At 71.9% G+C, this 110,017-nt stretch carries 109 protein-coding genes and 2 pseudogenes (2 of these 111 only partly in view); 66 read left to right on the top strand and 45 right to left on the bottom strand.

What is annotated here, in order from left to right; genetic code table 11:
* Positions 1–19: the 5' portion of a CopG family transcriptional regulator gene (locus ACODT5_RS35375; protein ID WP_422523167.1), read on the bottom strand. Its footprint begins 260 nt before the window's first position; the window shows 19 of its 279 coding nt (coding positions 1–19); the start codon lies at positions 17–19; its stop codon lies beyond the left edge, outside the window.
* A gap of 161 nt (positions 20–180) precedes the next feature.
* On the opposite strand from ACODT5_RS35375, the gene ACODT5_RS35370 reads away from it, so the two are divergent.
* Positions 181–1,491, top strand: coding sequence for a PAS domain-containing protein (locus ACODT5_RS35370; RefSeq protein ID WP_422523166.1), 1,311 nt, complete (start codon positions 181–183; stop codon positions 1,489–1,491).
* A gap of 34 nt (positions 1,492–1,525) precedes the next feature.
* Here ACODT5_RS35370 and ACODT5_RS35365 read toward each other — a convergent pair whose 3' ends face one another.
* On the bottom strand, positions 1,526–2,281 hold the full coding sequence (locus ACODT5_RS35365; protein WP_422523165.1) for an SIS domain-containing protein: 756 nt from the start codon (positions 2,279–2,281) through the stop codon (positions 1,526–1,528).
* A gap of 268 nt (positions 2,282–2,549) precedes the next feature.
* On the opposite strand from ACODT5_RS35365, the gene ACODT5_RS35360 reads away from it, so the two are divergent.
* Entirely contained in the window at positions 2,550–3,242 is a 693-nt protein-coding gene (locus ACODT5_RS35360) for an iron-dependent transcriptional repressor DtxR (protein ID WP_388507219.1), read from the top strand.
* Between the two features lie 362 nt (positions 3,243–3,604).
* Complete coding sequence (locus tag ACODT5_RS35355) at positions 3,605–4,555, top strand: alpha/beta fold hydrolase (RefSeq protein WP_422523164.1); 951 nt, start codon at positions 3,605–3,607, stop codon at positions 4,553–4,555.
* A gap of 229 nt (positions 4,556–4,784) precedes the next feature.
* Here the strand turns inward: ACODT5_RS35355 and ACODT5_RS35350 are convergent, their stop codons facing one another.
* Both ACODT5_RS35350 and ACODT5_RS35345 read right to left on the bottom strand, forming a co-directional pair.
* Positions 4,785–5,132, bottom strand: coding sequence for a hypothetical protein (locus ACODT5_RS35350; protein WP_422523163.1), 348 nt, complete (start codon positions 5,130–5,132; stop codon positions 4,785–4,787).
* A 35-nt stretch (positions 5,133–5,167) separates the two neighbouring features.
* Entirely contained in the window at positions 5,168–7,948 is a 2,781-nt protein-coding gene (locus ACODT5_RS35345) for an ATP-binding protein (protein ID WP_422525133.1), read from the bottom strand.
* Between the two features lie 148 nt (positions 7,949–8,096).
* Between ACODT5_RS35345 and ACODT5_RS35340 the strand changes: the two are divergent.
* The 3 genes and pseudogenes from ACODT5_RS35340 to ACODT5_RS35330 form a co-directional block, all read left to right on the top strand.
* Positions 8,097–9,062, top strand: a pseudogene (locus ACODT5_RS35340) (RNA-guided endonuclease InsQ/TnpB family protein); the annotation flags it as partial.
* 229 nt (positions 9,063–9,291) lie between these two features.
* Positions 9,292–9,423, top strand: a complete 132-nt coding sequence (locus tag ACODT5_RS35335) for a hypothetical protein (protein WP_422525279.1) — start codon at positions 9,292–9,294, stop codon at positions 9,421–9,423.
* A 139-nt stretch (positions 9,424–9,562) separates the two neighbouring features.
* The gene (locus ACODT5_RS35330; RefSeq protein ID WP_422523162.1) at positions 9,563–9,985 is read left to right on the top strand and encodes an NAD(P)H-dependent oxidoreductase; all 423 of its coding nucleotides are present in this window, start codon (positions 9,563–9,565) and stop codon (positions 9,983–9,985) included.
* Positions 9,986–10,060: 75 nt separating this feature from the next.
* Here the strand turns inward: ACODT5_RS35330 and ACODT5_RS35325 are convergent, their stop codons facing one another.
* Positions 10,061–11,059, bottom strand: a complete 999-nt coding sequence (locus ACODT5_RS35325; protein WP_422523161.1) for a LuxR C-terminal-related transcriptional regulator — start codon at positions 11,057–11,059, stop codon at positions 10,061–10,063.
* Positions 11,060–11,225: 166 nt separating this feature from the next.
* Between ACODT5_RS35325 and ACODT5_RS35320 the strand changes: the two genes are divergently transcribed.
* The 4 genes from ACODT5_RS35320 to ACODT5_RS35305 all read left to right on the top strand — a co-directional run bounded on the left by ACODT5_RS35320 (position 11,226) and on the right by ACODT5_RS35305 (position 15,332).
* Complete coding sequence (locus ACODT5_RS35320; RefSeq protein WP_422523160.1) at positions 11,226–11,621, top strand: hypothetical protein; 396 nt, start codon at positions 11,226–11,228, stop codon at positions 11,619–11,621.
* 147 nt (positions 11,622–11,768) lie between these two features.
* Positions 11,769–11,948 (top strand): hypothetical protein, encoded by a 180-nt coding sequence (locus ACODT5_RS35315; RefSeq protein WP_422523159.1) that lies wholly within the window; start codon positions 11,769–11,771, stop codon positions 11,946–11,948.
* A 303-nt stretch (positions 11,949–12,251) separates the two neighbouring features.
* A complete protein-coding gene (locus ACODT5_RS35310; RefSeq protein ID WP_422523158.1) occupies positions 12,252–13,880 on the top strand; it encodes a CHAP domain-containing protein in 1,629 nt (542 codons plus the stop codon).
* Positions 13,881–14,069: 189 nt separating this feature from the next.
* Positions 14,070–15,332: a transglycosylase family protein gene (locus tag ACODT5_RS35305; RefSeq protein WP_422523157.1), complete on the top strand. Its 1,263-nt coding sequence runs from the start codon at positions 14,070–14,072 to the stop codon at positions 15,330–15,332.
* A 96-nt stretch (positions 15,333–15,428) separates the two neighbouring features.
* On the opposite strand, the gene ACODT5_RS35300 is transcribed toward ACODT5_RS35305, so the two are convergent.
* The 3 genes from ACODT5_RS35300 to ACODT5_RS35290 form a co-directional block, all read right to left on the bottom strand.
* Positions 15,429–17,081 (bottom strand): transporter, encoded by a 1,653-nt coding sequence (locus ACODT5_RS35300; protein WP_422525132.1) that lies wholly within the window; start codon positions 17,079–17,081, stop codon positions 15,429–15,431.
* A 26-nt stretch (positions 17,082–17,107) separates the two neighbouring features.
* Entirely contained in the window at positions 17,108–17,980 is an 873-nt protein-coding gene (locus ACODT5_RS35295; RefSeq protein ID WP_422523156.1) for an ABC transporter ATP-binding protein, read from the bottom strand.
* A gap of 179 nt (positions 17,981–18,159) precedes the next feature.
* Complete coding sequence (locus ACODT5_RS35290) at positions 18,160–18,840, bottom strand: bifunctional DNA primase/polymerase (protein WP_385374815.1); 681 nt, start codon at positions 18,838–18,840, stop codon at positions 18,160–18,162.
* 219 nt (positions 18,841–19,059) lie between these two features.
* Here ACODT5_RS35290 and ACODT5_RS35285 point away from each other — a divergent pair, with 219 nt between their 5' ends.
* The gene (locus ACODT5_RS35285) at positions 19,060–20,439 is read left to right on the top strand and encodes an NsdA family TPR-like regulatory protein (RefSeq protein WP_422523155.1); all 1,380 of its coding nucleotides are present in this window, start codon (positions 19,060–19,062) and stop codon (positions 20,437–20,439) included.
* A gap of 242 nt (positions 20,440–20,681) precedes the next feature.
* Positions 20,682–22,130: a hypothetical protein gene (locus tag ACODT5_RS35280; protein WP_422523154.1), complete on the top strand. Its 1,449-nt coding sequence runs from the start codon at positions 20,682–20,684 to the stop codon at positions 22,128–22,130.
* Positions 22,131–22,328: 198 nt separating this feature from the next.
* On the opposite strand, the gene ACODT5_RS35275 is transcribed toward ACODT5_RS35280, so the two are convergent.
* Positions 22,329–23,675, bottom strand: coding sequence for an ABC transporter substrate-binding protein (locus ACODT5_RS35275; RefSeq protein ID WP_422523153.1), 1,347 nt, complete (start codon positions 23,673–23,675; stop codon positions 22,329–22,331).
* A gap of 231 nt (positions 23,676–23,906) precedes the next feature.
* Here ACODT5_RS35275 and ACODT5_RS35270 point away from each other — a divergent pair, with 231 nt between their 5' ends.
* Positions 23,907–24,353 carry an SCO4402 family protein gene (locus ACODT5_RS35270; RefSeq protein WP_422525131.1) on the top strand — a complete coding sequence of 149 codons (447 nt, stop codon included), beginning with the start codon at positions 23,907–23,909 and terminating at the stop codon, positions 24,351–24,353.
* A 19-nt stretch (positions 24,354–24,372) separates the two neighbouring features.
* Positions 24,373–25,248 carry a formyltetrahydrofolate deformylase gene (purU, locus tag ACODT5_RS35265; protein WP_422523152.1) on the top strand — a complete coding sequence of 292 codons (876 nt, stop codon included), beginning with the start codon at positions 24,373–24,375 and terminating at the stop codon, positions 25,246–25,248.
* A 46-nt stretch (positions 25,249–25,294) separates the two neighbouring features.
* On the opposite strand, the gene ACODT5_RS35260 is transcribed toward purU, so the two are convergent.
* Positions 25,295–26,659 carry a maleylpyruvate isomerase N-terminal domain-containing protein gene (locus ACODT5_RS35260; protein WP_422523151.1) on the bottom strand — a complete coding sequence of 455 codons (1,365 nt, stop codon included), beginning with the start codon at positions 26,657–26,659 and terminating at the stop codon, positions 25,295–25,297.
* On the bottom strand, positions 26,656–27,234 hold the full coding sequence (locus ACODT5_RS35255) for a sigma factor (RefSeq protein ID WP_422523150.1): 579 nt from the start codon (positions 27,232–27,234) through the stop codon (positions 26,656–26,658). Before ACODT5_RS35255 ends, ACODT5_RS35260 begins: the two co-directional genes overlap by 4 nt.
* A gap of 337 nt (positions 27,235–27,571) precedes the next feature.
* Here ACODT5_RS35255 and ACODT5_RS35250 point away from each other — a divergent pair, with 337 nt between their 5' ends.
* On the top strand, positions 27,572–28,099 hold the full coding sequence (locus tag ACODT5_RS35250; RefSeq protein WP_422523149.1) for an EF-hand domain-containing protein: 528 nt from the start codon (positions 27,572–27,574) through the stop codon (positions 28,097–28,099).
* Between the two features lie 245 nt (positions 28,100–28,344).
* Here ACODT5_RS35250 and ACODT5_RS35245 read toward each other — a convergent pair whose 3' ends face one another.
* Entirely contained in the window at positions 28,345–29,895 is a 1,551-nt protein-coding gene (locus tag ACODT5_RS35245) for an AMP-binding protein (protein ID WP_422523148.1), read from the bottom strand.
* Positions 29,896–30,084: 189 nt separating this feature from the next.
* Here ACODT5_RS35245 and ACODT5_RS35240 point away from each other — a divergent pair, with 189 nt between their 5' ends.
* The 6 genes from ACODT5_RS35240 (at position 30,085) to ACODT5_RS35215 (ending at position 36,779) form a co-directional block, all read left to right on the top strand.
* A complete protein-coding gene (locus ACODT5_RS35240; RefSeq protein ID WP_385374831.1) occupies positions 30,085–31,293 on the top strand; it encodes an amidohydrolase family protein in 1,209 nt (402 codons plus the stop codon).
* Positions 31,294–31,298: 5 nt separating this feature from the next.
* On the top strand, positions 31,299–32,462 hold the full coding sequence (locus ACODT5_RS35235; protein WP_422523147.1) for an acyl-CoA dehydrogenase: 1,164 nt from the start codon (positions 31,299–31,301) through the stop codon (positions 32,460–32,462).
* A gap of 7 nt (positions 32,463–32,469) precedes the next feature.
* On the top strand, positions 32,470–33,399 hold the full coding sequence (locus tag ACODT5_RS35230) for an acyl-CoA dehydrogenase family protein (RefSeq protein WP_422523146.1): 930 nt from the start codon (positions 32,470–32,472) through the stop codon (positions 33,397–33,399).
* Between the two features lie 404 nt (positions 33,400–33,803).
* Complete coding sequence (locus tag ACODT5_RS35225; RefSeq protein ID WP_422523145.1) at positions 33,804–34,262, top strand: ATP-binding protein; 459 nt, start codon at positions 33,804–33,806, stop codon at positions 34,260–34,262.
* A 322-nt stretch (positions 34,263–34,584) separates the two neighbouring features.
* Complete coding sequence (locus ACODT5_RS35220; protein WP_422523144.1) at positions 34,585–35,802, top strand: NAD(P)/FAD-dependent oxidoreductase; 1,218 nt, start codon at positions 34,585–34,587, stop codon at positions 35,800–35,802.
* A 77-nt stretch (positions 35,803–35,879) separates the two neighbouring features.
* Positions 35,880–36,779: an RNA polymerase sigma-70 factor gene (locus ACODT5_RS35215; RefSeq protein ID WP_422523143.1), complete on the top strand. Its 900-nt coding sequence runs from the start codon at positions 35,880–35,882 to the stop codon at positions 36,777–36,779.
* Between the two features lie 11 nt (positions 36,780–36,790).
* On the opposite strand, the gene ACODT5_RS35210 is transcribed toward ACODT5_RS35215, so the two are convergent.
* The 3 genes from ACODT5_RS35210 to ACODT5_RS35200 all read right to left on the bottom strand — a co-directional run bounded on the left by ACODT5_RS35210 (position 36,791) and on the right by ACODT5_RS35200 (position 38,542).
* Positions 36,791–37,198: a hypothetical protein gene (locus ACODT5_RS35210; protein WP_422523142.1), complete on the bottom strand. Its 408-nt coding sequence runs from the start codon at positions 37,196–37,198 to the stop codon at positions 36,791–36,793.
* Between the two features lie 287 nt (positions 37,199–37,485).
* On the bottom strand, positions 37,486–37,677 hold the full coding sequence (locus ACODT5_RS35205; RefSeq protein ID WP_243632140.1) for a DUF397 domain-containing protein: 192 nt from the start codon (positions 37,675–37,677) through the stop codon (positions 37,486–37,488).
* Between the two features lie 13 nt (positions 37,678–37,690).
* The gene (locus tag ACODT5_RS35200; RefSeq protein ID WP_422523141.1) at positions 37,691–38,542 is read right to left on the bottom strand and encodes a Scr1 family TA system antitoxin-like transcriptional regulator; all 852 of its coding nucleotides are present in this window, start codon (positions 38,540–38,542) and stop codon (positions 37,691–37,693) included.
* A 360-nt stretch (positions 38,543–38,902) separates the two neighbouring features.
* Between ACODT5_RS35200 and ACODT5_RS35195 the strand changes: the two genes are divergently transcribed.
* The 4 genes from ACODT5_RS35195 (at position 38,903) to ACODT5_RS35180 (ending at position 40,882) form a co-directional block, all read left to right on the top strand.
* Positions 38,903–39,100 (top strand): hypothetical protein, encoded by a 198-nt coding sequence (locus ACODT5_RS35195; RefSeq protein ID WP_422523140.1) that lies wholly within the window; start codon positions 38,903–38,905, stop codon positions 39,098–39,100.
* 69 nt (positions 39,101–39,169) lie between these two features.
* Positions 39,170–39,649: a hypothetical protein gene (locus ACODT5_RS35190; protein ID WP_422523139.1), complete on the top strand. Its 480-nt coding sequence runs from the start codon at positions 39,170–39,172 to the stop codon at positions 39,647–39,649.
* A gap of 140 nt (positions 39,650–39,789) precedes the next feature.
* Entirely contained in the window at positions 39,790–40,005 is a 216-nt protein-coding gene (locus ACODT5_RS35185; protein ID WP_422523138.1) for a hypothetical protein, read from the top strand.
* Positions 40,006–40,180: 175 nt separating this feature from the next.
* On the top strand, positions 40,181–40,882 hold the full coding sequence (locus ACODT5_RS35180) for a hypothetical protein (protein WP_422523137.1): 702 nt from the start codon (positions 40,181–40,183) through the stop codon (positions 40,880–40,882).
* 247 nt (positions 40,883–41,129) lie between these two features.
* Here the strand turns inward: ACODT5_RS35180 and ACODT5_RS35175 are convergent, their stop codons facing one another.
* Together ACODT5_RS35175 and ACODT5_RS35170 are read right to left on the bottom strand one after the other, a co-directional pair.
* A complete protein-coding gene (locus ACODT5_RS35175) occupies positions 41,130–41,711 on the bottom strand; it encodes an HD domain-containing protein (protein ID WP_422523136.1) in 582 nt (193 codons plus the stop codon).
* Positions 41,712–41,729: 18 nt separating this feature from the next.
* Positions 41,730–42,707 (bottom strand): XRE family transcriptional regulator, encoded by a 978-nt coding sequence (locus ACODT5_RS35170; protein WP_422523135.1) that lies wholly within the window; start codon positions 42,705–42,707, stop codon positions 41,730–41,732.
* A gap of 307 nt (positions 42,708–43,014) precedes the next feature.
* Here ACODT5_RS35170 and ACODT5_RS35165 point away from each other — a divergent pair, with 307 nt between their 5' ends.
* The 6 genes from ACODT5_RS35165 to ACODT5_RS35140 all read left to right on the top strand — a co-directional run bounded on the left by ACODT5_RS35165 (position 43,015) and on the right by ACODT5_RS35140 (position 46,769).
* Positions 43,015–43,170: a hypothetical protein gene (locus tag ACODT5_RS35165; RefSeq protein WP_422523134.1), complete on the top strand. Its 156-nt coding sequence runs from the start codon at positions 43,015–43,017 to the stop codon at positions 43,168–43,170.
* Between the two features lie 211 nt (positions 43,171–43,381).
* Complete coding sequence (locus ACODT5_RS35160; protein ID WP_422523133.1) at positions 43,382–44,401, top strand: radical SAM protein; 1,020 nt, start codon at positions 43,382–43,384, stop codon at positions 44,399–44,401.
* The gene (locus ACODT5_RS35155; RefSeq protein ID WP_422523132.1) at positions 44,398–45,045 is read left to right on the top strand and encodes a dTMP kinase; all 648 of its coding nucleotides are present in this window, start codon (positions 44,398–44,400) and stop codon (positions 45,043–45,045) included. Before ACODT5_RS35160 ends, ACODT5_RS35155 begins: the two co-directional genes overlap by 4 nt.
* Positions 45,038–45,517 (top strand): hypothetical protein, encoded by a 480-nt coding sequence (locus tag ACODT5_RS35150; protein ID WP_422523131.1) that lies wholly within the window; start codon positions 45,038–45,040, stop codon positions 45,515–45,517. The genes ACODT5_RS35155 and ACODT5_RS35150 overlap by 8 nt, the downstream gene beginning before the upstream one ends.
* Positions 45,514–46,305 carry an STM4013/SEN3800 family hydrolase gene (locus tag ACODT5_RS35145; protein WP_422523130.1) on the top strand — a complete coding sequence of 264 codons (792 nt, stop codon included), beginning with the start codon at positions 45,514–45,516 and terminating at the stop codon, positions 46,303–46,305. Before ACODT5_RS35150 ends, ACODT5_RS35145 begins: the two co-directional genes overlap by 4 nt.
* A 20-nt stretch (positions 46,306–46,325) precedes the next feature.
* On the top strand, positions 46,326–46,769 hold the full coding sequence (locus ACODT5_RS35140; RefSeq protein WP_422523129.1) for an NUDIX hydrolase: 444 nt from the start codon (positions 46,326–46,328) through the stop codon (positions 46,767–46,769).
* Between the two features lie 96 nt (positions 46,770–46,865).
* Here the strand turns inward: ACODT5_RS35140 and ACODT5_RS35135 are convergent, their stop codons facing one another.
* On the bottom strand, positions 46,866–47,792 hold the full coding sequence (locus ACODT5_RS35135) for a cyclase family protein (RefSeq protein ID WP_422525130.1): 927 nt from the start codon (positions 47,790–47,792) through the stop codon (positions 46,866–46,868).
* A 120-nt stretch (positions 47,793–47,912) separates the two neighbouring features.
* Between ACODT5_RS35135 and ACODT5_RS35130 the strand changes: the two genes are divergently transcribed.
* The 3 genes from ACODT5_RS35130 (at position 47,913) to ACODT5_RS35120 (ending at position 51,236) form a co-directional block, all read left to right on the top strand.
* Positions 47,913–48,833, top strand: coding sequence for an SDR family NAD(P)-dependent oxidoreductase (locus tag ACODT5_RS35130; RefSeq protein ID WP_266907638.1), 921 nt, complete (start codon positions 47,913–47,915; stop codon positions 48,831–48,833).
* 100 nt (positions 48,834–48,933) lie between these two features.
* The gene (locus tag ACODT5_RS35125) at positions 48,934–50,172 is read left to right on the top strand and encodes an acyl-CoA dehydrogenase family protein (protein ID WP_422523128.1); all 1,239 of its coding nucleotides are present in this window, start codon (positions 48,934–48,936) and stop codon (positions 50,170–50,172) included.
* Entirely contained in the window at positions 50,169–51,236 is a 1,068-nt protein-coding gene (locus ACODT5_RS35120) for a Zn-dependent alcohol dehydrogenase (protein ID WP_422523127.1), read from the top strand. The genes ACODT5_RS35125 and ACODT5_RS35120 overlap by 4 nt, the downstream gene beginning before the upstream one ends.
* A 10-nt stretch (positions 51,237–51,246) precedes the next feature.
* Here the strand turns inward: ACODT5_RS35120 and ACODT5_RS35115 are convergent, their stop codons facing one another.
* Both ACODT5_RS35115 and ACODT5_RS35110 read right to left on the bottom strand, forming a co-directional pair.
* The gene (locus tag ACODT5_RS35115; protein ID WP_422523126.1) at positions 51,247–52,194 is read right to left on the bottom strand and encodes a hypothetical protein; all 948 of its coding nucleotides are present in this window, start codon (positions 52,192–52,194) and stop codon (positions 51,247–51,249) included.
* A gap of 53 nt (positions 52,195–52,247) precedes the next feature.
* Complete coding sequence (locus ACODT5_RS35110) at positions 52,248–52,865, bottom strand: flavin reductase family protein (RefSeq protein ID WP_422525129.1); 618 nt, start codon at positions 52,863–52,865, stop codon at positions 52,248–52,250.
* A gap of 116 nt (positions 52,866–52,981) precedes the next feature.
* Here ACODT5_RS35110 and ACODT5_RS35105 point away from each other — a divergent pair, with 116 nt between their 5' ends.
* Both ACODT5_RS35105 and ACODT5_RS35100 read left to right on the top strand, forming a co-directional pair.
* On the top strand, positions 52,982–53,875 hold the full coding sequence (locus ACODT5_RS35105; protein WP_422523125.1) for a hypothetical protein: 894 nt from the start codon (positions 52,982–52,984) through the stop codon (positions 53,873–53,875).
* A 277-nt stretch (positions 53,876–54,152) separates the two neighbouring features.
* Complete coding sequence (locus tag ACODT5_RS35100) at positions 54,153–54,935, top strand: VOC family protein (protein WP_422523124.1); 783 nt, start codon at positions 54,153–54,155, stop codon at positions 54,933–54,935.
* A 24-nt stretch (positions 54,936–54,959) separates the two neighbouring features.
* On the opposite strand, the gene ACODT5_RS35095 is transcribed toward ACODT5_RS35100, so the two are convergent.
* The 4 genes and pseudogenes from ACODT5_RS35095 to ACODT5_RS35080 all read right to left on the bottom strand — a co-directional run bounded on the left by ACODT5_RS35095 (position 54,960) and on the right by ACODT5_RS35080 (position 60,754).
* Positions 54,960–55,763, bottom strand: coding sequence for an enoyl-CoA hydratase/isomerase family protein (locus ACODT5_RS35095; protein ID WP_422523123.1), 804 nt, complete (start codon positions 55,761–55,763; stop codon positions 54,960–54,962).
* Between the two features lie 750 nt (positions 55,764–56,513).
* Positions 56,514–58,555: pseudogene (locus ACODT5_RS35090) on the bottom strand (acetate--CoA ligase family protein).
* A gap of 517 nt (positions 58,556–59,072) precedes the next feature.
* Positions 59,073–59,414, bottom strand: coding sequence for a DUF5713 family protein (locus tag ACODT5_RS35085; protein ID WP_422523122.1), 342 nt, complete (start codon positions 59,412–59,414; stop codon positions 59,073–59,075).
* Between the two features lie 107 nt (positions 59,415–59,521).
* The gene (locus ACODT5_RS35080; protein WP_422523121.1) at positions 59,522–60,754 is read right to left on the bottom strand and encodes a flavin-containing monooxygenase; all 1,233 of its coding nucleotides are present in this window, start codon (positions 60,752–60,754) and stop codon (positions 59,522–59,524) included.
* Between the two features lie 183 nt (positions 60,755–60,937).
* Here ACODT5_RS35080 and ACODT5_RS35075 point away from each other — a divergent pair, with 183 nt between their 5' ends.
* Positions 60,938–61,402 (top strand): Zn-ribbon domain-containing OB-fold protein, encoded by a 465-nt coding sequence (locus ACODT5_RS35075; protein ID WP_422523120.1) that lies wholly within the window; start codon positions 60,938–60,940, stop codon positions 61,400–61,402.
* Positions 61,403–61,839: 437 nt separating this feature from the next.
* Here the strand turns inward: ACODT5_RS35075 and ACODT5_RS35070 are convergent, their stop codons facing one another.
* The 3 genes from ACODT5_RS35070 to ACODT5_RS35060 all read right to left on the bottom strand — a co-directional run bounded on the left by ACODT5_RS35070 (position 61,840) and on the right by ACODT5_RS35060 (position 64,885).
* On the bottom strand, positions 61,840–62,517 hold the full coding sequence (locus ACODT5_RS35070) for a pyridoxine/pyridoxamine 5'-phosphate oxidase (RefSeq protein ID WP_422523119.1): 678 nt from the start codon (positions 62,515–62,517) through the stop codon (positions 61,840–61,842).
* Positions 62,518–62,635: 118 nt separating this feature from the next.
* A complete protein-coding gene (locus ACODT5_RS35065) occupies positions 62,636–63,565 on the bottom strand; it encodes a D-alanyl-D-alanine carboxypeptidase family protein (RefSeq protein ID WP_422523118.1) in 930 nt (309 codons plus the stop codon).
* A 96-nt stretch (positions 63,566–63,661) separates the two neighbouring features.
* A complete protein-coding gene (locus ACODT5_RS35060) occupies positions 63,662–64,885 on the bottom strand; it encodes an acetyl-CoA acetyltransferase (RefSeq protein WP_422523117.1) in 1,224 nt (407 codons plus the stop codon).
* A 164-nt stretch (positions 64,886–65,049) separates the two neighbouring features.
* Here ACODT5_RS35060 and ACODT5_RS35055 point away from each other — a divergent pair, with 164 nt between their 5' ends.
* Complete coding sequence (locus ACODT5_RS35055; RefSeq protein ID WP_422523116.1) at positions 65,050–66,321, top strand: acyl-CoA dehydrogenase family protein; 1,272 nt, start codon at positions 65,050–65,052, stop codon at positions 66,319–66,321.
* Positions 66,321–66,794 carry a nitroreductase family deazaflavin-dependent oxidoreductase gene (locus ACODT5_RS35050; protein ID WP_327253356.1) on the top strand — a complete coding sequence of 158 codons (474 nt, stop codon included), beginning with the start codon at positions 66,321–66,323 and terminating at the stop codon, positions 66,792–66,794. The genes ACODT5_RS35055 and ACODT5_RS35050 overlap by 1 nt, the downstream gene beginning before the upstream one ends.
* A 134-nt stretch (positions 66,795–66,928) precedes the next feature.
* Here ACODT5_RS35050 and ACODT5_RS35045 read toward each other — a convergent pair whose 3' ends face one another.
* The gene (locus ACODT5_RS35045) at positions 66,929–67,576 is read right to left on the bottom strand and encodes a TetR family transcriptional regulator (RefSeq protein WP_385376508.1); all 648 of its coding nucleotides are present in this window, start codon (positions 67,574–67,576) and stop codon (positions 66,929–66,931) included.
* 301 nt (positions 67,577–67,877) lie between these two features.
* Here ACODT5_RS35045 and ACODT5_RS35040 point away from each other — a divergent pair, with 301 nt between their 5' ends.
* Positions 67,878–68,678 carry a VOC family protein gene (locus tag ACODT5_RS35040; RefSeq protein WP_422523115.1) on the top strand — a complete coding sequence of 267 codons (801 nt, stop codon included), beginning with the start codon at positions 67,878–67,880 and terminating at the stop codon, positions 68,676–68,678.
* Positions 68,679–68,703: 25 nt separating this feature from the next.
* Here ACODT5_RS35040 and ACODT5_RS35035 read toward each other — a convergent pair whose 3' ends face one another.
* Positions 68,704–70,362 carry a hypothetical protein gene (locus tag ACODT5_RS35035; protein ID WP_422523114.1) on the bottom strand — a complete coding sequence of 553 codons (1,659 nt, stop codon included), beginning with the start codon at positions 70,360–70,362 and terminating at the stop codon, positions 68,704–68,706.
* Between the two features lie 321 nt (positions 70,363–70,683).
* Here ACODT5_RS35035 and afsK point away from each other — a divergent pair, with 321 nt between their 5' ends.
* From afsK to cutA, 3 genes are all read left to right on the top strand, one after another.
* Positions 70,684–73,146 carry a protein serine/threonine kinase AfsK gene (gene afsK / locus ACODT5_RS35030; RefSeq protein WP_422523113.1) on the top strand — a complete coding sequence of 821 codons (2,463 nt, stop codon included), beginning with the start codon at positions 70,684–70,686 and terminating at the stop codon, positions 73,144–73,146.
* A gap of 168 nt (positions 73,147–73,314) precedes the next feature.
* Positions 73,315–73,809 carry a peptidylprolyl isomerase gene (locus ACODT5_RS35025; RefSeq protein WP_422523112.1) on the top strand — a complete coding sequence of 165 codons (495 nt, stop codon included), beginning with the start codon at positions 73,315–73,317 and terminating at the stop codon, positions 73,807–73,809.
* Positions 73,810–73,908: 99 nt separating this feature from the next.
* Positions 73,909–74,241 (top strand): divalent-cation tolerance protein CutA, encoded by a 333-nt coding sequence (gene cutA, locus ACODT5_RS35020; protein ID WP_422523111.1) that lies wholly within the window; start codon positions 73,909–73,911, stop codon positions 74,239–74,241.
* Between the two features lie 163 nt (positions 74,242–74,404).
* On the opposite strand, the gene ACODT5_RS35015 is transcribed toward cutA, so the two are convergent.
* Positions 74,405–75,568 carry an NsdA family TPR-like regulatory protein gene (locus tag ACODT5_RS35015; protein WP_422523110.1) on the bottom strand — a complete coding sequence of 388 codons (1,164 nt, stop codon included), beginning with the start codon at positions 75,566–75,568 and terminating at the stop codon, positions 74,405–74,407.
* 186 nt (positions 75,569–75,754) lie between these two features.
* Here ACODT5_RS35015 and ACODT5_RS35010 point away from each other — a divergent pair, with 186 nt between their 5' ends.
* A complete protein-coding gene (locus ACODT5_RS35010; protein WP_422523109.1) occupies positions 75,755–76,420 on the top strand; it encodes an ATP-binding protein in 666 nt (221 codons plus the stop codon).
* 204 nt (positions 76,421–76,624) lie between these two features.
* On the opposite strand, the gene ACODT5_RS35005 is transcribed toward ACODT5_RS35010, so the two are convergent.
* Positions 76,625–78,061 (bottom strand): AfsR/SARP family transcriptional regulator, encoded by a 1,437-nt coding sequence (locus tag ACODT5_RS35005; RefSeq protein WP_422523108.1) that lies wholly within the window; start codon positions 78,059–78,061, stop codon positions 76,625–76,627.
* A 251-nt stretch (positions 78,062–78,312) separates the two neighbouring features.
* Complete coding sequence (locus tag ACODT5_RS35000; protein ID WP_422523107.1) at positions 78,313–78,726, bottom strand: MarR family winged helix-turn-helix transcriptional regulator; 414 nt, start codon at positions 78,724–78,726, stop codon at positions 78,313–78,315.
* A 112-nt stretch (positions 78,727–78,838) separates the two neighbouring features.
* Between ACODT5_RS35000 and ACODT5_RS34995 the strand changes: the two genes are divergently transcribed.
* The 10 genes from ACODT5_RS34995 to ACODT5_RS34950 all read left to right on the top strand — a co-directional run bounded on the left by ACODT5_RS34995 (position 78,839) and on the right by ACODT5_RS34950 (position 88,245).
* Positions 78,839–80,299, top strand: a complete 1,461-nt coding sequence (locus tag ACODT5_RS34995) for an MFS transporter (RefSeq protein ID WP_422523106.1) — start codon at positions 78,839–78,841, stop codon at positions 80,297–80,299.
* A 493-nt stretch (positions 80,300–80,792) separates the two neighbouring features.
* Positions 80,793–81,113, top strand: a complete 321-nt coding sequence (locus ACODT5_RS34990; RefSeq protein ID WP_422523105.1) for a hypothetical protein — start codon at positions 80,793–80,795, stop codon at positions 81,111–81,113.
* A gap of 22 nt (positions 81,114–81,135) precedes the next feature.
* A complete protein-coding gene (locus ACODT5_RS34985) occupies positions 81,136–82,347 on the top strand; it encodes an acyl-CoA dehydrogenase family protein (RefSeq protein ID WP_422523104.1) in 1,212 nt (403 codons plus the stop codon).
* Entirely contained in the window at positions 82,344–83,237 is an 894-nt protein-coding gene (locus ACODT5_RS34980) for a hypothetical protein (RefSeq protein ID WP_422523103.1), read from the top strand. The genes ACODT5_RS34985 and ACODT5_RS34980 overlap by 4 nt, the downstream gene beginning before the upstream one ends.
* Positions 83,234–84,223: a HesA/MoeB/ThiF family protein gene (locus ACODT5_RS34975; RefSeq protein WP_422523102.1), complete on the top strand. Its 990-nt coding sequence runs from the start codon at positions 83,234–83,236 to the stop codon at positions 84,221–84,223. The genes ACODT5_RS34980 and ACODT5_RS34975 overlap by 4 nt, the downstream gene beginning before the upstream one ends.
* A 99-nt stretch (positions 84,224–84,322) precedes the next feature.
* Positions 84,323–85,363 carry a TauD/TfdA family dioxygenase gene (locus tag ACODT5_RS34970; RefSeq protein WP_422523101.1) on the top strand — a complete coding sequence of 347 codons (1,041 nt, stop codon included), beginning with the start codon at positions 84,323–84,325 and terminating at the stop codon, positions 85,361–85,363.
* 152 nt (positions 85,364–85,515) lie between these two features.
* Positions 85,516–85,770 (top strand): acyl carrier protein, encoded by a 255-nt coding sequence (locus tag ACODT5_RS34965; protein ID WP_422523100.1) that lies wholly within the window; start codon positions 85,516–85,518, stop codon positions 85,768–85,770.
* A complete protein-coding gene (locus ACODT5_RS34960) occupies positions 85,767–86,981 on the top strand; it encodes a beta-ketoacyl-[acyl-carrier-protein] synthase family protein (protein WP_422523099.1) in 1,215 nt (404 codons plus the stop codon). The genes ACODT5_RS34965 and ACODT5_RS34960 overlap by 4 nt, the downstream gene beginning before the upstream one ends.
* Complete coding sequence (locus ACODT5_RS34955; protein WP_422523098.1) at positions 86,978–87,955, top strand: beta-ketoacyl-ACP synthase III; 978 nt, start codon at positions 86,978–86,980, stop codon at positions 87,953–87,955. Before ACODT5_RS34960 ends, ACODT5_RS34955 begins: the two co-directional genes overlap by 4 nt.
* A 92-nt stretch (positions 87,956–88,047) precedes the next feature.
* The gene (locus tag ACODT5_RS34950) at positions 88,048–88,245 is read left to right on the top strand and encodes a hypothetical protein (RefSeq protein ID WP_422523097.1); all 198 of its coding nucleotides are present in this window, start codon (positions 88,048–88,050) and stop codon (positions 88,243–88,245) included.
* Positions 88,246–88,263: 18 nt separating this feature from the next.
* Here ACODT5_RS34950 and ACODT5_RS34945 read toward each other — a convergent pair whose 3' ends face one another.
* Both ACODT5_RS34945 and ACODT5_RS34940 read right to left on the bottom strand, forming a co-directional pair.
* A complete protein-coding gene (locus ACODT5_RS34945) occupies positions 88,264–88,791 on the bottom strand; it encodes a hypothetical protein (protein WP_422523096.1) in 528 nt (175 codons plus the stop codon).
* 99 nt (positions 88,792–88,890) lie between these two features.
* Entirely contained in the window at positions 88,891–89,220 is a 330-nt protein-coding gene (locus ACODT5_RS34940; protein WP_422523095.1) for a putative quinol monooxygenase, read from the bottom strand.
* A 108-nt stretch (positions 89,221–89,328) separates the two neighbouring features.
* On the opposite strand from ACODT5_RS34940, the gene ACODT5_RS34935 reads away from it, so the two are divergent.
* Positions 89,329–89,952, top strand: a complete 624-nt coding sequence (locus ACODT5_RS34935) for a hypothetical protein (protein WP_422523094.1) — start codon at positions 89,329–89,331, stop codon at positions 89,950–89,952.
* Between the two features lie 47 nt (positions 89,953–89,999).
* Here ACODT5_RS34935 and ACODT5_RS34930 read toward each other — a convergent pair whose 3' ends face one another.
* The 3 genes from ACODT5_RS34930 to ACODT5_RS34920 are packed head-to-tail and all read right to left on the bottom strand — an operon-like array spanning position 90,000 to position 92,420.
* A complete protein-coding gene (locus ACODT5_RS34930; protein ID WP_422523093.1) occupies positions 90,000–90,797 on the bottom strand; it encodes an enoyl-CoA hydratase/isomerase family protein in 798 nt (265 codons plus the stop codon).
* Positions 90,794–91,252 (bottom strand): Zn-ribbon domain-containing OB-fold protein, encoded by a 459-nt coding sequence (locus tag ACODT5_RS34925; RefSeq protein WP_422523092.1) that lies wholly within the window; start codon positions 91,250–91,252, stop codon positions 90,794–90,796. The genes ACODT5_RS34930 and ACODT5_RS34925 overlap by 4 nt, the downstream gene beginning before the upstream one ends.
* Before the next feature lie 16 nt (positions 91,253–91,268).
* The gene (locus tag ACODT5_RS34920) at positions 91,269–92,420 is read right to left on the bottom strand and encodes a lipid-transfer protein (RefSeq protein WP_422523091.1); all 1,152 of its coding nucleotides are present in this window, start codon (positions 92,418–92,420) and stop codon (positions 91,269–91,271) included.
* 92 nt (positions 92,421–92,512) lie between these two features.
* Here ACODT5_RS34920 and ACODT5_RS34915 point away from each other — a divergent pair, with 92 nt between their 5' ends.
* Positions 92,513–94,318: a FadD3 family acyl-CoA ligase gene (locus ACODT5_RS34915; protein ID WP_422523090.1), complete on the top strand. Its 1,806-nt coding sequence runs from the start codon at positions 92,513–92,515 to the stop codon at positions 94,316–94,318.
* A gap of 21 nt (positions 94,319–94,339) precedes the next feature.
* Here the strand turns inward: ACODT5_RS34915 and ACODT5_RS34910 are convergent, their stop codons facing one another.
* The gene (locus ACODT5_RS34910) at positions 94,340–94,777 is read right to left on the bottom strand and encodes a nucleoside deaminase (RefSeq protein ID WP_422523089.1); all 438 of its coding nucleotides are present in this window, start codon (positions 94,775–94,777) and stop codon (positions 94,340–94,342) included.
* A gap of 39 nt (positions 94,778–94,816) precedes the next feature.
* Positions 94,817–95,668: an LLM class flavin-dependent oxidoreductase gene (locus ACODT5_RS34905; protein WP_422523088.1), complete on the bottom strand. Its 852-nt coding sequence runs from the start codon at positions 95,666–95,668 to the stop codon at positions 94,817–94,819.
* A 94-nt stretch (positions 95,669–95,762) separates the two neighbouring features.
* Here ACODT5_RS34905 and ACODT5_RS34900 point away from each other — a divergent pair, with 94 nt between their 5' ends.
* Both ACODT5_RS34900 and ACODT5_RS34895 read left to right on the top strand, forming a co-directional pair.
* Positions 95,763–96,218, top strand: coding sequence for an Lrp/AsnC family transcriptional regulator (locus ACODT5_RS34900; protein ID WP_422523087.1), 456 nt, complete (start codon positions 95,763–95,765; stop codon positions 96,216–96,218).
* A gap of 153 nt (positions 96,219–96,371) precedes the next feature.
* A complete protein-coding gene (locus ACODT5_RS34895) occupies positions 96,372–96,881 on the top strand; it encodes an allene oxide cyclase barrel-like domain-containing protein (RefSeq protein ID WP_422523086.1) in 510 nt (169 codons plus the stop codon).
* Between the two features lie 24 nt (positions 96,882–96,905).
* Here ACODT5_RS34895 and ACODT5_RS34890 read toward each other — a convergent pair whose 3' ends face one another.
* The gene (locus ACODT5_RS34890; RefSeq protein WP_422523085.1) at positions 96,906–97,826 is read right to left on the bottom strand and encodes a helix-turn-helix domain-containing protein; all 921 of its coding nucleotides are present in this window, start codon (positions 97,824–97,826) and stop codon (positions 96,906–96,908) included.
* 303 nt (positions 97,827–98,129) lie between these two features.
* On the opposite strand from ACODT5_RS34890, the gene ACODT5_RS34885 reads away from it, so the two are divergent.
* Complete coding sequence (locus ACODT5_RS34885; RefSeq protein WP_422523084.1) at positions 98,130–98,561, top strand: GNAT family N-acetyltransferase; 432 nt, start codon at positions 98,130–98,132, stop codon at positions 98,559–98,561.
* Positions 98,562–98,581: 20 nt separating this feature from the next.
* On the opposite strand, the gene ACODT5_RS34880 is transcribed toward ACODT5_RS34885, so the two are convergent.
* Complete coding sequence (locus ACODT5_RS34880) at positions 98,582–99,049, bottom strand: NUDIX domain-containing protein (RefSeq protein ID WP_422523083.1); 468 nt, start codon at positions 99,047–99,049, stop codon at positions 98,582–98,584.
* 243 nt (positions 99,050–99,292) lie between these two features.
* Between ACODT5_RS34880 and ACODT5_RS34875 the strand changes: the two genes are divergently transcribed.
* The 4 genes from ACODT5_RS34875 to ACODT5_RS46995 all read left to right on the top strand — a co-directional run bounded on the left by ACODT5_RS34875 (position 99,293) and on the right by ACODT5_RS46995 (position 101,315).
* The gene (locus ACODT5_RS34875; RefSeq protein ID WP_266878511.1) at positions 99,293–99,499 is read left to right on the top strand and encodes a hypothetical protein; all 207 of its coding nucleotides are present in this window, start codon (positions 99,293–99,295) and stop codon (positions 99,497–99,499) included.
* Positions 99,483–99,980, top strand: coding sequence for a DUF6879 family protein (locus ACODT5_RS34870; protein WP_422523082.1), 498 nt, complete (start codon positions 99,483–99,485; stop codon positions 99,978–99,980). Before ACODT5_RS34875 ends, ACODT5_RS34870 begins: the two co-directional genes overlap by 17 nt.
* Positions 99,977–100,807, top strand: coding sequence for a helix-turn-helix domain-containing protein (locus tag ACODT5_RS34865; RefSeq protein ID WP_422523081.1), 831 nt, complete (start codon positions 99,977–99,979; stop codon positions 100,805–100,807). Before ACODT5_RS34870 ends, ACODT5_RS34865 begins: the two co-directional genes overlap by 4 nt.
* Positions 100,808–101,093: 286 nt before the next feature.
* Positions 101,094–101,315: a DUF7848 domain-containing protein gene (locus ACODT5_RS46995; RefSeq protein ID WP_479685669.1), complete on the top strand. Its 222-nt coding sequence runs from the start codon at positions 101,094–101,096 to the stop codon at positions 101,313–101,315.
* A 160-nt stretch (positions 101,316–101,475) separates the two neighbouring features.
* Here ACODT5_RS46995 and ACODT5_RS34860 read toward each other — a convergent pair whose 3' ends face one another.
* Positions 101,476–101,952: a carboxymuconolactone decarboxylase family protein gene (locus ACODT5_RS34860; RefSeq protein WP_422523080.1), complete on the bottom strand. Its 477-nt coding sequence runs from the start codon at positions 101,950–101,952 to the stop codon at positions 101,476–101,478.
* A gap of 244 nt (positions 101,953–102,196) precedes the next feature.
* On the opposite strand from ACODT5_RS34860, the gene sigJ reads away from it, so the two are divergent.
* Complete coding sequence (gene sigJ, locus ACODT5_RS34855) at positions 102,197–103,126, top strand: RNA polymerase sigma factor SigJ (RefSeq protein ID WP_422523079.1); 930 nt, start codon at positions 102,197–102,199, stop codon at positions 103,124–103,126.
* Positions 103,127–103,147: 21 nt separating this feature from the next.
* Here the strand turns inward: sigJ and ACODT5_RS34850 are convergent, their stop codons facing one another.
* Positions 103,148–103,876 carry a class I SAM-dependent methyltransferase gene (locus ACODT5_RS34850; RefSeq protein ID WP_422523078.1) on the bottom strand — a complete coding sequence of 243 codons (729 nt, stop codon included), beginning with the start codon at positions 103,874–103,876 and terminating at the stop codon, positions 103,148–103,150.
* Positions 103,877–104,069: 193 nt separating this feature from the next.
* Here ACODT5_RS34850 and ACODT5_RS34845 point away from each other — a divergent pair, with 193 nt between their 5' ends.
* Positions 104,070–104,837: an IclR family transcriptional regulator gene (locus tag ACODT5_RS34845; RefSeq protein ID WP_422523077.1), complete on the top strand. Its 768-nt coding sequence runs from the start codon at positions 104,070–104,072 to the stop codon at positions 104,835–104,837.
* Positions 104,838–105,081: 244 nt separating this feature from the next.
* On the opposite strand, the gene ACODT5_RS34840 is transcribed toward ACODT5_RS34845, so the two are convergent.
* Positions 105,082–105,279 (bottom strand): hypothetical protein, encoded by a 198-nt coding sequence (locus ACODT5_RS34840; RefSeq protein ID WP_422523076.1) that lies wholly within the window; start codon positions 105,277–105,279, stop codon positions 105,082–105,084.
* Positions 105,280–105,452: 173 nt separating this feature from the next.
* Positions 105,453–108,704, bottom strand: coding sequence for an SARP-family global regulator AfsR (gene afsR, locus ACODT5_RS34835; protein WP_422523075.1), 3,252 nt, complete (start codon positions 108,702–108,704; stop codon positions 105,453–105,455).
* A gap of 176 nt (positions 108,705–108,880) precedes the next feature.
* On the opposite strand from afsR, the gene ACODT5_RS34830 reads away from it, so the two are divergent.
* On the top strand, positions 108,881–110,017 hold the 5' portion of the coding sequence (locus ACODT5_RS34830) for an amidohydrolase family protein (RefSeq protein ID WP_422523074.1). 84 nt of this gene lie beyond the right edge of the window; 1,137 of the gene's 1,221 nt are visible here — the first part of the coding sequence; its start codon is at positions 108,881–108,883; its stop codon lies beyond the right edge, outside the window.

The raw sequence follows: 110,017 nt of genomic DNA, 5'->3' as shown, positions 1-110,017 counted from the left end.
TGATCTTCTTGGTCGCCATATAAAGCACCATACTCCCCGTATCGTGGCCCTCACCAGTCCGGCAGGCGGCCCCGGGTCCCGGACATACCGGGATGATTGCGGGAAGTGGGTGTGTGCTGCGTCACGTTCGAGTTCAATGACGTGACGTGCCGCACACGCGAACACCTGCAGGGGGCCCAGGTGACTGCATCCGGACGTGATGAGACCGCCGACGATCTGCTCGCAGCGCTGCTGGACGGGATGGACGCGGCTTTGTGCGCGTTCGACGCCGACGGCGTGATCACCCACTGGAACCGTGAGGCCGAGCGGATTCTGGGGTGGTCGGCGATCGAGGCCGTGGGGCGCAAGGGGTTCGCGGGGTGGGCCGTGCGGGCCGCCGACGCGCAGGACGTGCAGGACAGACTCATGGCCGCCCAGGACGTGCCGGGGCGGCAGGTGCACGAGTTCGCGCTGCTGACCAAGGACGGCGGGCGGGTGCTCGTGCGGACCCAGTCCGCGGGGGTGCCGGGCGCCGACGGGAAGCCGGCCGGGGTGTACTGCGCCTTCAGCGAGGTGCACGCGCAGATCGACCTGGAGCGTTCCATTGCCCTGAGCGAGGCGCTGATGGAGGACGCCTCCTGGGGCGTCGTCCTCGTGGATGTGGACCTGCGGCCGGCCGTGGTCAACGCCCACGCCGCCCGCGCCTTCGGCTCCGGCCGCACCGTGCTGCTCGGGCGGCCGCTCGGGGAGCTGCTGGCGCAGGGGGTGGAGGAGCTGGAGGGGGCCCTGCAGCACGTGCTGGCCGAGGGTGCGCCCCCGGCCCCGGCGGAGCTGTGGGTGTCCGTACGCGGCCCCGAGGGCGTGCGGCGGCGGTGCTGGCGGTGCGGGTTCCTGCGCCTGGCGTCGCCGCTCGCGGAGGAACCCGTACCGCTCGGGGTCGCGCTGCTGTTCCAGGACGTCACCGAGGCGCGCCAGGCGCAGCTGGACACGGCGCAGCTGCGGTTCCGGTCCCATCAGCTGTACCGGGCCGGGCGGGCCGCCGCCGAGTGCGAGGATCCCGCCGAGGCGGCGGCGGTACGGCTGGAGTTCGCCCTCGCGGGCTTCGCCGAGCACGCGCTGGTGGACGTACTGGAGCCGGAGCCGGTACGGGACCCCGTGCGGCTGCTGCGCTGGGCGGCGTCCCCGCCCGGCCTGCCGGGGCTGCCCGAGCCCGGGGCGATCCCGGTGCGCTACGAGGCCGGCCACCCGGCGCTACAGGCGCTGGACCGGGCCGGGTCGGTGCGGACGAGCGCCCCGCGCGGGCAGGCCGACGAGGTGTGGTCGGGCGCCCGGCGCTGGCCCGAGGGCGCGGCGCACGCCCTGTGCACGGTGCTGCGCAGCCGGGGCCGGAGCCTGGGGACGCTGACGTTCCTGCGGGGGCCGTCCCGGGCCGCCTTCGAGCGCGCGGACGCGGCGTACGCGGAGGAGGTGGCGGCCCGCGTCGCGGCGGATCTGGACCTGGCGGGGCGGTGAGGAGCCCCGCCCCGGGGCCGCGCCGCGGGTGTGGCTAGTGGCGGAAGAAGATGCGGTCGCCGTACTCCTGCATGACGCGGCCGTTCCACTCGTGGCCGCCGTCCACGTTGCCCGAGCGCAGGAGTGGCGGTTCGACCCCGCGGGCGACGAGCTCGCCGGCCGCGGCGGCCATGACCGCCTGCATGATCGCGCTGGTCACGACGGTGGAGGCGGGGGCGAAGGGGGCTTCGATGCCCTCGTGGGTGAGCTCGGCGTCGCCGACCGCGATCTTGCTGTCGAGGACGATGTCGCAGTGGTCCTTGAGGAAGGTGCCGGAGACGTGGCGGGACTTGGTGTCGGTCGCGTAGGCCACCGAGGTGACGCCGATGACCTTGAGGCCGATCGCGCGGGCGTTCATGGCCATCTCGACCGGCAGGGCGTTGCGCCCGGAGAGGGAGATGATCACGAGGACGTCGCCGTCACTGGCCGGGCTGCTGTCCAGGACCGCTCCGGCGAGGCCGTCGACGCGCTCCAGGGCGCTGCCGAGGGTGGCGGGCATGACGTCGATGCCGACGGTGCCGGGGACGGCGAGGAAGTTCATCAGGGCGAGTCCGCCGGCCCGGTAGACCACGTCCTGGGCGGGGAGCGAGGAGTGCCCGGCGCCGAAGGCGAAGAGCTTGTTCCCGGCGGCCACGGCGTCCGCGATGACGGTTCCGGCCTCGTTGATGCGGGCGGACTCCTCGTCCCGTACCCGCTCCAGCAGACCGATCGCGGAGTCGAAGAACTGACCGGCCAGCTTGCTCTCGCTCATACGCCGATGGCCTTCCGGGGTGGGAGTGGGTGAGGTTGTCGTCCGTGTCCGCCGCTCACCGTGCGGTCTGGACCAAGGGCGTGTCAATACGAACTTCCATCCAAGGGGCGAAAGGCCCGGTGGGCGGCGTAATGAGAGGTGCCCGGAGGGGAAAGAGGGGTGTTTCCGGGCAGTCCGGAACGGCCCTTGACGTCCTACACGGGACGGTTGTCGGCGTGATGGGTCAGAATTGGGGGCAGGGCCAGCGCACGCAATCCGAGGGGCACGAATGTCCGGACTGATCGATACCACGGAGATGTACCTCCGCACCATCCTCGAACTGGAAGAGGAAGGTGTGGTCCCCATGCGCGCCCGCATCGCCGAGCGGCTCGACCAGAGCGGCCCGACGGTGAGCCAGACGGTGGCGCGAATGGAGCGCGACGGCCTGGTGGCCGTCGCCAGCGACCGGCACCTGGAGCTGACCGACGAGGGGCGCAAGCTGGCGACGCGGGTGATGCGCAAGCACCGCCTCGCGGAGTGCCTGCTCGTCGACGTCATCGGCCTGGAGTGGGAGCAGGTGCACGCCGAGGCCTGTCGCTGGGAACACGTGATGAGCGAGGCGGTGGAGCGGCGGGTGCTGGAGCTGCTGCGCCACCCGACCGAATCGCCGTACGGCAACCCGATCCCGGGGCTGGAGGAGCTGGGTGAGAAGGCCGAGGCCGATCCGTTCCTGGAGGAGGGCATGGTCAGCCTGTCCGAGCTGGACCCGGGTGCGGAGGGCAAGACCGTGGTGATCCGCCGGATCGGCGAGCCGATCCAGACGGACGCGCAGCTGATGTACACGCTGCGCCGGGCGGGCGTGCAGCCCGGCTCGGTGGTCAGCGTGACCGAGTCGCCCGGCGGCGTGCTGGTCGGCAGCGGGGGCGAGGCCGCGGAGCTCGACGCGGACGTGGCCTCCCACGTGTTCGTGGCGAAGCGCTGACGGACGGAGGGGCTGGGCGGTCTTCGACAGGCTGACGCACGGGCGTTCGATCAGGTCGCCAGTGCGAGCGAATCCGACTGGTGTCGGCCTGTACGGACCGGTGTGGATCTGCATGGATGGTCCCGGCGCCTTACGGCGCCGGGACCGGTCCTCCCCTGCTTGACCTGGAGCCCCGAGCTCTCAAGGTCATCCCTTCGGACCGTCTTCCCCGAGCGGCCCGCCTCCCTGTTGAAAGGATCTCCATCGGCAGCGCCGGTCAATCCTTGAGCAAGGTCACTCGAAAGAGCGGTGTTGTCGGCGAGAACCCCGTTTTCGAATACGGGTTCGATACTGTGGCCGGGAGCGAAGGGGGTGCATCTGCGGTGGTACGACGCCTCGATGTGACGGGGGCCGACGGCGTACGCCTGGCGGCCTGGGAGTTCCACGAAGCGACCGCGGAGCCCGAGCCGTCGGCGCCGCAGTCGCAGTCACTGTTTCCGTCGCAGTTTCCGTCGCAGTCTCCGTCGCTGTCGGGCGAGCCCGCGGCCCTCTTACTGCACGGTCTGATGGGCCGCGCCTTCCACTGGACGGGCACCGCCCGCTGGCTCGGCGCGAGCCGCCGCGTCGTGGCCCTCGACCAGCGAGGCCACGGCCAGAGCGAGCGCCCGCCGACCGCCGGCCCCGGCAGCCCCGCCAGTTCCGTCGCCTACGGGCGCGAGGCCTTCGTGGCCGACGCCGAAGCGGCCGTCGAGCAGCTCGGCCTCGCGCCGGTGACGCTGATCGGCCATTCCATGGGCGCCCTCACCGCCTGGCAGCTCGCGGCCCGCCGCCCCGATCTCGTAGCGGCCCTGGTCATCTGCGACATGCGGGCGTCCGCGCTGGGGGAGGCCTCGCAGCAGGAGTGGGAGGAGTGGTTCCGGCACTGGCCGCTGCCGTTCCCCACCCAGGACGCCGCGCGGCGCTGGTTCGGCGAGGACGATCCGCGGGTGGAGCGCCCGGACCCCGGCCGGGGCGAGTTCTTCGCGGAGGTGATGCACGAGGCCGACGACGGCTGGCGCCCGCTGTTCTCGCGCCGCCAGATGCTCACCGCGCGGGAGACGTGGGTGCACGACGCGCACTGGGAGGAGCTCGCCCAGGTGCGCTGCCCGACGCTGGTGGTGCGCGGTCTGGACGGCGAGCTGGGCCGGGCCGAGGCACAGGAGATGGTCCGCGTCCTGCCGGCCGGGCAGTACGCCGAGATCCCGGACGCCGGCCACTACCTCCACTACGACCAGCCGACGGCTTGGCGCGCGGTGGTGGAGCCCTTCCTGGAGGGCATCAAGGCCTCGGCGTGAGGGGCGGGGCGGCGGGGCAGGGCGGCGAGGCAGGGCCGGGCGGGCCGGTGAGGGCGGCTGTGGGCCCGGGTGGGGGCCGGGCGCTCCCCCGGCGCCGGGCGACCCTCCTACGGGGCCGTACGGGGCTCTGTGGGGCCGTACGGGGCCCTGCGGGGGCCAGTTGCGGCCGACGGGGTGGCGGGGCGGCCGCTTGGTCGGGCTGGTCGGGCTAGTTGGGCTGGGCGGGCCCCTACGGGTGACGCAGCATCCGTAGCGCGTCAGTCAGCGTGACGGTGCCGTCGTCGCTCCAGGAGCAGACCTCCAGCCAGGCCAGGTAACCGTTCTGAGCGAACGCCAGGACCTCGCCGATGCAGTGCTCGAGCGCGTCGTACAGCTGGGCCTCGGCCGCCACCACGGTCCCGGCAGGCAGCGGCGCCGCTGGCACCCCGTCCGTGTCCAGCTCGAAGTACGCCGTACCGCAGCCGCACGAGCAGCGTCCGGACACCCGCAGGTGCGGCACCTGCCGGCGGAGCGCGCCGTGGGCCGCGTCCGCCGGTCCGAGGAGGACGTCCAGCGCGGCGGCGACATCGGAGGGCAACCCGGACGGCAGCGCTCGGGGCCGCCGGGGCCGGTCTACGGGACTTCCAGGAGGGTGAGTTGTTCCGGCAGCGGGAGGGCTTCGCCCGTGGTGAAGGCCGTCGCGAAGGCCTCCGGGCCCAGGGCCGCGCGGGCCCGGCCCGCCGCCCGGTCGGCGTCGGTGCGTTCCGCCCGGGGGCGCGGGGTGCCCGCCGAGGCGCGCAGGGCCGTCGCCGTGCCCAGCAGGGAGGCCGCCCGGGCGGGCGGGAGCACCCCCGCCAGGCCTTCGAGGGCCAGCGCGAGCGCGCGGGGGTCCCCGGAACGGCGGGCCGCCGCGAGGCCTTCCCGGTGCAGGGACTCCGCCGCGGCCGGGTCGCCCCGCAGCTCCGCGACGTACCCCAGCTCCGCCAGGACCAGCGCCGCTCCGGAGTCCACCCCGAGCCGCCGGTTCCAGTCGAGCCACGGCCGCAGCCGGGTCTCGGCGCCGTCCAGGTCGCCGCCGCGCCGCGCGCCCAGGGCGAGCCCGATCGCCGCGAACTGCTCGGCCGGGCGGTGGCCTTGCTCCTCCGCCAGCCGCAGGGCCTGCTCGTGCAGGGCGGCCGCGCGCGCCGGGTCCCCGGTCAGCAGCGCGATGCGGCCCTGCCGGGCCAGCCGGAAGGAGGCGTGCGTCCACAACTCCAGCTCCTGCGCGTCCCGTACGCCGTCCTCGTGCAGCCGCGCCGCGGCCGGGTAGTCCCCGGTCACCTCGGCGAGGATGCCGAGCTGCTCCGAGGTCTGCAACTGGCCCCAGCGATCACCCAGTTCGGAGAACACGGCGGCGGCAGCCTCCGCGTTACGCCGCAGTTCCGCGAGGTCGCCGTCGTACATCGCCCGCGTCGAGAGGGTGAGCAGCGCGACCGCCTCGCCCCATCGGTCGCCGCTCTCGCGGAACTGGGCCGGGAGAGCGGTGAGTTCGGCCTCCAGTACGCCGGAGCCGAAGCCGCAGCGGGCGTAGGTCAGCAGCCACTGTTCCCGGAGGCCGGCGTCCGAGAAGTCGCGGCCGAGGTGGCTGTCGTCCCCGCCGAGCAGTGCGAAGGCGGCGTGCAGGGCCGTGGCCCCGGCCGCTCCGGTGGCCTCGGCGGCTTCCCGGATCCGGCCGCGCAGGAACCAGTACCAGGACTGCGCGCCGACCAGCCGCACCCCCAACTCCCCTGCCCCCGTGTGCTCCAGGGCGGCCCGGGCGTTGGGCCCCTCGCGGTCGAGCCGCCGCAGCCACTCGCCCTGCCCGGGCCCGTGCAGCCGCTCGGCCGCGCGCTCGGCGAGGCCGGTGTAGTACTCCGCGTGCCGCTGCCGGGTCGCGCCCGTCTCCCCGGCGGCGCCGAGCCGCTCCAGCCCGTACGCGGCCACCGACTCCAGCAGCCGCAGGCGCGAGTCGCCGTACGCGGAGGCCGAGTGTGTGGAGGCCGAGTGCGCGGAGGCCGAGTGTGCGGAGTCGCCGTACGCCGAGCTCACGAGCGAGCAGTCCACGAGCCGGGTGAGCAGATCGAGCACGTCCTCACGGGCGACCCGGTCATCTGCCTCGGCACCATCCGCGCCCCCGCCCCTGTCCCCGCCCCCGGCCCCGCCCCACGCGTCCCCGTCCGCGCACACCCCCTCGGCCGCCTCCACCGTGAATCCGCCCGCGAACACCGACAGGCGGCGCAGGACCGTCGCCTCCGCCGGGGAGAGCAGCTCCCAGCTCCAGTCGATCGTCGCGCGCAGCGTGCGCTGGCGGGCCGGGGCGTCGCGGCGCACCTGGTTGAGCAGGCGGAAGCGGTCGTGCAGGCGTTCCGCCAGTGCCTCCACGCCCAGGACCCGTACCCGCGTCGCGGCGAGTTCCAGCGCGAGCGGTATCCCGTCCAGACGGCGGCAGATCAGGGCCACGGCCTCCGCGGTGCCGGGGCCGAGGGCGAAGCCGGGGGCGGCGGCGGCCGCGCGGGCCGCGAACAGTTCCACGGCCCGGGCCTCCGTGAGCGGGGCGACGGCCTCGATCACCTCGCCCGAGAGCGCGAGCGGCTCCTGGCTGGTGGCGAGGACGCGCAGGCCGGGGGCGCGGCGCAGGAGCCGTTCGGCGAGGGCCGCGGCGGCGGGGAGGACGTGCTCGCAGTTGTCGAGTACGAGGAGTGCCGCGCGCCGCCGCAACGCCTCGGCGAGCCGGTCTTCGACGGAGCCGCCGGCGGCGTCGTCCTCGCGCATCCCGATCGCGGCGGCCACCGCTTCGGCGACCGACGCGCCCTGCGCGCCCGCGAGTTCCACGAACCACACCCCGTCGGGGTACGCCTCCTCCAGCCGGGCCGCCGCGGCCAGCGCGAGCCGGGTCTTGCCGACGCCGCCGGGCCCGCACAGCGTCACCAGCCGGCCTGCCCCGAGCGCCGCGCACACCCGGGCGACGGCCTCCTCGCGGCCCACGAGGGAGCTGACGGGCGCGGGCAGGTTGCCACCGCCCCCGTACGCCCGGCTGCCCCGGGCCGCCTGCGCCGCCTGCCCCAGCGGCTCCGGCGGACCCGGCTCCGCGGCCGGGCCCAGTGCGGGGTCCTGGCGGAGGATGGCTTCGTACAGGGCCGAGAGCTGCGCACCGGGGTCGATGCCGAGTTCCTCGGCGAAGAGCCCGCGCAGGTGCGCGTAGACGGCGAGGGCCTCGTTCTGGCGGCCGGCGCGGTACAGCGCTCGCATCTGGCTGCCGCGCAGCCGCTGGCGCAGCGGGTGGGCGGCGGCGGGTCCGGCCAACTCGTCGGCGAGGTCCCTGTGTTCGCCGAGTTCGAGGCGGGCCTCGGCCAGGTCCTCGTAGGCCGTGATCCGCTGCTCCTCCAGCCGGGTGATCGCCGCTCTGCGCGAACTTCACGGGCGCCGATCGGTGAAGACTGGTGCCGCGCCTTCGTAACGAAGACCAAGTGGGGGTGCATGAGGGGAACGCAGTGTCTACCAGTGCAAATGTTCTATTGCTCGGCCATAATCCAATCGTAGTGCGGTGTTTGGCGTGCAACTCCGTTACCAGTACCGCGTCTATCCGACGCCTGGTCAGGCGATCAGCGCCCGTCGGGTGTTCGGGTGCAAGCGCGTGGTCTGGAACGATGCGCTGTCCCGGGTCAAGCCCGTCAAGGCGTCGAACAAGCTGCTCGGCAACCCGAGCCGGCGAACCGCCGAGGGTCCGTACCTGCGGGTCCCGAAGAACCCGGACCTGTCCAAGGCTCTGATCACCACCGCGAAGAAGACCGTGGAGCGGGCCTGGCTGTCCGATGCCCCGGTCGGTGTGCTGCAACAGACGCTGCGGGACCTGGACAAAGCGTGGGCCGCGCATGAGGACTCCAAGACCGGCAAGCGCAAGGGTCCCAAGGTTGCTCCCCCTCGCTTCAAGTCGAAGAGGGATAATCGGGAGTCCGCCCGTTTCACCGCCTCTGACCGGTTCAAGATCCTTGATGACGGCAAGCTGTGCCTGCCGAAGATCGGAGACGTGCGGGTCAAGTGGACCCGCGATCTGCCCTCCGTCCCGTCGAGCGTGACGCTGATCAAGGACCGTTCCGGGAGGTACTGGGCCTCCTTCGTGGTCGAGACCGACCCGGCCGCCGACATGCTTCCGCCAGCTGATTTCGACCAGGGCATCGACCTGGGCCTGACCCGGTTCGCGGTCCTCGCGGACGGGACGCACATCGCCTCACCGAAGTACCTGCGGCGGGCGGAGAAGAAGCTGAAGAAGCGGCAGCGGGAGCTGTCGCGGAAGAAGAAGGGATCGAACAACCGGGGCAAAGCCCGAATCAAGGTCGCCCGCGCTCACGCCCAGGTGGCGGATGCGCGCCGGAACTTCCACCACCAGTGGTCTCACAGGCTGATGAGCGAGAACCAAGCCGTCTTCGCGGAGACCTTGAACGTACGTGGAATGGCGCGTGGCCACCTGGCCAAAAGCGTGCACGACGCGGGCTGGTCCCAATTCCTGATGTTCTGCGAGTACGGAGGAAGCAGGAACCCACCCGAAGCGGGTGGTCTCCCACACGGGGTGACCACCCGCAGGCGGAGAATCCTCGCCCTCCAGGGCGATTGGAGGAAGTCAATTCGACCTGTTCCCCGAGTGGATCGGCCGGGCCGCGGGTTGGCTGGCGGACGGCAGCCTGCGCACCGAGGAGACCGTCGTCGACGGCATCGAGCACGCCCCGGAGGCCTTCCTCGGCATGATGCGCGGCGCGAACACCGGCAAGATGCTGGTCCGCCTCGCCCCGGAGGCCGCCGCCTCCCCGGAAGCCGCCCCCTCCCCGGAACCCGCCGCCGCGCAGGCGGCCGTGCTCCCCACCGATGCCCGATGAGCGCCGCCCTGGTCGTCCTGGCCCACCCCCGAGGCGATTCCCTGACCGCCCAGCTGGCCCGACGCGCGGTGGCCCGGCTGGAGGCCGACGGCCACACGGTCGACGTACTCGATCTGCACGCCGAGGGCTTCGACCCCGGATGGGGACCGAGGACGAGCCGGACTGGTCGGACCCCGACAAGGAGTACTCCGCCGAGACCCGGGCCCACATGGACCGGATCGCCGCCGCCGAGATCCTCGTGGTGGTCTTCCCGCTCTGGTGGTTCGGCCTGCCGGCCATCCTGAAGGGCTGGGTCGACCGGGTCTGGAACAACGGCTTCGCCTACGGCCGCAGCCACCCGCTCCTGAAGGGCAAGCGCATGGTCTGGATCCCGCTGGTGAGTTACCCGGAGGCGAAGTTCAAGGAGCTGGGCTGGGACGAGCCGGTGGACCGCCTGCTGCGCGTCGGCATCTCGGAGTACTGCGGCATCGAGGAGGCCACCGTCCACTTCGTCTACGACTCCCTGACCGCGGGCGAGTCGGCCCTGGCCGAGGCGGACGCGGCCCTGGCTCCACAGCTCTAGAGCCGTGCGCATCGGCGGGAGCGGCTGAGGGGGTGCCCGGCCCCCACGGGCCGGGCACCCGTCTCGCGTTGCGCGCTACTCCGTGCCGGGGAGCCAGCCCCACTGGACCGCGCGGACGCCGAATTCGAACCGGCTCGCAGCACCCAGCCGTTCCATCAGCCCGTTGGCCAGTCGCCGGGCCGTGCGCGGCGAGACCGCGAGCCGTTTGGCGATCGCCTCGTCGGTCAGGCCCTGCGCCAGCAGCCGGATCACCGTGGTCTCCTGCGGGCTGAGCCCCTCCTCGTCACGCTCCTCAGGGGCGCTGCCCAGGGGCCTTGCGGTCGACCAGACGTTCTCGAAGAGTGCGCACAGCGCCGTCAGCGTTCCCTGGCCGGTGAGGACCACCGCGCCCGCCCCGCTGTCTTCGTTGCTGACCGGGATGACCGCGGTGGTCCGATCGAAGATCATCAGCCGGGTCGGCAGGTCGGGGGCGGTGCGTACCTCCCCGCCGAGCTCACCCAGCCACGTCGTGTAGGCCACGGTGATCTGACTGTTGCGCACGCTGTCCTGGTACAGGGTGCGCATCCGCACGCCGCGGCCCAGCAGCGCGAGGTCGTTCGCCTTCGAGGCCTCTTGAGTGTCCGGCCGCTGCCCTCCGCCGGGTGCGAACGTCATCAGCTCGGACCGGACCCCGTGCGCCAAGCCGGTGATCCGGGTCCGAATCTCGTCCAGGCCCACCAGCTGCTCGACGCCGGGACTGGAGGCGGTCGGGCTCAGATCGGCGAACTCCGCGATCAGCTGGGCGGCGGCCGCGCGCGACGACTCGATGCGCAGTTGCTGCGCCGCGAGCTCCGCCTGCTGGCGGGCCATCAGGATCTCCATGCCGACCTCGGGTGGGACGGCGTGGAGCTCTCCCTCCCGTTCGTAGGACGGGCGGATCAGGGCCAGCTCGCTGAGCTGGTCCAGACTGTTCCGGATGTCTGCCTCGGATACGCCGAGACGGTCGGCAAGAGCACGCACTCCGTCGCGCGGGTGCGCGAGCATGACGCGGTAAACGGCCTCAGCGGTCGCGTCGAGGCCAAGAGTTGCAAGCACAGCGGTTCCCCCCCCCCTGTGTACCCCCGTGAATCAGGGGACGCAGATCATCGTACGCGGGGTCCAGCGAGGGGCCGGGGCGGTCCTTGGCCGCTTCCGGCCAGGGACCGAAGAGTCCACCTTCAAGCCGTATGCCCGATGTGAAGAATTCGGGATCGTGGAGTGCATGTACCTCGTTCACGCGGCCCTCCGCGCTCCCGCGCCCGGCACTCAACTCCCGCCGCACGCAGGCGAACTCATTCACGCGTTCGCCAGTGCCAGTGCCAGTGCCAGTGCGAGTGCCAGTGCCGACGCCTGTGGCCCGGTGGAGCACGTTTCCGCGCATCCGCACGCCCTGCCGGATCCGACCCTCGGCGTCTATCTGCTCGCGGACAGCCTGAACGAGGCGGAACGGCGTACGGAGGCGCTGTGCCGCCGCGCCTTCGAGGAGGTGCCGGCCCTGTGGGGCTGGACGGTCGGGCGCGTCGGCGCACCTCTGGTCACGCCGTACTACGAGCACCTCCTGGCGGCCGCTTCCGGCCTTGCTGGACGGAAGGGTCCAGGTCCGGTTCCGTCCAGCTGAAAGCCCTTCCACCCGCCGTGACCTGCGACGAAAGTAGTGATCGCCGGAAGGGAACACCGCCCCGAAGGCAACACCGGAGGAAACGTCACCGCGGGACGTGAGACCGGGAAATGCCACTCATCCCAGCTTTCGCAAAGGACCACTCCCATGCTTCGCACCCGCCTCGCCAAGGCCGCCGCGGTCACCACTCTCGCCCTCGCCGCGATCACCCCGGTTCTGGCCGGCCAGTTCACCGCCGCCACCACCACCGCCGACGAGACCCGCATCACCGCGACCACCGGCTGGCAGACCGCCCCCGTCGGCAAGCTCACCACCGGCTGGCAGTAACCGGCCCCGCCGCCGGGGGAGCAGCGCCCTGGCGCCACCCCGTCGCGGCCCACGAACTTCACCGCAGGACCGCAGGACCGCCTGACCGCAGGACCGCCTGACCGCCTGACCGCAAGATCGCAAGACCGCCTGACCCGCCAGACCGCCCCACCGCGCGCCGCATCCACCGGCCTGACAGCTGCTCCTGCAGGGCAGCCGTCCCACCGCCCGGCCGGCGCGCCCCCACTCTTCGGCCCTCACCAGGCCCGTCTGCGGAACCCGCAGCGACACCACACTTCCTTTCACGCCATCAGGAGCTTCGCCATGTCCCGCACCATCAAGACCATCGCCATCCGCATCGCCTCCACCTCCGCCCTGGCGGCAACGGCGTTCACCATGGTGGTCGTCAACCCGGCCAGCGCCTCGCCGCTGACCGACGGAATCTCCGCCACCGCCCGTGCCGAGAACGGCAACGGAGCCTGTGCACACGGTGGTTACGACGGCGGCCCGAACCAGACCAACAGCTGCAGCGGCGGCGTCACCGCCCATGCCTGGTGCGCCGACTTCGCCGGCTGGGTCTGGTCCCGCAATGCGGTCACGGGTCTGGCCAGCCTGGACGACCGTGCGGCCAGCTTCATGGACTACGGCAAGAAGTACGGGACGATCTCCAGCACGCCGCACGTCGGTGACGCGGTGGTCTACAACTACAACGGCAGCAACTACGCAGACCACGTGGCCCTGGTGACGGCGATATCCGGCAACACGGTCACCATCACGGGCGGCAACCAGGGCGCCCGCCCCGGCTACGTCAGCACCAACCCCACCACCAGCTGGAAGGTGGGTGACAGGCCCTGGGGCCAGACCATCAGCGGCTACGTCTCCCCGGCCGGCAGCTCGACGCCCTCCCTCCCGAACCCGGCTTCGCTGGCCGAAGGCACGCTCGTGAAGTCGGCGAGCAGCCCGTCCGTCAAGGTGATGATCAAGGGAGCCGGTCTCGCGGTGGCGGGCTCCGACGTCACTCCCGGCAAGTACGACCTGAGCAAGGTCGTCACCATCGACGACCAGGCCTTCCGCTCCCTCTCCAGCGCCCCGCCGTCGGGCACCGTGGTCCACGACCAGGCCGGCGGTGCGGACCGGTACGTGATCGTCGGTGACGCCGCGCTCAAGATCGGCGGCGCCGACTGGGTCGCCGGCGGCTACAACACCCGTGCTGACATGGGCGTTCCGACCGCATGGCTGAAGGCTGCCGCCCAGCGCACGGTGGCGACCGGCATCGTGGTCATGGACCAGTCGGGTACCGACCCGTCCCGCTACGTCATGGTTGCCGGCTCGGCGCTGCACATCTCGGGCTCGGAGTGGACGGCCAACGGCTACGACAAGCAGACGCTGATGGGTGTTCCGGCCGAGTGGCTGAAGGGCGTCGTGGCGAAGCCGCTGAAGTCCGGCACGGTCGTCATGAACCAGTCGGGCACCGACTCCTCCCGCTACGTCATGGTGGGCGGCACGCCGGTGGGCATCTCGGCCACCGAGTGGACGAGCGTCGGCTTCGACGAGATGTCCCTCATGGGCGTCCCCGGTGAGTGGCTCGGCTCGGCGGTGACCAAGCAGGTCGCCAACGAGACCGTCGTCAAGGACGCCTCCGGGGCCTCCGCTTCGGTCTACGTCATGGCCGGTGGCGTCGCCGCACCGCTGACCAACGCCGACTTCACCGGCTTCGGCTACGACCAGCGCCCCCTGGACGGTGCCCCCGCCGCATGGCTGGCATCGGCCGCCGCCAAGACGGCCCCCGCCAACGGCACGATGATCAAGTCGCTGGACAACGCCACCGTCTGGGAGATCGTGAACGGCAAGAAGCGCGCCATGGCGGGCTCCGAGTTCGGTGCCGGCAAGCGCAGCTTCGACGATGTCGTCGGTGTCGGCAGCGCCTTCATCGCGAAGTTCCCGACCGCCTGATCCCGGTCGCTTCCAGCGCCACCGCTGAGTACCACCAGTGAGCGCCGCCACTGAGCACCGCCACTGAGCACCGCCACTGAGCGCCACCACTGAGCACCGCCCCTGAGCCGCCCGGCCCGAACAGGCCGGGCGGCTCGGTCCCGGCTGCTCCGCCGCCGACACCCAGACCTGCTGCCCGAGGGAATCCCGATGCGCTCCGCCGCCGCCCGCAAGAACACCGCACTCGCCACCGCCGCCACCGCCCTGCTGGCCCTCGCCGCCCCGCTCCTCGCGAGCACCCCCGCCTCCGCCGCTTCCATCGCGACCTGGGACAAGGTCGCGCAGTGCGAGGCCAGCGGAAACTGGCAGATCGTCGACCGCACCGGGACCTACTTCGGTGGTCTGCAGATATCCATGCCGACCTGGCGTGCCTACGGCGGTACGCAGTACGCCGCCCGCGCCGACCAGGCGACCAAGCAGCAGCAGATCCTGATCGGCGAGAAGATCCTGGCCGGGCAGGGCCAGGGTGCCTGGCCCCACTGTGGCCCCGCCTCGGGCCTCGGAGCCGACCACGCGAACCCGTACCCCACCGCCCCGACCTACCCGGCTCCCTCCTCCCTGGCCAGCGGCACCCTGGTGAAGTCGCCGAACGGCCCGGAGGTACGGGTGATGATCGCCGGGGCCGGTGTTCCGGTGGCCGGTTCGGACGTCGCCCCGGACCGCTACGACCTGGGCAAGGTCGTGGTCATCGACCCCAACGCCTTCAACGGGCTGCCCAGCGCCCCGCCCGCCGGCACCGTGGTCCACGACCAGGCCGGCGGCGCCAACCGGTACGTGATCATCGACGGTGCCGCGCTGCCGATCTCCGCATCGGACTGGACCGAGAACGGCTACAACCTCCGTGCCGACTACGGCGTCCCGACCGCCTGGCTGCAGGCCGCGGCGCAGCGGACCGTGTCGACCGGCCGCGTGGTGATGGACCAGACCGGCAACGACCCCTCCCGCTACGTGGTCGTGAACGGTGCGGCGCTGCACATCTCGGCTTCCGAGTGGACCGCCAACGGGTACAACCAGCAGGCCCTGATGGGCGTTCCGACCGACTGGCTGGCCTCCGCGGCGACCCGGCAGATGCCCAACGGTTCCATCGTCAAGGAGGTCTCGGGCGCCGACTCCACCGTCTACGTCATGGCCGGTGGCGTGGCGGTCCCCCTGACCAACGCCGACTTCATCGGCTTCGGCTACGACAAGCGTCCGCTGCTCGGCACCCCGGGCGGGTGGCTGGCCTCGGCCGCCGCGAAGGCCGCCCCGTCCAACGGGACGATGCTGCTCTCCCCGAACAGCGCCACGGTCTGGGAGATCGTGGGCGGCAAGAAGCGGGCGATGGCGGGCTCCGAGTTCGGCGCGGGCAAGCGCAGCTTCGACGACGTGGTCAGCGTCGGCAACGCCTTCACGGCGAAGTTCCCGACCGTCTGATCGCCCGCATCGCAAGCGAACGGGCCGTGGGCCTCCGCTCCCTGGGGAGCTGAGGCCCACGGCCCGTTTCGGCTGCCTCCGCCGGTACGCGGCCGGTCAGCCCTTGCTGACCGCCAGCAGGATCTCCGGGAGTTTGCGCACCACCGTCGGGGCCGCGAGGCGCAGGCCGGCCCAGGTGGCCAGCGTGCCCCAGGCCACGCCCAGGGGGAGCAGGATCCAGGCCAGGGACTTGTGGTCCGTGGAGCTGAAGTAGACGGCCAGGGCGATCAGCGGCGAGCTGACCAGTGCCGAGGCGAGCATGCCGCCGATGAGGGCCGCCCACGCCAGGGCGCCCTGGCCCGGGGCGACGCTCTTGAAGGCGCCGTCGGTCGGGATCGAGTACGCGAGGTGGGCGGACGCCAGGGCTCCCGTGCACAGCATCGAGCCGAGCAGGGCCAGTGCCAGGCCCAGGGCGCCGGGGAGGCCGGCCCAGTCGCCGAGCAGGCCCGCCGTGACCGCCGCGACCAGCACGGTGAAGGGCACGGTGACCAGCGCGAGGGCCAGGGCGCGGGCGCGCAGTTCCACGTACGCGTCCCGGGTGCTCGAAATGGTCTGCGCGACCATCCAGAACGCCGAGGTGTCCTGCCCGAACTGGTTGTACATCTGCAGGCCGAGCATGCCCGAGGCGAAGCAGGCCAGGTATACCGAGCCGCCGCCCTGGACGGCGTTGGCGACCGGGATGATCAGGCCGAGCGCCAGGGCCGACACCCACGCCGCCTTGGTCTTCGGGTCGCGCACCATGTAGCGCAGCACGCGCTGGGCGGCCGCGCCCGTACGGTCGTCCGGCAGGAGCGACCAGCCGCCGCCTGCCGCGCCGTTCGCCGGCTTCTTCTTCTCCTTGGCAGCCGCGATCGTCGAACCGTCGGGGGTGACCATCAGCTTGGTCAGGCTGCGCTCCCAGAACCAGAGCAGCAGGCCGAGGGCCGCGACCGTGATGAGGAGCTGGGCAGTCGCGATCCCGTACGCGCCCTCGCTCGCGGAGTCCACCATCCCGAGGGCCGTCGCGGGCGGCAGCCAGCGCACGACCGCCCCGGCCGGCTCCAGCTTGTCCAGGCCGCCGGTCTGGAACAGCCGCTGGGCGGCGAAGTTCGCCGCCTGCGCGCCGATCGCGATCAACAGGCCGCTGAGCAGCGCGAGGTCGCGCCCCTTGCGGCTGGTCAGCAGCCGGACGTTGGCCGTGGCCACCGTCCGGGCCAGCGCGACGCAGCCGACCAGCAGCAGCGGTACGGCCAGTACGGCGGCAACCGCGCCGGCCGCGCCCCGGGCGACGGCGATCACCGAGCCGACGGCCAGGCAGAGCGTGAACAGCGGCCCGATGCCGACGAGCGAGGCGGCCAGCATGGCCCGTACGAGCGGACGCGGGCGCAGCGGCAGCATGACCAGCCGGGTCGGGTCGAGCGTCTCGTCGCCGGTGGAGAAGAACAGCGGGACGAACGTCCAGCACAGGGCCGTGGTCGCCGCCAGCAGGACGACGACCGCGCCGGCGTGCGCGTTGCCGCGCAGCACGGTGAGGCCGAGCGTGGCGAGGAAGGCGATGACGAGCGCGAAGGCGAGGGCGCCGAAGTAGGCGGCCTTGCGCATCGGGGAGCCCTTGAGGCCGTTGCGCAGGAGGGACAGCTTGAGGCGGACGAAGATCGGGGTGATGTTGACGGAGGCAGCCGTGGAGGCGGACGTGGCGGCGGACCCGGATGCGGGCGCCGGAGCACGCATCGGCGTCGGCGTGGGCGTCGGCGTGCTCATCGGACGCCCGCCCCGTTGCTCCCGCCGTTGGCCGCGGCCCCGCCGCCGAGCCAGTCCAGGGACTCGCCCGTGGCCCGGCCCTGCGCTCCGACCAGCTGGAGGAACGCGGCCTGCAGCGAGGGCGCGTCGCCCCGTACGTCGGCCAGCGGGCCGGCGGCGCGGATCCGGCCGGAGGCCATCACGGCCACCCAGTCGCACAGCGACTCGACGAGCTCCATGACGTGGGAGGAGAAGACGACCGTGGCTCCGGAGGAGGTGTAACGTTCCAGCACTCCGCGGATGGTCTGCGCGGACACCGGGTCGACGCCCTCGAACGGCTCGTCCAGGAACAGCACTTCGGGGTTGTGGAGCAGCGCGGCCGCCAGGCCGATCTTCTTCCGCATGCCCGTCGAGTAGTCGACGATCAGCTTGTGCTGCGAACCGGCCAGGTCCAGGATGTCCAGCAGCTGCGTGGCCCTGCTGTCCGTCTCCTTGCCCGGCAGTCCGCGCATCCGGCCCATGTAGCCGAGCAGTTCCCGGCCGGAGAGCCGCTCGAAGAGCCGCAGCCCCTCCGGCAGCACGCCGATCCGGGACTTCACCGCCACCGGGTCCGCCCACACGTCGTGGCCGGCGACGAAGACCCGGCCCATGTCCGGGCGCAGCAGCCCGGTCACCATCGAGAGGGTCGTCGTCTTGCCCGCGCCGTTCGGCCCGACCAGGCCGATGAACTGTCCGGCCGGCAGCTCCAGATCGATCCCGGACACGGCCACTTGCTCGCCGAACCGCTTCCACAAACCCTCGACCCGTACGGCGGGTGCGGCGGCCGGTGCCGGTCGTGCACCGCCGCCCGTTCCGTCCGCTCCGCCGATGGCAACGCCCTGGTCCGGCATGCGCCTGCCTCTCGTTCTGTTCCCCGTGTCCTGCTTTTCTCACCATAGGAGGAGGGGGAGAGGCCGAGCAGTTACTTATGTCATGAGTTTCCGTGCAGGGATCTCCGCTGGTCAGGGCGGAGCGGAGCGCATGGAGCGGGCGGAGAGGCCGGAGCGGAGGAGAGCGGGCGGCGCGGGGATCACGCCGTGCGGCGGGCCCGTTCCGCCGCCGCCTCGCGGCCGCACGCGTAGGCCAGGGCGTCGATCAGCTCCTCCACGTCCGGCAGCCACCGGTTCGCGGCCGTGGGCGGCTGCGCCCACTGCACGCAGCCGCGTCCGCCGATCCGCGTCGGCGGCGCGGCCACGTACTCACCCTCGCCGCGCGCGACCAGGTCGAGTTGGGCCGGCTGCCAGCCGATCTTGCGCAGCAGGTCGGGCACCTTCGCCCCGGCGCCGGGCAGGACGAAGAACAGCATCCGCCCCGCCGGATTGGCGATCACCGGTCCGAGGGTGCGCTGCATGCGCTGGAGCCGGGCCAGCGCGAGGAAACCGGCCGCGTCCGGGACGTCGAGGGCGTCGAAGGTCCGGCCGGTGGGCAGCAGGATGGCGGCCTTCGGGTTCTTGCCCCAGAGCCGCCTGACCTGCACGGCGCTGCCCGAGGCCTGCGAGGCCCAGTCCTTCCCCGCCGCGTGCGCGCCGGGCGCCGGGCACTGGGCGCCCCCGCACGAGCACTGCTCCCGCCCGTCGACGGACTCCAGCCAGGTGCCGGCGAAGACATCCCAGTGCCGTTCTTCCGTGTACCGCACGGCATGGTCCAGCAGCGACTCACTGCGCTGCAGGGGGATGGGCGCGGTCTCCGTGACTCCGATGGTCTCTTCCACGTGCAACACAACTCTTGCGGTCACCGGGGGTTACGGGCGTAAACCGGCCGGGCTGCGGAGCATCGATCCTGCATGCGGGGCGCATCGGTGCATCACGGGGGGCGCGTAGGAGGCCGGGGCGCCGGAGGTGGGTAGCGACAGGACCCATTGGGGAAGATTCCCCGCACATCAGGCGGGAAGTGATCATTCGAACGATCACCCGCGTCTCTGGGGGTTTTCATGGCAGCCAGGCCTCTCGTCGCCCGCCAGCCGAACGAACGGCTGCAGGCGCTCATCCAGGAAGCCGGGTGCTCCAATGCCGGGCTCGCCCGGCGCGTCAACATGTGCGGGGCCGAGCACGGCCTCGACCTGCGCTACGACAAGACCTCCGTGGCCCGCTGGCTGCGCGGGCAGCAGCCGCGCGGCCGGGCGCCCGGGATCATCGCCGAGTCGCTGGGCCGCAAGCTCGGCCGGACCGTCACCATCGACGAGATCGGCATGGCCAACGGCAAGAACCTCGCCTCGGGGGTGGGCCTGCAGTTCTCCCCGACCGTCATCGGGGCGATCGAGCAGGTCAGCGAGTTGTGGCGGAGCGATGTGGGCCGGCGCGACTTCCTGTCCGGATCGAGCGTGGCCTCCTCGGCGCTGGTCGAGCCGAGCCGCGACTGGCTGATCACCGGGGCCGACGCGCAGGTCGCGCGCAGCGGCGGCTCACGGGTCGGGATGTCGGACGTGGAGGCGGTACGGGCCACCACGCAGGCACTGAAGGACCTCGACCACCGCTTCGGCAGCGGGCACGTGCGCCCGGTGGTCGTGCACTACCTCAACTCGGTCGTCTCCGGTCTGATCGGCGGCTCGTACCGGGAGCCGGTAGGCCGGGCCCTGTTCGCGGCGGTCGCCCGACTGACCGAGCTGGCGGGCTACATGGCGGTGGACACGGGCCAGCCGGGGCTTGCGCAGCGGTACTACATCCAGGCCCTGCGGCTCGCGCAGGCGGCCGGTGACCGGGCGTACGGGGGCTACGTCCTGGCGGCGGCGATGAGCCACCTGGCGGCGGAGCTGGGCAACCCGAGGGAGATCGCGCAGCTCGCGAGAGCGGCGCAGGAGGGCACGCGGGGCCAGGTCACCCCCCGGGTGGAGGCGATGTTCTACGCGGCGGAGGCGCGGGGGCACGCGTTGCTCGGTGACGCGCGGTCGACGGCGGTGCTGTCCTCGCGGGCGGTCACCGCGCTGGAGCGGGCGGAGCCGGAGTCGGGGGACGACCCGGAGTGGATCCGGCACTTCGACGGGGCGTACCTCGCGGACGAGCTGGCGCACTGCCACCGTGACCTGGGGCAGGCCGACGCGGCGGCGAGGCGTGCGGAGGAGGCGCTGCGGGACCTTCCGGCGGGGAAGGCGCGGCGCCGGGCGATCGGGCTGCTGCTGTTGGCGGCGGCGCGGGTGCAGCAGCGTGAGGTGGAGGCGGCCTGTCAGACGGCGACGCAGGCTGCGGAGGTTCTGGCGGGGATCCGCTCCAACCGCGGGGCGGTGTACCTGGAGGACTTCCGCACCCGGCTGGACCCCTACCGGGAGGAGCCGGCCGCTCGGGAGTTCACGGCCCGCCTGGAGCCGGTGGGCTGACCGCCCTCGCCGCCGCTCCCGGGGACCGGTCCCCGGACCCCTGCGCCTCGAACGCCGGCGGGGCTGGGGTGTGGTGGGGGTCGGCTCGTCCGTGCGGGTGGCCGCGGGGCGGGGCTGCGGGCGGGGCGTGGGCCGGGGTGGGGATGATCTTCGGTGGGGGCGGGCCTGCCGGGGGAGGGGGGTGACCGGGTAGCGTGAGCCGACGGTTCCGCGGACGCGGACAGGTCGGAGAGGGAGTCCCGGTGACGGAGAGCGGACAGGGCGGCAGCCCGCAGGCAGGCGCGCCGTGGGGCCGGCCCGCACAGCCGCCGGCGGAGCCGCCCGCGCAGCCGGGCGGGGAGCCGGAGTACGTGCAGGGCCCGCCCTCCTACGGCTACCCCGCACCCGGAGGCCCCTCCTACGGCTACCCGCAGGGTCATGTGGTCGGCCCCGGCTACGAGGGCCCCGGAGACCCGCACGGCTACGGCTACCCGCCGCTGCCGGAGGCCGCCACCCAGTACATCGCGCCGGTCCCCGCGTACGGCGAGGCGGCGACGCAGTACATCGCACCGGTCCCCGCCGCCCCCGCGTACGGCGAGGCGGCTACGCAGTACATCGCGCCGGTCCCCGCGGCCCCCGCGTACGGCGAGGCGGCTACGCAGTACATCGCGCCGGTCCTCGCGGCCCCGGCGTACGGCGAGGACGCTACGCAGTACATACCGCCCGTCCCCGCGGCCCCCGCGTACGGCGAGGACGCCACCCAGTACATCGCGCCCGTCCCGGCAGCCCCTTCCCATGACGAGGCCGCGACGCAGTACATCGCGCCGGTTCCGGCCGCGCCGGCCGATCCCGCCGCCGGGTTCGACGGGATGTTCCGGGGGGACACGCAACTGCTGCCCCCCATCGAGGAGCCGGTGCTCCCGCAGCAGCCGCGCCGGCCCCAGCCGCAGCAGCAGCACCCGCACCCGCAGTACGCGCAGCAGCGTCAGCCCCAGCACCAGTCCCAGCAGTACGCGCCGCCGCCGCAGCAGTATCAGCAGCAGCCTGCGCACTATCAGGAGCCGCCGCTCGGCCCCGCCCCGCGCAGGGTCTCGCCCGCGATCATCGGCGCCGTCGTCATCGGCCTGGCCGTCGTCGGGCTCGGGGTCGGTGCGATGCTCGGTGACGGGAAGGCGCAGAACAACGATCCGGCCGCCATCGCGCCCACCCCCACCCCCGGCAGCTCCGCCGCGGACAAGGGGGAGGCTCCGCTGGATCCCGCGCAGCCGCAGGCGGTCCAGCTCGACAAGCTCCTCGCGGACAGCAACGACAGCCGGGCCTCGGTGATCAAGGCCGTCGAGGACATCAAGAGCTGCAGCAACCTGGGCGGGGCGGCCAACGACCTGCGTGACGCGGCCCGGCAGCGCGAGGGGTTGGTGACCCGGCTCCAGGAGCTGAAGGTGGACCAGCTCCCGAACGACGCGAAGCTGACCGCGGCCCTCACCAAGGCGTGGAAGTCCTCCGCCGAGGCCGACAACAGCTATGCGGACTGGGCGGACGACGTGAGGTCCGACGACAAGTGCAAGGACGGCAAGGCCAGGACGACCCGCAACGCCTCCGAAGGCAACAAGGCGAGCGGCGACGCCACCCGGGCGAAGGAGACCGCGGCGAGCCTGTGGAACTCCATCGCCGGCAAGTACGGCCTCACCAAGCGTGACAAGAGTCAGCTCTAGGGCCTGTCGTCACACTCCCGTCGTCGCCCGAAGGGCGGCCTTGCGGCGTCTGGTGCGTGCTCTCGGCGTGCCGGGCGGAGGCCTGCGTACTGGACGTACTTGGCTTTCGCCCGGTGCGGCGAGAGCGCGTGCCAGGCGTCGTGAGGCAGACGGGAGTTTGACGACAGGCCCTAGGACGGACGGGCGGCGCAGCAGGTCCTAGCTCGAACGGGGGGCGCCTTCCAGGGTCTTGGTCATGTCCATGGACGGCTCGCCGCCCGGCTGGGCCACCAGGCGTCCCTGCTGGACGATTTGGAAGGTGACCCGGCCGTTGACCATGCGGGGGAAGCCGGCGACGGCGCGCATGTCCTCGTAGCGCCAGCTGAGGTCGGGGGTCAGGCCGCCGGTGTTGACGGGGTCGGACTGGTTGAGCTTGCGGGTGAGGGCGCGGCCCGTGAGCTTCTCGTCCTCCTTGAACCGCTTCACCGTCTCGCTGAACACCGTGTACGCGATCCAGGTGGTCTGGGCGCCGCTGTCGTCGGGGTCCACGGCGTTGTCGCCGAAGGCGTGGTCGGAGATCACGTTGCGCATCTGCGTCCACAGGGGATCGGCGGCGACCGGGTACCAGCTCGTGACGTACGCGCCCTCGAAGGGGCTCTCCTTGCCGCCGGTGCGGTCGACCAGGGCCTGGCTGACCGAGCCCAGCACCGAGGAGACCTGCGGTTTGCGGTTCTGGGAGTCGGCGCGGCGGAAGGCGTCGAAGAAGGTCTCGGTGCGGGCGCCGAGGACGGCGGCCACGCAGCCCTTCTCCTTGCCGTCCTTGCCGTCCTTCGCGGAGGAGGCGGCGCCCTTCGAGGCGCCGCCGGGGGAGGAGGCGGCCAGTGCCTCGCCGGCCTGGACGCGGAGGTCCGCGGAGTCCTCGGCGGCCCGGATGTCGCTGGCCTCGGGCATCTGGTTGGCCTGGAGGCCGGCGTTGAGCTGGATGGGCAGGGAGTCGCCGGCGAGGGTGTCGGGGCGGACCAGGGCGACCTTGGCGCAGGTGCGCCCCAGCTGGTGGCCGGCTCCGGCCATGAGGACGGGCTGGCCGCCGTTGACGGGGTAGGAGAGCGGGGACCGGAACTCCTCGGAGGAGACTCCGTAGCCGCCGATGAAGGGGATGCCCTCGGCTTCCAGCGGGGCCAGGAAGGCGCGTCCGTGCTGGCTGTAGGAGCCGATGACGGCGACGGCCTTCTCGGCGACCGCCTTGCGGGAGCAGTCGGCGGCGCCGGTGGGCGTGTTGCGCTCGTTGCAGGTCAGGACGCGGAGCTTGCGCCCGTTGATGCCGCCCTTGGAGTTGACCCAGCGCTCGTAGGCCTTGGCCATGCCCGGCATGCCCGGCATGTTGGTCGCCTTGGAGTTCTCCGGGGCGAAGGTCATGACGGTGAGGGTGTCGGCGTCCCCGGGGCCCCCCGAGCCCCCGGGGATCACCCCGCAGCCGGCGACGAGACACGCGCCCATCGCCATGGCCGTGGTCCGGGCCAGAAGGGTGCGGGAGAGTGCTGCTGCGACGCGTCGCCGGGTGGTCATGTGCATGCACCATTCCGCGTCAGGGGTAACTGAGGAGTGAGGTGCGTGCAACATCGGGTGACGTCGAGGTGAATTACGGGTGTCACCCACACGGTGAGTGAGCACCGGGCGGGTCCGAGGTCCCGGGTCCGGGCGCCTGAAGATCACGCCGGACGGGAACGTACGATCGAAAGCGTGACATTCGCCCAAGGTTCGAAGAACTCTTCCCGCCGCGGCGGCCGCTCCTCCACCATGGGCGGCATGCCCCTCAACGACATGCCGTGGTGGCGCTGGCGCAGCAACGTGCGCTCGGCGCTGCACATGCTTTCCGACCCCGCGTTCCAGGAGGACACCTGGCTGGCCGGCGCCGAGGGGTACGGGGACGTCACCGACGCCGTGTACCGGCTCGTCGAGGACACCTGGCTCGACAGCTGGTCCGCCGACAAGTACGTCGGCACGATCTTCCGCGACTCGCAGGAGGCGGCCCTGGTGGACCTCGCCGTGCTGCGCGTGCTGCGGATCATGCACCAGATAGGCGCCGACGCCCCGGTCTCCGGTTACCTGGAGCATCACGCCTGGCCGGAGGCGGTACGGGCCGCGCGCGAAGCCCACGTACGGCTGGCGACGGCGGACGGGGACGACCCGGACGCGCGGCCGTCCTCACTGGACGTCCTGAGGATCCTCACGCGCGCGGTGTGATGTGGAAGGCTGTGGGGTCATGAGCGACGACCCGCAGCCCCAGGCCCCGCAGCAGTACGTACTGACCCTCTCATGCCCGGACAAGCAGGGCATCGTGCACGCCGTGTCCAGCTACCTGTTCATGACCGGGTGCAACATCGAGGACAGCCAGCAGTTCGGCGACCGCGACACCGGCCTCTTCTTCATGCGGGTCCACTTCGAGGCCGACGCTCCGGTGACCGTGGAGAAGCTGCGGGCCAGCTTCGCCGCGATCGGCGACTCCTTCCGGATGGACTGGCAGATCCACCGCTCCGACGAGCGCATGCGGATCGTGCTGATGGTGTCGAAGTTCGGGCACTGCCTCAACGACCTGCTCTTCCGCCACCGGATCGGCGCGCTGCCCGTGGAGATCGCGGCGGTGGTCTCGAACCACACCGACTTCGAGGAGCTGGTCGGCTCGTACGGGGTGCCGTTCGTGCACATCCCGGTGACGAAGGACACGAAGGCGGCGGCGGAGGCCCGGCTGCTGGAGCTGGTGCGGGAGGAGAACGTCGACCTCGTCGTGCTCGCGCGGTACATGCAGGTGCTGTCGGACACCCTGTGCAAGGAGCTGAGCGGGCGGATCATCAACATCCACCACTCGTTCCTGCCGAGCTTCAAGGGCGCGAAGCCGTACCACCAGGCGCACGCGCGGGGCGTGAAGCTGATCGGTGCGACCGCGCACTACGTGACGGCGGACCTCGACGAGGGCCCGATCATCGAGCAGGAGGTCGAGCGGGTGGGGCACGAGGTCACCCCGGACCAGCTCGTGGCGATCGGGCGGGACGTGGAGTGCCAGGCGCTGGCGCGGGCCGTGAAGTGGCACAGCGAGCACCGGGTCCTGCTGAACGGGACCCGGACGGTTGTCTTCGCCTAGGCCCGGACGCGGGCCGCGCCCCGGCCCCGCGCAAGCCCGGCGGGGCCTACATGCGGCTCAGCGAGGCCGCCGCGAAGAGGACGTCGCGGATGGCCTCGCGGTCGCCGTTCTGGCCGACCGCGGCCTCCTCCGGGGAGATGTGGCCTGCGGCGAGCTGGCAGAATTCGGCGCCGTCCAGGGCGATCCGGGCCACCGTGTGGTCCGGTGAGGGCTTCGCCGCGGGGGAGTCCAGGGCGATGTCCCAGCCGCCGCCTCCCGCACCCTCGATCTCCAGGTGCAGGGTCCGGCCCGGCGCCCCCGCCGCGACCAGCCCGCGCGGCGGCGCCGCCAGCCCCGCCCGCCGGCGCCCGGCCAGGGCCGCCGGCAGGAGCCGGGCCGCCAGGTCGATCATCCGGTTCAGGTGGGGCGCGGACGGCGGCTCGTACGGATAGTCCACCGCCTCCGCGATGTCCACGGCGTGGACCCAGCACTCGAAGGCCCGCTCCAGGAAGGCGTCCCCGAGGGGCAGGGCGAAGGCGCCGTACTCCACGTCCAGTTCGGCGACGCCGCGGCCCGCGAAGGACACCGTGCGGACCAGGGTGTGGCCCTGCTCGCGCCACGGCTCGCGGACCCGGCGGGTGGTCGGGTACGGGGAGTCCTCCCAGAACCGCTCCGTGCGCTCGGTCGGGGTGCCCGCGGGCGCGTCCCGGCCCAGCGGGTCGTCCAGGCCCAGCGCGGCCGCCACGAGGCCGTCCACCGCCAGCAGGTGCCCGATGACCCCGGCCACCGTGGTCCGGCGCGTCTGGCGGCGCTCCTCCTCGAACCACTTCAGCCGGACCGGGGTGTGCCACTCCGAGTCCCCGAAGTCCCGTAGCAGGGCGTCCAGCCGGGCCGTCTCGGTGTCGTACGGGCTCGCCCACAGCGGGACCGGGATGCGGGCCGGGCGCTTGCCGAGGCAGTCCTCCAGCACGCGCGAGCGCAGCAGCGGCTTGAGGTCGAGGCTCTCCTCCGGGTGCAGCAGTCCCACGGCGTCGCGCAGCCGCAGCGCCTCCTCGGCGCACCGTGCGCACTCGGTGAGGTGGTCCTCGACGGCCTGGGTCTCCTCCGCGGAGCAGGCCGCCAGGGCCCAGGCGCCGAGCAGGGACTTCAGTACGGCGTGGGTGGGCGGCGGCGCGGCCGGGACGGGCTCGGGCTCGGGCTCGGGCTCGGCGGGCACCGGTACGGGCGGGAAGCTCGTGACCTGCGGGTACTCCGTGTACTTCGCGTCGTCGAGGTCGGTCAGGTCGGTCAGGTCGTCCAGGTGGTCGAGGTCGTCGGCCGCCCCGCGCGGGCCCGGTATGCGAGCGGGGCCGCCGGGGCGCTGGGGCAGCTCGTACTCTTCGCCGTCTTCCTCGCCGAATTCTTCGCCGAAGGGGCTGGGCGGCATCGTCATCGGGCCGTTCCAAATCCGGAGGGGCCGTACCCGGGCAGGACCGTGTCTTCGCGCGGAACGGTGTTGGCCGTGGACAGGAGTTGCAGGCCCAGGCGCAGCCGGCGCCGGGCCTCGTCCTCGCTGATCTGCAGGTCGGCGGCGGCCTGCCGGTAGTCGCGGCGCTTGAAGTAGGCGAGTTCCAGCGCGGCCCGCAGGGGTGCGGGCATGGAGGTGACGATGAAGTCGGCGCGGGCCGCCGCGTTGGCGCTGCGCACCTTCTGCTCCAGTTCCTCGCGGGAGCCGTTGCCCAGTTCGGCCTGGCGCAGGCGGGCCACGGCCTGCCCCTGGGTGATGCGGGCGACCCAGGAGCGCATGGAGCCCTGTTTGGGGTCGTAGGCGTCCGGGTTCTCCCAGATGTAGCCGAAGACCTCGCGGGTGACCCGGTCGGCGCCCTTCTCGTCGCCGAGGACACGGTGGGCGAGGCTGTGCACGAGCGAGGCGAAGCGGTCGTACAGCTCGCCGAGCGCGGCGGCCTCGCCGCGGGCCAGGCGTTGTTGCATGCGGCGGTCCCAGCGCGGTGGTGCGTCCTTCGGCATCGTGCCCCCAGCCGGGATTCCGGTTTCGCAGCCGTGTGTCGACCACTCGAATGTAGTGGGCATGCAGCGGTTCGCGCCCGTTTTGCCAGAACCCCGTCCCGGAAGTGCGCCCTGCGTGATACGGGCGTCGCAGGGTGTGAACGGGGTGATGCGGCCGGGACACCGCTGTTGAGAAAGACGTGGGTACAGGCGTACGCGCCCCGTCGCGCTCCTCGTGCGCTGGTTCGATGCGGCCACCTCCTTGCCCGCTTCGCTTAACGCGCAGGCCACGTAGGCCTTACGCTCCTGTCCTGTCTTGAACTGACCCCACCGCACACGTGAAGGCGGAACGCCGAACATGGACAGCGCAGAATACGAGCGCAAGATCGCCGCCCGATTCGCCACCTTCGACCAGGACGGGTCCGGGTATATCGACCGGGAGGACTTCAGTACGGCGGCCAAGGCGGTCCTGGCCGAATTCGCCGTGGCGGCCCGGTCCGACAGGGGGCAGGCGGTGTTCGCGGGCGCGGAGGCCTTCTGGCAGGGCATGGCCGGCATCGCGGACGTGGACGGGGACCAGCGGGTGTCCCGCGAGGAGTTCGTCACGGGCGCGGCGAAGCGGCTGCGGGACAACCCGCACCGGTTCGCGGAGATCGCGCGGCCCTTCCTGCGGGCGGTGATCGCGGTGGCGAGCCCCGCCGAGGACACCGCCCGCGGCGCGACCCCGGAGGCGACGGCGCGCGTCCTGCGCGTGCTGGGCACCCCGGAGGAGCTGGCGGGCCCGGTCGCGGCGGCCCTGGACGCGGACGGCGACGGCCGCATCTCGGAGGACGAGATCCTGGCGGCCTTCGCCGGCTACTGCGGGGTGGCGGCGCCGGACGCGTAGGCCCTAGGGGGTGTCTTGCCGACCAGGCCGGGCTCGCGGGGTCTGGTGCCGCGCCTCGCCGCGTTGTCGTCACTCGCCGACGCTCCGCGTCGACTCCCTCCTCCGCCTTGCGATGCACGGCACCAGACCCCGCTCCCTGATCCGGCCCGATCGACAAGACACCCCCTGGCCGGGCGGGAGCGGGGAGGCGGGGCCGGAGTCCCGCAGCCCCGCCGCGCCCGTGGGCCGAGCCTGCCCGGCAGGGTCTACGCGAAGCGTTCGCGGAGTTTGTACTTGAGGACCTTGCGCAGGGCGTCGTTGCGGGGAAGCGCCTCGACCAGCACCAGCTGTTCCGGGAGCTTGTGGGTGGAGAGGCCCTCCGCGCGGAGGTACGAGGTCACGTCGGCCAGGGTCAGCGGGGCCGCGCCCGGGGGCTGTTCGACGACCGCGCAGACGCGTTCGCCGCGCTCCGGGTCCGGCAGGCCTATGACGGCCACGTCGGCCACGGCGGGGAGCTGGTGGAGCAGGTCCTCGATCTCCTTCGCCGAGATGTTCTCGCCCTTGCGGATGATGACGTCCTTGCTGCGGCCCGTCAGGACCAGGTAGCCGTCCTTGGTGAGGTGGCCGAGGTCGCCGGTGATCAGGTAGCCGTCGGCGTCGAAGACTCCGGTGTTCTGGTCCCGGTTGAGGTACCCCTGGCAGACCGCCTCGCCGCGCAGCCGGACCTCGCCGTCGGTGTCCGGCGGGAGGAGCGCGCCCTCCGGGGTGGTGATGCGGATGGACATGCCCTGCGGGGGCCGGCCCTCGGTGGTGGCGAGGTTCTGCGCGGTGTCGTCCGGGGCGCCCATCGTGATCATGGGGACCTCGGTCATGCCGTAGCCGTGGGTGAGCTGGCAGCCCAGCTCGCGGACGACCGCGTGGTAGATCTCCGGGGGCTTGGGGGCGCCGCCGCCCGCGAGGAGGCGGAGGGTGGGGATGAGTTTGGCGGACGGGGCCTTGCGCTGCTCGGTGAGGAACATCGAGTAGAAGGCCGTGGAGCCGCCGGCGACGGTGACGCCGTGGCGCCGGTAGCCGTCCAGGGCGTCGGGCATCGCGAACTTCTCGAACAGGACCGCCGGGAACCCGTAGAGCAGCAGCATCACCGTGTAGTCGGGGCCGGCGATGTGGGCGAACGGGAAGGCCATCGAGCCGACGTCGTGCGGTGACAGGTGCAGGGCGTGGGCCAGGCAGGAGCCGCCCGCGATGAGGGAGCGGTCCGTGTGCAGGACGCCCTTGGGGTCGGAGGTGGTGCCCGAGGTCCAGTAGATCCACCGGACCGAGACGCCCTCCTCGGGGGGTGGGGGGAGCACCGCCGGGTCGCCGGTGGGGAGGGACTCGTAGGCCTCGAAGACGCCGTGTGCGCCGAGGCGGTGCGCCATCGCCGTGTGGTCGAAGCCGCGCCAGACGCCGGGGACGGCGAAGAACTCCGCCTTCGACTCGCGCAGGGCGAAGCCGACCTCGCGGTCCCGGTAGAAGGGGATGACGGGCGTCTGGACGGCGCCGATCCGGGCGAGGGCCACCGAGAGCAGCACGGTCTCGATGCGGGTGGGGAGCTGCCAGGCGACCACCGTGCCGGGGCGCACGCCCATGCCGTGGAGGCCTGCCGCGACCTGCTCGGAGCGGTCGCGCAGTTCCGCGAAGGTCAGCCGGCGGTCGTCGGCGGGGTCTTCGGCGGCCTCGATGAGGACGGGTGCGTCGGGGGTCATGGCGGCCCGGCGGGTGATCAGGTCCCAGAGCGTCCGGGACCGGCTGAGTTCGACTGCGGTGCTGTCCGTCATCCCGGACCGACCTCCCCTGGCCGACATGACCTGACGGATAGTCAGATCAAGCGCAGAGCGTAGGGCTCGGACGCTTGTCGGTCCAGAGGCGGGGGGCTAGCTTGGTTCCAGATTTCTGACGCTCCATCAGATTTGCCCGAGCGGCGGATCGGAGCGACGGATCCATTCGGCATGCGGCGAGGGGACACCATGGAACTGCCTCGGATCATCAGCGTCGACGACCACGTCATCGAACCGGCCCACCTCTTCGACGTCTGGCTGCCCGCCAAGTACCGCGACCGCGGACCCAAGGCGCTCACGGCCGGCATAGGCGAACTCGCCTACACCGGCGGCAAGTACGTGATCACCATGGACCCCGACGGACCGCCCACCGACTGGTGGATCTACGAGGACCTGAAGTTCCCGTACAAGCGCAACATCGCCGCCGTCGGCTTCGACCGGGACGAGATGACCCTGGAGGGCATCACCCGCGAGGAGATGCGGCGCGGCTGCTGGGACCCCAAGGCGCGGCTGCTCGACATGGACCTCAACCACGTCGAGGCCTCGCTCTGCTTCCCGACCTTCCCGCGCTTCTGCGGGCAGACCTTCGCCGAGGCGCACGACAAGGAGGTCGCCCTGGCCTGCGTGCGCGCCTACAACGACTGGATGGTCGAGGAGTGGTGCGGGGACAGCGGCGGCCGGCTCATCCCGCTCTGCATCATCCCGCTCTGGGACATCGACCTGGCCGTCGCCGAGATCCGCCGCAACGCCGCGCGCGGGGTGCGGGCCGTGACCTTCTCCGAGATCCCCACCCACCTCGGCCTGCCGTCCATCCACTCCGGCTACTGGGACCCCTTCTTCGCCGTCTGCCAGGAGACCGGCACCGTCGTCAACATGCACATCGGGTCCAGCTCCCAGATGCCCGCCGCCTCCCCCGACGCCCCGCCCGCCGTGCAGGCCGCGCTCAGCTTCAACAACGCCATGGCCTCCATGATGGACTTCCTGTTCAGCGGGGTGCTGGTCAAGTTCCCGACGCTGAAACTGGCGTACAGCGAGGGCCAGATGGGCTGGATCCCGTACGCCCTGGAGCGCGCCGACGACGTCTGGCAGGAGCACCGCGCCTGGGGCGGGGTCAAGGACCTCATCCCCGAGCCGCCGTCCACGTACTACTACCGGCAGATCTTCTGCTGCTTCTTCCGCGACAAGCACGGGATCGCCTCGCTCGACGTCGTCGGCCGCGACAACGCCACCTTCGAAACCGACTACCCGCACGTGGACTCGACCTTCCCGCACACCAAGGAGGTCGCCCTCGACCACGTCAAGGGCCTCGACGAGGAGACCGTCTACAAGCTCATGCGCGGGAACGCCATCCGCATGCTCGGTCTCGACTTCGACAAGGACCGGCGGACGGGGCGGTAGGCGCAGTGGACCTCACCTACACCGAGGAGGAACAGGAGTTCCGGGCCCGGCTGCGCGCCTGGCTCGCCAAGGAGCTCCCCGGGCTGCCTCCCAAGCCCTCGCCCGACGACTGGCCGGGCCGACGCGCCCACGACGCCGGCTGGCAGCGCAGGCTGTACGACGCCGGGTACGCCGGACTGCACTGGCCGGTGGACGCCGGCGGCCGCGGGGCCACCCCCACGCAGCACCTGATCTTCCTGGAGGAGACCGAGCGCGCGGGAGCCCCGTACGTCGGCGCGAACTTCGTCGGGCTGCTGCACGCCGGCCCGACCATCGCCGCCGAGGGCACCGCGGAGCAGCGCGCGCGGTGGCTGCCGCCCGTCCTGCGCGGCGACGAGATGTGGTGCCAGGGCTTCAGCGAGCCGGACGCCGGCTCCGACCTGGCCTCGCTGCGCACCCGCGCCGTCCGCGACGGCGACGAGTACGTGATCACCGGCTCGAAGATCTGGACCTCGCACGCGGAGGTGTCCGACTGGTGCGAGCTCCTGGTGCGCACGGACCCCGTCAGCGCGACCGTCCCCAAGCACCGGGGGATCTCCTGGCTGGCCATGCCGATGGACGCGCCCGGGGTGACGATCCGGCCGCTGCGCACGCTGGCCGGGTCCACGGAGTTCGCCGAGATGTTCCTCGACGAGGTGCGGGTCCCGGTCGCGAACCGGGTCGGCGCGGAGAACGACGGCTGGCGGGTCACGATGGTGACCCTCTCCTTCGAGCGCGGCACCGCCTTCGTCGGCGAGGTCGTCGCCTGCCGGCGCACCCTGGGCGAGCTGGCGCGCACCGCGAAGGCGAACGGCCGCTGGGACGACCCGGTGCTGCGGCGCCGGCTGGGCCGGCTGTACGGGGAGTTCGGCGCCCTGTGGCGGCTCACCCAGTGGAACGTCAGCGAGTCCGAGCGCTCGGGCGGGGTCCCCGGCATCGGCGGCAGCGTCTTCAAGCTGGCGTACTCGCACGCGCGCCAGGAGCTGTACGACACGGCCGCCGAGGTGCTGGGGGCCGAGGCCCTCTCGCTGGACGAGGAGTGGACCCTGGACCGGCTCTCCTCGCTCTCGTACACGATCGCCGCGGGCACCTCGCAGATCCAGCAGAACATCGTGGCCGAGCGGATCCTCGGCCTTCCGAAGGGCAGGTGAGCGTTCCGTGGACTTCCAGCCGACGCAGGACCAGCGGGACCTGCGGGCAGGCGTACGGGACCTCCTGGCGGGCCGGTACGGGCGCGAGGAGCTGCGGGCCTCGGTGGACAGGGCGGCCGCCACCGGCCGGTCCGTGGACCGCGGACTGTGGCGGGAGCTCGGCGGGGCCGGGTTCTTCTCGCTGCGGCTCCCGGAGGACGAGGGCGGGGTCGGGCTGGGGCTGCCGGAGGCCGTCCTCGTCTTCGAGGAGGCCGGGCGGGCGCTGCTGCCGGGCCCGCTGGTCGCCACCCACCTGGCCGCCGGACTGGTCGAGGGGGCCGCGGAGGGGGAGGCGGTGGTGACGGCCTTCGACCTCCAGGGCCCGCTGGTGGCCCACCTCGGCGAGGCGGACGCGGTGCTCGGCGCGGACGGGGAGCCGGTCGAGGTCCGCGCCGGGGACCCGGTGCGCTCGGCGGACCCGCTGACCCCGCTGGCGCGGGTGTCCGTACCGGGGCGGCCGGTGGCGGCCGGCGCGTACCGGGACGCGGGGGCGCTGCTGACGGCGGCGCTGCAACTCGGCAGCGCGCTGCGCACGGTGGAGCTGGCGGTGCGGTACGCCAAGGAGCGCGAGCAGTTCGGGCAGCCGATCGGCGCGTTCCAGGCGGTCAAGCACCTGTGCGCGCAGATGCTGGTGCGGGCGGAGGTGGCCCGTACGGCGGTCTACGCGGCGGCCGTGACGGCCGATCCGGTGGAGGTGGCCGGGGCCAAACTGCTGGCCGACGAGGCGGCCGTGCGCAATGCCCGGGACTGTCTGCAGGTGCACGGCGGGATGGGCTTCACTTGGGAGGCGGACGTGCACCTGCACCTGAAGCGGGCGTGGGTGCGGGCGGAGCAGTGGCGGACCGCGGCGCAGGCGGAGGAGGCGCTGGCGGCGGAGCTGCTGGCGGCGGCGGAGTAGGCCGGTGGGCCGGTCGAGTGGGCCGGTCGAGTGGGCCGGTCGGTCCGCCGGCCGGCCGGGCGCGGCTGCTCGCTCGCTGTGACGGAGGGGCCCGGGAGGGGTGCGGGAGGGACGGCGCGGGACGCATGTCCGATTACGGAGAGTTGATATCGGTTTGTGTCCTTCGCCCGACTCATTGCGGCCCGGAGGCGGGGGGCCGCTCCGGTACGCTCCCGGGAATGCGAGCGGTTGAGCGGCGCGAGCGCCGCACAGTATGCACCACGCCCACTCCTTCACGCTGGGATATGCCCGAAGCGCTTGTTGTGGTGACTGTATGTCAACCATGCTGCTCCGCAAGGGGGTCACACTCGGTGACTCCGTCCTGTCGCGAGGCGAAGTGTCCGCCGGTTCGGATGGTGTGAGCGGTGCAGGTGCTTCAGGTTCAGCTGGAGGTAGGACCGGACCCCGCCGAGGTCGGCCGGGCCCGCCGATGGGCCCGCTCCCGGCTCGCGGGCTGTGGCATAGGGGATGACGAGCCGCTCGCCGAGACGCTGATCCTGCTGATCTCCGAGCTGGTCACCAACGCCGTGGTGCACACCGGCTGTCCGGCCGTGCTGCGCATGCTCTTCGGGGAGCCAGGGGTGCGGGTGGAGGTCGCGGACGCGAGCGACCGTGCACCGTCCCCGCGGCAGGCCGCAGGGGACGACACGGGTGGCCGCGGTCTGGAGCTGGTGGACGGTCTGGCGGACCGCTGGGGCTGGCAGCGCGAGGGCGCCGGCAAGCGGATCTGGTGCGAGATCGACCGGGCCGAGAAGGCCCCGGACGGCGCTTCGGGCGGTCCGGAAATCCACGGCGCGATCCGGGAACCGCACGTGTACCTCTAACGAGGTGTTGACGGTTCGTCAACTGGTGATCACTCTTGTGTTGAACGATTCGTCGCGAGGGGACGCCAAGGGTCAGTCCTGCCTTGACGAGTGCGGGTCGTGGGGTGGCGGCCGCCGTGCCGCGCTCGGGGCGTGCATGCGCGCCGCCGCCACCCGCAGAACCTTCCGCGCCTTCCGCGCCCGCCACACCCTCCGCTCCCGCCCGCCCGGCCGCCGTGCCGCGCCCCTGGAGTGACCTGCCTCACATGCCGCCCGCCGCTGTCACAGGGGCGGTTCAGCCGGTGTCTTGTGTCCGAACCCTCGAAACAAGGAGATGGACACCATGGCTGGAACGGCTGGAAACACTGATGTGGTCGTCATCGGCGGCGGGTACGCCGGGGTCATGGCGGCCAATCGCCTGATGCAGCGCGAAGACGTGAAGGTGACCCTGATCAATCCGCGTGCGGGCTTCGTCGAGCGGATCCGCCTGCACCAGCTGGTGGGCGGGACCAACGACGCCGTCGTCGAGTACCGGGAGGTCCTGGCCGAGGGTGTCGCTCTGGTGGTCGACACCGTGACCCGGATCGACACGGCCGGGCGGAACGTGCTGCTGGCCTCGGGCGGCCAGGTCGGTTACGACTACCTGATCTACGCGGTGGGCAGCGGCAGCGCCGACCCGCGCGTGCCGGGAGCGGCCGAGTTCGCCTACCCGATCGCCACCCTGGAGGACGCGCAGCGGCTGCGCCCGGTCCTCGACGCCCTGCCCGCGGCGGCCGCGGTAACCGTGGTCGGCGCCGGTCCGACCGGCATCGAGACCGCCGCCGAACTGGCGGAGCAGGGCCGGGCCGTGACCCTGGTCTGCGGCAGCGTGCTCGGCCCGTACCTGCACGCGCGGGGCCGGCGATCGGTGGCCGGGCGGCTGGCGGCGCTCGGGGTGACCGTGCTCGAGGGCCCGGACACCAAGGTGACGGGTGTGACCCGTGACGCCGTGCGGCTCGCCGACGGCCGCGAGCTGCAGAGCCAGGCGACCATCTGGACCGCCGGCTTCGCCGTACCGGACCTGGCGGTGCGCAGCGGGCTGAGCACCGATGCGCTGGGCCGGCTGCTCACGGACGAGACGCTGGCGAGCGTGGACGACGTACGCGTCTTCGCGGCCGGGGACTCGGCGGCTCCGTCGGGCCTGCCGCTGCGGATGAGCTGCCAGGCGGCGATGCCGATGGGCGCGCGGGCCGCCGACACAGTGCTCAGCCGGATCGCGGGGGAGCTGCCTTCGACCCTCAACGAGGTGTTCCGCGGTCAGTGCATCAGCCTGGGCCGGGGCGCGGGCATCCTCCAGTTCGCCCACAAGAACGACACCGCGCTGTGGTTCCACATCGCCGGAGGCGCGGGCGCGAAGCTCAAGGAGAAGGTGTGCAAGGTGACCATCGCGCACCTGGCGGAGGAGGCGCACAAGCCCGGCGGGTACAGCCTGCACCAGGCCTCGGGCGGTGACGACCGCCGGCAGCGGCTGCAGCAGGCCGAGTTCGGCGTACAGCCGGCCGCCGCCGAACATGCCGCTTGATCCTCGCCAGCCGGTCCGTTGATCATGGACCGGTCGGAACGGATCCGAACTGCTTGGCGAAGAACAGGGTGCGAAACATGAGCGAGCACACCACGGACCGGGCGACGGAGACGTTCGTCGCCCACCGCAACCTCCTCTTCACCGTCGCCTACGAGATGCTCGGATCGGCCGCCGACGCCGAGGACGTCCTCCAGGAGACCTGGCTGCGCTGGGTGGGCGTCGATCTCGACACGGTGCAGGACCAGCGCGCCTACCTGGTCCGGATCGCGACCCGGCAGACCCTCAACCGGCTGCGCACCATGAGCCGCCGCAAGGAGGCGTACGTCGGCCAGTGGCTGCCCGAGCCGCTGCTGACCGTGCCGGACGTGGCCGAGGACGTGGAGCTGGCCGAGAGCATGTCGATGGCGATGATGCTGGTCCTGGAGACGCTCGCGCCGACCGAGCGGGCGGTGTTCGTCCTGCGCGAGGTCTTCGACGTCGGCTACGAGGAGATCGCGGCCGCCGTCGACAAGACCCCCGCGGCCGTACGGCAGATAGCGCACCGCGCCCGCAAGCACGTCGATGCCCGCCGCCCCCGCAGGGCGGTCCCCCCGAGCGAGACCCGGGCGGCCCTGGACTCGTTCCGGCGCGCCTTCGAGACCGGGGACCTGCAGGGACTCCTCGACGTACTCGCCCCCGAGGTCGTCTACATGGGCGACGGCGGCGGCATCAAGCACGCCGCACTGCGGCCGGTCCTCGGCGCCGCCAAGGTGGCCCGCCTCTTCGCCAGCATGGCCGACAAGGCCCGGAGCACGGTCTTCGCCTTCGGCGACGCCGTGGTCAACGGCACCCCGGCACTGGTCGTCCACCTGGACGGCGAACTCGACGGAGTCATCGCGATCCACGTCGAGGACGCCCGCATCACCGGCCTCTACTTCGTCCGCAACCCGCAGAAGCTGTCCCACATCGAATCCGAGACCACACCCACCCTGCGCTGAACACCCACGCCCTACCGGTGCGTGACGGTCAGTGAGAGGTAGTCGACGGGGCGGACCCGCCACTCGGCGCGGATCCCGTCGCGCAGCACGATGCTGAAGCCGGCGACTTCACCGCGGTGGAGAGCGGCGAGGGCGGGGACGCGACCGCCGCCGTCGGACCAGGCGAGGGCGCGGTCCACTTCGGCCGATGACAGGGCGAAGGGATGGGTGGTCCGGATCTGGATCCGGATCAGGCGGACGGCCTCCTCCGGGGTGTCCAGCATGGTCCGGTCGAGCAGTTCGGGCGTCTGGGCGTAGGCGTCGGCGTAGCAGAGGGCCTCGAACCAGTAGCCGGAGCAGATCGCCACGGTGGCGTCCCGGACGGCTGCCTTGGCCGGCTTGGTGTGCGGGGTGTGGTGTCGCGCGAGCGTGCGGATCACTCCTGCCGGTGCGGCGGGGCCGCCCCCTCCGGGCCGTGACGAGCGGCGGGGCGGGGGCGGCGGTGCGTCTCCCATCAACTGGCGCAGGACTAACGGGAGTTGCCCACCTCCAGGCCGCGAAGCGTGGTGCGCGGTACCGAAGGTGGCGTGCTTCGAAGGTAGCGCCCACCGGAGATCCGTATCAACTGTGTGACGTCTAAAGAGTGAGACGGCATATGCCAACACTTGGTACGACAGCGGAACGGCTCCCCGCCCACAGGGGGCGGGGAGCCGTGGTTGCGGGCCGCTCAGGCGAGGTCGTCGAACTCGCCGGCGGCGGCACCGTCGATGAATGCCCGGAGCTTGGCCCGCGAGGTCTTGATGATCAGCCCCGGGTCGTCGCTCTCCCGGATCAGGACCTCGCTGCCCACGACGGCCACTTCGAGGCAGTTGCCTTCCGCGTCCGTCGACTTAGAGGACTTGCGCCACTGAATATCCACTGTTCCCACGCCTTCATACTTGTTGCGCCATTTCGCGAATGAAGTCGCGCGACCGTGCGGGGTCGTACGACTTCTCTTCGGTCCGGTCCAGGACCGCCCGATAGTTGGCGAGCCGCGTCTCGGCATCGAGGAACGCGGGGCCGGTTGCGGTGTCCGTCTGCACCGTGTCGAGCTGCGGGACCGGGCCGTGCGCATAGAGTGTCGAGCTTCCGGCGTACGGGAAACCTCCGACCCGGAAGGGAATCACCCGTACGGTCAGGTTGTCCCGCTCCGACTGCTTGAGCAGGTAGTCGAGTTGTTGCAAAGCGATCCCGCGGCCTCCGTACGTCATGCGCAAGGCCGCCTCGTGGATCAGGAAGGTGCAGGCCGGGGCGTCCGGGCGGTCGAGGACATCGCGACGCTTCATCCGGTGGGAGAGCCGTCGGCGGAGGTCTATCGGCCGCAGTGCCGGAACGGCCTCCCCGAAGACGGCCCGGGCGTAGTCCTCCGTCTGCAGCAGGCCCGGCATGTGCATGATCTGGACGGTACGGAGCGCGACGGCGTGATGCTCGAGCTCGGACAGGTCCAGCTGCCCTGCGGAGAGGTCGTCGCGGTAGTCGTCCCACCAGCCCCGGCCGCGCTCTTCGGCCATGGCCGCCAGGGCGTCGACGTAGGCCGGGTCTGGGCATCCGTAGTGACTGGCCCATGTGCGGATGCGTTCGCTGCTGACGCCGAACCGGCCGCTCTCGATGTTGCTCATCACGGTTCGGTCGGTGCTGAGTTGCGCCGCCGCCTCGGTGAGTGAGGTTCCTGCCTGCTCCCGGATCTTCCGCAACTCGGCACCCACCCTTCGCTGCCGCGCGGTCGGAGCCTTTCTCGGTGGCATCGGCGTCCCCTCCTGTCGGCTCCCAGTGTGACGCGTTGGCTCGCGTGAGGTCCACTGCGTCGCACCAATTATCCGAAACCGTAAAACAGTTGTTACCGATCCCGCTATGGTCGTGTCCAGCACCGCGCCGCACGCTGATGGGAGCGAAGTGCAGCCGCTGACACGCGCCTTGGGGCGTGCGTCACCTGGGGGCGGCCAATGCCACGCAGGGCAGGCAGCGTGAATCCGTACCGCGTTGGGAGTCGAACGTGATGACCATGATGGACGTGATGAACATGACGAATACGAGCGCCTTAGGGCTCAGCTATCGGATGGTCGCGCCCAGCCGGCCCGATACGCCCTGGATCGCGCGGGAGTTGGGTGGCGTCGGTCCTCCGGGTCTCGGGGTACGGGCACCTCGTGGAGGCGGCGCGGCTGTGTACCTCCGAACTGGTGACCAACGCGCACCGGCACACGGCGACGGCGGTCATCGGTGTCGGCGTCGCGGTCATGGGTGCGCGGGTCACCGTCGAGGTGTGCGACGGCGGGACCGTGGTGTGGTTCCGGCTTGGCGGGTGAGCGGTACGGCCGACGGCCCACCCTTGTGGGTGATTGGAGAGGCGTGAATTTCGAAGTAGTTTCGAAGTCATGGGAACTGAGAATGCCGCCGTGAACTTTTCCGAGCTGGTGAACAAGAACAAGCAGACGCTGGCCCGGCTCAAGGAATCTCCGCGGCTGCTGTTGCACCGCAGAGACGGGGAGGACTTGGTCCTCACCACCGCGGCACGGGCCGAACAGGACCAGACCGTGGTGTCGGCCGCCACGCGCATGCTGGCAGCGATGGCGAGGAAGGAGCCCGGTAGCACCGAACTGCTGCTGGACATACTGCCGGACGCGTTTCCCTGGGTCCGTTTCTTGCCCGAGCCCGATGTCCACGCCTTCGCCGTCGAACTCGTCGACACCATGCGCGCCGCCGACTCCATCGCCAACAGTGCCTCCGTCGCCCAGCTGCTCACCGCTTGGCAGCACACCGCCGAGGTCCACTCCGACCCCGATCTGCTGGTCGCGCTGACCACGGATCACGACGCGGACTACGGCCCGGTATCCGACCCGCGGGGCGTGGCATGACCGCGGGGCGGGGTGACCGGGCGGCTCCGCCTGCCCCGGAGGGGCAGTGGGAGGTCCGGCTCGCTGACGCGGCGTCGGCCAAGGGCTGGCAATGCCTCGCTCAGCAGGCGCGCGAAAACACGTACCGGGCGTGGATCGCCATGCGCACCGATCCGCGGCCGTCCATCGGGACGGCCCGGCATCACCAGCTCAAGGGCACTCTGACGCATGGAACCCATCGCGGGCAGATCTGCGAGCAGTGGCAGATCGAGGTGACGGGCGGCGGCCGCATTTGGTACCTCGTGGATACCGCCCACGACACGTGCTGGATCACTTACGCGGGCATCGGGCACCCGCGAGCCACGGACTGCAAGTGAGGTGCGAGGTCAGACCGCGAAGAGGGGACCTGCCGGCTTGCCGGTGGGCGGCCCGGGGCCGGGTGCTCGCGGTCCGCGTGGAACCATGAGGTGTTCATGACGTATCTCTGTTCGTGGTGCGTCGTCCCACCCCGAAGGTCCACCCCGAAGCCCACCCTCACCGCAGGAGGAGCGCATGGCAAACCCGTACGAGGCGACGCCTCCGCCCGCCCCGAGGCGCCGTGGGAGCAGACTCCCCGGCTTCCTCGTTCTCGTTCTGGTCGCCGCAGGCATCTACGGAGCCTCCCAGTGGCTCGGCGACGACGGCGGCGCGAGCGACGCCAAGACATCGGCCTCCGCCTCCGCGTCGGCCTCCGCCAAGCCGTCCAAGGACCCCGGGAACCCGGAGTCCTCCTCCGACACGTCGAGCACGTGGGCGGTGGGCGACTGCGGCGGCCCCGACCCGGACAACCGGCCCGACGGCTACCGGCCGCAGAAGTGCTCGGCGTCCGGCGCCACCTTCAAGGCGATCGACATCAAGGACGCCAGCATCCTGCCGGGCGCGATCCAGTGCCCGCCCGGCACCGACCTGATGATCCAGGTGAGCATTTCCTACGGCTCCGCGAAGTCGGGCGGCATCCCCACCAACACCGTCTGCGGCCGCAACCTGACCGGCGAGCACCCCGGTGACGCGGGTGCCGGCGGCGGCCAGCTGGTGCAGGGCGACTGCGTGACCGACCAGGCGCAGGAAGTGCCGTGCGCCTCGGGCGGCTCCGGCGCGTACAAGGTGCTCGCCCTGGTCAAGACGAAGGCCGAGTGCCCGTCCGGAACCACCGAGCCGATGCGGCTGACCATGGCCGTGGGCCGCCCGTACGACGTGATCTGCGCCAAGGGCTGAGCCGTGGGGCGTGGAGGGTGCTGGTCCCGGACCTGTCGCAGGTCCGGGACCACCTCGTTTCGCGGACCAGGCCGTAACCCGAGAGTCACCGCCGGACGGGAACGCCCAGAGGATGGGCACCGGGGCCACCGGGGTGCCCGCCGCGCCGACGAAGGGTCTCGTCGTCGACTCCTCCGCGACGGGGTCGCGGAGGAGCCCATGCGGGAGGCGTACGCGCAGGTCGGCGGGACGCAGCCCCAGTGCCTGACTACTGCCCCAGGAAGGTCTTTCGCCATTCCAGCGGCGACATGGTCAGCGCGGCCTCCGCGAGCGCCTGCGCCGACGCCGTCTTGAGGCTGCTCAAGGAGGTGTCGATCCAGTCCTGTACGAGGGTGTAGCCCTGGGCCCGGTACTCCACCGCCTGTACCAGGCACTCCAGCTTGTCCGCGTCCTTCGCCACGATGGCCTCGGGGGTGCCGCCGCTCTCGTACTCGCCTACCACCCGCTGAACCCCGGCCTTGACCGCCGGGTGTGCGGCGGAGACCTGGTCGGCCGTGACGGTCTCGTTCGTGGCCGTATCGATGTAGCGGCGGCCGATGTGCGGGATATCCCCGATCCGGGTCTCCTGCGTGTCGTGGAACAGACACATCAAGGCGACCTTGGCGGGGTCCACTCCCTCCATCATGGCCAGCACCGCACCGACGATTCCCACGCGAAACGAGTGCTCGGCGATGCTCTCAGGGTTGTTGTTCCCGGTGAACCACCAGCCGGTTCGCTTCGCGTTCTTGAGCACGCCCATCTCGAAGAGGAACCCAGCCGTTCCCTGCGCGTTCGCCGTCTCGTCTGCCATGTGGTGACCTCCGGTCTGTCAGGTTCGATCACGAAGAACGTAATGCACGCCGGTGAGTTCGCGGCGTGACCTTTCGGAGATACCGCCGCCGTCCAGCAGGCGCTCGGTACGCTTCGCCAGATCCCGGACGAGCAGGCCCGACGCCTGCGGGAGCCATGGGTGGGCCGTTAGTAGGGCCCACATGGTGTGGGCGTACAGGTCGACGTACCCGGGGGCGTGGTGCAGGCCGTTGGTCAGCCCGCGCAGCAGTGTGACGGGGTCCCATCCGGTCAGCTGGCGATCCCGCATGAACCGGTCGTCGGACTGGGGCAGCGGGGTCCCGCCCAACCAATACGCCCAGTAATTCAGGTTCGCGGCCTCGCCTGCGTCGTCGTCGACAATCGCCCGCTCGATGAAATCAAGTAGCGGTACGGGGTCGCCGAGCCGTGCGAGGGCAGTAGCCGTTGAGCGTGCCTCCGCCCATTGCGGTGTCCACCCCCGCCGGGCGAGCAGACCACGCCGGGCGTGCAGGGCCTGTGCCGTCCACGCCACAGCTTCCGGGCTCTTGTCGTATGAGGTCAGATACAGCGCCTGCCGGTGCAGGAGCACACCCTGCGCGGCGTTCCGGGGCGCCGCTTCCGCCGTGGTACGCAGCTGCTCAAAGAAGATCGCGCGGTCCTGTGCGGGCAGGAGCGGGGACGCTGCTGCCGGCCCCCTTTGGCGCGGGGTGGGAAACCCGGCAAGGGATGGTGGCCGGGTCCCGGTGAGGGCCCAGGCGAGCATGTGGGCGGTGTTCCGGGTGTGCACCCACTCGGCCAGTGGGTGCGGCCCTTCGGTACCGGTGAGGGTGGCGCCGATGATCCGGTCCGCGTCCATCGCGGCATCGAACAGGGCGATGATCGCGGCGTCTGCGCCGAGACCGGCCAACCGCCGCCGCAGACCGAGAAGATCCACCGCCTTCATGTGCGCGACCGGACGTCGGCCCGACTCCCAGCCCTGCACCGTGGCCAGGTCCACCCCGAGGGCCTCAGCCATCGCCACCTGCGTAAGCGGGACCGACTCCCGCGCCGTACGCAGCACAAAGCCCGCGATTGTGCCGGTGGTTGGTCTTGTAGCCATCGAGTGCTCCCCGGTGCGGCCCCTGACGTAACCCGTACCCACAGTCAGCCCTACCGCACTCAGCGCGACCGTAGGTTCATGACGCGGAATCAGCCAGGCCTCGTACAGGGGAGGGATGTTGACGCCGCTTCCCATGGCAGCTGATCGCCGCCATCCATCCCGGTCCCCTGCGGCCGACTGCTCCCTCCAGTCCGAGGAGTACGCCATGACCGACCTGCCCGGCCACTATCCGCTGGCCCGTCAGCTCCAGGATCAGCCCGCATACGGCAGCTTGAGCCCGCGCCTCCGGGAGGTCGCCGAAGACGGGTGGGAGAGGTTCCTGGAGGGACTGGCCGACGGCGACCTGCAGCCTGACCAGTGAGCACGTCGCGCGGATGGCGCCAGCGGCTGGCCGCCATGGTCTACGTCGGCCTTGTCGGCGCCCTGCTAGTCACGCTCGCCCTGGCCGGTGCACGCCGCTGAACACCACAGGCTCCCGACCCGGATGGGAATGAGTCACCAATCCAACGGCGGGGCCCCCACTGCTGCGCTCCTGCTCATGCCGTACTCGAACCGAACGCGAGGCGCACGACATGCTCTCAACCATCCCGTCCGTCGTCGGCACCGACTGGACCGCACTGCACAACTTCGCTGCCCTTCGGGGTCAGTTCCGCGTTTCCCTCACGCCCCGGTGCAACGTCGCCTGTTGGTTCTGCCACAACGAGGCCGACGTCCCACCGCCCCTCACCCACCGCGACCGGACCCGGCAGCCGCGTACTCGCCACTACGGGGCCGCCGAGTTCCTGACCGTTGTCAACGCGGCGATGAGCGCCGGGTTGAAGCGCGTGTTCTTCACTGGCGGTGAACCGCTGACCTCGCCTCTCGCCCGGGATGTCCTGACCGGACTGCGGCCGAGCGGCCCCGACGGCTCGTACACGCTGATCACCAACGGCACCCGGGTCCGCACCCATCAGGCATGGCTGTCGAAGACACCACTCGACACCGTGAAGGTCTCGCTGCACTACTTCTCCGACGAGTCCTTCAAGGCCATCGCCGGCACCCGCATCGGCATCGACTGCGTCCTGGACGGCATCGAGGCGGCCCGCGAGATCTTCGCCAACGTCGAGCTGAACTGTCTCCTCCAGAAGGAGAACGCGCACGAAATCCGAGACATCCTCACTTTCGCCCTCGACCGGCGTATGCCCGTCCAGTTCATCGAACTGGTGGGTACCGATTTCAACGAGGGCCGCGCCGTATCTGCTGTCCCCGCCGACGACATCATCTGCCACCTGCGGACCTTGACCAGCGACGAGCGGACCGAGATCGCCGGAGTCGGGCAGGGCCGCCGCATCTTCCGCGTGGACGGGGTGGAGATCGACGTCATCCACCGCAACCTCGGCCGCCACCACGTCGGCCAGTGCGGCACGTGCCCCGTCCGCCCGAAGTGCGTCGAAGGATTCTGGGCCCTGCGTGCCGACCACGCCGGCGGCCTACAGCCATGCCTCCTGCGCGACGACCTCCGCCTGGACGTCAAGCACCTCCTGGGCGACCCGGCCCGCCTCGCCGAGGCCGTTGCCGGACACGTCACGGCCTTCACCGAGGGAGTCCTGTGAACCGCACCGAGGCCCTGCCTTCCGCCTTCCAGCACATCGCGTACGACGAGCACCACGCCCACCCCTTCGTCGTCCTCGAAGGCGTATCAGGAATCGGGAAGTCCACCCTGGCCGCACTCCTCGCCCACCGCTTCAACGGCACCAGCCTGCACACCCTCACCCCGCCTCACTCCGGCTGGTCGGACGAAGCCCATCGCATGAGCCCGATGCCCAGTCTGGCTTTCTACCTCTCCGGACTCCTGCACGTCTCCGACCGCGTCCGCAGCGCTCTGGCTCTCGGCCCCGTTATCGCCGACCGATACGCACCTTCGGTGACCGCCTGCCAGGCCGCCATCCACGGCGTCGACACGACGGACGTGGACCGCCTCATGGCCCCGTTCCTCCCCTACTTGGTGGTGCCCACCCACACCTTCTACCTGCGGTGCTCTCATGCCACCTTGCGTGAACGGATGGCCGTGAAGGACGACACGAAGCGGGACGACACCGACCTGTTCGGCATCCCGGGCCGTCTCAAACAGCTCATGACGAACTTCGGGACGGTCGCCGCTAACGATCCCAACGCGATCGTCCTGGACACCGACGGCCTCACCCCCGATGACCTCGCCGACACCATCACCGCCCACATGGAGAACCCGCGTGCTTGATCCCATCGACACAGACGCGGTCATCCGCGACGGCGGTGCCACCGGACGCTTCCCCCATGAGATCCACACCGGCGTCGCCTGGTGGATGGCCGCCAGCTACGTCGTCACCGCCCGCTTGGACGCGCTCGTGGTCGCCTACGACGGGCAGCCGGCCACCGCCGAATTCTTCGACCGCATGTGCCTGGGCGTCATCAATGCTCAGCACTACGCCTGTCTGGTCCTCGACCGGGGCGCGGCCGACCGGGAAGAGCTCTTGGCCGCGATGGAGGAACTGGGCCGCGTCCCCGGCATGTACGCCTCCACCAGGAGCGGAACCGCCACCCTTACCCTCTACGACCACGACGGAGCTCCCCTGACCGAGCACACCGGCCTCCACCTCATCCGCCGCATGATTGCCGAGGATCGCGTCCCGATCCCCGTCAATGCCGGATCCAAGGGCCGCATCCAGCGCTACGAGAAGGCGGCCCGGTGATCAACGCCGCCGATGTCATCGACTCGGGCACCAGCATCCTCTTCGTCACCCTCGATTCCCTCCGGTACGACGTCGCCCGCGCCACCACTCACGCCGGAAGGACTCCACAGCTCGCCAAGCTCCTACCTGGCGGCCAGTGGGAAGAACGCCGTACCCCCGGCACCTTCACGCTCCCCGCGCACATGGCGTTCTTCTCGGGGTTCCTGCCCAAGCTCCCGCAGCCCGAGCAGCCCCCGCGCCTGTGGGAGTGCCGTCCACCTGCGTTCAAGGAAGTTGACCCCCGCACCTTTGTGTTCGACGCGCCGAACCTTCTCACTGGGCTCGTCCAGCACGGCTACCGCACCGTGTGCGTCGGCGGTGTCACCTACTTCTCCCGCGAGACCCCGCTGGGTTCCGTCCTCCCGGACCTGTTCGACGAGGACCACTGGCGCCCGGAATTCTGCTCCCCCGAACCCGACTCCACCCGCCACCAGGTCGATGAAGCCTTCCGCCTCGCCCAGAGTTACCAGTGCCGCCCGTTGTTCCTGTTCGTCAACGTCTCCGCCACCCACGTCCCCCACGGCCACTACCTCGGTGACAGTGTCGACAACTGGGCCTCGCAGAGCGCAGCCCTCGCCTACGCGGACGAACACCTCGGCCGCCTGATCGCCGGCCTCACCCGAACGAAACGCTGGCTCGTCATCATCTGCGCGGACCACGGCGACGCCTTCGGTGAAGACGGCTACCACGGACGCGGCATCGCCCACCCGACGGTGATGAATGTGCCGTTCGCCGCCATGTACATCTAGCGGCTCATTACGCTCAAACCATGGACGCACACCCCGAAGAAATGCGCTCCGCCGCTGTGGTGGTCGCCCGCGACGAGACCGGCCTGGTCGCGCTGCTCGCCTCCCGCTTCCCCCGCCACGGCGGCGACTTCCTGTTCCTGCCCGGCGGACGCATGGAGCCCGGCGAAGACCCCGAGACGTGCGCCCGCCGTGAGCTGCGCGAGGAGGCTGGGGTCACCGCCACCCTCTGGCGCCCGCTCGGCGCGTATGCCATCACCCTCGGCGCCACGGCCCGCGTTCACCTGTACCTCGCCGAAGGGCTGACCCTTGGCTCACAGGATCTGGAGCCCTCCGAAGCCGACTTCAAACTCACCTGGTGGCCGATGGCCGAGGCCATCAAAGCGGCCACCGAAGGCCGCTTCCTCCTCCAGGGCGGCCCCCTCGCGCTCCTCCTTGCCGAACGGGCCGACATCATGGCCGTATAGCAACCCCCATAGCGATGCCCCACACCTGAGCCGGCGGGAGCGGGGCATCCCTGTGTCCGCAGGGCATGCGCGCCGGGCCGGCGGCAGGCCCCCGCCTCAGAGGATGGCGACCGGGGCCACCGGGGTGCCCACCGCGCCGACGAAGGGTTCCGGCATGGCGGAGAGGAGGAACGAGTAGCGGGACTCTTCCGCACAGGCTGTGGACAACTTTTCCAGGTTCCAGTTCTGGCCCTGGTGCATGCCCATCTCGACCAGGTCCAGGGCGTGCACCGGCAGCCACAGGTTCTCTATCTCCGGCGGGAAGATCTCGAAGGTCAGCGTGTCGTTCGCGACGGCCGCCACGTCCCGCGCGTGGAACCACTCGGGCGTACGGACGGACAGGCCGGGCGACGGGTAGCCGTAGCCGTGCTTGTCGCCCGCCAGGTAGACCTGCACCTGGCCGGTGCGGACCAGGACGATGTCGCCCGCGCGGACGGTGACCCCGCCGAACTCCTCGGCCTGCTCCAGGTCCTGCGGGGTCACCGCGTGGCCGCCGGGGAGCCGGTCCAGGCCCTTGGCGCGGGCGACGTCCAGCAGGACCCCGCGCGAGACGATGTGCCCGGCCTTGTCGATGCCGCTGAACTCGGCCCGGCCGTGCGCCGTGATGGTGCCGGCCGGGCGGCCGTTGTAGATCTTCCCCGAGTGCGAGACGTGCGTGAGCGCGTCCCAGTGCGTGCCCGCCTGGAGTCCGAAGGTCACCGCGTCGTCGCTGCACGCCACCGTGCCCGGTCCGAAGAGCTCCTGGTTGATCTGCACCATCGTGTGCAGCGGGTTGATCCGGCCGGGGATCATGCCGGACTGCACCCCGTCCTCCTTGAGGGGGAGGGCCAGGGGGATGCGGCGCCCCGTGCGGATCTCGGCGGCCGCCGCGCGGACCACCTCGTCGGTGATGAGGTTGAGGGTGCCGATCTCGTCTTCGGCGCCCCACCGGCCCCAGTTGTTGACGCGCTTGGCGATGTCGTGGAACTCGGCGGGCATGGCCATGGATCTCATCAGCTCCTCGGATGGGAAATGAACTGCGGAAGCGAACTGGGGCTTGTGCTCGTGCATCTGACTGCCCATAGAATCTAACGGACCGTCAGAAAACGCGGGAAGGGGCCGGACGTGGGGAACTTCTTGGCAGGCAAAGTCGTCGCCGTCACAGGCGCCGGCCGGGGCATCGGGCGGGCCGTGGCACTCGCCGCGGCCGCCGAAGGTGCCAAGGTCGTCGTCAACGACTACGGCGTGGGCATGGAGGGCAACGAGCCCACCAGCGAGATCGCCGAAGCGGTGGTGAAGGAGATCGTCGCCGCGGGCGGCGAGGCCGTGGCCGTCGCCGACGACATCTCGACCATGGCGGGCGGCCAGCGCATAGTCGACACCGCGCTCGCCCAGTACGGACGCATCGACGGAGTCGTGTGCGTCGCCGGCATCCTGCGCGAGCGGATGCTGTTCAACATGTCCGAGGAGGAGTGGGACCCCGTGGTCGCCACCCACCTCAAGGGCACATTCACCGTCTTCCGCGCCGCCTCCGCAGTCATGCGGCGCCAGGGCACCGGCACGCTGATCGGCTTCACCAGCGGCAACCACCAGGGCTCGGTGGCCCAGGCCAACTACAGCGCGGCCAAGGGCGGGATCATCTCGCTCGTCCGCTCCGCCGCGCTGGGCCTGGCCAAGTACGGGGTCACCTCCAACGCCGTCGCACCCGTGGCGCGCACCCGGATGTCGGCCAACGTTCCGATGGAGCTCAAGGAGATCGGCGAGCCCGAGGACGTCGCGGCGCTCGTGACCTACCTGCTCTCCGACAAGGCCGTGGCCGTCGGCGGCGAGAAGATCACCGGGCAGGTCTACACGATCGCCGGCCCGAAGATCGCCGTCTGGGCCCAGCCCCGCGAACTGCGCGCCGGCTACGCCGAGGGCTCCTGGACCCCCGAGAAGATCGCCGACTTCCTGCCCGGGACCGTCGGCACCGACCCGATGCCGATGCTCGCCCAGCTCGAAGCCATGGCCAAGGCGGCGGCCGCCAAGGACCGCCCCAACGCATGACCCCTGGCCGGGTGTTCGGAGTGGATGGGCGCGTACGCGTGCCACGGCGCGAGAGACCGGCGGCCACAGGGGCCGGACAGCACCCGAGGGGGCACTGACCATGGACTTCGGCTTCGACGACGAGGACGAGGTGTTGCGCGGCCGAGCCCGGGAGTGGCTGGCGGAGCACCTCACGGGGCCCTACGAGGAGGCCGTCGGCCTCGGCGGCCCCGGCAGCGAGCACGAAGGAGTCGAGGTCCGGCGCGCGTGGGAGCGCGAGCTGGGCCGCGGCGGCTGGATCGGCCAGGGCTGGGAGGCGGAAGGGGGACCGGCGGGCGCCTACGGCAACCGGCGCCTGTCCCTCACCGGGCAGGTGGTGTGGGCCGAGGAGTACGCGGCCGCGCGCGCCCCGGCCCGGGTCGGCCACATCGGCGAGAACCTCCTCGCGCCGACGCTGATCGCCTACGGCTCCCCGGAGCAGCGGGCCCGCTTCCTCCCCGGCATCGCCCGCGGCGAGGAGCTGTGGTGCCAGGGGTACTCCGAACCGGGCGCCGGCTCCGACCTCGCGGGAATCCGTACGACGGCGGTACGGGACGCGGGCGGAGGCGGGACCGGGCCGTACCGGGTCACCGGGCAGAAGATCTGGACCTCGCTCGCCCAGGACGCCGACTGGTGCTTCGTCCTGGCGCGCACCGGGGCCGGTTCCGAGCGGCACCGCGGGCTGTCCTTCCTCCTGGTCCGCATGGACCAGCCGGGGAAGGTCGAGGTCCGGCCCATCCGGCAGATGTCGGGGACCTCCGAGTTCAACGAGGTGTTCTTCGACGGGGCCGTCGCCGCCGAGGTGGTGGGCGGGGAGGGCAACGGCTGGTCCGTGGCCATGGGCCTGCTCGCGCTGGAGCGCGGGGTCTCCACGCTCGTCCAGCAGATCGGCTTCGCGGCCGAACTGGAGCGCGTGGTCCGGGCGTACGTGGACGCGGGCTCCGGCGACCCGGTCCTGCGCGAACGCCTCGTACGGCAGTGGGCCGAGCTGCGCACGATGCGGTGGAACGCGCTGCGGACGCTGGGCGGCTCGGGCGCCGCGGGCAGCTCGGGCGGGGACCCCGGCGCGCCCAGCGTGGCGAAGCTGCTGTGGGGCGGCTGGCACCGGCGGCTCGGGGAGCTGGCGGTGGAGGTCCGGGGCGCGGTGGCCACGGCCGGGCCGGGGCAGTGGTCGCAGGGGACCCCGTACGAACTCGGACTCGACGAGGAGCAGCGGCTGTTCCTGTTCACCCGTGCCGACACCATCTACGGCGGCTCGGACGAGATCCAGCGCAACATCATCGCCGAGCGCGTGCTCGGCCTGCCTAAGGAGTCCAGGTGAGAGGCGTCGTATTCGACGGCAAGCAGGCCCAGGTGGTCGACGATCTGGAGATCCGGGACCCGGGGCCGGGGGAGGTGCTGGTCGCGATAGCGGCGGCCGGGCTGTGTCACAGCGATCTGTCGGTGATCGACGGGACGATCCCGTTCCCGCCGCCGGTGGTGCTCGGGCACGAGGGCGCGGGCGTGGTGGAGGCGGTCGGTTCCGGGGTCACGCACGTGGTGCCCGGCGACCACGTCTCGCTGTCCACGCTGGCCAACTGCGGGGCGTGCGCGGACTGCGACCGCGGCCGGCCGACGATGTGCCGCAAGGCGATCGGGATGCCGGGGCAGCCGTTCTCGCGGGGCGGCAAGCCGCTCTTCCAGTTCGCGTCCAACTCGGCCTTCGCGGAGCGGACGATCGTCAAGGCCGTGCAGGCGGTGAAGATCTCCAAGGACATTCCGCTGACCTCGGCCGCGCTGATCGGCTGCGGGGTCCTGACGGGCGTGGGCGCCGTACTGAACCGGGCCAAGGTCGACCGCGGGGAGACGGTGGTCGTCATCGGCACCGGCGGCATCGGGCTGAACGTGCTCCAGGGCGCGCGGATCGCGGGTGCCACCACCATCGTGGCGATCGACGCGAACCCGGCGAAGGAGGCGGTGGCCCGGCAGTTCGGCGCCACGCACTTCATCGACGCCTCGGCGGTGGCGGACTCCTCGGCGGCCGTGAAGGAGATCCTCCCCACGGGCGCGGACCACGCCTTCGAGTGCGTGGGCAACGTCAAGCTGATCCGGCAGGCGATCGACCTGCTGGACCGGCACGGACAGGCGGTCCTGCTCGGCGTGCCCGGCTTCAAGGAGGAGGTGGCCTTCCAGGTCTCTTCCATGTACCTCGACAAGACGATCATGGGCTGCCGGTACGGGTCCTCGCGCCCGCAGCGGGACATCGCGCTCTACGCGGAGCTCTACCGGCAGGGCAAGCTGCTGCTCGACGAGCTGGTGACGGAGGTCTACCCGGTCGAGGACTTCGACAAGGCCGTGGACGACGCCCACCACGGGCGGGTGGCCCGGGGGGTCCTCACGTTCTGAGCCCGGATGACTAGCTCGATGTGGTCGATTTGGTCGACTCGTTCGGCTCGCTGACCTCGCGGCCGGCTCTGCGCACCTGGCGCAGGGCCAGCCAGGGGGTGAGCGCCGCCAGTGCGGCCGCGCCCCGGGCGAACCCGTCGGCCCGGGACTCCAGGGCCACGGGCAGCAACAGGACGATTCCGACGAGCAGGATCCCGAAGGCGGGAAGGTGCACCCGGGCGCGGAAGCGCCGCAGGGTGTGCACGAAGTGGGCGTCGGCGGCCTTCAGCGCCCGGGCCGCGAAGACGAGGGCGGGCACCCCGACCATGATGTAGAGCATGACGACGAGCGATCCGAGGCCAGGCGGCCCGGTCTGGACCTCGATGTCCGGGTGCGCGCGGGCGTAGTACAGATCGACCTTCATCCCCGGTTCGGGCGGCCCGATCGTCTTGAAGCTCCGGAGCACGAGCTCGCGTACCTCGCCGCTGTCGTAAGGCACCTGGAAGGCGAGGTCGGCGGTGTACAGCTCCTTGCGCGAGGCGCTCTTCTTCCCGGTGGGCTCCGGCGTGCTCAGGACCCGCGACACGGGGATCCGGTGCGCGTCGATCCCGGCCCGCTCCAGTCGCTCCTGCTCACGGCCGAAGTCGCCGGTCACGGTGAAGGCGAGCAGGAGGGCGGCGGCACTGGCGAGGACGGTGCCGACGGCCAGCAGCCGGGACAGGCCCCGGCTCGGTTGCCGGGCGGGCCGCAGCCCGGGCCGTGCCTCGGCAGGGCCGGTCCGGGCCCGGCGGGAGGCCACGATCCAGCAGGCGGCCAAGAGCACCGTGATGGCGGCGAGGGCGAGCTCGGTCTTCAGCGGCGGGTACGGGTCCAGCTTGATCCACACGGCCCCGACCGTGGCGGCCGCGCTGATCAGCATGAGCCGGCCCGTGACGGCGGTCCACCTGCTGCGACCCGGCTCGTAGTACGTGTGTCTCATGGCCCCCCGCCCGTTCGAGATCCGCAGGATAGCGGCAGCGGCGGGGGGATCCGTCAGTCGGCGAAGCGGCCGAAGCGGCCCTTGTGGAAGAGGAGGGGCTCGCCCTCGCCGGCCGCGCCCATGGCCTCGACCTTGCCCACCACGATGAGGTGGTCCCCGCCGGTGTGCACGGCGTGGATCCGGCAGTCGATCCAGGCGGGCACCGCTTCGAGCTGCGGCGAACCCGTGGCGGGGGCCGGGGTGTGGGCGACGCCGGCGAACTTGTCGGCGCCGCTGACCGCGAAGGCCCGGCACAGCTCGCCCTGTTCGGCGCCGAGGATGTTCACGCAGAACACCCCGGTGCGCGCGATGCGGGGCCAGGTGGTCGACGTACGGGCCACCATGAAGGTGACCAGCGGCGGGTCGAGGGAGAGCGAGGCGAAGGACTGGCAGGCGAAGCCGGCCGGGCCCTCCTCGTCCTCGCCGGGCGGGGAGGTGATGATCGTGACCCCGCTGGCGAAGTTCCCCAGTACGGCGCGGAACTCTGCCGGGCTGACGGGCGCGCGTTCGTCCTCGCCGACGGCCCGCAGATCGGGGCGGGGCAGTGCTTCGACGGGCTCGGCCCCGGGCTCCGCCGCGGCGGAGGGGAGGGAGCCGACTGATCTGAGGTATCGGACGACGGTGGCCGCCATCCCTGCGTGTCCCATCACATCACCGATTGAAGCTGACGGTTCGTCAGATGGGAAGGGGAGTGTAGGGTCCACGTGGATTGAACGTGTTCAATAGTGTGGGGATGCGGGGGCTCGTCATGTCGAACCACGTGGGTGTCGCGCCGCGGATCAGACGTTCCTGGACCGGCATCGCGCCCGGCGCGGAAACCGTCGCCGCGGCGCAGTTCCTCGTCGGGGCGCTGCTCTGGTGGGTCTCCCCGGGCGAGAGCGACGCGTACGGCGTGGGTTACGGCACGTTCGCCATCGGCCTGATCCTCGAGGTGGCCTTCGCGTGCGTCTTCCTGCCGCTGTTCGCGGCCGTGGCGGGCTGGGTGCACAGCACGCTCGTCACCACGCCGGTGATGGAACTCTCCAACGCCGTGGGCCTGCGCACCCGGATCTCCGCGCCGCGGTGGGCCCTGCCGGTCCTGGTCCTGCTCGCAGGCGTGTACGCCGCACCGGTGGCCCTGCTGATCCGCACCTCCTACCTCGCCACGTGGGGCTGGATCGCGGCCGCCGGGGTGCTCCCCGTGGGGGTCGCGGTGTACGCGCGGATGCGGCAGCGCAGGAAGCTCCGGATGCGGCTGTGGACGCTGGCGGCGACCGCGTTCGCGGTACCGGCCGCCCTCGTCGCGGGCTTCCTCATGCCTCCGTACCAGCCGCCGGCCCTGGAGCGCGGCGACTACGTCGGCGAGTGGGCCGGCTCCGGCGTCCGCCTGGAACTCGACGCCGAGGGCGGGGCGATGGCGGAGAAGCTGCCCGTGGACGACGGGTTCGGCGTGACGGACCGCTGCTCGGGGCGCGGGACCTGGGAGCACACCGGGGGATCGGACGACGGCTACGGGCCGGGCGTGGCCTTGTCCGTCGCGGAGTGCGAGGAGGCTTCGCTGTACTGGCGGGTGGCGGGCAGCGAGGAGGAGCCGCAGCTGTTCGTGCTGATCGGTGACCCGGACAGCGGGGACGTGCGGATCCTGCGGAAGCAGGCGCGGTAGGTGCGGTAGGCGCTCGGGGCGGGGCCCGGGGGCTGCTTGGCCACCGCGTCCACCGCGTCCATCGGGTCGCACATCCCACGGATGCGGACACGGGAGCGGGAGTGGCGCGGCCGTACGGGTGAATCCACCGCCGTGCGGAGTCCCCTGGAGCGCGGGCCACGGACGGGCTCGGCATCGTGGCGGGGGACCGGAGACCCGGAGACCCGGAGACCCGGGGACCCGGGGACCCGGTGACAGGACCCCGCCGCAGTAGCGGCGCACGCACAGGAGGAACCTCATGCTCGGCACCGATTTCCGCAAGGGATCGCCCAACTGGCTCGACCTCGGGAGCCCCGACACCGACGGGGCCGTCTCGTTCTACACCGGAGTCTTCGGCTGGGAGTTCCTCTCCCTCGGCCCGGAGGCGGGTGGTTACGGCTTCTTCCAGGTCGGCGGGAAGACCGTCGCCGCGCTGGGGCCGCTCACCGAGGAGGGCGCCACCCCGGCGTGGATGCTGCACTTCAACACCCCCGACATCCAGGAGACGGCGGCGGCCGTCAAGGCGGGCGGCGGAGTGGTGCGCATGGAGCCCGGGGACGTCATGGGGGAGGGCTGGCTGGCGCAGTTCACCGACCCGCAGGGCGCTGAGTTCGCGTGCTGGCAGCCGGGGAAGACCGCCGGGCTGGGGCGGACCTCCGAGGTGAGCAGTCTGGTCTGGGCGGAACTGCACGTCCCCGACCCGGTCGCGGCCGTCGAGTTCTACGCCGGGCTCTTCGGGTGGCGCTCCGCGGAGATGGAGGCCCCCGGGATGACGTACCGGGTACTGAGCATCGCCGACGGGGACCAGGAGGACGGCTCCTTCGGCGGGGTCGCGCCGCAGGGCGACGGTGCGAATGAAGTCCCGCGCTGGGTGCCGTACTTCAACGTCGCCGACGTGGACGCGACCGTAGCCGCCGTCCGGGGCGGCGGGGGCTCGGTCCTGATGCCCGCCGCCGACGTCCCGGAGGTCGGCCGGATGGCGTGGACCGCGGACCCGACGGGAGCGGTGTTCGCGCTGCTCACGCCGGATCCGGGTATGTAGCTGTAGCTGTAGCCATAGCTCCGGCTACCGGCCGAGGTACTTCGGGGTGCGGCGCTCCACGAAGCTGGCGACCCCCTCGTTCGCGTCGGCCGTGGTCATGTTGAGCTCCTGGGCGGTGGCCTCGGCGGCGAGCGCCGTCGCCCGGTCGCCGTCCAGGGAAGCGTTGACCAGCTGCTTCGTCAGGGCCAGGGCGCGGGTGGGGCCCTGCGCGAGGCGCTCCGCCCACTCCCGGGCGGTCTCCTCCAGCGCCTCTGCGGGCACCACCTTGTTCACCAGGCCGAGCCGCTCCGCCTCGGCGGCCGGGACGGCGTCGCCGAAGAACATCAGCTCCTTCGCCTTCTGCGGGCCGAGGAGGCGGGGGAGCAGGTACGCGCCGCCGCCGTCGGGGACCAGGCCGCGGCGGACGAACACCTCGATGAAACGGGCCGGTTCGGCGGCGATGACCAGGTCGCAGGCGAGCGCGAGGTGTGCGCCGATGCCGGCTGCGGTGCCGTTCACTGCGGCGATGACCGGCTTCTCGCAGTCGAGCACGGCCGTGATCAGGCGCTGCGCGCCGAGCCGGATCATGCGGGCCACGTCCCCGACGACCCGCTCCGCGGGGGTGGCGGGGGATCCTCGGAGGTCGGCGCCCGCGCAGAAGCCCTTGCCGGTGGCGGTGATGACGACGGCGCGGACGTCGGGGTCTGCGGAGGCCTCGGCCAGCAGGGCGATGACGCGCTCGCGCTGGTCCCAGGTGACGGCGTTCATGGCCTCCGGGCGGTTGAGGGTGATCCAGGAGACGCCGCTCTCGAAGCGGTGGAGGACGTGGTCCTCCGGGGTGGGGGTCATGGGGGAACTCCTGTTCGTGGGTGGGTGCGGCGCCGTTGCCGGGGACCGGTCCCCGGGCCCCTGCGCCTCAAACGCCGGCGGGGCTGGGGGTGGCCTTGGTCGGTGGGGGCTGCGGGTGGGGGTCGGTGCCGGGTGCGGGGTGGGGTGTCGGCCTGGACTGCATGATTTAGGCGCCCTCTGTTCTGCTTCGACAGCTTGGGCTTCTCTGGCGCCACAAATCACGCTTTACGTCCAGTCCGACACCCCACCCCGCCCCCGTCCCCGACCCCGCCGAGCCTCCGACCCCGGCCGGGGGGAACGTCCGACCCTGGTCGGGGGGAACGTCCGACCCCGACCGGGGGGAACGTCCCGTCCCGCCCGGGTCCGAGCGGTCCCTCCCGCCCGGGTCCGAGCGGTCCCTCCCGCGCTGGGGTCCGAGTGCTCTGTCCTCCCGCCCGGGGGGCCGAGTGGTCCCTCCTGGTTGGGGGTTCGAGTGTTCCGTCCCGGCCGGGGTTTGATCTTTTAGCCGTCCGGCGTTTGAGGACCGGGGTCTGGGGCGGAGCCCCAGGGGGTCCGGGCGCAGCCCGGGGCCCCCGCTTTCAGCCCGTCCGGCGTTTGAGGACCGGGTCAGGGCCGGCCCTGGGAACGGTGGAAGGGCGGGTAGGGGACTCCGCCCCGCGCAGCGGGGGGCCGGGGCGCGGGCCCCGGATCGGCGTCCGCCCGGCGCCGGAGCCGGGCGGCGCCGGGCGAGGACGGCAGGGCCACCGGAGGTCAGTGGCAGATGGCCAGCGCGTCCAGGGCCACCGCCCCCTGGCCCCGAGGAAGCACCATCAGGGGATTGATGTCGAGCTCGGAGAGTTCGTCGCCCAGTTCCATCGCCATCCGCTGCACCCGGAGGATGACCTCCACCAGCGCGTCGACGTCGGCGGGGGCGCCCCCCGTACGCCCTCCAGCAGCGCGTGCCCGCGGAGTTCCCCGAGCATGGCTCGGGCCTGGTCCTCCCCGAAGGGCGGGACCCGGACGGCCACGTCGTGCAGGACCTCCACCAGGACCCCGCCCAGCCCCACCGTCACCGTGGGGCCGAAGAGTTCGTCCTGGGTGACCCCGACGACCATTTCGACGCCGCGCTCCACCATCTGGCAGACGAGGATCCCGTCCAGCGGGACGTTCTCGTAGCGTGCGATGTCCGTCAACTCGCGGTAGGCGTCGCGGATCTGACTCGCCGAGGTCAGGCCGATCTTGACCAGGCCCAGTTCCGTTTTGTGCGCGAGCTGAGGGCCCGAGGCCTTCATGACGACCGGGTAGCCGACCAGTCCGGCCGCCCGTACGGCCGCTGCGGCGCTGGTCACCAGTTGTTCGCGGGGCACGCGTATCCCGTAGGCGCGCAGGAGCTGCTTCGCCGCGTGTTCGCTGAGCTGCTGGCCCGGGCGCATGAGGGCCTGGGCCTTGCGGAAGGAGGGCGAGGTGGTGCGCGGGGCGTCCTCGAAGGGGGAGCGGTAGGAGGAGGTGAAGCGGTGGTGGCCGAGGTACGCGCGGACGGCGGTGATGCAGTTGCCGAACGTGCGGAAGGTGGCGACCCGGGAGGAGCCGAGGAGCGTGGTGCGGTAGGCCTCCTCCGTGCCGACCGGGGAGCCCCAGATCACGCAGATCAGTTTGTTCGTTTGCTCGGCCGCGTCCACCAGGTCCTGGGCGAGCTTGTCGCTCATGGGAGGGAAAGGGCCCGTGATCGGGCAGATCAGGACGCCGACCGAGGGGTCCGCGAGGATCGCGTCGATGATTTTGCGGCCTCGCCAGTCGCCTACCGGGTGGCCGCCGTTGTCCACGGGGTTGGAGACGCCCAGGTAGGAGGGAATCCATTGGTGCAGTTCGTCCTGCTTGGCCTGGGAGAGGGTGGGGATGCTGAGCCCCGCCTCGGTCGCCAGGTCGGAGAAGTGGGCGCCGGTGCCACCGGAGATGGAGTAGACGACCACTCCGTCGGCGAGGGGCTTGCGGGCGCGGGCCAGGAGGGCCGCGGTGTCCTGGAGTTCGTCGAGGCCGTCGACGCGGATGACGCCGAACTGCCGCATGGCGGCGTCCACGACGGTGTCCGCGCCGGTCAGCTTCCCGGTGTGGGAGGCGGCCATGCGGGCGCCGGTCTCGGTGCGGCCGACCTTGACGGCGACGACGGGTACGCCGTTGCGGGCGGCCCGGTCGGCGGCGAGGAGGAACTGCCGGCCGTCCTTGAGGCCTTCGACGTAGCAGGCGATGGCCCCGACCTCGGGCTGCTCGGCGAAGTAGGAGATGAAGTCGGAGGTTTCGAGGTCGGCCTCGTTGCCGGTGGGCGCCCAGTGGGAGAGGCGGATGCCCAGCTCCTGGAGGGTGTAGACCGGCCGGCCCTGGTGGCCGGACTGGGTGATGAGCGCGATGGCCGGGCCGTCGAGGTCGTCGCGGAACTTCTCGAAGGCGTTGAGGTTCGTGTTGGGCCCGAGGAGGCGCAGGCCCGAGCGCCGTACGGCGGCGCCCAGGCGGGCTTGCGCGGCGGCGCCCTCGTCGCCGGTCTCGGCGAAGCCGGAGGCGAAGGCCACGGCGAACTTCACCTTGGCTTCCGCCAGTTGCTCGACGATCGGGAGCGGGTCGGCTACGAGGAGGACCGCGAGGTCCACCTGTTCGGGCAGGTCGGCCACGGAGGCGTGGCACGGCAGCCCGAAGACCGTGGCCCGGGTGGGGTGCACGGGGTGCAGCCGGGCACCGACGCGTTCCGCCCAGGCGATGAGCTGGCGGGTGATGCCGGTGTTCGGTCTGCCGTCGGCGTCCGAGGCGCCGATGACCGCCACGGACTCGGGCCGGAAGAACCGGTCCAGGTCGGGGGCGTCGGCGTGCAGGGGCCGACCGCTGACGTCCAGCGCGACCGTGTCCTCGGCGGACGGCGCCGCTGTGGAGTGGACGGCCGTCCTGGGGGTCTCCCCGCAGGCCTCGACACGTGCGCGGAAGTCGGTGGTGAGGGTGCCGTGAGTAGATCCAAGCATCGTTCCGCCCGCTCCTGCTCGATGAACCTCGACGAATCTCAATAACTGACGCGTAGTCAGATTACTGAACTGACGTGCCGTCAGGAACAGGGATGCACAGGAAAGCTGGTGGAGGTGCTGTGTGGAACGCTCGCGGCCCGGCTCCCGGACACGCCTCAGGGCCGTCCCGGGGTGGGTTCTGGGTCGGCTTCCGGGGCCTTCCTGGGAACGGTCTCAGATCGCCGCGGGCCGGTCCAGACCATTATTCGGCCGAGGTCAGGAGCGTGCGACGGTGCTGCGGGAGCGGCCTCCCCGGCCCGGCCGGTCTCGCCGCCCGAGGGGCTGCTCACCACTCCCGGGGGGCGATGAGCGCCTCGATGTCCGCGTCCGCGAATCCGTATGCGGAGGCCACGAACCCGAAGTCCTCGGCTATCTCCTCGCGCGCCACGGTCTCGATTTCGCTCCCCGCGGCCTCGAACTCCGCCTCCAGGAGGTTGAACTCCTCGGTCGCCGCCCCCGTCAGCACGTACAGCGCGGGCAGGTTCGCCGGTTGCTCGGCCTCGATGCGCGCGCACAGCCGGAGCAGGATGGCCCGGCCCTTGTCGAGGACGTGATCCGGGTAGTACGCGTCCCGGTAGAGCGGCTCCAGGAAGGGGCGGGTTGCTGCTTGCTGGTTTGTGATCGACACGGTGATCCCCCATGGCTTCGGTGGTGGTCCGGCGTGCCGATGCTGCCCCAGGCCACTGACAACTGGCCTGAGGGGCAGGGGGAGGGCCTGGGGTGGCTGGGGAGGGCTTACGGGGCGACCGTGCGGGCGATGTGCTTCGCGATCTTCTTTGCGTCCAGGGTCAGTTCGCGGATGTTGCCGCTGATGGGGTTGGTGAAGCCGGTGAAGTAGAGGCCCGGGGCGTCGGGTGGGGTGTTCGCGCCGTGGGTGCGGGGGCGGCCTCGGTCGTCCAGTACGTCGAGGCCGTCGAGCAGGCCCTCCAGGGCGCGGCGGTAGCCGGTGGCCGCGATCACGGCGTCCGGGGTGATCCGTGAGCCGTCCGCGAGGACCACCTCGGCTCCGTCGAAGGACTCGACTGCGGCCACGGGCTCCACCCGGCCCGTGCGGACCGCGTCGATCAGGCCGACGTCCTGGAGCGGGATCGACCCCTGCTTGACCCTGGTGTACAGGCCGGTGGTGGGGCGCGGGAGGCCGTACGCGGACAGGTCCGGGACCGAGGCCTTGCCGACGATCGCGCCGAGCCGGTCGACGAGCCGGACGGGCAGGTGCCGGACCAGGATCCCGGTCCGCTGCGAGGGCCAGCCGGCGGTGGAGCGGCGCAGGATGTGCGGGGCCGTGCGCACCGCGAGCCGGACCCGGGCGGCGCCGCCCTCGGCGAGGTCGACCGCTATTTCGGCGCCGGTGTTGCCGACGCCGACGACGAGGACGTCCTGGCCGGCGTAGGGGGTGGGGTTTCGGTACTCGGAGGCGTGGGCGAGCGGGCCCGGGTAGGTGTTCCGGCCGGGCCAGTCGGGGACGAGGGGGGTGTGGTTGTACCCGGTCGCGACCACCACCGCCCGGGCAGCCATGACGCGGCCGCCGGTGGCGTGCAGGGTCCAGCCGGGGGCTTGGGGGTTCGTGGGGTCCGCGGAGTTCGCGGAGTTCGCTGAGTCCGTGGGGGCCGCCGAGTGTGTGGTGGGCTCGAGGCGGGTCACCTCGATGCCGGTGGCGATCTCCAGCTCGTGGAACTCGGCGTACTTCTCCAGGTAGCGCACCACGTTCTCGCGCGCGACCCAGCGTCCGAAGCGGCGCGGCATGGCCAGGCCCGGCAGGGCGGAGAGGCGGCGGGTGGTGTGCAGGTGGAGGCGGTCGTAGTGCCGCCGCCAGGAAGCGCCGACCGACTCCGACTTCTCGACGACCACCGCGCGGACCCCGCGGGCGCGCAGCGCGGCGGCGACGGCGAGGCCGCCGGGGCCGGCGCCGATCACGTAGACCGGGCGGGGCTGGGTGGACAGGTCGGGTGCTGTGGGGGCTCCGGGCATGAGGTGTGAGCGTATCGCCGTACGCGGGCGGTGGGTCTCGGACGAGGAGGGAATCGGTTGCGGATCGATTACGGGGAGTGGTGGCGGGGGGTGGGGTGTGGTGGCGGGGAGTCGTGGTGGGTGGGTGTCGGGGGTGGGGGCTTGTGGGATGGGGGCGGATCCGGTGAACTGACGGGACGTCAGATGGGTGTGTCCCGGAGGAGTGGTGTCGTGAGTACTGGAGCCGGTACGGCTGCGCGGTTCGACCTGCCGGAGATCGACGACTTCACGCGGCCCTACTGGGACGCGGCGGCGGAGGGGCGGCTGTTGCTGCGCCGCTGCGGGGAGTGCGGCAAGGCGCACCACTATCCGCGGGAGTTCTGCCCGGCCTGCTGGGCGGGGGAGGACCGGGTGACGTGGGAGACGGCGAGCGGGCGGGCCACGCTCTACACCTGGTCGGTGGTCCATAGGAACGACCTGCCGCCCTTCGGGGAGCGGGTGCCGTACGTGGCGGCGGTGGTGGACCTTGCGGAGGGGCCGCGGATGATGACCGAGGTCGTCGGGGCGGAGGGGGCGGAGGGGGCGGAGTTGCGGGTGGGGATGGACCTGGTGGTGTCCTTCCGGGAGGCGGCGGAGGGGGTTTGGGTGGCGGTGTTCGCGGTGGCCTGAGCGTCGTGGTCGGCCTGGTGGCCGGCTTCGGCTGTCCGGTGGCCCGCGCGGCCGGCTGCCGCTGTCCGGCTTGCCCGGTGGCCCGGTGGCCCGGTGGCCCGGCTGTCTGGCGGCCCGGCTGGCCGGACGACCCTGCGGGTGCCGTTGGGTGGGTGCGGGTGGTCGGCCCTGCGGGGCGGAGTCCCCTACCCGCCCTTCCTCCGTTCCCAGGGCTCTGCCCTGACCCGGTCCTCAAGCGCCGGACGGGCTGGAGGGGTACCGGGCTGCGCCCGGACCCCCTGGGGCTCCGCCCCAGACCCCGGTCCTCAAACGCCGGACGGCTGAAGAGCCCCGGACCCCGGTCCTGAAACGCCGGACGGGTGGGAAGCCCCCCGGTCCTCGGACGCCGGATGGGTGGGAAGCCTCGGACCCCGGTCCTCATGCCCCGGGCGGCTGGGTCAGGGCCACAGGAGGTGGTGGGTCCACGGGGTGGTGGGGGTGCGGGTGTACCGGAGGCGGGTGTGGAGGCGGGCCGGGTCTCCCTGGAAGAACTCGATCTCCGTGGGGGCGAGGACGTACCGGGTCCATGTCGGCGCCGGGGCGTCCGGTTCCGTGCCCGCCCGCTCCCAGGACTCCGCCGCGACGGCGGCCAGTTCCTCCCGGGAGGCCAGCACCTCGCTCTGCCGGCCCGTCAGGGCCGCCGCCAGTGCTCCGCGCGTGCGGGCGGCCAGGTCGGCCCGGCTCTCCGTCGCGTCGCAGGCGGTGACCCGTCCCCGGACGCGGATCTGGCGGGCCACCGCCGGCCAGTAGAAGCCCAGCGCCGCCGCCGGCTGCCCGGCCAGCTGGCGGCCCTTCGTGCTGGTGGAGTGCGAGGCGAAGTGCAGGCCGCGCTCGTCGGCGTCGTGCAGCATGAGCGTCCGTACGTCGGGCCGGCCGTCCGCGTCCACCGTCGCCAGGCTCATCGTGTGCGGCTCGGGCTGCCCCGCCTTGGCGGCGTGAACGAACCACTCCCGGAACAGGCCGAGCGGGTCGGCCGGTGCGGTGGCCGTGTCGAAGGACGGCAGCGGGCCGTCCCAGACGCGGAGGGTGTGCAGGGTGGTGTGGAAGTCGTTCAGGTCGCGTGCGTCGCTCGTCATTGGTCGATCGAACACCACGGGACAGCCGAACGGGGGCACCCCGGCCGACCGGTTCGGTCGGGCGGAGCGCCCCCGTGGACGTCTGCGTGCGTCAGCAGGACGTCAGGGCGTCACGACATCAGTCGAGGACGTCCGGGATGGGCTCGGTGGCGCTGCGCTGGAGCGTCGACGTGGTGGACGGGCCGGCGGCCCAGTCGATGAGCTTGATCGCGTCCGCGTAGCGCTCCTCGTCCTTCAGCAGGACGCCGATGACGGTCTTGCCGTTACGGGTCGCGGCGAAGACGATGCACTTGCCCGCGGCCGTTCCGGTGCCGGTCTTGACGCCGATGGCGCCCTGGACCGCGTAGCCGCCGGGACGGGGCTGGATCAGCAGGTTGGTGTTCTTCCACGTGGCGACGGTGGACGTGCCGCCGCTGCTGTACGCGGTGGTCTTCACGATCGCCTTGAAGTGGGTGTAGCGCATCGCCGCGCGGGTGAGCTTCGCGAGGTCGCGCGCGGTGATGTAGTTGTTGCCGTTCGAGATGCCGTCGAAGGTGTCGTAGTGGGTGTTGGTCATACCAAGGTCCTTCGCCTTGGTGTTCATCTTCGAGATGAAGCTCTGGACGCGTGCCGCCCTGGTCGTGCCCTGTCCGAAGGTGTCGGCGAGCGCGTAGGCCGCGTCGCAGCCCGAGGGCAGCATCATCGCGTACAGCAGCTGGCGCACGGTGGGGGTGGCGCCGGCCTTCAGGTAGGCCGAGCTAGCGCCCTCGCGGGCGACGTAGTTCAGGTGCTCCTGCTGGATCGTGACCTTCTTGTCGAGGTCGAGGCTCGACCTCGTGAGGACGACCAGAGCCGTCATGATCTTCGTGGTGCTGGCCCCCTCGCGCTTGGTGTCGCCCGACTTGCTCGTGAGCGTGGCGCCCGTGGAGGCGTCCATCACGAAGGCGGAGGCGGCGGTGTTCGGCGGCGCGGCGACCGCGTTGGCCGGCGAGGCGACCGTCAGCAGGGCGCCCGTGGCGACGGTGACGGCGAGAGCGGCGCGAGAACGCCGCAGCAGGTTCGATATCAAGTCAGTTCCCGTGATGGCTGGAGATTCCCCGAAGGGGTCTTGGACACCGAGGTGTCCGACCCCTCCGGGAGCTTACGCAGCCGCACCGACAAGGCGTCAGTCCCGTCCGAGAATCAGGGTCCCCGACGAGCAGAACCATCCGCCCGTGCCCGAGGCGATGGCCACCTGTGGGAGGGTTCCGCCGCGTTTGCGCACCTGGCCCTCGCCCGCCTCGCCGCGGAGTTGGCGTACCGCCTCGACGAGCAGGAAGAGGCCGCGCATGCCGGGATGGCAGGCGGAGAGTCCGCCGCCGTCCGTATTGACCGGGAATTCGCCGTCCCGCAGGAGGCGGCCTTTCTCCACGAATGCGCCGCCCTCGCCCTTCGCGCAGAAGCCGAGGTCCTCCAGAGTGACCAGGGTCATATAGGTGAAGGCGTCGTAGATCTCGGCGAGGTCCACGTCCGCCGGGGTGAGCCCGGCGCGGGCGAAGGCCTGGCGGCCCGAGACGGCCGCGGGGGAGACGGTGAAGTCCTCCCACTCCGACATCGTGGTGTGCGAGACGGCGGTGCCGGAGCCGAGGATCCACACGGGCTCCTTGGCGGTGTCCGGTACGTAGTCCTCCGCGGCCAGCAGGACCGCGCAGCCGCCGTCCGAGCGGATGCAGCAGTTCAGCTTCGTGAAGGGGTCCGCGATCATCCCGGAGGACAGGACGTCGTCGACCGTGATGGGGTCGCGGAACATCGCGTCCGGGTTGGTGGCGGCGTTCGCCCGTGCCTGCACGGCCACTTCGGCGAGCTGCTCCAGCGTCGTGCCGTACTCGTGCATGTGGCGGCGCGCGGCCATCGCGTACTTGGAGACCAGCGTGTGCCCGTACGGGACCTCGAACTGCAGGGGGCCGCGGGCACCGAAGGAGAGGTTCGAGGTGCGGCGGCGGGCCTTGATGTCGGCGCGCGCGGTGGAGCCGTAGACGAGGAGGACGGCGTTGGCGTGGCCGGCGGCGATGGCGTCGGCGGCGTGGGCGGCCATGACCTCCCAGGTGGAGCCGCCGACCGAGGTGGAGTCGACCCAGGTGGGGCGCAGGCCCAGGTACTCGGCGACCTCCACGGGCGCCAGGATGCCGAGGCCGGCCGAGGCGAAGCCGTCGATCACCGAGCGGTCCAGGCCGGAGTCGGCCAGGGCCCGGCGGGCGGCCTGCGCGTGCAGGGCGTACGGGGTGGGGCCGTCCACCCGGCCGCAGTCCGAGAGGGCGACGCCGACGACGGCGACCCGGCGGGGCCGGGCCCGAGGGCCGGTGGTGGCCGTGGCGGCGGAGGCGGAGAGGGGTCCAGGTGTGACAGGCATGGAGCCGACGGTACAACTGACGTACCGTCAGATGCTAGGGGTGTCGACTTCGGCCCCTTCGGCCTTTCCGGTTCCTCCAGCCCCTTCGGGAGGTCCGCCCCCTGTGCTTATGGCGCCGCTCGCCCTAACATGACGGCCCGTCAGATACGGGGAGGAGCCCGACGATGGATGCCGCCTTCACCGCGGAGCAGGACGAGATACGGCGTACCCTGCGCGAGATCCTGGGCAAACGCTGCGGCCCGGACGAGGTCAAGGCCGCCGTCCGCACCGCCGCCGGACACGACCGCGAGCTGTGGCTGCAGCTCGCCCAACAGCTCGGACTGCCGGGCATCGCCGTGGCCGAGGAGTACGGGGGCGTCGGCTGCGCCCCCGCCGACCTGGCCCTGGCCTGCGAGGAGACCGGGCGGGTGCTGCTGCCCTCGCCGCTGCTGGCCACCGCCGTGCTCGCCGTGCCGCTGATCACCGCCCTGGGGACCGACGCCCAGCGCTCCACCCTGCTCCCGCCGCTCGCGGCGGGCGGGCTCACCGCCGCGCTCGCCGTACCCGGCCCCGCCCTGGCCACCGCCCTCGCGCTGACCGGGGACAACGCCCCGGGCGACTGGGCCGGCGGCGGCCGGGCCGGCGGGGTGCAGGCCCGCGCCGTGGACGGCGGCTGGCGGCTGTACGGGGAGGTCGCCCAGGTGCTCGACGGGCACAGCGCCTCGCTGCTGCTGGTCGCCGCGCACACGGGAGGCTTCGCCCGCAGCCGCACCCTGCTGTTCCTCGTGCGGGAGGACGCGCCCGGCCTCGTACGGACCCGGCAGACCACCCTGGACGAGACCCGCCCGCAGGGGCGGATCCAACTCCGCGACGTCGAAGCGGAGTTGCTGGGCGCCGGCGAGGGTGTGGATGGTGAGGGCGTGGACGGCGAGGGTGTCGATGTGGCCGGGGCCCTTGCCGCCACCGGACGCGGCGCCGCCGCCGTCCTGGCCGCCGAGGCGGTCGGCGCGGCCGGGCACGCGCTCGCCCGCACCGTCGAGTACGTACAGCAGCGCGAGCAGTTCGGCCGGGCCATCGGCTCGTTCCAGGCGGTCAAGCACCGCCTCGCCGACCTCTACGTACAGGTCCAGGCGGCCCGCTCGGCCGCCTACTACGCCGCCTGGGACCCGCAGCAGGGCGGACTCGCCCTGGCCCAGGCACTGGAAGCGCTGCGGATCACCGCCGGCGAGGCCATCCAGCTGCACGGCGGCATCGGCTTCACCTGGGAGCACGACGCGCACCTCTACTTCAAGCGGGCGGCCGCCGACGAACTGCTCTTCGGCCCCGTCCACCGGCTGCGCGCCCACGCCGCGGAAGCCGCGGGGCTGTTCGCCCCCGCGGCCCCGGCTCCCGCCGCCGCCTCCGCACCCGCACCAGCCCCTGCCCCCGCCCCACGGAACGAGAAGGTGGCCGTCTGATGGCGCCCGGAGTCAAGCTGATGCAGAAGGTCTCCTCGACCATGCTGTTCGCCAAGATCGCACCGCACTTCATCCCCGCCATGGACAAGGCGGTGCACAAACTGACCCGCGGCAAGGTCATCCTCAGCGCCCAGATGCTCCCCGGCGTGATCCTCACCGCCAAGGGAGCCAAGACCGGCGAACCGCGCACCACCCCGCTCGCGTGCATGCCGGAGCAGGACGGGGCGAGCTGGATCCTGATCGGCTCGAACTTCGGCCGCCCCGGACACCCGGCATGGACCGGGAACCTGCTCAAGAACCCTGACGCGGACGTGAGTTGGAAGGGTCAGGACATCGCCGTACGCGCCCGCCTGCTGGCGGGTGAGGAGCGCGCGGCGGCGTGGCAGGCGGTGCTGAAGTTCTGGCCGCCGTACGCGGCGTACCAGGCGCGCATCGAGCGCGAGATCCGGTTGTTCCGCCTGGAGCGTCGCTGATCACGGCGGAAGCACCGCTAGGGCGGACGCCCTGTCAGAGGTGGAGCCCTGTAAGGAGCGAAGCCCTGTAAGGGGTGAAGGCGGCGGCGCGAGCGGCCGCCGAAGGCGCGGCGGACCCGGTGGGGGTCCGCCGCTCACTTCGTGGGCTTCTTGCCCGTGATGCCCAGGTGGACCAGGAGCGCCAGGTTCGGCTTCAGTTCCGCCTGCTTGACGCCCCAGGTGGTGAAGCCCTTCTGGTGCGAGGCGACCGCGGCCAGCATGGCGACCAGTGAACCGGCCATCGCCGCCGGGCTGATGTCCTTGTCGACCTTGCCCTTGGCCTGCAGCTCCTTCATCGACTCCGTGAGGGAGTTGGTGACGGAGTTGAGGATCTTCATGCGGATCTTGTAGAACCGCTTGTCGCCCTCGGCCGCGCCGAGGTCGACGACCCGCAGGATCGCGTCGTTGCGCCGCCAGAACTCCAGGAAGCCGTCGACGAGTTCCTCCGCCGCCGCCCATCCCGCCTTGCCGACCCACGCGCGCCCCTCGACCAGCGAGGTCAGCTGCGCGCCCTCGTTGGCCATGCGCTCCGCGATCTCCAGGACGGCGCCTTCGACGTCCGGGAAGTACTGGTAGAAGGTCGCGGGGGAGGTACCGGCCTTGCGGGCGACGTCGATCACTTTGACGTCGCGGTACGGCGAGGAGCTGAGCATCTCGCTGAGGCAGTCGAGCAGCTTCTGCCTCGTCGCCTGACCGCGCCGGCCGGCAACGCGGCCGTCGACGGTGCGTACTTGTCCTGTCATGCCGTCAGCTTACCGAGGGGTGATCGGCGCGCGATTCGGCCGCCTGCAAATGGGGTTACGGGGCGCCTGGCCTGGGCGTGAGCCCGCCGCGACCCGTCACCGCGACCGATTCCGGCCGGGCGGGCCCCCCGGGCGCGCCGTCCGGGTTCGGGCCCTATCCCCCGAATAGTCTTATCAACAGGCTGTGGACAAGTTTTCGGGCACATCATGATCCGGAGGACATGGCTGGGCGAGCGAGGCAGAACGTGCGCGGAGGGTGCACACCCTTGCACACCACCGCACAACGGAAGGAACCGGGCTCATGGCCGCATTCGCGGAAGGCTCACCCTGCTGGGTCGACGCCTCCCTGCCGGACGTGGAAGCCGGCAAGCGCTTCTACGGTGAGCTCTTCGGGTGGACCTTCGCCGACAGCGCGGGAGCCGAGTACGGCCACTACACCCAGGCCTACAGCCGCGGCCGCAACGTCGCCGCCCTCGCCCCCAAGCCCGACGGCCGCATGCCGACCGTCTGGGGGATCTACCTCTACACGACCGACGCGTACGCCTGCGCCCAGCGCATCCGCGCCGCCGGCGGCCAGATGGTGATGGACCCGATGCCGGTCGGCCCCTACGGGACCGCCGCGATGGCCGCCGACCCCGGCGGGGCCGTCTTCGGGCTGTGGCAGCCCGGCACCCACCACGGCTTCGACGCCCAGAACGAGCCCTACACGTACTGCTGGTCCGAGGTGTACACCCGGGCCCGCGACGCCGTGGACGTCTTCTACGCCAAGGTCTTCGGCTACGTCCCCGAGGACCAGAACGACGACGGGACGGGCATCGAGTACCGCGTCTGGTCCCCGCCCGGCACCGCGCCCGGCTCGGAGACCGCCGTCCTGGGGCGCAGCCTCATCACCGACGCCTTCCCGGAGATCATGCCCGCGCACTACCTCGCGTACTTCGCCGTCCCGGACTGCGACCAGTCCGTGGCGATGGTGCAGCGCCTCGGCGGCCGGGTCACCGCCGACCCCTTCGACACCCCGTACGGGCGCATCGCGGTGGTCGCCGACAACCAGGGCGCGGTCTTCGGACTCCTCTCGGAGCCGCGGACCAGGACGGGCGGCTAGGCCGTCCCTTCCGGATCCGGCCGGGCTACGGGGTCACGTCGAGGGTCTCCCGGCGGCTCCTGGCGTTGAAGTGCAGGCCGTCGGCGTCGCTGTAGCGGGCGATCCAGGTGCCGGTCCGGTCGGCGGTGAACTCGTGGGTGAAGGTGCCGTCGGCGGCGGTCTTCGCATAGCCCCGGTAGACGTGGTCCCGGCTGCCCTCCGGCTGGAAGTAGAACAGCACCAGCTGCCCGCCGAAGGCCTTCGCCGGGCTCTCGTGCCGCAGGGTGCCCCCGAGGGAGAAGGTGTGGCCCTTGCGCACCGGCCCCGGCGCCGCGCGGAAATACTCGAAGTCCGTCTCGGTCCGGGTCAGCCGGACCGGCTCGGTGACGGAGCCCTGCATGCGCGGGGCGGCGGCGTACCGCAGGCGCCAGTAGCCGTCCGCCTCGCCCGGCAGGGTCTCGTCGAAGCGGGCGGAGCCGAAGTCCACGGTGAACTCCCCGCGCGTCTTCCAGTCCGTCCTGCCGTCGGCCGAGTACTGCACCTCGACACCGGTGACGGTCCGGGTGAGGGGCCGGTGGGCGAGGGCGCCGGTGAACGTCACGCGCTTGGCGGCGTCGATCGTGGCCTTGACGTCCGTGAAGTAGCCGGCCTCGACGACCTCGGCCTCCGTGTCGGCGATCGCGTACTGCAGCCACGGGGACCTGCCGCCCGCCCACGTCGTCTTCACCGGGCGGTCGTGGACCATCCGCACCTGCCGCTCGAACCGGCCGTCCGCCGTCGTCCTGGGCTCACCGGTGAGGTCCGCGAGCATCGGCGTGCCCTCGGGGACGGGCTTCTGCGTCCCGTCCCCGGCGGTCCTGACGGCCCGGCCCGTGATCGTGGCGATCGCGCCGTAGCGGGTCTTGATCTTCCGGGATTCGGGGTCGAGGAGGATCTCGGCCTTCTGGCGGACCGCGCGTACGGTTTCGCCGCGCCCCCCGGGGCTCAGGTCCGGGGTCTCCAGGACGTCGACGCGCACCTCGGTGTGGTTCTCCGTACCCCGGAAGGCGAACGGGGCCGACAGGTGGCCCCGCGCGTCCGTGGTCGCCTCCTGCGAGGTGCGCTCGCCGGAGAGGCGGACCTTGGTGTTCCCCAGCGGGGCGCTCGCCCCGGTCCGCGGGTCGAAGGTGGTCACGTCCGCCGACACGGTGGTCGTCAGACGGTCGAGGGACACCCCGCCCGCCACGTCGACCTCGGTGACCACCGCACGCAGCCGGTAGTCGAAGTCCCCGCAGACCACGGGCCGGGCCTCGGAGCCGACCTCGAGCGTGTAGATCCCGAGGGCGGCCGGCTTGACCGGCTCCGAGACCAGCTGGAAGCCGAGGAGGATGCCCTCCGGGTCGGCCACCTTGCGGAACGCGGAGACCGAGGCGACGCGCAGGCCCGTCTTCTTGTCCCGCAGGTGGACGACGAGGCCGTCGGGCACGCCCGTCCCGTCCGACGCGCTGTGGACGACGAGGGCCCCGTCCTGCCGGGCGTACATCTCCGGCGGACAGGGAACGGACGCCGCCTGCGCGGGTACGGCCTGCGCCGGCCCCGTGACGGACGGGGCCAGCGCGGTTCCCCGTACGACGGCGGCCTGCGCCGCCCCCGGTATGGCCTGCGCCGCCTCCGCAACGGCCAGGCCCCCGAGCACGGTTGTGGCGACGACGATGGCTGAAGTCAAACGGTGACGCACGGATCCCCCCGGACAGTGACGAGCTGAACGGGGGCTAGACCCACGACACCCCCCATGGGTTGTACGGAGTCCGCGAAGCCGTGTGCACGGCCGCCCGCCGTGCCGGGGCCGGACCAGGCGCGGGCCTGACAGAATCGGGGGTGCGCGACCCGGGCGGCCCCCGGGGGTGAGACGCTGCACGGGGCAGGTACCCGCGGCGGCTCGCGCGCATCCGGTGACGTGACGGCGATGACGGCGACGCCACCGGCGATGGCTGGAAGAGCGGGGCCCGCGAGGGACCCCGTACGGGGATGGGTGTGGAGGCGAGTGGTGGAGCAGCTGACGCAGCACGACCCGAGACGGATCGGCCCCTTCGAGGTGCTGGGACGGCTCGGCGCCGGCGGCATGGGGCTGGTCTATCTCGCCCGGTCGGCGTCCGGACGCCGGGTGGCGATCAAGACGGTGCGCACCGAGCTCGCCGAGGACCAGCTGTTCCGCGTCCGCTTCACCCGTGAGGTGGAGGCGGCCCGGGCCGTGTCCGGCTTCTACACCGCGGCCGTCGTCGACGCCGACCCGCGCGCGGCCGTGCCGTGGCTGGCCACCGCGTACGTACCGGCGCCCTCCCTGGAGGAGATCGTCCACGAGTGCGGGCCCATGCCCGCGCAGGCCGTACGGTGGCTCGCCGCCGGCATCGCCGAGGCGCTGCAGTCCATCCACGGCGCGGGCCTGGTCCACCGCGACCTGAAGCCCTCCAACGTGCTCGTCGTCGAGGACGGCCCGCGCGTGATCGACTTCGGCATCGCCAGCGGGGTCTCCAACACCCGCCTGACCATGACGAACGTGGCCGTCGGCACGCCCGCGTACATGTCGCCGGAGCAGGCCAAGGACTCGCGCAGCGTCAAGGGCGCCAGCGACGTGTTCTCGCTCGGCTCCACGCTGGTCTTCGCCGCCACCGGGCATCCGCCGTACCACGGGGCGAACCCGGTGGAGACGGTCTTCATGCTGCTCCGCGAGGGCCCCAACCTGGAGGGGCTCCCCGACGAGCTCCGCCCGCTGATCGACTCCTGCATGCAGATGGACGCCACGCAGCGGCCGACCCCGGCCGACCTGCAGGCACAGCTCGCCCCGCACCTCTTCGAGGGCGGCGACGAGAGCGGTACCGCCTCGGCGTGGCTGCCCGAGCGGGCCGTCGCGATGATCGAGGCCCGGCGGGCCGGCCACCGCAACGCAGCTGCCGCGGCGGCGGCAGCCGCCGTGCCGAAGCCGGCGCTTCCCCGGGCCGGCGTCTCCGCGCCCATCGAGAGCGTCGGGCCCGGTCCCGCGTCCGGCCGCGCTTCCGGGCACGGGTCCGGTCCCGCGTCCGGTCCCGCCACGCACCGCCGCCAGCGCGGCGGCGCCGACCCCTGGACCGATCCGCGGACCGGCCAGGCCGTCCCGCAGCGGCCCGAGCGCCCCCCGATGGCGCCCTCCGGCGAGCCCGTGCGGCTCGGCGGCTCCCCGGTGCCGATCGGGCCGGGCCCGCAGGCCTCCGCCTCGGCTCCGGCCGCCCACGCCGCCGCCGCGGACTCGGCGACCGGCTGGATCCGGCCGCCCGCCGGCACCCCGGTGTCGGGCCCCGCGCCCTCGGTCCTCGTGCCGAACCCGGGCCCGGCCCCCGACAGCGGCCGCTGGCGGCCCTGGCGGTTCCGGATGTCCAACGAGGTCTGGGGCACCCCGACCGTCGCCGGCGACCTGCTCTACGTGACCTCCTTCGAGGTGCACGCCCTGGACGTGGCCAGCGGCCGCCGCCAGTTCAAGACCCGCGACGTAGCCTGGTCCATGGCCGTCTCCGACGGGCGCATCCACGCCTCCGACGGCCCCTCCCTCTACGCCCTGGACGCCACCGACGGCTCCGAGCGCTGGCGGCTGTCCGCCGACGCCTGGGTGTACGCCCTGCGCGCCGACCGGGGCACCGTCGTCACCGCCACGCGCGGCGGCGGCGTACAGGCCTGGGAGTCGTCCAGCGGGCACAAGCTGTGGGAGCTGACCGGCGCGCAGAGCGAGTTCGAGACCGCCGAGGCGGCCCCCGTGCTGCACGACGGCACGGTCTACGTGTGGCAGGACGCCCGGCTGCGGGCCCTGGACGCCCGCTCCGGCCGCGAGTCCTGGTCGTACCCGGTCGGCGACGCCGCCTCCTGCGGGAACGTGCCCGTACGGGTCACTCCCGCCCCCGACGGCAACGTCTACGTCGCCGCCGGCACCCGGGTGATCTCCATCGACCGGGCTTCGGGCCGGGTCCGCTGGCACTTCGAGGCCCCCGCCGTGTTCCTCGCGCCCCCGGCCTTCGCCCCCGGCGCGGCCGTCACGGGCGGCGGGGTCTACCTCGCGGACTACCTGGGCACCGTCTACGCCCTGGACGCGGCCAACGGCAAGGACCGCTGGCGCATCGCCACCGAGCCCCGGCAGTCCGCCGACCCGGTCCTGGTCGCCGCGGGCAACGTCCACCTGGGCGCGGGCAGCGCCGTGTACACGCTCGACGCGGTCACCGGCACCCCGAAGTGGCGGTTCGCGGCGGGCGGCGAGATCACCGGTTCCCCGGCGGTCGCGGACGGCCGGGTGCACTTCGGATCGGCCGACCACTGCCTCTACACCCTCGACGCGGCGGGCGGCCAGCTCCGCTGGAAGCTGGCCACCGGCGGGGAGATCACCGGAGCCCCGGTGGCCGAGGCGGGCGTGGTCTACGCGTGCAGCAAGGACCGCTGCGTGTACGCGCTGGACGCCGCCAAGGGCACGGGGACCCGTACGGGCGGCTGACCCGGCTCAGCTCCGGCTCAGCCCGGCTCGGCCCTGGCTCGGCCCTGCCTCGGCCGCCCGTTCGGCCCCGGCCCGGCCGCCCGCCTGAGCTGGGGCTGAGCCGTTCGGGGGCCGGGTCGCGGGCCCCTCGGGGGCGCGCACCGCACCGGGAGTGACAGGATGGACCCCATGAGCAACGTATTCTTCGACATCAACATCGACGGCAAGCCCGCCGGTCGCATCGTCTTCAGCCTCTTCGACGAGGTCGTCCCGAAGACCGCCCAGAACTTCCGCGAGCTGTGCACGGGCCAGAACGGCTTCGGCTACGCCGGCTCCGGCTTCCACCGCGTCATCCCGCAGTTCATGCTGCAGGGCGGTGACTTCACCAACCACAACGGCACGGGCGGCAAGAGCATCTACGGCGAGAAGTTCGCCGACGAGAACTTCACCCTGAAGCACGACCGGCCGTACCTGCTGTCGATGGCGAACGCCGGCCGCAACACCAACGGCTCGCAGTTCTTCGTCACCACCGTCGTCACCTCCTGGCTCGACGGCAAGCACGTCGTCTTCGGCGAGGTCGTCGAGGGCAAGGAGATCGTCGACACGATCGAGAAGCTCGGCAGCCCGTCCGGCTCCACGCGCGGCAAGATCGAGATCGCGGCGTCCGGCGTCGTCGAGGCCTGATCCCCACCCCGCCCGCAACGGCCGGCCGGCCCCGCCCCCTCAGGGGGACGGGGCCGCCGTCATGTCCGACACCTCTCACCTCGGGCTAGGGTCGCACCCATGGCTGACTTCCTGCAGGTGTCGACAGCAACCGCGGACCGCGAATCGGCTGAGGAGCTCGCCCGGGCGGCGGTACGCGCCCGACGAGCTGCCGGAGCCCAAGTCATAGGTCCGGTGTTCTCGGCCTTTTGGCATGAGGGCGAGTTCGGTACGGGGGAGGAGTGGCAGCTCCTCTTCAAGATCAGAGCAGACCAGTATGCGGAGCTTGAGCGTCATCTCCTTGAGCACCACCCGTGGAAGAATCCGGAGATTACGGCCATCCCCATCGTGGCGGGAGCGCCTGACTACCTGCGGTGGCTCGCGACGAGCGCCACCCCGAAGCACGGGAGGTGACGGTCAATCCCTCGAACGCTCCAGCACGGCAGCAACCGCAGGCACCGTGCGGTGGTCGCCGAGTCTGTGGAGAGCCGGGGCGATCCGCTGCCTCGGGCGTACGGACGCCACGCCAGCTGCCAGGTCCAGTGAGCGATGGACGACGCTCGCTGCTTCTTCGATCTCACCCCCGTGCAGGTATGCCTCCGCGAGCCAGGTGAGGTAGAGGCTCTTGTCGCGGGCATTGTTGTCGTCGAACTGGTCGAGCGCTTTCCAGTACCGGTACGGCTCTCAACGGTCGGCCGAGTTCGGTCCAGCACCGACCAGTCATGATCATCAGCTCTACCCGGTCGACCCACGAGGCCCAATCCGGCTGAGGGGTGTCGTCCCTCTCGTGGAGAGCCGCCTCTGCCGCGCTGAGCGCCGCCTGAGTCGCCGAGCTGTCGCCGACGAGGGCGCACGCCCACGCGTGGCGCTCATGGAGCAAGGCGCGAACGCTGGAAGGCGCGTCCGGCCCGGCGGCCTGGCAAGAGCGCAGGGCGATTTCCAGACCGGCCTTCCGGTCACCGTTGACTCGCTGGTACCCGAGGAACGCGAGGGCGTTGCCTGCAAGTGGTGCGTCGCCGGCCTCTGTGGCGGCTCGGTGGCTGATCTCGTACAGATTCGTTGCCTCGGACTGCTTGCCGCAGTCGAACGCTGCCCAGCCCGCTTGTTGAGCCTGCTCAGCCAGCACCGAAAGAAGTGCCCGCCCCGTGGGCTCGGTGTAGCTCGCCTCCCGGATGAGGCCCTTGGTGGCCTGGTATTCCCCCACATACACCCGGAAGGTGTCCCCTCCCCCGAGGATGTCGTCCAGGCGGCGCAGGCGGGCTGCGCGTTCCCTCAGCTGTTCGGGAAGAGCGCTTGAGACGCGACCTCTTCTGGTGATGGGTTGGAGGTCGGGCAGAGCTACGGTCAGGCCGGTCAGAGCGGTTGTCTTGAAGAAGTCCCTGCGATCCACCGATCCCTCCCCGCTTCCTACAGGACCCATCGCGAGCGCGGCTGCGCTGAGTGGTTGGTGTGCTTCCCACCATCGAGGAGCCAGGCCAAGAAGGTGGCCGGGGATCCGCAAGCCGTCGGCGATCGCCGCGATCTTCTCGAAGGTGGTGACACTGCCTTCACCGCGCGCCAACAGACCAACACGCTCGGGCTTCGTGTCGCAAGCGGCTGCGATCTTTGAATAGCTGATTCGCGCCAGATCGCGGGCGATCCGGAAGACACTGCCGAAGTCGTGGCATGCGATTGCCTCTTGTATCTCCGCATGGTGGAGAAGTTCGGGTGGCAGTGCAGCAGAAGACTCCGGTGCGGTCATGAGATGCCCCATCGCGCCTACTGGTGACAGTGTGTCGACCAGGTCTGCACATCAGGCTACCCACCAAGGGGATAGCTGTGGGTGGGAAGCCAGTTCGGCTGCTCCGCCGGAGAGTTGGGGACAACAGACCCCCGCGACCGCAGGAACGGTTCGGGGGCGTGGCCAACGCTTCGAAGGAGCGTCGGCATGGGGCATTTTATCGGGCTGCCGGTTGGAGGAGCCGAAGTCGTCCGGCGGTGGCGGCGGGAGGCGCGGTGTGTGCCGCTCGCGCGGGCGGAGTTGCGTAAAGCCCTGGCCGACTGGGGGCTGTGCGAGCTGGAGGGGGACGCGCTGCTGGTGGTGTCCGAGCTGGTCACCAATGCCGTGCGGCACGCCGTCGCGCCCAGGGACCGGGAGATCGAGACCCGGTACGTTCGGCTGCCCGACGGGGTCCGGATCGAGGTCCACGACGTGTGCGCAGGGCGGCCTGAGGCCGGCGTACGGGACCCCGGCGTACCGGACCCCGGCGCGGACGGTGGGCGCGGGTTGTTCCTCGTCGCGGCGGTCGCGGACCGTTGGGCCGTGGGTGAGCGGGTCGGGCCGGGCAAGCGGATCTGGGCGGAGCTGTCCGTGAAGGGGAGTACGGGTGTGACGGGGCGGGTGGTGAGCCCGTCGGACTGGTTGCTGGCCACCGACCGTACGGGCAGCGGGCCGGTGTACGAGGCCGAGTGCACCTCGTGCCTCGACGGCTCCGGACCGGCGGACGACGAAGAGACGCCAGGGGTGTGGTGCCTGCGCCATGCCTGCCGTACGGGACACACCGGCTATCGCCGCCTCGTGACGGACTTCCAGCGCGCGAGCCGGGGCCTGTAGCGGACTACGAGTGGTCCTTGGGTGGGGTAGGTCTCCAGGGCTCGGGCTCCGGGGCGACCGGGTACGGCTCCGGGGCGGACATACGGGTACGGCGGCGGGGCGGCCGCTCATGACGGCCGCCGCCAGGGTGAGGAGGGCGCCCGCGCCGAAGGCGTTGGCGAGGCCGTACGTACGTCGATGGGCATGGCTCGGCGGGGCGTCGTGTCAGACCATCACGGTGGTCGACCAGGGCACGGCGGCGTTCCAGCCGGGCCAGAGGCTTTCGGGCTCGGCGCGCGCGGTCAGCACCACGAGCAGTGGGGTGCGGCCCGCCTCGCGGATCACCTCGCCGACGCAGGCCGGGACCGCTCCCCGTACGTGGTGCAGGTTTTCGGCGACCACCACCAGCGGGCGGTGCGGGGTGGCGCGGCGCAGGGCGGCACGCAGGTCGTCGCCGAGCGCGGCGCCGTCCGGGCCGGTGCGGACGTGCCACACGGTGACCTTGCCGTCCTGGCGGAGCCTGCTCGTGAGCTCGGAGAGCAGCCAGCCGTGGCCCCCGCCCGGGCCGGTGCCCGTCGCGGCGCCCGCGCCGGTGGCTCCGGCGAGCGTCACGACGTGCGGGCGCTGCTGGCGCTGCACCAGGGCCAGCAGGGCGAACAGCAGGTCGAGTTCGGGGTCGGACTGCGAGCTGAAGTCGAGGTCGAGGCCGTCCTGGCCCTCGGACGGGAGCAGGGCAGGGTCCTGGTTGATGATCGCCTGGTGCAGGTCCCGTACTTCGCGGCCGGGCTGGACGCCGAAGTCCTTGCTCAGCTGCTGCTGAAGCCGTTCGTACGCGCGCAGGGCCTCGGCCTGCTGGCCGGCCCGGTAGAGAGCGAGCATGAGGAGGTGGCACGAGCGTTCCCGGGAGGGCTCGGTAGCCGCCCCGGCCTCCAGGCAGCCGATCACCTCGTGGTGCCGTCCGTTGCGCAGTTCGGCGTCGCAATAGTCCTCGAGGGCTGCCGTCCGGGCGCTCTCCACCACCGCGAGCTGGGGCCAGTCGATGCCGGATTCGGCGAGTTCCTGTCCGGCGCGGCCCCGCCACAGGCCCAGCGCGGCGCGCAGGGAGCGGGCGGCGCTCTCGGGCTGGCCGGCCGCCAGAGCGGTGCGGCCCTGGTCGGCGAGGATCCGGAACCGGGCCAGGTCCAGGGCTTCCGGCGCCATCGGCAGCACGTAGCCCGGGGCTTGGCTGACCAGGGACGCGACATGGGCGGGTATGTCGCCGCGCGCCAGCACACCGCGCAGTGCCGAGACGGTGTTCTGCAGCACCTTGCGGGCTGTCGCCGGGGCGTCGCCGTCGGGCCAGAGGACCTGCATGAGGTCGCTGGTGGCGACCACCTGGTTGGCATGGAGCAGCAGGAAGGTGAGGACGGAGCGCTGGTTCATGCCCCGTAGCGGGAGCGGTCCGGCCGCGGTGACGATCTCCAGCGGCCCGAGGAGCCGGAAGGACACTCCCGGGTCGGCGGCGGCCGTCGGCCGGGCATCGCCGGGCGGACCGGACCTGGCACGTGTCAGTGCCGCGCTCCGCGGGCCGGGCTGCGCCATCACGACCGGCCGTTGAGCCGCCGGGCCGTGGGTGGTCCACGGGCTGTGGGTGCTTGTCCGCTGCATCGTCTGGTTGAGCATGGTTCCCCCGTATCCAACTGCCGTCGACGAAGGCACGGCCGGCCGCGGTACGGCCGGGTGCCTCCGCTTCCTGGGGGGTGTTCGATACGGGCCCGGCACGCAGGTATGCCGAGCTCGTCCGGCTATCGCGTCGCTTGGCCGCCCCCCTGGTCAGCCAGCTTTGATTGCCCGTAACGAATGTGAAGGGCAGCCAAAGAACTTCAATTGACCTGGAACGCTACCAGACAGGTCGATGGCACCAGCAAATACTTCTACGCATTGTTAACGCGAAGTTCCATAACGTCCCGTACTTCTGGACTGCTTTCGGCCACCTCGCGCAGCACCGCCTCCATGGTGGTGACGGACTGCGAGAAGAGCTGTCGGCCCGCCGGTGTGAGCCGGACGTCGAAGCCCCTCCGGTCGTTCGGACACGGCTTGCGCTCGGCGTAGCCGGCGGTAACCATCTGGGCCAGCAGACGCGAGACCTGGGGTTGGCTTCTGGACGCGCGGGAGCTGAGTTCACCCGCTCGGATCCAGCCATCCTCGTGCGCCATCACGTCCATGATCTCGAAGGCGCTGGCGCACAGGCCGTGGCGCTCGGCCAGCGCGCGCTCAGCGGCCTGATTGATCTGCGCGCAGGCGCGGGTCACGGACACCCATCGATCGGTCAGAGCTGTATCTGTCACGCCCCTCATCGTAGGTTCGCCGGCCCCTCTTGTCGATGCATACGCATGAATGTAGTGTGCGGATCAATCAATGCATTCGCATAAATCGTTTTTCATAGACGAAGGAGACGCGGTGACCGAGCAGACGCTGGCACCCCAGACTGCCGAGCAGGACGCGGAACGAACGCCCGCACAGGCCCCCGGCAAGGCCCCCTGGACCACCCTGGTGGTGGTCGGCGTCGCCCAGTTGATGGTCATGCTGGACTCGACCGTCGTGAACGTGGCGCTGCCCTCGATCGGGGCCCAGTTGCCCGCCGATCAGACCGCCCTGCAGTGGACCATCAGCGCGTACGTCCTGATGCTCGGCAGCCTGCTGCTCTTCGGCGGCCGCGTCTCCGACGTCTTCGGCCGCCGCCGCACCTTCGTCACCGGCCTCTCCGTCTTCGCCGTCGCATCCGTGCTCTGCGGCATCGCCGGCAACCAGGAGCTGCTCGTCGCGGGCCGCGCCCTGCAGGGCGCCGGAGCCGCACTGCTCTCCGCGGCCGCGCTCTCCATCATCCTGGCCGTCTACCAGGACGAGGAGCAGCGCAAGATCGCGCTGACCGCCTGGAGCGGCCTCGGCGTGATCGGCGCGACCATCGGCGTGGTGCTCGGCGGTCTGATCGTCACGGCGATCAGCTGGCGCTGGGCCTTCCTGATCAACATCCCGGTCAGCATCGCCGCCCTCATCGGCGCCCTGCGCGCCATGCCCGCCCTCCGCACGAGCAGCGGCCGCAAGCTGCGGCTACCGTCGGCCATCGTGTCCACCGCCGGACTCGCGGCCCTGTCCTTCGGCCTGATCCGGCTGCACGAGGGATTCGGCGACCCCACGGCCTGGATCAGCATCGCCGGCGCCGTGGCCCTGCTCGCCGCGGTGACCTTCATGGAGATCGGCCAGGCCGACCCGCTCCTGCCGCTGCACCTGCTGCGCAAGCCCACCTACTGGCTTTCGAGCATCGGCCTGCTCCTGGTGGCCAGCGTGATGATCAGCAGTTCCTTCCTCGCCAGCATGTACTTCCAGCGGGTCCATGAGATGAGCGCCTTCGTCACCGGCCTCTCCCTGCTCCCGATGGGCCTGGCTGCCCTCGTCGTCGCGATGGTCGCGCCGGCACTGGCGGGCGCGCTGGGTCTGGGCGGCATGTACGTGGCCGGGGCCGCGCTGCAGCTGGTCGGTACCGGCCTCCTGGCGACCGGCACCGACAGCGTCGCGTTGACCATCGTCGCGCTGGCCGTCATCGGCGCCGGTCTGCCCGCCTGCTTCGTCCCGCTGTTCGGCATCGGCACCTCGCACGTCAAGCTGGAGGAGTCCGGCGTCGGATCCGGTCTGCTGAACACCTTCAACGAGACCGGAGCCGCCCTCGGCATCGCCGTCATCGGCACCATCCTGGTGACCTCGGTCGACAGCGGCCTCGACGGCGGCGGGTCGGTCGCGGACGCGACCACCACGGGCGTCGGCAACGGCTTCCTCGCCCTGGCCGTGTGCTCCGCGATCGCCATCGTGATCGCCTTCGCGCTGCGGTCGCTCACCCGCGCCCCCCAAGGCGCCGACGCCTGACCGGTCCCCGGTCCGTCCCGCGAAACTACACAGTTCGCCCCTGAACGTGGGCTTGCAGCCTCCCCCGACTGCAAGCCCACTTCGCGTTGCCCGGGCCGTGCCCGTAGGCCTACGGGCCTACGGGCACAGCCTGCTCGCGCACCCGGCCAGACCCGCCCGTTCCACTCGCTCCGACCAGTCCCTTCGGCACGCCAATGGACAGCCGATTGCCGCCCGCTGGAGGGCCCGTTCCACTCCCGTGGAGGGGTGGTTGAATTCGTGGACAAGGCCGCTCGAACGTCTGTAGCTTAATGATCAACCGCTTGTCCGGTGCTGCGAAGGAAGAAGCCCCGGTGAAATGCGTCCGGACCCCTCCAGGCCGGCCAGCAATTCGCGCGGACCTGTTTCCGCCGGTAATCCGCCACGGGTCCGCAGTGCGATTCCACGCCTGCACGGCAGCCGGTCCTCATGCGTGACTCCATTTCCCATTCCCCTCGAACGCGAAGGAATTCGCATGGCCATCTCGCCCGAAGAGCTTTCGAACACGCTGTCCGCGGCCGCGAAGGCCGCCCCCGCCTGGCAGGCCGCGGGTGCCACCGTCCGCTTCGTGATCTCCGAGCCCGATGTCGAGCTCACGCTGGACCCCGAAGGCGCCCTGACCGACGCCGAGCCCACCCACGTGTTCGGCATCGCCTACGCGGACCTCGACGACCTCGCCGCCGACCGCCGCACCTTCCTGCGGACCGTCACCAGCCGCCGCGTCTCCGCCCGCGGCCCGGTCATGCAGACGTTCGCCGTCGGACAGGCCCTGACGACCTTCGCCCTCCAGCGCTGAACGCCCCAGACAAGGAACCACCATGACGTACACGCACAACCCGGCCGCCCACCCGCTGCTCGACTCCTTCGAGGCCGACTTCCTGGGCGACGTCGTCGCCTTCGCCCGTGAGGAGGTCGCCCCCGGCGCCGCCGAGCGCGACCGGATCGAGAAGGGCCAGATCGACTGGGACACCGTCCGCAAGGGCCACGCCCTCGGCCTGCTGCGGATGGCCATCCCGCGCGACTTCGGCGGCCTCGGCCTGAGCCAGCTCGCCCTCGCGCTGACCCTGGAGGAGCTGGCCTCCGCCGACCCGGGCATGGCACTGGTCTTCGGCGCCACCGGTCTCTTCCAGACCCCGCTGCTGATCTGTGAGAACCCGCGCCTCCAGGAGAAGTACCTCCCCGCCTTCCTCGGCCCGGAGCCGGTCCTCGCCTGCAACGCCGTCGCCGAGGAGCGCAACGGAACCGACCTGGTGCTGCCGCAGCAGGCGCCCTACGCGCAGGACATGACGACCGCCCGCCGCTCCGGCAGCGAGTACCTGCTCACCGGCACCAAGCGCTACATCACCAACGCCCCCGTCGCCACCTACGCCACGGTCATGGCCAACCTGGACGAGGGCCCCGGCTCGACCGGCCTGACCTGCTTCGTGACCGAGCTGGAGCAGGACGGCGTCACCCGCGGCGAGATCCACGACAAGGTGGGCTACCGCACCGCCCCCGCAGGCGAACTCATCCTCGACAACGCCCGGGTGCCCGAAGAGAACGTCATCGGCGACGAGCGCGGCGGCTGGGACCTCAACGTCGCCATCGGCAACCTCACCCGCGTCACCTGCGCGGCCGTCGCCACCGGGATCGCACGGCACGCCCTGGACCGCGCCGTCGCCTGGGCCGGCACCCGCAGGCAGGGCGGCCGGCTGCTCTTCGAGCACCAGATGTCCGCCCGCAAGCTCGCCGACATGTCCGCCCGGGTCTCCGCCGCGCGCGCCCTCTACCTGGACGCCGTGCTGAAGGCCGACACCATCATCCCGACCCCGGCCTACGAGCCCGCCGTCGCCAAGATGGTCGCCGACCGCGCCGCCATCGACAACGCCGACGCCGCCATGAGCCTCATCGGCGCCGCCGCCTTCCAGCGGGAGGACGGCATGGACCGCGTCCTGCGCGATGCCTACGGCCCCCGCATCTACGAAGGCAGCCCCGAGGCGCTCGCGCTGGTCATCACCGGCGAGCTGTTCGGCGTACCGGAGGTCCGGTGACCACCGCCACCCCCACGAGCCCCACCCTCGCCACCGGCTCCTACCGGGAGCGGGTGCTGCGGGACACCGGCGGGATCAGGCTGCCCGACCTGGACAGCCACGTGTACGGCGAGCCGCTGTTCCGCTCCGCCAGCCCCGAGGGACTGCTGACCCTGACCGTGCGCGGAGAGCAGCTGCCCACCGCGTACCTCGACGACATCTACCGATTCCGGCTGGCCCAGTACCTCAAGCGCGGCTGGCTCAACGAGGAGGCCGCCGCCGCGGCCGACCTCACCGCCGAGCCGTACGACGGCCATGCCCTCCAGGACCAGCACACCCTGGTCGTGGAGGAGGAGACCGGCCGGCTGCGCGGCTACGGCACCCTCGCCCACACCCACAGCCCCGGAAACACCCTGCTCGGGGACGCCGGCCACGTGCCGTTCGTCGTCGAACGCGACTACGGCCTGCGGCTCGCCGACGAACTCGGCCCGGCCACCCCGGCGAACCGGGTGTGGGAGGGCAAGCGGCTCATGCGCGACTACGCCATGGACCGCTCACAGGCCGCCGTGTCCGTCCCCTGGTGGGTCTACCGCGGCTGGGCCGAAGGCTGCCTGCGGGCCCTGACCGAGGACGGAGCCGCGATCGTCGGAGACGGCAAGCCGAACGGAGCCATCCTGCAACTGGCCCTGCTCGGCTTCCACACCCGGACCCTCGACGTCCCCGCCCGCCCGGCGGACCCCACCGACCTGTTCGCACCTATGTGGGACCAGCGGCAGCGCTCGTACCCCTTCGTCCTCACCGACGCGAACGCGCTGCGCCCCACCCTGACCCACCTCGACGCGATCCTCGCGTCCGGGGAGACCGGGTCGGTCGCGGCCCGGCTGACCGCGTTCCAGGAGGAGAGGGCATGAGCCGGCACACGGACCAGAGCAGCCCGCCCGACGTCGGCACCCCCGCGGAAGCCCGCGAACTGGACGAGGAGCGCTACTACGCCTCCCTCACCCAGCGCAACCGCGGCCTGATCCCCGCGGCGCTCCAGGAGCAGATCCGGCACACCCCCCTGCTCATCGCGGGCTGCGGCTCCATCGGCGGCGCCACCGTGCAGCCGCTGGGCCGCATGGGATACCGGGACTTCGTCCTCGCGGACGTCGGCACCTACGAGCTGAACAACCTCAACCGCCAGCACGCCACCATCGACGACCTGGGCCGCAACAAGGCCGAGGTCGGCGCCGACGCCCTGCGCGCCATCAACCCGCACATCCGGGCCGAGGTGGTGCCCGTGGGCATCACCCCGGAGAACGTACGGGAACTGGTCCGGCGGGCCGAGGTCATCGTGGACGGCGTCGACGTGACCACCCCCTCCGGGCTGCGCGCCAAGATCGCCCTGCACCAGGAGGCGTGCCGCCAGCGCAAACCCCTCGTCACCGGCTGGGACATGGCGGGCATGCTCGCGGCCCAGTGCTTCGACTACCGGCTGGTCCGGCGGATCTTCGACGGCCAGCTGCTGGCCGACGACGCCGACGTGCTGAGCACCTGGGAAGTGATCTTCCGCATCGCCCCCCGCTCGCACATCCCCGGCGAGATGTACCGCGAGCTCCGCCAGGGCCTGGGCCGTCCCGACTACAGCGTGCCGCAACTCACCGAGGCCGCCACCCAGTTCGGGTCCCTCGCGGTCCACATGGTCAACCAGCTGGTGGCGGGCGAGGACGTGCCGCGCACGGTCGCCGTCGACGTCCACCACATCGCACTGACACCCGGACGCCGGGTCGTGGACCGGGTCACCCGCCACTGGGAGAAGGCCCGCTTCCTGAACCACCTCCCGCGCGAGCAGGCCTGGCGCGGATTCAGCCCCGCCGCCGTGTACCGGCTCGGCCGCCGCTCCGCACCGGCCGCATAGCGTGCCCCATCCGACGCAGCTCACCCGCCCGACCCGCCGACCGCCGGTCGACGGCAGCCTCAGAGCGCGCGGCACGACTCGCAGAAAGGAAAGCACCACATGAGAAAAGAATTCTCGTACGCCGACGCACGCACCACCGGAATCGTGCTCAGCGAGACCGAGTCCGACATCATCGAAGCCGCCGCACTGAAGATAGCCGCGCAGTACGCGGATTACTCACTGCACAGCAGCGACCTCCTCCACACCGTGGAACTCGCGGCCGCCGCGCTGCCGAGCGAAGTCCGGCGCGCGCTCATCTCCTTCAGGGACCAGGGCAACACCAGCGGCACCCTGTTGCTGCGCGGGCTCCCGCTGGGCAGCCTGCCGGCCACCCCCGACCGGGCGGAGGACGAGCCGGAGTGGACCGAGGTCTCCGTGGCGACCCTCAGTCAGCTGATGGTGATGTCGGTCCTGGGCCGCGCGATCTCGTACAGCGACGAGAAGAACGGCAACCTGGTCCAGGACGTCAGCCCCAAGCGCGGCGCCGAGACCCGCCAGGAGAACAGCGGCTCCATCCTGCTCGAACTCCACACAGAGGATGGGTTCCACCCGGCCGCCCCGCACTTCCTGAGCCTGATCTGCCTGCGCGGCGACCGCGACGGACTCGCCGCCACGGTGACCGGCGGGATCGGCGACGTACTGCCGGAACTGGACGCGGAGACCGTCGCCACCCTGCGCCGACCGGAGTTCAGGACCAAGTTCAGCACCTCCTTCGTGCACGACACCGACGAAGAGGTACTGACCCCGCCGGTACCGGTGCTCTCCGGCACGGAGGCCAATCCGGACCTGCGGGTGGACTTCCACGGCACCGTCGGCACCACTCCCCAGGCGCGCACGGCGCTCGCCGCACTGGAGGAGGCCGTACTCGGCTCCCTGCGGGGCATCGTGCTGCGACCCGGCGAACTGATCATCCTCGACAACCGCCGCACGGTGCACGGGCGGACGGGCTTCACCCCGCGCTACGACGGCGCGGACCGCTGGCTGCGCCGCTCCTTCGCGCTGGCCGACCTGCGGCCAGTCCTCCACGACCTCGGCGAGGGCCGCATCCACAACGCGATCACCACGCGGCAGCCCGCCCCCGGGCTGGTGACGGTGGCCTGACGACGGCCACCCAGGGGTCCGGTCCTCCGGGCCTCCGGGCCGGCCGGACCCCGATCCGCCCCACCCGGCCCCCGCGGCCGGCTTCCCCACCCCGCAACCCTTCCCCCCACCCCCTTGCTTTCACCCACCGCTCCACCCGACGGAGGAACACCATGTCCGCAGCCCTGAACGCCACCCTGACCCGGATCGTCGTCGAGAACCTGGAGGCCGACCCCGACGCCCTCACCGACGAGGCCACCCTCGCCGCCCTCGACCTCGACTCCCTCGCCATCGCGGAGCTGGTCCTCCTCATCAAGGAGGAGACCGGCGCCGACCTCAGCAGCGAGGAGACCAGCATCGGCGAGCTCACCATCCCCGCCCTCGCGCGGCTGGTGACCACAGCGCTGGACAGCGAGAAGTCCGCATGAGTGCACCCGCCATCGTCGTGACCGGCACGGGCATGATCACGCCGGTCGGTACCGACACGGACTCGACCTGGGAAGCGATCCGCCGCGGCGAGTCCCGCGCCGGACTCGCTCCCACCCCGGGGGTCTCCCGGGACCTCCAGTGCCGCACCGTGGCTCCGTTCGGCGCCGAACTGCTGCCGGGCCGCGGCACCGCGAACCTGGACCCCTTCATCCGGTTCGCGCTCGTCGCCGCCGACCAGGCCATCGCCGAGGCCGGCCTCGACCCCGCCACCTGGGACGGCAGCCGCGTCGGCATCGTCGTCGGCTGCGGCCTCGGCGGCGCGGCCACCCTGAGCACGGCGCACACCAAGCTCGCCGAACGCGGACCCGACGCCGTCTCCGCGTACGTACATCCCCGCTCGCTCATCAACATGGCCGCCGGGATGCTCGCCATCCGGCACCACGTCACCGGACCCGGCCACACCGTCGTCGCTGCCTGCGCCTCCGGCGCGGTCGCCGTGGGCGTGGGCCGCGACCTGATCCGCAGCGGCGCCTGCGACATCGTGATCGCCGTCGGTACGGACGCCGGGGTGGTGCCCGTGATCGCGGCGGGCTTCGCCGCAATGGGCGCCCTCACCGACAGCGCCGCGGACGACGCCTCGAGGCCGTTCGCCGCGGACCGCTCCGGCTTCGTGCTCTCCGAGGGCGCGGCCGCCCTCGTACTGGAGCGCGAGGACGCCGCACGGGAGCGCGGCGCGACCTGGCAGGGCCGCATCCTCGGGTACGCCTTCACCACCGACGCGCACCACCCGGTCGCCCCGCACCCCGACGCCATCGGCGCCGAGGCGGCGGTCCGGGCCGCACTGGCGGACGCCGGGCTCGCCCCGTCGGACGTGGACCACGTCAACGCGCACGGCACCTCGACCCCGTACAACGACCGGAGCGAGGGGAAGATGATCAACCGCCTCTTCCCGCACCGGCCGAGCGTCACGGCCAACAAGGGACTGCTCGGGCACAGCCTGGGCGCGGCGGGCGCCATCGAGGCCGTGCTGACCCTGCGGACGCTGGCCACGGGCATAGTGCCGCCCACCGCGCACACCCCGGCCGCGGATCCGGAGCTCGCGGGCCTGGACCTGGTGGTGGACAAGGAACGGCACGAGAACCCGGCGGTCGCGGTCAGCCACTCCTTCGGCTTCGGCGGTTCCAACTGCGTATTGGTGATGGGCACATGAGCGACAACAGGATCCCCGCCGTACTGACCGGCCTGGGCACCTGTCTGCCCGCGAGGACGGTGACCAACGAGGACCTGGCGCAGCGGCTGGACACCTCGCACGAGTGGATCCACAGCCGTACCGGGATCGCCCGCCGCCGGGTCGTGGACCCCGGCACCGGTACCGCCGAGCTGGCGGCCGCCGCCGGTTCGGCGGCCCTGGAATCGGCCGGCCGGTCCTCCTGCGACCTGGTCCTGGTGGCCACGACCACCCCGGACCGTGCCTGCCCCGCGACCGCCCCGCAGGTGGCCTCGGCCATGGGGCTGACCGGCGCGGCCGCCTTCGACCTGTCGGCCGTCTGCTCCGGCTTCGTGTACGGGCTGTCGGTCGCCGCGGCCATGATCGGTGCCGGGACCTGCGAGAGCGTCCTGGTCATCGGCGCGGAGCGGTACTCGGCGATCGTCGACCCGGAGGACCGCGGCACGGCCGTCATCTTCGGGGACGGCGCCGGTGCGGTGCTCCTCGAACGGGGCGATGCGCCCGAGGGCCGCGGCGCCGTCCTGCACACCGAGCTGGGCAGCGACGGCACCGGCGTCGACCTGATCACCGTGCCGCCCGGCGAGCGGTACCTGCGGATGGAAGGCCGCGAGGTCTACACCCGGGCCGTTCCCACGATGGTCCAGTCGGCCCGCCGGGTCGCGGAAGCGGCCGGGTGGCGTCCCGAGGACATCGACGCGTTCGTCGGCCACCAGGCCAACCTCCGGATCCTGGAGTCGGTGGCCAAGCGACTCGGCCTTCCGGCCGAGCGCGTGATCGCCAACATCGAGGACGTCGGCAACACGGCCGCCGCGTCCATCCCGCTGGCCCTCGCCTGGGCCGCGGACCGGGGCCGGCTCGTGCCCGGTGACCGGGTGGTCCTCACCGCCTTCGGCGGCGGCCTGACCTGGGGTTCGGCGGCCCTGCTGTGGCCGGACGTACGACCGGTCCACCGCTGACCCCTCCCGGGTCCGCCCGGTTCCTCCCTTCTCCGTACCTCTGCCCTGCCCGGCGGGCAGAAGTACGGAGCCCCGACGAAAGCAGCACCACAGTGACGACCCCGTCCTCCTCGGCCGCCGAGAACCGCTATGCCCGGTACCGGGCCTTCCTGGACACCGGCACCGGAGCCTCCCAGACCCTCACCCAGTGGCTCCCGCTCGCCACACTCTGGGCCACGGGCGACGCCGTCCCCGGCAGCACCACCCGCCGCCCCCAGCGCCGGCGGACGAGGGAGGCGCAGGAGGCGTAGGCGGCGTAGCAGGACGGGCTACGAGTGGTCCTGCGGCGGGGCCGGCCAGGCCGACGGGGCGGGGGGATGGGTCGGGTCCTCGACCGGTGCCGGGGTCGGCTCCGGAGCGCGCCGGTCGCGGCGGCGGGGGCGGCCGCTCATCACGGCCGCCGCGAGGATGAGCAGCGCGCCCGCACCGAAGGCGTTGGCGAGGCCCTCGCCGAGCCCCGCGCCGTCCGCGCCGCCGACGGAGAGGCTGCCCGCGGCCTGGCCCTGGCGGACCATCCAGAGCACGGCGAAGCCGAGGACGACGACCCCGGAGAAGGCCATGAGCAGCCGGGAGCGCAGCACGATCGCGACCAGCGCGAGCAGAGCGGCGAAGAGGAACGGCAGCAGGATCGAGCCCAGCAGGGCGGCCTTGTCGTCCGTGATCCCGGCGGAGCCGAAGAGCTCCTCGATGCGGTAGTCGCGTCCGTGACGGCCGTCGTACCAGGCACGGAAGGGGCTCCAGACGGCGGCCGTCGCTCCGATCAGACCCAGGATCGAGCCGAGTACGTTGCGGATCATGCCCGGCCCTCCGGGGGAGTGGGTCTGGATCTCGATCCCGACGCTACGCCCGCCCCCGGAGTCCCGCACGCGGAGCTACGAGGGCAGCTACGAGGGCAGCTACGAGGGCAGCGCCGGGGGGAACACCCGCACCACCGGTGCCCCGGCCAGCAGGGCCGCCGTGCGGGACAGGGCCTCCGTCAGGTGCGGGGACGCCAGGTGGGCCTCCCAGGACGCGGAGTCCGCCCACTCCTCCAGGACGACCCAGGCGCCCGGATCGGCCGGGTCCTCGTACGCGCGGTAGGAGACGTTGCCCGCCTCGGCCCGGGTCGGCGCGACCAGGGACAGGGCCTGGGCGCGTACCTCGGCCTCCAGACCGGGCCGGGCCTGCAGGCGGGCGATCGCGGTGATGACGCCGGCGGCGGTGTCGGCCGCGGTCTCGTCGGTCATGGTGTGTCCCCCCGGATGGCGATCGTGGCTCGTCGCGGCCACCGTACCGCTGCGCCTCGGGCCTCCTGGTAGCGTGCCGCAGTTGTTCAACGGGGGAGGGATCGGACCATGGTGGTCACAGGACGTCGGGTCAGGGTCACGGCGGTACTGGTGGGCGTGGTGCTCGCGCTGACGGGGTTCTCGTCGACGGGCGGCAGCGGCGGCAAGAGCAAGAGCGACAGCAGCGGGGGCGGGTGCTCCAGCTCCAAGAGCAAGTCGAAGTCGAAGTCGAAGAGCTACGGAAGCTCTGGCAGCTCCGGCAGCGGGTCCGGCAGTGGCGCGACGGCTTCGGCCACGCCCACCGCGACCCGGCCGTCCGCCCACGCCGAGGTCGTCACCTGCGCCGGCCCGGGCCGGCCGAAGGCCACGCTCAAGGTCACCTCCGACGCGGTCAACGGGTACACCTTCCGCGTCCCGCTGGTCTTCGAGGGCGCGTCCGGCCGGGTCGACTCCGGCTCCGTGGACCTCGTGCTCAAGGCGGGCGAGAGCCGGACGGTCGACCTGCCGATGACGAGCGCGGCCAAGGCGGGCGAGGTCACGCGCTGCACGGTGGGCACGATCCAGACGCTCTCGACCGCGTCGCCCACCCCGACGTCGACCTCCGCCTCCGGCACCACGGGGTCCGTCACCGGCGGCAGCACGGGCGGCAAGACCACGAGCAAGCCGAAGCCCAGGTCCGCGAAGAGGCGTTAGCGGCGGCGGGGGCCCGGGAAGCGGCCCCCGCCCCGCCTACGCCCTGCTCAGCGGATCCGGGGTTCCGGTCCCGCCCCGCGTCGGCCGGCGAACAGTTCCGCCTGCCGCTCGGGCGGCAGGTTCCCCAGGGCCACCAGCCCCGGAGCCTGTGCCAGCGCCTGCTGGAGGGTGGCCTGCTTCGCCGCCCACAGGGACCGTACGGTGCCCTGCACGGCCTCCGTGGGGAAGCCGGCCAGCGTCCCGGCCGCCCGCAGGGCCGCCGGGAGCAGCTCCTCGGGCTCCGCCAGCTCCGAGACCAGGCCGATCTCGTACGCCCGCCGTGCGGAGAGCCGTTCCGCCGTGCCCATCAGGGACATCCGGGCGGCCTCGCCGAAGGGCATGCGCTGGGCCATGTAGATCGCCTCGTAGGCGCTGACCATCCCGTAGCTGGTGTGCGGGTCGAAGTAGGTCGCGGACGCGGAGGAGATGATGAACTCCGACTCGCCCAGCAGGTAGAACGCCCCGCCGCAGGCCATGCCGTTGACGGCGGCGACCACCGGCTTCCACAGGTCGTTCGCCTTCGGCCCGATGGCGACGAGCGGGTCGTCCACCGAGTAGGGCGAGGTGGGCTGCGGCACCTCCACGCCCCGGTCGATGCCCGTGCAGAAGGCCGCCTGCCCGGCGCCCGTCAGCACGATCGCTCGTACGTCGTCCTCGTAGCGGAACTCCCGCCAGATCCGGGCCAGTTCGGCAGCCGTCGCCAGGTCGATCGCGTTGTGCTTGCGCTCCCGGTCCAGGGTGACGACCGCGACCCCGGTGGCCTTGTCCCGCTCCACCCGCAGTCCGGGCGCCCGGTCGGCCGTCAAGACTTCTCCAGCGTCCAGCGGGGCACCGCCATCCCGCCCATCTCGGTGAACACCACCTGGACGCGTGCGCCGATGCGCAGCCGCGCCGGGTCCATCGAGTCCAGCGGGGCGTCGGCGGCGGTGACGAGGTTGCCGACGAGGCGGATCTGCGGGGCGTCGGCCAGCTCCACGAGGATCACGTTGTACGGGGCCTGCGCGGCATAGGCGGGCAGCAGCGGCGGGTGCGGCCGTACGTACGACCAGATCCGGCCCCGGCCGCTCATCAGGCGCCATTCGGAGTCGAAGGACCGGCAGTGCGGGCAGCAGGGGCGGGGCGGGAAGCGCAGTTTCCCGCAGGCGGGCGCCGCGCAGGCCTGGACGCGGAGTTCGCCCTGGGCGGCGTACTCCCAGAAGGGGGCGCCGTCCTCGTCGGGGACGGGGAGGAGGAGTGCGTCCGCGGGGGTGGTCGTGGTCATGGTCTTCCTCAGCTCCTCAGGCGCGCAGCAGGATGGCGGACGTGGGGACACCCTCACCGGCGGTCACCAGGCAGGTCGCGGCGTCGGGCACCTGGGCGGTGGAGACGCCGCGGAGCTGCTTGACGCCCTCGTTGATCAGGTTGAAGCCGTGGACGTAGGCCTCGCTGAGGCCGCCGCCGCCGGTGTTGATGGGGAGCCGGCCGCCGATCTCCAGGGCGCCGCCCTCGGTGAAGGAGGCGCCTTCGCCGCGTCCGCAGAAGCCGTAGCCCTCCAGGGAGAGCGGGATCAGCGGGGTGAAGGCGTCGTAGATCTGGGCGACGTCCACGTCCTGGGGGCCGAAGTCGGCCTGCTTCCACAGGTGTCGGGCGGCGGTCCAGGCGGGGCCGGACAGCGGGTCGTCGTTCCAGTAGTTGACCATGCCGTGGTGCTGGGAGGGCAGGCCCTGGGCGACGGAGTGGACGTAGACGGGCTTCTGCCGGCAGTCGCGGGCGCGCTCGGCGCTGACGATGACGCAGGCCAGGGCGCCGTCGGTCTCCAGGCAGTTGTCGAAGAGGCAGAGCGGATCGCTGATCATGCGGGCGGTCATGTACATCTCGCGGGTCAGCGGGCGCTCGTACATCATCGCGGCCGGGTTCTCGTTGGCCCGGTTGCGGCAGGCCATCGCGACGTTGAAGAGGTGGTCGCGGGTGGCGCCGTACTCGTGCATGTAGCGGCGGGCCAGCATGCCGATCTCGTCGGCGGGGCGCAGCAGGCCGAAGGGGCGCGTCCACTGGCCGGGGGTGGGGAGCTGGACGGCCGTGTTCTTCCACGGCCGCGGCCCCGAGCCGCGCTTGCGGGACCGCCAGGCCACGCCGACGTTCGCCTGGCCGGTGGCGACGGCGGCGGCCAGGTGGCCGACGGTGGCGCAGGAACCGCCGCCGCCGTAGCCGATCTTGGAGAAGAAGGTGACGTCGCCGGCGCCGATGGCCTTGGCGACCTCCACCTCGTCGGTCTCCTCCATCGTGTAGGAGGAGAAGGCGTCCACCTCGGACGGGTCTATCCCCGCGTCGTCGAGCGCCGCGAGAATGGCCCGGCAGGCCAGTTCCTTTTCGGACTGCGGCAGTTGTTTGGCAAAGGCGGTCTGCCCGATGCCGACTATCGCCGTAGCGTCCTTGAGCGTTGCCGCCATCGCCACCTCCGGGGTGCACCAGTACTGACAGCCGCGAAGGCTACAGCTAATCTGACGGATAGTCAGCTACTGGGATCGCGGGAGGGCGGACGATGGACGAGGACGAGGGCGCGCGCGGGGTCGCGGACATGACGGGGGCGGGGGCGCCTCCGGCGCCGGGAGCGGGACGGGGCGCGGGCCCGCAGGCCGGTGCCGCTGCCGCGGGCGCCGATTCCGGGGCCGGGTCCGTGGTCGACCCGGTGGCCCTGGCCACCCCCGCCGAACCCGGCCAGGAGCACCGCGGGGACCTTGCCTGGACCAGCATCGGCGGGCTCGTCCGTGATGCCGCCGCGCGCTACGCCGACCGCGAGGCCGTGGTCGACGGGCGGGTCCGGATCGACTACGCGCAGCTCGGCGAGCGCGTCGAGCGGGCCGCGGCCGCCTGCATGGCCGCCGGCGTGGAACCGGGGGACCGGGTCGCCGTCTGGGCGCCCAACACCCTCGAGTGGATCGTCTCCGCCCTCGGCGCCGTCTCCGCCGGAGCCGTCCTCGTCCCCCTCAACACCCGTTTCAAGGGCTCCGAAGCCGCCTACGTCCTCCAGCGCAGCCGCGCCCGGCTCCTCTTCGTCACCGGCACCTTCCTCGGCACCTCCTACGTCGCCTCCCTGCGCCGCGCCGCCGCCGACGGCGAGGGCTCCGGGCCGCTGCCGGGCCTGCCCCACCTGGAGCAGGTCGTCGTCCTGTCCGACGACGCCCCCGACTCCTTCCGCACCTGGAAGGAGTTCCTGACCGGCGGCGACTCCGTATCCGCCGAGGCCGTCCGCGCCCGTACGGACGCGATCCCCGCCGGCGCCCCCTCGGACATCATCTTCACCTCGGGCACCACCGGCAGCCCCAAGGGCGCCGTCATCTCCCATGCCCAGTCCCTGCGCTGCTACGAGGTCTGGAGCGAGCTCGCCGGACTGCGCGAGGGCGACCGCTACCTGATCGTGAACCCCTTCTTCCACACCTTCGGCTACAAGGCCGGGGTCATCGCCTGCCTGATGCGCGGGGCCACGATGGTCCCCCAGCCCGTCTTCAACGTGGACACCGTCCTCGCCAACATCGCCGCCGAGCAGATCTCCGTACTCCCCGGCCCGCCCACCCTCCACCAGTCCCTCCTCGACCACCCCCAGCGCGACCACCACGACCTGTCCGCACTGCGCCTGGTCGTCACCGGAGCTGCCGTGGTCCCGCTCCAGCTCGTCGAACGGCTCCGCGGCGAGCTGCACATCGGCACCGTCCTGACCGCGTACGGGCTCTCCGAGGCCAGCGGCATCGTCACCATGTGCCGCCGCGGCGACCCGGCGGAGATCATCGCGTCGACCTCGGGCCGGGCCATCCCCGGGACGGAGGTCCGGATCGTGGACCAGGACGGCGCGCCCCAGCCCACGGGCCGGGCCGGGGAGGTGTGGGTGCGCGGCCACAACGTCATGCGCGGCTACTTCGAGGACCCGGCCGAGACCGCCGAGGCCATCACCCCCGAGGGCTGGCTCCGCACCGGGGACGTCGGCGTGCTCGACGCCGCCGGGAACCTGCGCATCACCGACCGGATCAAGGACATGTTCATCGTCGGCGGCTTCAACGCCTACCCCGCCGAGATCGAGCAACTCCTCGGCCTGCACCCCGACATCGCCGACATCGCCGTGGTCGGCATCCCCGACGCGCGCCTGGGCGAGGTGGGCAAGGCGTACGTGGTCCGCCGCCCGGGCGCGGTCCTCACGGCCGACGACCTGATCGCCTGGTCACGCCGGGAGATGGCCAACTACAAGGTGCCGCGCGAGGTGGAGTTCGTCTCCGAACTCCCGCGCAACGCGAGCGGAAAGGTCCTCAAGCGCGAGCTCCGAACCCGCACCCGCACCCGCACCGGCACCGGCTGACCGGGTCAGCGGGTCAGCGGGTCAGCCGTGGTGGTAGTACCCCTCCACCACGGCCCGTACCTCGTCGAGCAGCGCGGGCCCGTCCTGCGGTACGTCCGGCCGGCCGCTCGCCGGCCGGATGTCCAGCAGCTGCGCGCCGGACAGGGCGAACACCACCCGCCCCAGCCCCGCCAGCCGGATGACCGGCTCGCACATCCCGCACGGCTCGCAGCTGGTGTACATCGTGGTCCGGGCCGCGGTGGCCGCGTCCAGCTCCCGGGCGGCCCACCGCGCGAGCTTCAACTCCGGGTGCGCGGTGATGTCCCGCCCGGTGACGGTCGTGTTGTACTCCTCGGCCAGCACCGTCCCGTCGGGCCCCGCGAGCAGCGACCCGAACGGCGGGTCACCACCGTCCCGGGCCTTCCCGGCGAGCGCGATGGCCCGCCGCAGGAGGGCGTGGTCCCCGGTCGTGACGCTCATGACGACTCCGTTCCGCTGTCTTCTCTGTTCCCGCTGTCTTCATCTGTTCTCGGAAAGCCCGAGCCGTGCGGCCACCGTGGCCAGTGCCTGCCACCCCGGCTGCGGCCGGCGCGTCTCGTCGGGGTCGCCGCCGTAGTGGTCCAGGACGACCGACTCGGCGCCCAGCAGCCGCAGTTGCTCCAGATCCTCCATGATCTGGTCGATCGTCCCCTCTCCGGCGAGCCGTCCCGGTCCGCCGACCGGCTCCGCGCTGGGCTTGAGGGCGATACGGGGGGCCAGCGCGGGCACGGGCAGGCCCAGCTGGTCCGCGTACGCCTCCAGCCTGACCGCGGCCTCGCGCAACCACGGCAGCGTGGGGCGCAGCGGATGCCACGCGTCCCCGAGCCGCACGGCCCGCCGCAGCCCCGCGTCGCTGTTGCCGCCGACCCAGACGGGGATCCGTACGTCCCCGTAGTCGGCGGTGTCCGACCACGCGGACCGTACGGCCCGCAGGTGCTCGTCGGTGAGCCGCCCGCGGCGCTCGAAGGGGATCCCGAGGGCGGCGAACTCCTGCCGCGCCCACCCCACCCCCACCCCGAGGACGAACCGCCCGCCGCTGAGCTGGTCCAGGTTGGCCGCCATGCGGGCGGTGAGCAGCGGGTGCCGGTACGGGGCGATGAGGACGGTCGTACCGAGCCGGATCCTGCTCGTCTGGCCGGCGAGCCAGGACAGGGTGGTGAAGGGCTCGTAGAAGGGGGCGGGATAGCGTGCGGCGACGTCGGGCGTGATGGCGATGTGGTCCGAGAGCATCAGCAGGTCGAAGCCCAGGCCTTCGACGGTCCGGGCCGCGTCCCGCAGGCCCGTGGGGTCGGTGCCGGGGCCGAAATTGAGGACGTTCACTCCGATCTTCACACCGTTGAGCCTAGTCAGCGGACCTGGCCCGCCTGAAGGGATTCCTCCCTGTTCAGAACCGGTTCGCCCGTGGATCCCCCGGTAATCTCGCCGGATGACCGAGAATCTCGACGCGACCGACCGGGCGATCCTCGGCGAGCTCCAGCGGGACGGCCGGATCGCCTTCACGGAGCTGGCGCGCCGGGTCAACCTGAGCCCGTCGGCGACGACGGAACGGGTACGCCGGCTGGAGGCGGCCGAGGTGATCACCGGCTACCGCGCGGAGGTCGATCTGGAGCGCACCGGCTACATGGCGCTGGCCGTGGTCCGCCTGAAGTACCCGGGAAACCGCCACGAGCCGCTGCACCGACTGCTCGCGGAGCGCCCGGAGATCCTGGAGTGCCTGCGCACCACGGGGGACGACTGCTACGTCCTGAAGGTGGCGGCGACCTCGATGGCCCAACTGGAGGAGATCGTCGACTCCTTGGCCCAGTTCGGCAGCACCACCACCAACCTCGTCCTCAGCAGCCCCCTCCCGTACCGAGGCCCGGGGGCGGCTGCCGGCGCCTGAGGCCCCCGGAGCTGTGGCCCCTCCCCTGCCCGGGCTGGTCCGATCGGTCGGATCTCCCGGTGGGTCGCGCCGTGACGCCAGGGGCGGAGGGAGAGCCGGGGCTATGAATGCGTGGTCTGACCATCCATGAGCATCAACCTCGGGAGTCACACGATGCGCCCCATCAGAGCGGCCTCTCTCGGCGCGGCCACCGCGCTGGTTGCCCTTCTCGTCTGCGCCCCTGTCGCGTCCGCCGCCACGGGGGACGGCGATTCCGTCCGAGACAAGGGCAAGGACCAGGTCATCACCCTCACCGGCAAGCTCGCGGAGCAGTCGCGCTTCCCCGTGAACCCGGGCGGTCCCGCGGCCCAGGGCGACCGTACGGTCTTCCGCTCGGACCTCTTCGACAAGGACGGCAACAAGGTCGGCGAGACCGGCGGCACCTGCACCACCACGCGGGTCTCGGACGGCGGAGCGGAGACGTGCAACGTGACCTACACCCTCCCGGGCGGCCAGATCGCCGCGCAGGGGATGGTCTTCGGCCACCTCGTCCCGGGCCCCCCGCCGTCCTTCGACAACGCGATCACCGGCGGCACCGGGAGGTACGACCGGGCTCGCGGCTCGATCCACGCCGACACGGTCGCTCCGGGCGAGAGGCGCTTCAAGATCAACCTGGAGCGCTGACGGCGGCTGCGGCTGCCGTTGGCCCTACGAACTGCAGCCCTTGCAGGTCGCCCCGGGCGTCGGACTTCGAAACGCCCGCTCGCACTTCGTGCAGATCACGAAGGGATCCGGCGGTACGAAGGCCGGCGCGCGGGGCAGCGGCACCAGCGGCGGCGGCAACTGGGCGGTGAGCCGGTGGGCGATGAACCCGGCCGGATTGCGCAGCCCCTCCGGCAGCTTCGCCGCCAGCGCGCCCACCAAGGCCTGCACCCCGGCCCCGCGCTCCAGCCAGGCCTCGACCCCGCCCGCGAGGTACCGGACGTCCTTCTCCCCGAGCAGCAGCCGCGGATCCACCCGCCGCAACTCCGCGAGCACCTCACAGGCGAGCCGACGCCGCCCGGGGTCGCCGGGTTCCCGGGGCGCGGGCAGCCGCCCGGCCCCCGCGGACGCGACCTGCGGCTCGCGCCCCGGCTGCGCCTCCGCCCCCGGCTCCGGTACGGATTCCGGCGGCGCCGCGACCGGCAACGGCACGACGGGAGCACTGACCGGAGGCGTCTCGCTCAAGGGCTCCACCACAGCCAAGGGAGCCGCAGGGGGGCTCTCTGCACGGCAACGCGCCACGGTGGCGGCCCGGGGATGGTTGTAGGACACCGTACGGGTGGCGATCCGCCCACCCGGAAGGTTCTCCAGGGACCGGTCCAGGTACCCGAACGCCACCAACTCCCGAAGCCCCTTGGCGATCGAGGTCTCCCCGATCGGAAGCCTCTTCTTCAGGTCCTTGATGCCGATGGGAGTCCCGGAGGGCACCGACTGGATGAAGACCCCCAACATCCGCGCCAAGAACGACATCTCGGGATGCTGGATGAGGTCGTTGCTCACGACGGTGAACCGCCCGGTGAGCCGGACGTTGGCGTGCCGAACGCCGTATGTCGCGCGCGAGGGCGCGGTAAAGTGCACCGAAGCCATGGGGAAGAGTGCTACTTCCTCGTTGGTCAGGCCCTCGAGCGGGATGCCAGTCCCGGCGGGGGCCGTCTCATGTCGTCTGAGTTGTCGGGGCGAGCATATGCCAGACAACCACCGCGAAATCCACCCCAGTTGGCCGATTCACCCGTGTGAGTGAGAGCCCGCCGAGCGGGAGGCTGGAGGGGTTTGGAGAGAGGTCTTTCTCCAGGTACTTCTCCAAAAGAAGCATCGCGCCCCGCCGGGACGCGGTCCACCGCGTCCCGGTACATTCCCATCTCAGTACGCACGTTCGAGGGAGGTGGGACCGTGGCGGTCATTGCGGAAGAGGTCGTATTCGACCCCCAGGAGATGTTCGATCTCTACGACTCGGTCGACTGGGCGGGCTACACCGGCGACGTCGAAAAGCTGTGCCGTGGTCTGACGAACTCGCACCTGGTCGTCACCGCCAGAGACGAGTCGGGCGCCCTCCTCGGGCTGGCCAGGACGATCTCCGACGACGAAAGCGTCTGCTACGTGCAGGACTTGCTCGTCAATCCCACGTTCCACCGACAGGGCATCGGCCGAGAACTGGTCGAGCACCTGAAGCAGCGGTACGCGCACTGCCGCTTCTTCCTGCTGTCGACCGACCACGAGTCGACACCCGAAGGGGAGCGCAACCACGCCTTCTACCGGTCGCTCGGCTTCCTCTCCTACGAGGAGAAGCAGATGTCGGCCTTCGGCCTGCCACGCGTCCGCTGATCCACCGCTCCCCTCGGGAGTCAGCGCACGACGGGCCCGCGCCCGTCCCTCCAGTCGTCGATGCGCTTGCGGATGCTCGACACCATCGGAAGGCCGTCCACGTCCTCGGGCGCGAACCACGCCACCTCGAGCGACTCGTCCGACACTCGGAGGCTTCCCCCGGTGGGCCGGGCGAGGAGGCAGATCGAGAACTCCTGCCGCACCTCACCGTCGTCGTAGGCGAAGACGTGGCCGGGGTTGCTGTACGTCCCGACGATCCCGGTGATCTCGACCGTCAGGCCCGTCTCCTCGAAGGTCTCCCGGACGGCGCAGTCCCCGAGGGACTCACCCAGCTCCATCTTTCCGCCGGGCAGCGCCCACATCCCGTTGTCGGTCCGCCGCTGTAGGAGAACGCGTCCGGCCTCGTCCACGACCACGGCCGACGCGGCAGGCACCAAACTGTTCGCATTGGGGGCTCGCGGGTCGTCCTCGTAGTCACGCCTGGACATCGCGTCCCACCTCCCGAATGTCGCGTCCTCGGCTCCACAGCTCCTCGACGTGCGCGGAGAACCGGTCGAACATGCCGTCCGTCTGGCGGCGACACAGATGCATCATCGGCCTACCGGCCTTGGCGTGGGGTCTCTTTATGCCAAGACGTGCATAGTCTCGTTCGCGCATAGACGGCCTCACCAGTCGCTCCGTACGGTTTTGGTCATCAGGCCCAGCGGGGGTCTGGCACCGAGGGGCTTCACATGGCACGTGAGGAACTGACCCGGCTCACAGGCAACGGAAACGGCGAGTGCGGCCAGGGCGACTGCCCGAACGTCTATCAGACCGCGTCCGGTTCGTTCATCGTCCAGGGCGACGTATCCGCAGCCTTCACCCCGCCGACCGGCGAGGGGCTCGTAGAGATCCCCGAGGCAGTGCTCAGGGAGGCTTTCCGTGCTCTTGGATGGTGAGGACTGGGCGGCGAAGTTCAAGACGTTCCAGACGGAGGCCTGGCGGCTGGAGACGCTGCCCCAGTACCTCGTACCTCAGGAAGCGGACGAGTTCGAAGCCTTCAAGGCGGGGGCCCGGTTCCCCGGACCGTACGACGACTCGTGGACGGATATGGTCCGCAGCCGGAACGTCGGGCGGGTGCACATCGTCACTCAGCCGTTGAGCGACTACCTGCGGTTCGAGTTCGAGCGCTACTACCAGCACCAGGCCCCTGCGGGGGAAGACATCCGCATCCTTGACGTGACCAATCGGGCGAACCCGCTCCCGGACGTCGAAGACTTCTGGATGTTCGACCGCTCCACCGTGGTGCTCATGCACTACGAACCGGACGGCAAGCAGATCAGCCGCGAACTGTACGACGGGGACCCTTCCCCGTTCGTCGAGTACCGGCGCGTTGCCGTAGAGGCTTCCGTGTCGTTCCTGGAGTACATCCGTACGTGAGCGTCGAACCAGAGGAGCTCGGCCAGCCCGGCGAGGAGCTGGCGGCCTTGCTGAAGGCGGTACGCAAGCGGTCTGGGCTCTCAGGGGCTCGGGCCGCGGCCCGCTGCAACATGTCTCAGTCGAAGGTCAGCCGGATCGAGAACGGCAGGGTGCGCCCGTCCCTTGTCGACGTGGAGCAACTCCTGCGGGCCTGCGATGCGGCTCCTGCTCTGGTCACACAGGTCATGGTCCTGGCCCGTCTCGCGCATACGCAGTGGCAGGGTGCCCGGGGCATGCGGCGCAAAGGCCTGGACAAGAAGCAACTTGAGCTTGCCGGCCTCGAAGCAGCGTCAGTCGAGTTCAGGTTCTTCCTACTGTCGATGATCACGGGCTTGCTCTCGACCCCCGAGTACATCCGGGCCAGCCTCGCCCATATCCCCGGCGACCACTCCAAGACCATCGCCAGGAAGCTGGACCGGCAACAGGTCCTGTACGACCGCTCCAAGCGGTTCACGTTCGTACTCACCGAGCAAGCTGTCCGGTGGCCCCTCGTCGGCCCCGACGCGCTCGCGGTGCAGGTCGACCACCTGGCCTCGCTCACGCATCTGCCGAACGTGAGGCTCGGCGTCATCCCCCTGACCGTGCGGACCGGTCCCGCACCGCTGAACACCTTCACGGTCTACGACGACCGCATCGCCACGGTCGAGCTGTCCACGGGAGTCATGGTCTTCCGTGACCCCCGGGACGTGGCGAGCCACCGTGAGGAGTTCTCCCACCTTGAGGACCGGGCCCTCTTCGGTGACGATGCGCGGGCTTTTCTCGGGGCCTGCGCAGCCGCCCTCAGGTGATCTTTAGTCCATGACGCGCATGGTTGCGGGTCTCAGCTGTCCGGCAGTGAAACCTTGAGCGCAGACAACGGCTACGGCTCAAGGGGTGTGCGGTGGGATCAAACAAGCTGTGGCAACAGGTTGGGCAGCGCGACCCGTTCCCCGCAGATCCACCAAAGGTCGTACCGGGCTGTTCCACCTGCCTCAGTCTGGCGGTGCAGAGGGAGAATGCGGGCAGTGCTCTCGACTACAGCGGGGTGACGGATGCGAACATTCGGCTTCGCGCCCACCACGCGGAGGATCACTGATGTCCGGGGGCGTCTACCGATTCGTAGAGCACACCATCCGGCATGTACCCGCTGGCGGGTCAGTGTGGGAAGCGTTCTGCACGGCTCACGGATGCGGGGCGGATTCGGGCCCCCAGGATGAGCAAGCGACCGTCCAGGATTGGGCGTTGCGGCATTCGGGCCGGACGGGTCACCGGCTGTTCCGGCGTGTGGTCACCGACCATGCCGAGGTCAGCCGGTGAAGGATTCCGGGCCGAAGCGGCCCCAGGCCACGAAGGCGGCCAGGAGGACGTAGGCGACGTCCACCGTCATGTACGCGGGCTCGTGGCGGCGGTAGCTGTGGGAGGGAGGGGCGGGGGCCGGGCTCCGGCCTTGGGGGCCGGAGCCGTGCGGCGCGTGGGGTCAGTGCTGGAGCTGGCCGGGCTGGTAGTCGCCGGCCGGGGTCTGGACGATGACGTTGCCGCGGTTGAAGGCGTTGATGAGCGCGATCTGGGTGACCAGGGCGGCGAGTTGCTCGTCGTCGAAGTACTTGGTGGCGTTCGCCCAGACCTCGTCGCTGACACCGCCGGCCGCGTCCGCGATGCGGGTGGCCTCCTCGGTCAGGAGCAGGGCCGCGCGCTCGGCGTCGGTGAAGACCGTGGCCTCGCGCCAGGCGGCGACCAGGTGGAGGCGTACCGCGGTCTCGCCGGCGGCCGCCGCGTCCTTGGTGTGCATGTCGATGCATCCGGCGCAGCCGTTGATCTGGCTGGCGCGCAGCATCACCAGTTCGCGGGTCGCGGCCGGCAGGGTCGATTCCCCGAGCGCCTTGCTCGCGGCGATGATGTGCTTCCACGCCTTGACGGCGACCGGGTCGGCGAAGAGGTTCAGGCGAGCGGTCATGGCGGATTCCTTTGCTGTCAGCGGTCGTTCGGTGTGTGGTCTTCGCTGTTCTCCCTCTAAGACACGGCATGTCGGTGGCCTGTGACAGGTGATGGATGTGACCCGGGTCACGGCGTGATTTCATGATCGTCGAGCCGGTCGGTCTCGGATAGCCTGCGGGCGGCGCGCAGCGAATCGGGGGAGGGCTCTCGTGCAGGAACCGCAGGAACCGCAGGAACCGCAGGAACCGCAGGGATCAAGGGAAGTGGCGGACGCCGCGGGGTACCGGCCGCTGCTGTTCTCCATCGCCTACGGGATGACCGGGTCGGTGGGTGACGCGGAGGACATCGTCCAGGACGCGTTCCTCGGGTTCGCCAAAGCCCAGCGGGCCGGGACCGAGATAGCGGCCCCGAAGGCGTACCTGGCCACGTCGGTGACGCGGCTCGGGATCAACCACCTGAGTTCGGCGCGCGTGCGGCGGGAGACGTACGTGGGGGAATGGCTGCCCGAGCCCGTCGTCGTGTCCGGCGACCGGCCGGGCCCCGCCGAGCACGCCGAGCTGGCCGACTCCCTGTCGATGGCCTTCCTCGTCCTGCTGGAGGCCCTGTCCCCGGTGGAGCGCGCGGTGTTCATGCTGCGCGAGGTGTTCGGGTACGCGTACCCGGAGGTGGCCCGGGCCACCGGCAAGTCCGAGGCGAACTGCCGGCAGATCTTCGCCCGCGCCAGGAAGCGCATCGCGGCCGAAGGGCGGACGGCCGACAGCGCGCCGCCCCCGGCCCGGCGGGCGGAGGGCGAGGAGCTGGCCCGCACGTTCTTCGAGGCCGCGGCGGGCGGGGAGATGGACGCCCTGCTCGACATGCTCGCGCCCGACGTCGTCTACCACGGGGACGGCGGCGGCAAGGTACGGGCGGTCGCGAGGTCGGTGACCGAGCCGCACCGCGTCGGACAGCTGCTCATCCGCGGACTCCGCCGGCTCCGCTCGCTCGGCGCCTCCCTGCGGCCGGCCGTGGTCAACGGACGGCCGGGCGCCCTGATCGTCGACGCCGAGGGGCGGGTGGCGAGCGTGGTCGAGCTCGACATCGTCGACGGCGTGGTGCGGGCGGTCCACACCGTGTCCAACCCCGACAAGCTCGGCCACCTCGGCCCCGTCTCCGACATCGGCCGCCTGCCGGAGAGGCGACCGGAGGGGCTGTAGGGGCTGTAGGGGCTGGGGCCCTCAGGATTCCCGGCGGGCCAGTACCAGCCGCCAGTTCGGCGTCCCGTCCGGCCTGCGGCCGAAGTGGTCCAGGGGGCGGGTCTCCACCGTGAAGCCGGCCGCGCGCAGGTCGGTGCGTACGCCGCTCAGCGGGAAGGTGCGGTAGTACATGACGAACGGCGGGCGCCAGACGGCATTGCGCACGCGCATCGCCGCGTCGAAGCCGGACAGGGCCCACCACGCGGGGCGGCTCGGCGGGATCGGGGCGCCGATCGGGAAGGCGAAGACGCCGCCGGGGCGCAGGGCCCCGTAGACCCCGGAGAAGACGGCGGGGCGCTCGGCCGGGAGGAAGTGGCCGAAGGCGCCGAAGCTGACCGCCAGGTCGTACGAGTCCCCGAGCGCGGCGGGCAGGGCCCGCGCGTCGCCCCGCAGGAGGTCCACCCGCTCCTCGGGGTGGGCGAGCCCGGCCTCGGCGAGCATGCCCGAGCTCAGGTCCACCCCGGTCACCCGCCCCCGGCACAGCCGTCGCAGCATGCCGAGGCCGGCTCCCGTGCCGCAGCACACGTCGAGTCCGGCGTCGAAGGGGCCCTCGTGGCGGGCGAGCGCCTCCTCGACGGCGTCGAGCATCCGGTCGGGGGTGCGGAAGGGTGTCTGGTCGAACTTCGGGGCCAGCAGGTCGTAGCCCCGCTCGATGGAGGACAGGGCCTGTACGGCCAGTTCGCGGAGGGTCGGGCCCTGGGAGGTGAACACACGGACAGCCTATGGAGCGAGGGCTCGGGCGCGCGGCATTTCGGGCCCTTCGGCCCCGGGCAAAACGGGCATCCCGTGACGTAGGGTGAATCGATACGTTTTGCCAATCCTTGGGGATTCCGTGGTCAACGCCATACGAAGCGAGGTGCTGCCGGGCCAGGGCGCGCCGCAAGGCGGCGGCGGTCGGAGCCCCGTGACCGGCAGCACCGCCGGCACCGGTAGCAGCGCCCTGGAGAAGACCCTGCGGATCACCGAGGCGCTGACCGCGTTCGGCGGGCCGCACCGGCTCGCGGAGCTGTCGGCCGCCGCCGGGGTCCCCAAGTCCAGCACGTACCGGATCCTGGTCTCCCTCGTCGAGCAGGGCTACGCCGTCACCGACGGCGACGGCAGCTACGGGGTGGGCCTGCGGCTGCGCACCCTGGCCGCCGAGATCTCCACCGACCGGCCCGAGGGCATCGTCGAGCTGCTCGAGTTCCTCCAGAAGTGCACCGGACAGTCCGTCCACCTGGCACTGCGCAGCGGCAACGCGCTCACGTACATCCGCAAGATCGAGAGCCCCCGGCCCCACCGGACCTCCTCGCGCGTCGGCGCGCGCATCCCCCTGCACGCCACCGCGATCGGCAAGGCCGTCCTCGCGCACCTGCCGCCCGAGGACGCCGAGGGCATCCTCCGGGCCACCGGGATGCCCGCCCTGACCCGGCACACCCTCACCGACCGGGAGGGCCTCGCGGCCGAACTGCGGACGGTCCGGGAGCGCGGCTACGCCGTCGACGACGGGGAGTACGAGCCCTCGGTCCGCTGCCTGGGAGCGCCGGTCTTCGACCGTGCGGGCGCGCCGGTGGGCGGGGTCAGCCTGACCGCCGCCGCCTTCCGGACCACGCGGGCGGAGCTGGAGCGGTTCTCGCCGGCGCTGCTGGAGGCGGCGCGGGGCGTGCAGCGGCTGCTCCAGCTCGGCGGCTGAGCAATCCGGCCGGCCCGCGCCCCGGCCCGTACGCGCTCCGGCCCGGACGCGCACGTACGGCGGCCGCGGTGGTCCCCCTCCTGGCCACCGCGGCCGCCGTTCCCCCCGTGCACCCCGCTGGTCCCCCGTGGCCAGCGGCCCCCGTGGTACGTACTGCGGTACGGCCCGGATCCCCCGATTCCCCCGTGTTCCCGGGCCGTACGCGTCTGTGAGACCTGCGATCCCTGCCCCCAGGCCGGACGACCTACAGGCCGCCGCCGGCCGCGTGGTTGTCCATCGTCACGATGTCCTGGTCCGCGGCGTGGTTGTCGAGCGGCTTGAGCGGCTTGATCGGCTCGCCCGCAGCGTGGTTGTCCATCGGTGTGATGTCGACATCCGAAGGATTGGTGTCGAGCGGTGTGATGTCGGCGTCGGCCGGCAGGACGTTCTCGTTCGTCGTCATCGGATCTCCTGATGGTGGGTAGGACCCGTTCGGCAATTCCCCCGCGGATCGCCGAACGGGTGGTCCTGCGGTCGACTCCGGTGCCCCCCGACACGTCGAGTCGATGAACACCATCCTGGCGGGTGGCGATAAACGAACGATGAACGCCTCGTTCAGCGCCGTGCAGCTGCGCCTCAGGCGGCGATCTCCGCCGCCAACAGCTCCCGGACCTCGGCCAGTTCCGGCGACCCCAGCTGCGTGAACACCACCTCGGCGTCCCGCCAGCACACCCGCGCTCGGTCCCGCTGCCCCAACTGGCGCAGCGCCCTGCCGAGGACGGTCAGCACCCTGGCGCGGTTCCATTCGCCGCCGATTCCCCGCAGGGCGATGGCCTGTTCGGCGTGCGAGGCGGCCAGCGTGGGCCGGTGCGCCGCCAAGTGGACCAGGGCGAGCCGGAAGTGGGTCACGCCCTCCCACAAGGGCTGCCGGTTCTCGTGGAACAGCGTGAGCGCGTCGCTCAGTTGGGAGTGCGCCTCGGAGAGCCGCTCGGCCTTGGTCAGGGCGATGCCCAGCGCGTAGCGGCCGTTGGCCAGGCGCAGGGTGAGGCCCATCCGGTCGTAGATGGCGATGCCCTGCTGGGCGAGGTCTATGGCGCTGGCGAGCCGGCCCTGCTCCACGTGGATGCGGGAGAGGTTGCACAGGGCGCTGGCCTCGCCGACGTGGTTGGAGTCGGCACGGAAGTTCGCGATGGCCTCCAGCAGGTACTGCTCGCCGTCGTCGTAGCGGCCCTCGTAGATGGCGATGATGCCCCGGTCGTTGGGAGCCCAGCAGCTGGGCAGCAGGTCCCGGGCGGTGCGGGCGAGCACCATGGCCCGGCTGGCCTCGGCATCGGCCTCGGCGAACCGGCCCGCGACCAGGTGGGTGTTGGTGAGGGTGGTGCGGGCGCGCCCCTCGGCGTACGGGTCCTTCGCGGCCTCCGCCGCGTCGCACAGCGCGGTCGCCGCCGACTCGTACTGCTTGGAGTTGGCGCCCGACTCGGCGAGGTCCTTGGCCGCCCACAGCAGGTCCACGGCCCGGCGCAGCAGGTCCTCGCGCCCGGTCGTGCGGACGGAGGCCTGCCGTACGCACGCCAGCAGCGGGTCGGCCTCGGCGTATAGCCAGTCCTGCGCGGAATGCGGCTCGGTGAAGACCAGACCGGGGTAGCGGGTGGCCGACAGGTGGGCCACGAGCCGGTCGCCGGGCCGCTCCAGGCCGTACACCCCGGCGGCCGTGGCCAGGTAGAAGTCCAGCAGCCGGTCGAGGGCGGCGTCGCGCGCGCTCGGCGGCTGCTCGTCGCGCTCGGCGCAGGCACGCGCGTAGAGGCGTACGAGGTCGTGGAAGCGGTAGCGGCCGGGCGCGGCCGATTCGAGGAGGGAGCAGTCCACTAAGGCTTCGAGCAGGTCCTCGGTGTCGTGCTCCGGCAGGTCGAGTACGGCCGCTGCCGCCGCGAGGGAGACGTCCGGCCCGTCGGGCAGCCCCAGCAGGCGGAACGCCCGCTGCTGCGCGGGCTCCAACTGCCCGTAGCCCAGCTCGAAGGTGGCCTTCACGGCGAGGTCGCCGGCCTGGAGCTCGTCCAGGCGGCGGCGCTCGTCGGCGAGCTTCGCGGCGAGCACGGAGACGGTCCAGGTGCGGCGGGCTGCGAGCCGGGAGGCGGCGATGCGGATGGCCAGCGGCAGGAACCCGCAGGCGCCGACCACGTCGAGGGCGGCCTGGCGCTCGGCGCCGACCCGCTCGGCCCCCACGATCCGGGTGAACAGCTGGAGCGCCTCGTCGGGGCTCATCACGTCGAGGTCGACGAGGTGCGCGCCGGCCAGGCCGGCCATCCGGACCCGGCTGGTGACCAGGGCGGCGCAGCCCGCGGTGCCCGGCAGCAGCGGGCGGACCTGGGCCGCGTCACGGGCGTTGTCGAGGAGGACCAGGACGCGGCGGCCGTCGAGGGTGGAGCGGTAGAGCGCGGCCCGTTCGGCGGGGGAGTCGGGGATGGAGGAGTCGGGGGTGCCCAGCGCGCGCAGGAAGGAGCCGAGGACGGCCTCGGGCTCGGCGGGGCGGGCCTCGGTGCCCTGGAGGTCGACGTAGAGCTGCCCGTCGGGGAAGTGCGGGCGGGCGGCGTGCGCGACGTGCACGGCGAGGGTGGTCTTGCCGACGCCGCCGATGCCGGCGAGGGCGGAGACCGCCATCACCTGGCCCTCGGCGCCCGTGAGGATCTCGCCGAGGTCCCGGACGAAGCTGGCCCGGCCGGTGAAGTCGGAGACGGTGGCGGGCAATTGGGCGGGCCTCACGTGTACGGGCGCTGCGGCCGGGGCCGGGTCTTCGGCGCGGGCCAGTTCGGAGTCGGCCCGCAGGATGCGCTGTTGGAGCTCGGCGAGTTCGGGGCGCGGGTCGACGCCGAGTTCGTCGGCGAGGAGCCGGCGGGTGTCGGCGTACACGGCGAGGGCCTCGGCCTGGCGGCCGCTGCGGTACAGGGCGAGCATCAGCAGCTCGCGCAGCCGCTCCCGCAGCGGGTGGGCGGCGGTGAGCGCGGTGAGCTCGGAGACGGCCTCGGCGTGGTGGCCGAGCTCCAGGTCCAGGTCGAGGCGGGTCTCCAGCAGCTGGAGGCGCCACTCGGCGAGCCGGGTGCGCTCGGTGTCGGCGTGCGGCCCGGGTACGCCGGCCAGCGGTTCGCCGTCCCATACGTCCAGGGCGCGGGCCAGCAGCGTACGGGCGAGCGCGCGGTCGCCCTTGCCGGCGGGGGTGCCGGGGGTGCCCTTCGCGGTGCTGGTGCTGGTGTTGGCGCTGCCGGCGCCGGTGTTGGTGGCGGTGCCGGCCCCGGCCCCGGTGGCGTCTCGGCCGCGGCCGCGGTCCCGGTCGCCCTGTGGCTTCCCGGCGCGCGCGGCCTCGGCGTCGGCGGCGAGGGCCCGGGCGATGCCGAGGTCGAGGGCTTCGGGGTGGGGCAGGCGGATCGCGTAGCCGCCGGACTCGCTGACGAGGAGCCCGGGTTCGAGGATCTTGCGCAGGCGGGAGGCGTACGTACGGATGGTCGCGAGGGCCTGCTGCGGCGGGTCCTCGCCCCAGATGGCGTCGATGAGCTCGGGCGCTGTCGCGGTGCGGCCCTCGCGGAGCAGGAGCACGGCGAGCAGCGCCCGCTGCTGCGGGGTCCCGGAGCTCAGCGCCTCGCCGCCGCGCCAGGCCCGGATGGGCCCGAGCACGGCGAACCGGTTGCCTCCGGCGGCGGCTGCAGCGGTGGCGGGGGGCCGCGGCGGGGTCCCGGCGAGGGTGCTGGTGCCGGTACGGGTGGTGCTGGTGGTGGCTTCGGTCCCGGGTTCCGCGGCGGGCGCTGCTTCGACTCCGGGTCCCGCGGCGGAACCGATGGCGGTGTCACCGGACTCGGGGTGGTTCCGCTGGTGCGGGATGGCCGGTGTGCCGTCCATCTGGTCTCCCCCCTGCCTTCCATAGGTGTAAGGGCCAGTCTGCCCTGTGTTGCGCGTACACGTCAGTCCGTAACGGACCCAGTCCTTACGGATCCTGGCCCCGGCCGGGTGCGGATCCGGGATCCTGCCCCGCCCAACTAGCTGACGGTTCGTCAGATTGACGCTACCGTGAGGGCATGGAGACCTTCCCGAAGATCATCTCGGTGGACGACCACACGGTTGAGCCCCCCAACGTCTGGCGGGACCGGCTCCCGTCCAAGTACCACGACGTCGGCCCCCGCGTCGTCCGCGCCCCCCTGAAGGAAATGACCTTCCTCGGGGGCAAGTTCGCCCCCGTGATGGGGGCAAAGGGCGACGACGGCCCGATAGGCGACTGGTGGGTGTACGAGGACCTGCACCGACCCCTCACCCGCCTCGACACGGCCGTCGGCTACGACCGCGACGAGATCAAGCTCGAAGTCATCACGTACGAGCAGATGCGCCCGGGCTCCTTCTCGGTTCCCGACCGGCTCGCCGACATGGACGTCAACCACGTCCAGTCCGCCCTCTGCTTCCCGACCTTCCCGCGCTTCTGCGGCCAGACCTTCACCGAGGCCAAAGACCGCGAGCTCGGCCTGCTCGGCGTGCGCGCGTACAACGACTGGATGGTGGAGGAGTGGTGCGGCCCGGACGCGCACGGCCGCCTCATCCCGCTCACCCTGGTCCCGCTCTGGGACGCCCGCCTCGCCGCCGCCGAGGTCCGCCGCAACGCGGCCCGCGGGGTCCGCGCGGTCGCCTTCTCCGAGATCCCGCCCCACCTCGGGCTCCCGTCCATCCACACGGACGACTGGGACCCCTTCCTGGAGGCGTGCAACGAGACCGGCACGGTCATCGCCATGCACATCGGCTCCTCCTCGCGCATGCCCTCCACCTCGGCGGACGCCCCGCCGGCCGTCGGCTCCACCATCACCTTCGCCAACTGCTGCTTCTCGATGGTGGACTGGCTGATGAGCGGCAAGTTCGAGCGCTTCCCGAACCTCAAGATCATGTACGCGGAGGGCCAGATCGGCTGGATCCCGTACATCCTGGAGCGCGCGAACGTGGTCTGGGAGGAGAACCGCGGCTGGGGCGGCGTCGCCGACAAGGTGCTGCGCCCGCCGTCGGAGCTCTTCGCGGAGCACGTCTTCGGCTGCTTCTTCGACGACGCCTTCGGCCTGAAGAACCTCGACTCCATCGGCGTCGCCAACGTCCTCTACGAGACGGACTACCCCCACTCCGACTCCACGTGGCCCAAATCCCGCGAGGTCGGCGAGTCCCAGATGGGCCACCTGGCC

It is taken from the genome of Streptomyces tatrensis (assembly GCF_049310065.1).
GTDB lineage: Bacteria > Actinomycetota > Actinomycetes > Streptomycetales > Streptomycetaceae > Streptomyces.
Note: the sequence above shows the minus strand (reverse complement) of the source record. Positions and strands in the feature narration are given on the sequence as shown.

What these genes read in the sequence shown, in the direction of transcription:
- ACODT5_RS35365 (WP_422523165.1), bottom strand. Translation starts at nt 2,281, where the DNA reads ATGAGCGAGAGCAAGCTGGCCGGTCAGTTCTTCGACTCCGCGATCGGT.
- ACODT5_RS35360 (WP_388507219.1), top strand. Translation starts at nt 2,550, where the DNA reads ATGTCCGGACTGATCGATACCACGGAGATGTACCTCCGCACCATCCTC.
- ACODT5_RS35335 (WP_422525279.1), top strand. Translation starts at nt 9,292, where the DNA reads ATGATGCGCGGCGCGAACACCGGCAAGATGCTGGTCCGCCTCGCCCCG.
- ACODT5_RS35330 (WP_422523162.1), top strand. Translation starts at nt 9,563, where the DNA reads ATGGGGACCGAGGACGAGCCGGACTGGTCGGACCCCGACAAGGAGTAC.
- ACODT5_RS35320 (WP_422523160.1), top strand. Translation starts at nt 11,226, where the DNA reads ATGTACCTCGTTCACGCGGCCCTCCGCGCTCCCGCGCCCGGCACTCAA.
- ACODT5_RS35315 (WP_422523159.1), top strand. Translation starts at nt 11,769, where the DNA reads ATGCTTCGCACCCGCCTCGCCAAGGCCGCCGCGGTCACCACTCTCGCC.
- ACODT5_RS35310 (WP_422523158.1), top strand. Translation starts at nt 12,252, where the DNA reads ATGTCCCGCACCATCAAGACCATCGCCATCCGCATCGCCTCCACCTCC.
- ACODT5_RS35305 (WP_422523157.1), top strand. Translation starts at nt 14,070, where the DNA reads ATGCGCTCCGCCGCCGCCCGCAAGAACACCGCACTCGCCACCGCCGCC.
- ACODT5_RS35300 (WP_422525132.1), bottom strand. Translation starts at nt 17,081, where the DNA reads ATGCGTGCTCCGGCGCCCGCATCCGGGTCCGCCGCCACGTCCGCCTCC.
- ACODT5_RS35295 (WP_422523156.1), bottom strand. Translation starts at nt 17,980, where the DNA reads ATGCCGGACCAGGGCGTTGCCATCGGCGGAGCGGACGGAACGGGCGGC.
- ACODT5_RS35285 (WP_422523155.1), top strand. Translation starts at nt 19,060, where the DNA reads ATGGCAGCCAGGCCTCTCGTCGCCCGCCAGCCGAACGAACGGCTGCAG.
- ACODT5_RS35275 (WP_422523153.1), bottom strand. Translation starts at nt 23,675, where the DNA reads ATGACCACCCGGCGACGCGTCGCAGCAGCACTCTCCCGCACCCTTCTG.
- ACODT5_RS35270 (WP_422525131.1), top strand. Translation starts at nt 23,907, where the DNA reads ATGGGCGGCATGCCCCTCAACGACATGCCGTGGTGGCGCTGGCGCAGC.
- purU (WP_422523152.1), top strand. Translation starts at nt 24,373, where the DNA reads ATGAGCGACGACCCGCAGCCCCAGGCCCCGCAGCAGTACGTACTGACC.
- ACODT5_RS35260 (WP_422523151.1), bottom strand. Translation starts at nt 26,659, where the DNA reads ATGACGATGCCGCCCAGCCCCTTCGGCGAAGAATTCGGCGAGGAAGAC.
- ACODT5_RS35255 (WP_422523150.1), bottom strand. Translation starts at nt 27,234, where the DNA reads ATGCCGAAGGACGCACCACCGCGCTGGGACCGCCGCATGCAACAACGC.
- ACODT5_RS35250 (WP_422523149.1), top strand. Translation starts at nt 27,572, where the DNA reads ATGGACAGCGCAGAATACGAGCGCAAGATCGCCGCCCGATTCGCCACC.
- ACODT5_RS35245 (WP_422523148.1), bottom strand. Translation starts at nt 29,895, where the DNA reads ATGACGGACAGCACCGCAGTCGAACTCAGCCGGTCCCGGACGCTCTGG.
- ACODT5_RS35240 (WP_385374831.1), top strand. Translation starts at nt 30,085, where the DNA reads ATGGAACTGCCTCGGATCATCAGCGTCGACGACCACGTCATCGAACCG.
- ACODT5_RS35220 (WP_422523144.1), top strand. Translation starts at nt 34,585, where the DNA reads ATGGCTGGAACGGCTGGAAACACTGATGTGGTCGTCATCGGCGGCGGG.
- ACODT5_RS35215 (WP_422523143.1), top strand. Translation starts at nt 35,880, where the DNA reads ATGAGCGAGCACACCACGGACCGGGCGACGGAGACGTTCGTCGCCCAC.
- ACODT5_RS35200 (WP_422523141.1), bottom strand. Translation starts at nt 38,542, where the DNA reads ATGCCACCGAGAAAGGCTCCGACCGCGCGGCAGCGAAGGGTGGGTGCC.
- ACODT5_RS35190 (WP_422523139.1), top strand. Translation starts at nt 39,170, where the DNA reads ATGGGAACTGAGAATGCCGCCGTGAACTTTTCCGAGCTGGTGAACAAG.
- ACODT5_RS35185 (WP_422523138.1), top strand. Translation starts at nt 39,790, where the DNA reads ATGCGCACCGATCCGCGGCCGTCCATCGGGACGGCCCGGCATCACCAG.
- ACODT5_RS35180 (WP_422523137.1), top strand. Translation starts at nt 40,181, where the DNA reads ATGGCAAACCCGTACGAGGCGACGCCTCCGCCCGCCCCGAGGCGCCGT.
- ACODT5_RS35175 (WP_422523136.1), bottom strand. Translation starts at nt 41,711, where the DNA reads ATGGCAGACGAGACGGCGAACGCGCAGGGAACGGCTGGGTTCCTCTTC.
- ACODT5_RS35165 (WP_422523134.1), top strand. Translation starts at nt 43,015, where the DNA reads ATGACCGACCTGCCCGGCCACTATCCGCTGGCCCGTCAGCTCCAGGAT.
- ACODT5_RS35160 (WP_422523133.1), top strand. Translation starts at nt 43,382, where the DNA reads ATGCTCTCAACCATCCCGTCCGTCGTCGGCACCGACTGGACCGCACTG.
- ACODT5_RS35140 (WP_422523129.1), top strand. Translation starts at nt 46,326, where the DNA reads ATGGACGCACACCCCGAAGAAATGCGCTCCGCCGCTGTGGTGGTCGCC.
- ACODT5_RS35135 (WP_422525130.1), bottom strand. Translation starts at nt 47,792, where the DNA reads ATGGCCATGCCCGCCGAGTTCCACGACATCGCCAAGCGCGTCAACAAC.
- ACODT5_RS35125 (WP_422523128.1), top strand. Translation starts at nt 48,934, where the DNA reads ATGGACTTCGGCTTCGACGACGAGGACGAGGTGTTGCGCGGCCGAGCC.
- ACODT5_RS35115 (WP_422523126.1), bottom strand. Translation starts at nt 52,194, where the DNA reads ATGAGACACACGTACTACGAGCCGGGTCGCAGCAGGTGGACCGCCGTC.
- ACODT5_RS35110 (WP_422525129.1), bottom strand. Translation starts at nt 52,865, where the DNA reads ATGGCGGCCACCGTCGTCCGATACCTCAGATCAGTCGGCTCCCTCCCC.
- ACODT5_RS35105 (WP_422523125.1), top strand. Translation starts at nt 52,982, where the DNA reads ATGTCGAACCACGTGGGTGTCGCGCCGCGGATCAGACGTTCCTGGACC.
- ACODT5_RS35100 (WP_422523124.1), top strand. Translation starts at nt 54,153, where the DNA reads ATGCTCGGCACCGATTTCCGCAAGGGATCGCCCAACTGGCTCGACCTC.
- ACODT5_RS35095 (WP_422523123.1), bottom strand. Translation starts at nt 55,763, where the DNA reads ATGACCCCCACCCCGGAGGACCACGTCCTCCACCGCTTCGAGAGCGGC.
- ACODT5_RS35080 (WP_422523121.1), bottom strand. Translation starts at nt 60,754, where the DNA reads ATGCCCGGAGCCCCCACAGCACCCGACCTGTCCACCCAGCCCCGCCCG.
- ACODT5_RS35075 (WP_422523120.1), top strand. Translation starts at nt 60,938, where the DNA reads ATGGGTGTGTCCCGGAGGAGTGGTGTCGTGAGTACTGGAGCCGGTACG.
- ACODT5_RS35070 (WP_422523119.1), bottom strand. Translation starts at nt 62,517, where the DNA reads ATGACGAGCGACGCACGCGACCTGAACGACTTCCACACCACCCTGCAC.
- ACODT5_RS35060 (WP_422523117.1), bottom strand. Translation starts at nt 64,885, where the DNA reads ATGCCTGTCACACCTGGACCCCTCTCCGCCTCCGCCGCCACGGCCACC.
- ACODT5_RS35055 (WP_422523116.1), top strand. Translation starts at nt 65,050, where the DNA reads ATGGATGCCGCCTTCACCGCGGAGCAGGACGAGATACGGCGTACCCTG.
- ACODT5_RS35050 (WP_327253356.1), top strand. Translation starts at nt 66,321, where the DNA reads ATGGCGCCCGGAGTCAAGCTGATGCAGAAGGTCTCCTCGACCATGCTG.
- ACODT5_RS35045 (WP_385376508.1), bottom strand. Translation starts at nt 67,576, where the DNA reads ATGACAGGACAAGTACGCACCGTCGACGGCCGCGTTGCCGGCCGGCGC.
- ACODT5_RS35040 (WP_422523115.1), top strand. Translation starts at nt 67,878, where the DNA reads ATGGCCGCATTCGCGGAAGGCTCACCCTGCTGGGTCGACGCCTCCCTG.
- ACODT5_RS35025 (WP_422523112.1), top strand. Translation starts at nt 73,315, where the DNA reads ATGAGCAACGTATTCTTCGACATCAACATCGACGGCAAGCCCGCCGGT.
- cutA (WP_422523111.1), top strand. Translation starts at nt 73,909, where the DNA reads ATGGCTGACTTCCTGCAGGTGTCGACAGCAACCGCGGACCGCGAATCG.
- ACODT5_RS35015 (WP_422523110.1), bottom strand. Translation starts at nt 75,568, where the DNA reads ATGACCGCACCGGAGTCTTCTGCTGCACTGCCACCCGAACTTCTCCAC.
- ACODT5_RS35010 (WP_422523109.1), top strand. Translation starts at nt 75,755, where the DNA reads ATGGGGCATTTTATCGGGCTGCCGGTTGGAGGAGCCGAAGTCGTCCGG.
- ACODT5_RS35005 (WP_422523108.1), bottom strand. Translation starts at nt 78,061, where the DNA reads ATGCTCAACCAGACGATGCAGCGGACAAGCACCCACAGCCCGTGGACC.
- ACODT5_RS34990 (WP_422523105.1), top strand. Translation starts at nt 80,793, where the DNA reads ATGGCCATCTCGCCCGAAGAGCTTTCGAACACGCTGTCCGCGGCCGCG.
- ACODT5_RS34985 (WP_422523104.1), top strand. Translation starts at nt 81,136, where the DNA reads ATGACGTACACGCACAACCCGGCCGCCCACCCGCTGCTCGACTCCTTC.
- ACODT5_RS34975 (WP_422523102.1), top strand. Translation starts at nt 83,234, where the DNA reads ATGAGCCGGCACACGGACCAGAGCAGCCCGCCCGACGTCGGCACCCCC.
- ACODT5_RS34970 (WP_422523101.1), top strand. Translation starts at nt 84,323, where the DNA reads ATGAGAAAAGAATTCTCGTACGCCGACGCACGCACCACCGGAATCGTG.
- ACODT5_RS34965 (WP_422523100.1), top strand. Translation starts at nt 85,516, where the DNA reads ATGTCCGCAGCCCTGAACGCCACCCTGACCCGGATCGTCGTCGAGAAC.
- ACODT5_RS34960 (WP_422523099.1), top strand. Translation starts at nt 85,767, where the DNA reads ATGAGTGCACCCGCCATCGTCGTGACCGGCACGGGCATGATCACGCCG.
- ACODT5_RS34955 (WP_422523098.1), top strand. Translation starts at nt 86,978, where the DNA reads ATGAGCGACAACAGGATCCCCGCCGTACTGACCGGCCTGGGCACCTGT.
- ACODT5_RS34945 (WP_422523096.1), bottom strand. Translation starts at nt 88,791, where the DNA reads ATGATCCGCAACGTACTCGGCTCGATCCTGGGTCTGATCGGAGCGACG.
- ACODT5_RS34940 (WP_422523095.1), bottom strand. Translation starts at nt 89,220, where the DNA reads ATGACCGACGAGACCGCGGCCGACACCGCCGCCGGCGTCATCACCGCG.
- ACODT5_RS34935 (WP_422523094.1), top strand. Translation starts at nt 89,329, where the DNA reads ATGGTGGTCACAGGACGTCGGGTCAGGGTCACGGCGGTACTGGTGGGC.
- ACODT5_RS34925 (WP_422523092.1), bottom strand. Translation starts at nt 91,252, where the DNA reads ATGACCACGACCACCCCCGCGGACGCACTCCTCCTCCCCGTCCCCGAC.
- ACODT5_RS34920 (WP_422523091.1), bottom strand. Translation starts at nt 92,420, where the DNA reads ATGGCGGCAACGCTCAAGGACGCTACGGCGATAGTCGGCATCGGGCAG.
- ACODT5_RS34915 (WP_422523090.1), top strand. Translation starts at nt 92,513, where the DNA reads ATGGACGAGGACGAGGGCGCGCGCGGGGTCGCGGACATGACGGGGGCG.
- ACODT5_RS34910 (WP_422523089.1), bottom strand. Translation starts at nt 94,777, where the DNA reads ATGAGCGTCACGACCGGGGACCACGCCCTCCTGCGGCGGGCCATCGCG.
- ACODT5_RS34900 (WP_422523087.1), top strand. Translation starts at nt 95,763, where the DNA reads ATGACCGAGAATCTCGACGCGACCGACCGGGCGATCCTCGGCGAGCTC.
- ACODT5_RS34895 (WP_422523086.1), top strand. Translation starts at nt 96,372, where the DNA reads ATGCGCCCCATCAGAGCGGCCTCTCTCGGCGCGGCCACCGCGCTGGTT.
- ACODT5_RS34890 (WP_422523085.1), bottom strand. Translation starts at nt 97,826, where the DNA reads ATGGCTTCGGTGCACTTTACCGCGCCCTCGCGCGCGACATACGGCGTT.
- ACODT5_RS34880 (WP_422523083.1), bottom strand. Translation starts at nt 99,049, where the DNA reads ATGTCCAGGCGTGACTACGAGGACGACCCGCGAGCCCCCAATGCGAAC.
- ACODT5_RS34875 (WP_266878511.1), top strand. Translation starts at nt 99,293, where the DNA reads ATGGCACGTGAGGAACTGACCCGGCTCACAGGCAACGGAAACGGCGAG.
- ACODT5_RS46995 (WP_479685669.1), top strand. Translation starts at nt 101,094, where the DNA reads ATGTCCGGGGGCGTCTACCGATTCGTAGAGCACACCATCCGGCATGTA.
- ACODT5_RS34860 (WP_422523080.1), bottom strand. Translation starts at nt 101,952, where the DNA reads ATGACCGCTCGCCTGAACCTCTTCGCCGACCCGGTCGCCGTCAAGGCG.
- ACODT5_RS34840 (WP_422523076.1), bottom strand. Translation starts at nt 105,279, where the DNA reads ATGACGACGAACGAGAACGTCCTGCCGGCCGACGCCGACATCACACCG.
- afsR (WP_422523075.1), bottom strand. Translation starts at nt 108,704, where the DNA reads ATGGACGGCACACCGGCCATCCCGCACCAGCGGAACCACCCCGAGTCC.